Source organism: Variovorax sp. RA8, assembly GCF_901827175.1.
Taxonomy (GTDB): domain Bacteria; phylum Pseudomonadota; class Gammaproteobacteria; order Burkholderiales; family Burkholderiaceae_C; genus Variovorax.
In genome coordinates, this window is the sequence record NZ_LR594662.1 from 1,056,269 (window position 1) to 1,168,350 (window position 112,082).

Genomic DNA, 112,082 nt, shown 5'->3' on the forward strand with positions numbered 1-112,082 from the left:
GGTGAACACCTGGGCGCCGTGGCTGTGGCGCGCCAGCTTGGGCGCGCCGGTGGTGCCGCCGGTGTGGAAGTAGGCGGCGATGTCGGCGGGCGCGATGTCGCGGCCGCTCACCAGCCGGTCGTCGGGCTCGCGCGCGCGCTCCGTGGCGAAGTCGAGCACGCCCTCGGGCAGCGCGCCCGCGGCACCCGGCGCCTCGTCGTGCGGCGCCACGCGCAGCACGGTGGTCAGCGTCGGCACCTGGCCGCGCAGGCGCATCGCCTTGGACCACATGCCGGCATCGTCGTCCGCGCCCCAGGCGATCAGCACCTGGGCGCGGCCGGCCTTCATCAGCGACACCAGCTTCTCATCGGTGAGCAGCGGATTGAGCGGCTGCGCGATGCCGGCCGCGCTGCCGCCCCACAGCGCCAGGTGGTAGTCGAGGCAGCCCGGCAGCAGGATCGCCACGGCATCGTCCGGCCCGACGCCCAGCGTATGCAGCAGGTTCGCGGTCTGGTGGATGCCCGCCAGCAGCTGGGCATAGGACCAGCGGATCGGCTCGTCGGCCGGGTCGCCGCTGCGCAGGAAGGTCAGCGCCGTCTTGTCGCCGAAGGCGGCGGCCGAATTGCGAAAGATCTCGTAGGTGCTGCGCACCGTCAGCGCCTCGGCCAGCGGCGTCTGCTCGAGCCGGCGCACGTCCTCGATGCTGCGGATGGGGAAGGACGCGCTGAAGGGCGCGGCCGTAGCGCGTGTCTCGCTCGTGCTCATGACGGGTCTCCTCGTTCTGGCGTGGGCCGACGCGCGCCGGGCTGCCTGGCCGCGGCGCGCATGGCCCATTGTGGATGCGTCAGTGCGCGGCGGGGAGGGCTTGCCGGCCGAGCGCGGCGAAGCGCTGCAGATGATGGTCCTCGTCGCCGAGCTGGTGGTCGATCATCACCAGCCGCTTCGCATAGTGGGCCAGCGGCAGCTCCCAGGTCATGCCGATGCCGCCGTGCATCTGGATGCTTTCCTCGGCCACCAGCGTGCCGATGCGCCCGATGCTGGCCTTGGCGGCCGAGAGCGCGCGCTCTCGCGCCACGCGGTCCTCGCCGTCGATTGCCGCCGCCGCATTGATCACGGCCGAGCGCGCCTGCTCCACTTCGAGCAGCAGGTCGGCCATGCGGTGCTGCAGCGCCTGGAAGCTGCCGATCAGCTGGCCGAACTGCTTGCGCGTGCGCAGGTATTCGAGCGTGGCCGCCTTGGCCGCCTCCATCGCGCCCAGGCTCTCGGCGCACAGGGCAAGCACGCCACGGCCGATGGCGCGCTCCAGCGTCGGGTAGCCCTGGCCTTCGCTGCCTAGCAGCGCGCCGCCTTCCAGCTTCAGGCCGTCGAACACGACTTCGGCCACGCGGCCGCCGTCGATGGCGGGGCAGCCGCGCACATACAGGCCCTGGGTCTTCGCCGGCACCAGGAAGAGCGAGATGCCGGCCTCCTCGTCGTCCGCGCCGGAGGTGCGTGCCGAGACCACGAACAGGCCGGCCTGCTCGCCCTGCGGTACCACCGCCTTGGCGCCGTTGAGCAGCCAGCCGTCGCCGCTGCGCTCGGCGCGCGTCTGCACATGCGCGGGTTCGTAGTGCGTGCCGGGCTCGTCGTGCGCCAGCGCCGCGACGGTGCTGCCCGCGATGATGCCGGCCATCTGTTCCTTCTGCGCTTCGCTGCCCGCAGCGGCAATCGCCTCGCCGGCCATCACCGCGCCCAGCACCGGCTCGACCACCAGGCCCCGGCCCAGCGCCTCGAAGACGACGGCGACATCGAAGCCGCCGCCGCCGAAGCCGCCATCCTCTTCGCGAAAGAGCGCGCCGATCACGCCCAGCTCGGCGAACTGCTCCCAGATCCTGGGGCTGAAACCTTCGGCCGACTTCGCGATGCGGTCGCGCGCCTCGAAGGTGTACTGCTCGGCGATGAAGCGGTTGAGGCTGTCGGCGAGCATGCGCCGGTCTTCCGTGTGTTCGAAGTTCATTCAACTCTCCTGTGCCTCTTGGGCAACGCACGCCGCATGGACAAGAGCGGCAACAACAGGGCAATTCCAGAAACACCGCGGAACCGGCTTTGCCGGGCCGCTGGTGTTGCCCCCGGTAGGGGGTGGGCGGCTACACGAAGTGAAGCCAACCTGGGGGCGAGCTTGTTCACAGTCCGAGGATCATCTTGGAGATGATGTTCTTCTGGATTTCATTCGAGCCGCCGAAGATCGACAGCTTGCGGTTGTTGAAGTACTTGGCAGCTGCCGGCGCCGCCTCTGCGGGGCCGAAGGCCGTGCCGCCGAAGCCTTCTTCCAGCGCCGCTTCGACAAAGGGCCGCGCATAAGGCCCCATCGCACGCCGGATCAGCGAGGAGATTTCCTGGCGGATCTCGGTCCCGCGGATCTTGAGCATCGAGCTCTCGGCGCCCGGCACGCCGCCGCCGGCCACTGCCGCGATCACGCGCAGGTTGGTGGTCTTCATGTTCTCCAGGTCGATCTCGACGCGCGCCATGCGCGCCGCGAAAGCCGGGTCTTCCGACAGCGGCCTGCCGTTCTTCGTCTGCTTGGCCGCGACGGCCTTGAGCTGCTCCATCGCCGCCACCGAGAAGCCCACGCCCGCGATGTTGGTGCGCTCGTAGGTCAGCAGGTACTTGGCGCAGGTCCAGCCCTTGTCCTCCTCGCCCACCAGGTTCTCAGCCGGCACGCGCACGTCGGAGAAGAACACCTCGTTGACCTCATGCTCGCCGTCCAGCGTGATGATCGGCCGCACCACGACACCGGGGGAGTTCATGTCGATCAGCAGGAAGCTGATGCCCTCCTGCTTCTTCGCCTCGCGGTTGGTGCGCACCAGGCAGAAGATCATGTTGGCATGCTGGCCCAGCGTGGTCCAGGTCTTCTGGCCGTTGACGATGTAGTGCGGCCCCTGCGCATCGACCCCCTTGACGGCCGAGGTCTTGACCGAGGCCAGGTCCGAGCCCGCACCGGGTTCGGAGTAGCCCTGGCACCACCAGTCCGAGCCGTCGAGGATGCGCGGCAGCCAGCGGCGCTTCTGTTCCTCGTTGCCGTACTTGATCAGCACCGGCCCCAGCATGTTGACGCCGAAGGGCACGATGCGCGGCGCATGCGCCAGCGCGCACTCGTTCTCGAAGATGAACTTCTCCACCGCAGTCCAGCCCGGCCCGCCGTACTGCTCGGGCCAATGGTTCGCGAGCCAGCCGCGCGCGTTGAGGATGGCGTGCCATTCCTCCATGTCGGCCTTGCCCAGGTGCTTGCCGTTGGCGACCTTGTCGGAGAGGCGCTGCGGCAGCTTCTCGGCAAGGAAGCTGCGCACCTCGTCGCGGAACGCTTGTTCCTCGGGGGTGAAGTTGAGATCCATCGACGGTCTCCTCAGTAGATTTCGAACAGGCCCGCGGCGCCCATGCCGCCGGCGATGCACATCGTGACCACGGCGTACCTGGCGCCGCGCCGCTTGCCCTCGATCAGCACGTGGCCCGCGAGCCGCGCACCCGTCATGCCGAAGGGGTGGCCGATGGATATCGCGCCGCCGTCGACATTGAGCCGCTCGGCCGGGATGCCGAGCTTCTCCTGGCAGTAGATGGACTGCGAGGCAAAGGCCTCGTTGAGTTCCCAGAGGTCGATATCGTCGACCTTCAGGCCGTTGCGCGCCAGCAGTTTCGGCACCGCGAACACCGGGCCGATGCCCATCTCGTCGGGCTCGCAGCCGGCCAGTGCCAGGCCGCGGAAGGCGCCCAGCGGCTTGAGGTTGGCGCGCTCGGCCTCCTTGGCTTCCATCAGCACGCAGGCCGAGGCGCCGTCGGAGAGCTGCGAGGCATTGCCGGCAGTGACGAACTTGCCGGCGCCCATCACCGGCTCCAGCTTCGCCAGGGCCTCGTAGGTGGTGCCGCGGCGGTTGCAGGTGTCGGCGTCGACGGTCGCCTCCCTGTAGCTGACCAGCTTGGTCTCCTTGTCGGTGACCGCCATGGTGGTGGTGCAGGCCACGATCTCCTCCTTGTAGCGGCCGGCGAGTTGTGCCTCTTCCGTCTTGCGCTGGCTTTCGGCCGAGAAGCGGTCCTGCGCCTCGCGGCTGATGCCGTAGCGCTGGGCCACGATGTCGGCGGTCTCGATCATCGAGAGGTAGAGGGCAGGCTTGTGTTCCGCGATCCAGGGGTCCATGCCTGAATCCCCGCTGTCGGTGGCGCTGCGGGTGCGGATCTGCGAGATGCTCTCCACGCCGCCCGCGATCATCGCCGGCGCGCCCTCGACCACGATGCGGCCCGCCGCCATCGCGATCGCCTGCAGGCCCGAAGCGCAGAAGCGGTTGACCGTGGTGCCGGCGATGCTGATCGGCAGCCCGGCGCGCACGATGGTCTGGCGCGCCACGTTGCGGCCGGTGGTGCCTTCGGGGTAGCCGCAGCCGAGGATCGCGTCCTCGATCAGCGCCGGGTCGATGCCCGCCCGGTCGACCGCCGCGCGCACCGCGAAGGCGGCGAGCGTGGGGCCGGGCGTGACGTTGAACTCGCCGCGGTGCGCCTTGGTGAGCGGGGTGCGGGCGGTGGAAACGATGACGGCTTCGCGCATGATGAATGTCTCCTGATCTGGCTTACTCGGACTGGTTCAGGCTCGCGAAGTCCGCGCCGCGTTCGACCAGCTCGACAAGCAGCGGCGAGGGCTTCCAGAACAGCGGGTCTTCCTTGGCGAACTCGCGGATGTCGGCCAGCACCTTCGGCAGGCCCACTGTGTCGGCGTACTTCATCGGCCCGCCGCGGTGGCGCGGGAAGCCGTAGCCGTAGAGGAAGGTCACGTCCACGTCCAGCGGGCGCAGCGCGATGCGCTGGTGCACGACGTTGGCGCCCTCGTTGATCATCGCGGCCATGTAGCGGCGCATGATCTCCTCGTCGGTGAAGGTGCGCGGCGCGATGCCGGCGCGCTGGCGCTCGGCCTCGATGATCGCTTCGACCTCCGGGTCCGGGGTGCCGGTGCGCGCGCCCTCGGGGTACAGGTAGTAGCCGCGCCCCGTCTTCTGGCCGAACCAGCCGCGTTCGCAGATGCGGTCGGCGATCTGCACGTAGCGCGCCTTCGGGTCGCGCGTGGCCGCCTTGCGCTTGCGCGTGGCCCAGCCAATGTCGCCGCCGGCCAGGTCGGACACCTGGAAGGGGCCCATGGGGTAGCCGAACTCGCGCACCGCCTTGTCGATCTGGTAGGGCGAGGCACCGTCTTCCATCATGTGGTCGGCCGCCTGGCGGTACACCGCGAGGATGCGGTTGCCGATGAAGCCGTCGCATACGCCGGCGCGCACCGGCGTCTTCTTCAGCTTCTTCGCCAGCTCGAAGCCGGTGGCGACCACGTCGGCGCTGACCTTGGCCGGCACCACGATCTCCAGCAGCTTCATGATGTTGGCCGGCGAGAAAAAGTGCAGTCCCAGTACGTCGCCCGGGCGCGAGATGCTGGCCGCGATCTCGTCGATGTCGAGGTAGGAAGTGTTGGTGGCGAGCACCGCGCCGGGCTTGCACACGCGGTCGAGCTCGGCAAAGACGGCCTTCTTGACCGCCATGTCCTCGAACACCGCCTCCACCACCAGGTCGACCTTCGCGAGCGCGTCGTAGGCCGTCGAGCCCGAGAAGCGCGCCATCACGGCGGCCTTGGCCTCGGCTGTCATGCGGCCTTTCTGGATGAGGCCGTCGTAGACCTTCTCCACGTGGGCGCGGCCGCGCGCGAGGCTGGGCTCGTCGCGCTCGATCATGGTCACCGGCAGGCCGGCATCGAGCATGGCGACTGCGATGCCCGCGCCCATGGTGCCGCCGCCGACGATCCCGCAGGATTCGATGGGACGCGGCTTCGCCGCCTTGGTCTCGGGGGCCTTCAGCACCTCGCGCTCGGCGAAGAAGGCATGGATCAGGCCGGCGCGCTGCGGGCTGTCGATGCACTCCAGGAAGAGCTTGCGCTCCAGCGCCATGCCCTCGTCGAACGGCAGCGTGAGCGCGGCTTCGACGGCTTCGACGATCTTCATCGGCGAGAACAGGCCGCGGCTCTTCTTCGCAGTCTCGGCGCGGGCCGCTTCGAGCGCGGCGTGCTGCGCTGGCCTGTCGACCAGCGCCAGGGTCGCATTGCGCGCGCGGCGCACCGGTGCCTTGAGCCTGGCCAGTTCCTGCGCGAAAGCCAGCCCTTCGGCCAGCGCATCGGCGCCTTCGCCCAGGCGGTCGACCAGGCCCAGGTTCATCCCTTCCTGGGCGCCGACGTGGCGGCCGCTCAGCATCAGGTCCAGCGCGGCCTTCACGCCGATCATCCGCGGCGCGCGCTGGGTGCCGCCGGAGCCGGGCATCAGGCCCAGCTGCACCTCGGGCAGGCCCAGCTTGGCGGAAGGCACGGCCAGGCGGTAGTGCGCCGACAGCGCGATTTCCAGGCCCCCGCCGAGCGCCGCGCCGTGGATCGCTGCGATCACCAGCTTGCTGCAGCCTTCGATGCGGCCGCAGACCTCGGGCAGCGAAGGCTGCTGCGGCGGCTTGCCGAATTCGCGGATGTCGGCACCCGCGATGAAGTTGCGGCCGGCGCCGACCAGCAGCACCGCGGCCACGGCGGCATCGGCCTCGGCCGCCTCGATGGCGGCGACCAGGCCGCGGCGCACGTCCACGCCGAGCGCATTGACGGGCGGGTTGTCGATGGTCACGACCAGCACGCCGGCTTGCGGCTGGAAGCGCACGGGTTCGGGAACGGATGAAGAAGCGGCGGTGGTTGCCATGTGGGTGTCTCCGTGGGAAGCGAACCTGCGCCGGTTCGCGAGTGGCTGCGGGTGAACCCAGCATTCTTGGACAGCTCTCGTGTTTTGACAATTGCATGGGCTGTTGACAGACTGTCAAGGAATTTTTGACAGAATGCCGCCACCATGGATTTGCAGTCGCTGACCCTGCTGGTCGAGATCCTCGATGCCGGCAACCTGAGCGCCGCCGCACGCAGGCTCAAGATGAGCCGCGCCAACGTCAGCTACCACCTGAACCAGCTGGAGCGCTCCGTCGGTGCCCAGCTCGTGCGCCGCACCACGCGCCGCGCAGAGGCCACCGAGATCGGGCAGCGGCTCTACCAGCACGGCCTGGCGATCCAGAGCGAGCTGCAGGCCGCGCGCGAATCGGCCTCGGCGCTGGGCCAGGGGCTGGTGGGCCGGGTGCGGCTCAGCGTGCCCAGCGGCTACGGGCAGCTGGTGATGTCCGACTGGCTGATCGACTTCAAGCGCCTCTACCCCGGCATCGTGCTCGACGTGCTGTTCGAGAACCGCATCGAGGACCTGCTGCGTGACGAGGTCGACATCGCGATCCGGGTGATTCCCGAGCCGCCGCAGAACCTGGTCGCGCGCGCTTTGGGGCCGGTGCGCTACGTGGCCTGCGCCTCGCGCGCCTACGCGCAGGAACACGCCCTGCCCACGCAGCTCGACCAGTTGAGCGGCGCGCCGGTGGTGACGGCGGCCGTGATCGGCCGGCAACTGCGCATGTCGGCCTACCAGGGCGAGGAGCGGCGCGAGGTGGTGCTGGAGCCGACGCTGATCTCCGAGAACTTCCTGTTCCTGCGCCAGGCCATCCTCGCCGGCCTCGGCATCGGGCTGGTGCCCGACTACGTGGTACAGGACGATGTGCGCAGCGGCGCCGTCGTGACCACGCTGGACGATTGGCGGTTGAGCATCTTCGGTACGCAGATGTTCATGCTGTACATGCCCAACCGGCAGCACACGCGGGCGACCCGGACCTTCATCGATTTCATCCTGGAGCGGGCGCGGGGCATGTCCGCGGCGCAGGGGGGACAAGGCGCTCCGGTCGGGATGGCCGTGGATGGTGGCGGCGTCTGACCCGGCGTGCGCCGCTTGTGCGGCGGAGGGCCTGCAACCGCATCGGCTTTCGCCATGCTTCTTTCGAGACTAGGATCCGAGAGATCTGCCATGCATACCTTCCGCATCTACCGCTACGACCCGGACGTTGACCTCAGGCCGAGAATGCAGGTCTTCGAAACCGAAGTCGGGGATGGGGAGCGGATGTTGCTGGACGCGCTCATCAAGCTGAAAGCCATCGACCCGAGCCTGAGCTTCCGGCGCTCGTGCCGCGAAGGCATCTGTGGCTCGGACGCCATGAACATCAATGGCAAGAACGGGCTCGCATGCGTGACCAACATGCGCTCGCTTCCGCGAACGGTGGTGCTGAAGCCGCTGCCCGGCCTTCCGGTGGTCCGCGACCTGATCGTGGACATGACGCAGTTCTTCGCGCAATACCACTCGATCAAGCCCTACCTCATCAACGACGAACCACCGCCCGAGCGCGAGCGGCTGCAGTCTCCCGCAGCACGCGACGAACTGAACGGTCTCTATGAGTGCATCCTGTGCGCTTGCTGCTCGACCGCTTGCCCGAGCTTCTGGTGGAACCCCGACAAGTACGTGGGACCGGCGGGTCTGCTGCAGGCCTACCGCTTCCTCGCCGACAGTCGCGACCAGGCGACGGAAGAGCGCCTTGACAATCTCCAGGACCCTTACCGGCTGTTCCGGTGCAGGGACATCCTGAACTGCGTCGACGTTTGCCCCAAGGGGCTGGTCCCTGCGGCGGCGATCGGCAAGATCAAGCAGATGATGGTGCGGCGCACTGTCTGAAGCCGCCGCGACAACGCAGGCGCCGTCGCTGCGCGATGCCGCACCACATCAGCACACACGGCCGCACTCCCCGGCATGAACCGGTGCAACATCGCCTTCACGTCCAGCCGATGCGAAGAACCCGCCCGGACCCATCAGCCCTGTTGCGGCCCGTCGTAGCCCTCGATGATGACCAGATCGATCGTCGACACCGGTGCCCTCCGCGAGAACGCAGAGGCCGAGTTGGGGCCATTTTCCAATCTTGATCGGCCATTTGCATCCACCCGGTCCCGCCAAGAATCGATCAACCGCACGTGAGCGCGGGCTACCACAACTTCTTGAGGGACTCCACGGATGAAGAACTGGAAGATCAGCGCCCGGCTGGGGCTGGGTTTCGCCTTGCTGTTGCTGCTGCAACTGGCCATCACTGCCATCGGCCTGAGCCAGATGGCGACGCTGTCGGATCAGATGCGCATCACGAACGAGATCGGAGCGGGCAAGCTCTATGAGCTCAACGGCGTGCAGTTCGCCATCGGCAAGCGCGCCATCGCGGCGCGCAACCTGGCGTTGGTGGCCGATCCGGCGCTTCAGAAGAGCGACCTCGAGCTGGTCAAGTCCTCGCAGACCGAGATCGACAAGGGCGTGGAAAGGCTTTCGGCCATCATGAAGCAGCCCGGCGCCTCGACGCCCGAAGAGCGCCGCATGCTCGAGCAGCTGCAGGCCCTCGAGGCCAGGTACCTGCCCATCGCCGGCAAGGTCGTGTCGCTCGCCACCACCGCGAAGACCGAGGAGGCCGTGCGCGCATTGACGCAGGAGTGCATGCCGCTGCTGACCCAGGTGATCGCCCACGTGGCCGCCTTCGAGAAGCTGCTGAAGGAAGGCTCCGACCAGAGCGTCGCCGCCGCCCAGGCCGCCTACGGGAACGCGAAGTGGGTGATCATGCTGATCAGCGGGCTCTCGCTGCTGGCGGGGATTGCGACTGCCGTCCTGCTGACGCGCTCCATCACCGGCCCGCTCAACGCGGCGGTCCAGGTGGCGCAGACCGTGGCTTCCGGCGACCTCAGCAGCCGGGTGGTGGCGAGCTCGCGCGACGAGACCGGCCTGCTGATGCAGGCGCTGCGCGACATGAACGACAGCCTGGCCAAGGTGGTGGGCGACGTGCGCAGCGGCACCGACACCATTGCCACCGCCTCGGGCCAGATCTCGGCCGGCAACCAGAACCTGTCTTCGCGCACCGAGGAGCAGGCCAGCTCGCTGGAGCAGACCGCGGCCTCGATGGAGCAGCTGACCGGCACCGTCAAGCAGAACGCCGACAACGCGCGGCAGGCCAATCGGCTCGCCGTTTCGGCCTCCGAGGTCGCGGTGAAGGGCGGCGAAGTCGTGAGCCAGGTGGTCGACACCATGGCCTCGATCCATGCCTCGTCGAAGAAGATCGTGGACATCATCGGCGTGATCGACGGCATCGCCTTCCAGACCAACATCCTGGCGCTCAATGCCGCGGTCGAAGCCGCGCGCGCCGGCGAGCAGGGACGGGGCTTCGCGGTGGTGGCTTCCGAAGTGCGCAACCTCGCGCAGCGCTCGGCGGCAGCCGCCAAAGAGATCAAGGGCCTGATCGATGACTCGGTCGGCAAGGTGGGCGCCGGCACCACGCTGGTGGGCGAGGCCGGCCGGACCATGGAAGAGATCGTCGCCAGCGTCCGGCGCGTGACCGACATCATGGGCGAGATCACCGCCGCCAGCCAGGAGCAGACCGCCGGCATCGAGCAGGTCAATCAGGCCATCGCGCAGATGGACCAGGTGACGCAGCAGAACGCTGCGCTGGTGGAAGAGGCTTCGGCCGCCGCCCAGTCGATGCAGGAGCAGGCCGGTGGCCTGTCGCAGGTGGTCAGCGTGTTCAAGCTGGAGCGGGCCCCGGCCTAGGCTCGTGCCTTGTGAAACGGAAGGGGTGAACAGATCCCCACGACTTGTCATCTACTTTGCCAAGCCCTGGACTTTCGGTCATTTATCGGTTGTTCACTCCGATCAGCATCTTTCGCAGCGATGATCTAGTACCGGTCGCATGCTGCCTTTCATCCTAGACAACCTAAACAGACGGTTCGCAGCGGGAACGGTCCTTACCGGCAGAATGCTGGACTTCAGTAGTCGGGGCCAGAAGCGGAAGTTCGGGCGAATGGTGCTTGCGGTCGCGGGCTGGCAACCGCCCTGTCAGTCGGTGCGCGGGACAAGCCTGCTGCCCGGAGCCCGGACCCCATCCAGGTGCGGTTGACCGCCAGGCCGCGGCGGCGCCAATCTGTGTCTTGGCCGCCTGCCGGGTTTGCCTGCAGATGATGCCGCTCTAAACACTGGCCGACGGCTCAATCCAATGGCACGTCCAGGCTCACCTTCACGTGGTCCATCGTCACCAACGTGCGGAAGCGCTTGACGTTGTTGCTTTCGAAGAAGAGCGCGCGACTCAGCGCCGTGTACTGCGCCATGTCGCGCACGACGAAGATCAGGATGAAATCCCACTCACCAGTGACGTAGTAGCACTGCTGCACCTGGGGGCAGGCTCGGAAACTGCGCTTCATCGCGTCGAGGAGCTCGATCTGTTCGCTCTGCGTTTCAACCTGGGTGACGATGGTGAGCGGATGGCCCAAGGCGGCCGGTTCGAGCACCGCTGCGACCTTGCGCACCACGCCGTTGTCCACGAGGCGCTTGAGCCGCCGATTCACAGCTGCTGTGGAAAGGTGGATGCGGTTGCCGAGCTCGCTTTGTGGCAGCGCGCTGTCCAACTGGATGAGTTCGAGCAGACGAATGTCTAGGGCGTCGAGGTCGGTCATGGTATTCGGAGCAAGCGCAGAGGGATTGGTACGCAAAAACGTTGCGTCAACCTTGCCAATTCTGCACACCTGTCCCGCGACTTCGTCAATACCATTTCGTCTGGTACCTCATCTCCCGCGAATCTCTCTTGAACAGGAACACATCCATGACCCAGGTCAACCTGAACGCCGACATGGGCGAAAGCTTCGGCAAATACACCATCGGCAACGACGAGGAGTTGATGAAGATCATCCAGTCGGCCAACATCGCCTGCGGCTTCCACGCAGGCGACCCGACAGTGATGACGCGCACGGTCCGGCTCGCCAGCGAGAACGGGGTGTCGATAGGCGCACATCCGGGCTTCAACGATCTCTGGGGCTTCGGCCGCCGGCAGATCCGGATGAATGCGCGCGACCTCGAATACATGATCACATACCAGATCGGCGCGCTGCAAGCGATCGCCCATGGTGCTTCGGCCAAGGTCACGCACGTAAAGCCGCATGGCGCGCTGAACAACATGGCGCACGTCGACCTGGAAGTGGCGACGGCGATTGCGCGCGGCATCCGCGCTGCGGACCCGGAGCTGATCTTCGTGGCCAATGCCTGCTCGGAGATGGTGACCGCAGGCCATGCGGCCGGACTGCGCGTCGCCGAGGAAGCCTACGTCGACCGAACCTATTCCGACACCGGTCTCATGACCTCACGCACTGAGGAAGACGCCATCATCAAGGACGCGGAGGTGGCGGTCCGCCAAGTGCTCTCCTTCATCGAGGAGCAGGCCGTCATCACGCGGTCCGGCAAGCGGCTTGCGGCGCGCATCCAGACCTTCTGCACGCACGGCGACGAGCCCACGGCCGTCGCGCTGGCGAGCAAGGTGCACGAGCAACTCAAGCAGCGCGGAATCCAGCTGGTACCGCTGACCGACATGAAGTTCTGAACACGAGGATCCATACACCATGCACTTTCATCATCTCCATTGCCGTCCGGCTCGAAGGGCTGCGCTACTCACTATCGCCCTGGCCGGCATTGCGCTTGCCCACACCGCACCCACGCGCGCGGACACCTACCCCGAGCGGCCGATACGCATCGTTGTGCCATTCCCGGCGGGCGGGTATTCCGATGCGCTGGCCCGCATCATCGCGCTCGACATGGGCAAGTCCTTCGGCCAGGCCGCGATGGTGGACAACCGGCCTGGCGCCGGCGGCAACATCGGCGCCGACCTCGTGGCGAAGAGCCCTGCCGACGGCTACACGCTGGTGATGGGCACGATCGGGACGCACGCGATCAACGCTACGCTCTATCAGAAGGTGCCCTTCGACGGCGTCAAGGACTTCGCGCCGGTGGCCTTCGTGGCGGACGCGGAGACCGTGCTCGTGGTCAACCCGTCCGTGCCCGCACGCACGCCAAAGGAGTTGATCGCGCTGGCGAAGGCCAAGCCCAATGAAATGACGTTCGCGTCCGGAGGGGCGGGCACCACCGGGCACCTGGCGGGAGAGCTGTTCAAGGCGGCGACCGGAACCTCGATGACGCACATTCCGTATAAGGGAAACGCACCCGCACTGACGGACCTTGTCGCCGGGCAGGTCTCGCTGTCGTTCGCGACGCTGCAGCCGGCGCTGCCCTTCATCAAGGCCGGCAAGCTCGTTCCGCTGGCCACGCTGGGCAAGACGCGCTCACCCGCGCTGCCGAACGTGCCGACGCTGGAGGAGTCGGGAATGCGCGGATTCGAAGTGCGCAACTGGACGGGCATCCTTGCCCCGGCAGGCACCCCGTCCGTGGTGCTGAAGAAGCTGTCGGACGAAATCGACAAGGTCATGCGCACGGAGGAAGTGCAGGCCAAGCTGCAGAACGAGGGGCTCAAATACACGCCGATGGGGCCCGCGGTGTTCAGCCAGTTCGTGAAGTCCGAGACGGATAAGTGGGCCAAGGTCGTGAAGGCGGCCGGCGTCCAGGCCGACTGAGCCGACGCATGCTCTTCAACAATCCGCACGCGTGCCGGCGCGCCTATCCGGACGAACTGCGAGACATCCTGAGCATCGCGCAGGCAAGGCGAACGCGACGCTGGCTATCGACGTGGCCCATGCTTTCACCCGGGCCGACACCGCTGTGGCGCCTTCCCGACCTGGCGCGCGAACTCGGCGTAGCGGGGATCTTCGTGAAGGACGAGTCGAAGCGATCGCCGCTGGGCAGCTTCAAGGCGCTGGGCGCGCCAGCTGCGCTGGTGCACCTGGTCCTGCGCGAGCATCCCGGATGGGATCCGGAAGACCTGCTGCGCGGCGCCCACAAGGCTGAGCTGCGAGGGCTGGTCGTGATCACCGCCACCGATGGCAACCACGGCCGGGCACTGGCCGGTGCGGCCCGCAGTGCCGGCGTGCGTTGCGTCGTCGTGCTTCACAAGCACGTGAGCGCCGAGCGCGAAACAGAAATCGCGGAACTCGGCGCCGAGATCATCCGCGTGGAGGGGAATTACGACGCATCGGTCGCGCATGCGGCGGAGCTCGCTCGGCAGAGCGGATGGCAAGTGGTCTCGGATACCTCGTACGAGGGATATGAGACCGTGCCCCGTGACGTGATGCAGGGCTACGGAACGATCGTCGACGAGCTGCTCGAGCAGGAGGGTGGCTCTGCGCCATTCACGCACGTGATCCTGCAGGGCGGTGTCGGCGGCCTGGCCGCAGGGATCGCTAGCTATCTGTGGGAGGCCTTCGGCGCGGCACGGCCTGCACTCGCCGTTGTCGAGCCGCGCCAGGCGGACTGCTTGCTGCAAAGCGCGATGCGGGGACGGCCCTCGCGGGCCACCGGCTCCGTCGATTCGGTCATGGCGGGGTTGGCGTGCGGCGAGGCCTCTCCGCTGGCCTGGCGTTTCCTCGAAGGCTCCATCGACGGGTTCCTAACCATCGAGGACGAGCAGGCCGTCGAGGCGATGCGGCGAATGGCTAGAGGATCGCGCGGGGACATCCCCATCGTCAGCGGTGAATCGGGTGCCGCCGGCGTGGCAGCTCTCTGCGAACTCGCTCAGTCGGGGATGCTGCGCGCGCGCTCTTCCATCGATGCGGAATCGAGGATTTTGCTGATCAACACCGAGGGCGCCACGGCGCCTTCGGTGTACCGGGAACTTGCGGGCATCGATGCGGCCGAGGTCCTGCAAAGGCAGTGCGACTGGTCTGTCACAGAGCCTTGAGTTCCCGCGATTGCACCTTTACTGGCGCCGAGCGTTCGGAAGAACGATCGCGCCATCTGACCAGACGGTGCCACTCCAGAGGAATAGCAAGGGAAGCGCCAGCGTTACGCAACTGGTTTCTGGCTCGTCCCTAGGTCGGCCGAGCAAGCTTCTACTGGCACCGTAGCGAGCTTGTGCGCGTCGTTCTCCATGCGGACAACCACTAGCAATTCGAAGCAGCGAGCCGACGAGGTAGCCGGTGTTCTGTTGCAGGTCGTGTCGATAGAAGTCGACTGCAAGTTGCGGCATTCGGCGCAGGTCTTCCTGTTGCAAAAGGGATGGCCAGGGCTCTGCAAAAACACCGCCGTGTAGATGTGAGTACTGGACTATCAACAGCCAGAAGTGCTGAGCGTCGGCTTCGGAGCATCGCCAACTTCCGGATCGGGCCCCGTTGCGACATTCAGGGCCTTGGTGCGCCGCACGCCATCTCGCATCTGCAGGTAGTACCGCGACACGATGCACCCCATCCTGAAGCCGACGAGAGCCACCTCGGCATCGCTGCCCAGATGCCGGTCGATGTACGCATGGAGTTTGGCGACAAGGTCCTCGATCCCGGTCCTGCCGTCCGCCGGCTTGAGCGCCGGCACCCAGCATCGATGTCCCGCGTCGGCGAGCGCGTCGGCCAGGCGCCGGAAGACCGCGCCGTTGTCGAAGATGCCATGGACCAGGACGACGTCCATCGCCCCCATCAGCCCGGCTGCGGTCCGTCGTAGCCCTCGATGATGACCAGGTCGATGGTCGATACAGGCGCCCTCAGCGCGATGGCAGCCTGGTACTCAGGCGATTTCCAGCAGTCGAGCGCGGCCTGGTAAGAGGGGAACTCGATCACCACATTGCGGCTGCGGCTCGTCCCTTCCGGGTTCTCGAAGTTGCCCGCGCGCACCAGGAAGCGGGCCCCGAACTTCCTGAACGGTTCGGCATTGGCTGCGATGTAGGCCTTGTACTTTTCAGGGTCGGCAACATCGACCCGTGCGATCCAGTATCCCTTTGCCATGCGATTCTCCGAGTGGTGAGGAGAGGGAGTTTGGCGGAGGCCGGCCTTGCAGGGCAAGGCTCCTGCCGGCGCCGCGTTGTTCAAGCTGAAGCGGGCGCAGGCCTTGCTGTTCATCACCTGGGCAGCGGTGGCGATGCGCGCAGGTTGAACAATCAGAAGCGCGAGTGCTCCCTGAAGCTGTAGAACTCGCCGTCCCCAATGATGATGAAGTCCTGCAGAAGCAACTGGTGGAGCTCGCCAAGTGCATGCAAGCGAACGCTGTTTCGATGTCTGCCACGGAAGGTTGGCAGTGGCCGGACGGATGGTTGTGGACCACGATGATTGTCGCGGCGCGTAACTCGCCGACGTGCGCGCCAGTCCGACCCAATGGGACAATCCCCCCATGACCAGCCCCGCCCAGACCCTCACCCTCATCCGCCCCGACGACTGGCACCTGCATGTGCGCGACGGAGACGCCCTGCAAGCCGTAGTGCCGCATTCGGCGCGCCAGTTCGGCCGGGCGCTGATCATGCCCAACCTGCGCCCGCCGGTGACCACGGCCGAGCAGGCCAGGGCCTACCGCGATCGCATCCGCGCCGCCGTGCCCGAAGGCCTGGATTTCGAACCGGTCATGTCGCTGTACCTGACCGACAAGCTGCCGCCCGAGGAGATCCCGCGCGCCGCCGCGGCCGGGGTGTGCGCCCTCAAGCTCTACCCCGCCGGGGCGACCACCAACAGCGATGCCGGCGTGACCGACATCCGCAAGACCTACCCGACGCTCGAAGCCATGCAGGAGCACGGCCTGCTGCTGCTGGTGCACGGCGAGGTGACTGACCCCGCGGTTGATCTCTTCGACCGCGAGGCCGTCTTCATCGAGCGCGTGATGATCCCGCTGCGCCGCGATTTCCCCGAGCTCAAGATCGTGTTCGAGCACCTGACGACGAAGGAAGGCGCCCAGTACGTGCGCGACGCGGACCGCTTCACCGCCGCCACCATCACCGCGCACCACCTTCTCTACAACCGCAATGCGATCTTCACCGGCGGCATCCGGCCGCACTACTACTGCCTGCCGGTGCTCAAGCGCGAGACCCATCGCGTCGCGCTGGTCGAGGCCGCCACCAGCGGCAGCCCGCGCTTCTTCCTCGGCACCGACAGTGCGCCGCACCCCGCGCATCTCAAGGAGCACGCGCTGGGCTGCGCCGGCTGCTACACCGCGCTGACGGCGCTGGAGCTCTACGCCGAGGCCTTCGAGAGCGCCGGCGCGCTCGACAAGCTCGAAGGCTTCGCCAGCTTCCACGGCGCCGACTTCTACGGCCTGCCGCGCAACACCGACACCGTGACGCTGAAGCGCGAAAGCTGGACCGTGCCTGAGACGCTGCCTTATGGCGAGGCCACGCTCAAGCCCTTGCGCGGCGGCGAGACGCTGGCCTGGAGGTTGGCATGAGCATGGTGATGCTGCTGATCGATGCCGACAACGTGTCGGCCGACGTGATCGAGCAGGCGGTGCAGCGCACGCTGGCCGACCAGGGCGCGATCCATGTGCGCCGTGCCTACTGCAATGCCGAGACCGCCCTCAAGCACCAGGCGCTCTTCAAGCGCCTCTCGGTGCGGCCGATGGTCAACCTGGCCTCGGGCAAGAACAGCACCGACATCGCGCTCGCGGTCGACGCCATGGACCTCGTGGTGGTGGAGCGGCCCGATCTCGTGGTGCTGGTGTCGTCCGACTCGGACTTCGCGCCGCTGGTGATTCGCCTGCGCGAGAAGGGCTGCCGCGTGTGCGGCATCGGCCAGCAGGGCAAGACGGGCGAGGAGACGGTAGCCGTCTACGACAGCTTCATCGATCTGCAGCACCAGTCCGCGGGGCGGCCTGCCCCGGTCAAGCGCCCCGCCCGCGCACGGCGAGCCAAGGCCCAGGAGGTCGCGCCGCCGGCGCCCATGCTGCCGGACGACGTGCTGCGCATCCTCGATGCGGTGCCCGAGCTCCTGCGCGGCGACAGGGTCGAGCTCAACCACGCGGCCGAGCGCCTGCGGGGCGCCAAGCTGCTGGGCAAGAGCGCGAGCTCGCCCAAGCTGTTCAAGAAATTCCCGGAGCTGTTCCTGTTGACGCCGGAGAAGACACCGAACAAGGTGCAGTACGTCGGCCCTGCCGTGTCGTGAGTGCCCCGTGAGCGCGCCACGGGGCTTCGACCCCGACCGGCCCTGGCTTGCGCCCTATGCGCCGCGGGCCGCGGCGATGGCGGCATCGCTGGCGCAGGGCGGCGACGCGGCGGCGGTGCTGTCGCAGGCGGCGCCGGGCATCGCGCTGCCGGCCGGCCCCCTGCGCTTCGTGCCAGCCGATGCCGCGCCCGCCGGCGAAGCCTACGAGGCCTTCATCTTCCGAACGGCCCAGGTGCCCACCCGCGACAACCTGCACGACTTCTTCAACGGCCTGGTCTGGCTGCATTTCCCGCGTGCCAAGCGGCGGCTCAACGCGTTGCAGGCGGCCGAGATCGCGCGCGCCGGCATCGGCGCGACGCGTGGTCCGTTGCGCGATGCGCTGACGCTTTTCGACGAGAACGGAGTGGTGCTCGATGCGCCCCCGGCGCTGTGGCAGGCGCTGCTCGCGCGCGACTGGCAGCGCCTCTTCGTGAGCGAACGCGCGCTGTGGCAAGAGGCGCGGCTGCTGGTCTTCGGCCACGCCCTGCTCGAAAAGCTCGTCGCGCCGCGCAAGGCGCTCACGGCGCATGTGCTGCGGGCGCCGGACGCAGGCCGCGCGATCCCGATCGACGATGCGGCCATCGCGGCCGCCCTGCAGCCCGCGCACCTCGCGGCCAAGCCCTTCGCGCCGCTGCCCCTGCTGGGCGTGCCGGGCTGGTGGCCGGCCAACGAGGCGCCCGGCTTCTACGACGACGCGGCGGTCTTCAGGCCGCCGCGGTTTCCGCGGCACTGAGCGCCGGCCCCTCGACGAACACGTCGGCATGGAAGTCGGCGGCGGCAAGGCCGAGCTGCCGCACCGCCAGCTCGCGCACCGCCTGCACCATGCCCGGCGAGCCGCAGCAGTAGAGCTCGTGTCCCGCAAGGTCGGGGCAGCGGGCCTGCAGGGCCTGGTCCACGCGGCCCGCGAAGGCGTCCTCGGTGTCCTCGGCGGCTTCCTCGCTCAAGGCCGCGATGAAGCGGAAGGACGCGGGCCATTGCCGCTGCCACTTCGCCACCGCCGATCGCAGGTAGATGCCCTCGGCGCGGCGCGAACCCCAGATCAGCGTGACCGGCCGTTCGACGCGGCGCTTCGCCATGTCGTCGAGGATGGACTTGATGGGCGCGAAGCCGGTGCCGCCGGCCACGAAGACGATGGGCCGCGTCGAGGCGGTGTCCAGCGTCACGGCGCCGAAGGGCAGCTCGACATCGAGCAGGTCTCCCTGCTGCAGCCCCGGCACGCGGGCGCTGAAGGCGCCGCCCGGCACATGGCGGATGTGCAGGGTGAGCGCGTCGCTCTCGTGCGGCGCATTGGCCATCGAGTAGCAGCGCGTGCTGCCGTCGCCCACCGCGAGCTGCAGGTACTGCCCGGCATGGAACTTGGCGCGCTGCCCGGCCGGCAGGCGCAGCTGCAGCACCGATACGTCGGGCGCGGCCAACTGGTTGCGGAACACCTTGGCGGTGAAGCGCTTGCGCGCGCCGGGGTCGATGCGGTGCCAGGTTGCCGGCTGGATCTGCAGGTCGGTCGTTGGGGTGCACATGCAATAGAGCACCTGCTCCGGCGTGCAGCTCTCGTTGCGGATCGAGGCGCCCTCGAGGCCGGCGACCTCGCCCTGCGCGATACCGCCGGCGCAATTGCCGCACACGCCCTTGCGGCAGGAATAGGGCAGTTCGATGCCGGCGCGCAGGGCCGCGTCCAGCACGCTCTGGTTCTCGGCGCAGTCGAAGGCGATGTCGCTGCCGGCGATGGCGATGCGATGGCTCATGGCGTGGTGTTCCTCATGCCTGACAACAGGTGGATGGTGCGCAGCAGCGCGCCCGGATCGGCGATGCCGCGGCCCGCGATGTCCATCGCGCTGCCATGGCCCACGCTGGACAGCAGCACCCCGGCGCCGATGGACAGCGCGCTGGCTGCGTTCGGCGCCAGCAGCTTGATGGGGATGTGGCCCTGGTCGTGCAGCATCGCGACGTAGAGGTCGTGCCTGCGCTGCGCCAGCAGCAGGTCGGCACCCTGCGGGCCGTCGACCTGAAGGCCCTCGGCGCGCAGCGCGCGCACCGCCGGCTCGACGACGGCCTCGTCCTCGGGGCCGAAGAGCCCGCCTTCGGAGGCATGCGGATTGATGCCGAAGACGCCGATGGACGGCGCCGCCACGCCCAGCAGCGCGCAGGCACGCGCACCGGCACGCGCTGCATCCGCGACGAGCCCGGGCGTGAGCCGGCCGAGCGCCGTGCGGACGCTTTCGTGCAGCGTCGCATGCACGATACGCAGGCCCCCGCCCACCAGCATCAGGAACACGCTGTCTTCCGGCTGGCCGCAAACGCGCGCCACCAGCGAGGGGTAGCCGCTGAAGGTGATGCCGGCCTGGTGGATCGCGGTCTCGTGATGCGGGCAGGCCACCACGGCATCGAACTCGCCGCGCCGGCAGGCCTCGATGGCGGCACTGGCCGAGGCCACGGCCGAGGCGCCTGCGGCGGCCTCGATGCGGCCAGGCTGCGCCGCGTGGGTCGGCAGTTCGCCGACGTCGACCCGGTGCAGCGTGGCCAGCAGCGCATCGAGTTGCAACTGCGCCGCCGTGCGTTCGAACACACTGCGCGGGCCGAACAGCGTGATGCATTCGCGCGTGCCGGCCGGCAGGGCTGCCATCGCCTTGAGCGCGATTTCGGGTCCGATGCCGTTAGGGTCCCCGGCCGCTAGCGCCAGCCGGCGCGCGGGTGCCGCCGTGCTGCTCATAAGGGCAGTGCGAGCAGCGTGTCCGTCACCGTGCTGTCGCACACGGCCACGCGCGACTGCAGCTTGAGCTGCCCGTCCTGCTGCACGAAGCGGTCCTGGTAGACGCCCGTGGCGAAGACCTCGGTCTGGCCGGTGGCCATGATGCGCGCCACCAGGAAGGGCGTGCTCGCCTCGGCGCCGTCGGCGCTGGCCTGCTGGACCAGCGGGATGCCCAACAGGTGCCGGTAGCGCTGCCGCTCATAGATGTTGGCCTCGCGCAGCGCCGCGATCCGGTCCTCCAGCATCGCGCGCGAGTCGGCGTAGACGATGCCGGCAGGCAGGCCTTCGCGCTCGTTCTCCACGTGCGTGATGCGGTAGTGGCAGTCCTCGGTGAAGTAGTCGGGCCATTGCTCCAGCGCATCGCTGTCGATGGTGTGTGCATAGGCCGCGTTGAAGGCGCACAGCGCCAGCAGGTCGATCATCGTGTGTCTCTCTTGTCGCTCGTACCACTCGTACTCGGGCACCTGGGCACTCAGGCACCCATGTGGTGGCGGTAGGCCTTCCAGAAGCCGCGCACCGAAGCCTCGGTGGCGCGCCCTTCGCTCGATTCGGTGCTGCCGCCGCCCATCTCGACCACCGCCTCCTGGTCGCGCGCGCCGGCGATGCCGCGCTGCACGAAGCCGCCCACCGCGCCGTCCTCCATCGAGATGAAGCCTGCGGGCCCGATCAGGTTCGACTGCTTCAGGCGCACGCGGCGCTGCTCGGGCGTGTCGTCGGCATAGCCCAGGTACGTCCAGTTGAGCTCGGTGCGCTCCACGCCCTTGGGCAGCACCTGGCGCACCGCCAGGCAGTTCTGGATCTGCTGCAGCACGAAGCCGGGGAAGACCGAGAGGATCTGCAGGGTCACGCCGTCCTCGTATTCCTTGAAGCCGGCCAGCAGGCTCGGGTCCTTCAGGCGATAGCGGTCGTTGTCGGAGCGCAGCGCCTGCTCCTTGTACGAGGCGTCCTTCTCCGCCGCCGGATCGATCATGGAGTAGCTCACGTGGTGGCCGCCGCTCTCGTCGACGATCACGCCGCCCTTCTGCGACAGGCGGTTGAGCTCGAAGGTGGTGAAGAACAGGTGCAGCAGGCTGGCGTGGTAGCTGTCCTTCACGTTCTCGACGTAGAGCTTCCAGTTGTTGGGCAGCGCCTGCGTGAAGCGGCCGATGACCTCCACCGGCTTGTGCAGCACGCGCTCGATGCGCGCGCAGATCTCCTCGCCCAGGTAGTCCTCGATGGCGGGCACGTCTTCGCTGAAGCTGCCGAACACCAGACCGCAGAAGGTGGCGATGCGCAGCTTGCGCGGGCCGTGCGCCTCCTTGCAGAAGTCGCTCGGCATGCCGCCCTGGCCCTTGACGCCTTTCTCGAATGCGACGCCGGTCAAGTCGCCCTGGCGGCTGTAGCTCCAGGCATGGTAGACGCACTGGAAGTTCTCGGCGCGGCCCGACTTCTCCAGCGCGATGAGGGCGCCGCGGTGGGCGCAGCGGTTCTCGAAGGCGTAGATCTCGCCGTCCTCGTCGCGCACCACCACCACCGGCGTCTCGCCGGCGAAGGTGGTGCGGTAGCTGCCGCTGTCGGGCAGCTCGGCCTCGAGGCACAGAAAGTTCCAGACCTCGCCGCGGAAGACGCGGGCCTGCTCGTCGGCGGCGGTCTGCGCGTCGCTGTAGAGCGCGAAGGGGATGCGCGTGAGGCCGGGACCGGCCCAATGGACGGGTTGGGGTGCGATGTGGTTCATGCCTTCAACCTCAATCGAGCGAGACATTCGCGCTCTTGATGACCTTGTCCCACTTGGCCGACTCGGCCTGGATGAACTTGCCCGTCTGGGCACTGTCCCAGCCGCGCGGCTCGGCGCCCTGCTCGGCGAACTTCTGCTTGACCTCGGGATGTGCCAGCGCGTCGGCGATGGCCTTCTGCGTCGAGGCGACCTTGGACGTCGGCGTGCCGGGCGGCGCCACCACCGCGAACCATGTCACGGCGTTCATGGCGGGCAGCTTCTGCTCGGCGAAGGTGGGCACATCGGGCAGGGCGGGCGAGCGCTGGCCGTCGGCCACGCCCAGGATGCGCAGCTTGCCGGCCTGGTGGAAGGGCAGCGAGGAGCTGAGGTTGTCGAAGAACACGTCGATCTGGCCGCCCACCAGGTCCACCAGCGCGGGAGCCGTGCCCTTGTACGGGATGTGGACCATCTCGACGCCGGTCAGCTGCATGAACATGCTGGCCGTCAGGTGCGAAGTGGTGCCGTTGCCCTGCGAGCCGTAGCTCAGCTTGCCGGGGTTGGCCTTGGCGTAGGCGATGAACTCCTGCACGTTCTTCACCGGCAGCTTGGGGTTCACCACCAGCACGTTGGGGACCGTCGCGAGGACCGTGACGGGCACCCATTTGGACGGGTCGAAGGACAGCTTCTTGTAGAGGTGCTGGTTGATCGCGATCGGCGCCGGTGGCGAGACCATCAGGGTGTTGCCGTCGGGCTCGGAGCGGAACACCATCTCGGCGCCGATGTTGCCGCCCGCCCCGGTGCGGTTGTCGATCACCACGCCGCCGGGGAACTGCGCACGCAGCTTCTCGGCGACCACGCGAGGCAGGATGTCGGCAGTGCCGCCGGCCGGGTAGGGCACGACGAGTTTCAGCGCCTGGGGGCCTTGGGCGGTGGCGGTGCCGAGCAGGCAGGCGCCGGCCAGGCAGGCGGCGCTGGCGCGCCGTGCGAAGGTTTTCAGCATGGTGTCTTGTCTCCGTGGCAGACGTTCATCGGGTAGGGGAAGTGTCCGGTCCCCCGTCATCGCGGACAAGCTAGATTTGCGCTATGCGCAAGAAACTCGCCGAATCCCCAGGAGCTGCCGTTGTCGAAGGCAAGAACTTCGTCGCCTCGCTGCAAAAGGGCCTGGAGGTGCTGACCTGCTTCGGCCGCCAGCACAGCCGTCTCACCGTTTCCGAGGTGGGGCGCCTCACCGGTTGCTCGCCCGCCTCGGCGCGGCGCTCGCTGCTGACCCTGCAGGCGCTGGGCTATCTCGACGGCGACGGCAAGCGCTTCTGGATGTTGCCCAAGGCGCTGCTGGTGGCGCACGCCTACCTCGCCTCGCGGGCCACGCCCTCGCTGGCGCAGCCGCTTCTCGATGCGCTGTCGGAGCGCACGCGCGAGTCGGCGTCGCTGGGCAAGCTGCTGGGCGACCACGCGATCATCATCGCCCGCTCCACCGCGCGGCGCAGCCTCAGCACCGGCCTGGGCATCGGCTCGCGGCTGCCGGCCTACTGCTCGGCACTGGGGCGCGTGCTGCTCGCCAGCCTTCCGCCGGCGGAGGCCGAGCGGCGCGTGCGCGCGATGCCGAGGCAGCCGCTCACCGCGCGCACCGTGTACGAGCTGAGGCCGGTGCTGGCGCTGCTGGCGCGGTGCCGCGAGGAGGGCTACGCCGGCAACGACGGCGAGCTCGAACTGGGCGTGCGCTCCATGGCCGTGCCGGTGCACGACCGCAGCGGTGCGATGGTGGCCGCCATGAGCATCGCGGTGCGCACGGAGCGCATGAGCTTCGTCGAGTTCCGCGACGCCTTCCTGCCGGCGCTGCGCAAGGCCAGTGCCACGTTGGCAGGCCGGCTTTACCCCGAGTGAACGTAGTGGCGTGTTCATGGAGCGCGAACTTTTGCTCCTATGATCGATCCGAAGCCCGGCGCTGCGGCTGCCCAGAACCAAAGACAACGATTCCGCCCCCCGCTGTCGCGCTTGAAAACCCTGCTGACGGGCCTCATCTTTTCGCCACGGCGAGCGGCATCGCCTGAACCCACGGAGAAATCAGCTTGAAACGCATCCTTCTGTTCGTCCTCACCAACGTGCTGGTGGTCGCGGTGCTGGGCATCGTGGCCAGCCTGCTCGGCGTCAACCGCTACCTCACGCCGAACGGGCTCAACCTCACGGCCCTGCTCGGCTTCGCGCTGGTGATCGGCTTCGGCGGCGCGATCATCTCGCTGCTGATCAGCAAGCCGATGGCCAAGTGGACGGCCGGGGTGCGCATCATCAACGAGCCGCAGTCGCCCGACGAGGCCTGGATCGTGCAGACCGTGCGCAAGTTCGCCGACAAGGCCGGCATCGGCATGCCCGAGGTCGGCGTCTTCGAGGGCGAACCCAATGCCTTCGCCACCGGCGCCTTCAAGAATTCCTCGCTGGTGGCGGTGTCCACCGGGCTGCTCGCCAACATGACGCGCGAGGAGGTCGAGGCGGTGATCGGCCACGAGGTGGCGCACGTGGCCAATGGCGACATGGTGACCATGACCCTGATCCAGGGCGTGATGAACACCTTCGTCGTGTTCCTGTCGCGCGTCATCGGCTACGCGGTCGACGGCTTCCTGCGCCGCGGCAGCGACAACAACACGGGCCCCGGCATCGGCTACATGATCACCACGGTGGTGCTCGACATCGTGCTGGGCTTCGCGGCCGCGATCGTGGTGGCCTGGTTCTCGCGCCAGCGCGAGTTCCGCGCCGACGCCGGCGCGGCCCAGCTGATGGGCCGCAAGCAGCCGATGGTGAATGCGCTGGCCCGGCTGGGCGGCCTGCCGGCCGGCGAGTTGCCGAAGACAGTGGAAGCCATGGGCATCACGGGCAGCATCGGCAAGCTGTTTGCGACGCACCCGCCGATCGAGGAGCGCATCGCGGCGCTGCAGAACAGCGCGCAGCCCTGATGGCCCTTCGGTTCGAGGAAGAAGCCGCCGTCAGGCGGCTTTTTTCTGGGGTTCTGCGGTCGCGCGCGCCACTGCCTCCGCCACCTTGATGCCGTCCACCCCCGCCGACAGGATGCCCCCCGCATAGCTCGCGCCTTCGCCCGCCGGATAGAGGCCCCGCACGTTGAGGCTCTGGAAGTCCTCGCCGCGCGTGATCCTGATCGGCGAAGAGGTGCGTGTCTCGACGCCCGTCAGCACCGCGTCGTGCAGATCGAAGCCCTTGACCTTGCGGCCGAACGCGGGGAAGGCCTCGCGCATGGCCTCGATGGCGTAGGCGGGCAGGGCGGCATGCAGGTCGCCCGGCGTCACGCCCGGCTTGTACGAAGGCTCGACGCTGCCGAGTGCGCTGGAGGGCTTGCCGGCGACGAAGTCCCCGACCAGTTGGCCCGGCGCGCGGTAGTCGCCGCCGCCGAGCACGAAGGCGTTGGACTCCAGCGCCCGCTGCAGCGCGATACCCGCGAGCGGCGATCCGGTGCGGCCGTCCTCCCATCCGGGGTAGTCGCGCGGATCGATGCCCACAACGATGCCCGCGTTGGCGTTGCGCTCGTTGCGCGAATACTGGCTCATGCCGTTGGTGACGACGCGGCCGGGCTCGCTGGTGGCCGCGACCACCGTGCCGCCCGGGCACATGCAGAAGCTGTAGACCGAGCGGCCATTGCTCGCGTGATGCACCAGCTTGTAGTCGGCCGCGCCCAGAAGAGGATGGCCGGCATGCCGGCCCCAGCGCGCGCGGTCGATCAGGCCCTGCGGGTGCTCCACGCGAAAGCCGATGGAGAAGGGCTTGGCCTCGATGTGCACGCCGCGCTCGTGCAGCATCTCGAAGGTATCGCGCGAGCTGTGGCCAAGTGCCATCACCACATGGTCGGCGCGCAGTTCATGGCTTTGGCCGGTGCGCTGGTCGAGCACGGTCAGGCCTCGCAGCTGCCCGTTCTCGATATGCACGTCGGTCACGCGCTGCTCGAAGCGGATCTCGCCGCCGAGTGCGACGATCTGCTCGCGGATGTTCTCCACCACCTTCACCAGCTTGAAGGTGCCGATGTGCGGATGGGCGACGTAGAGGATCTCCGGCGGCGCGCCGGCCTTGACGAACTCCTCCATCACCTTGCGGCCGAGGAAGCGCGGGTCCTTGATCTGGCTGTAGAGCTTGCCGTCCGAGAAGGTGCCGGCCCCGCCTTCGCCGAACTGCACGTTCGACTCGGGGTTGAGCGTGCTCTTGCGCCACAGGCCCCAGGTATCCCGGGTGCGCTGGCGCACGGTCTTGCCGCGCTCCAGCACGATGGGTTTGAAGCCCATCTGCGCGAGCATCAGCGCGCAGAAGATGCCGCAGGGGCCGAAGCCCACGACGACCGGGCGCGGCGCGTCCTGGGCCGCGCGCGCGGGCGGGCGATAGGCCATGTCGGGTGCGGGCTGCACATGCGGACGGCCCGCATGCTTCGCCAGCACGGCCGCCTCGGCTTGCGCATCGGCCAGCGCCACGTCGACGATGTAGACCGTGAGCAGCTCGGCCTTGCGCGCATCGAAGCTGCGCTTGTAGACGGTGTGCGAGGCGATGTCGCCGGGCGCGATGCCCAGCGTGGAAGCGACCAGCGCGGGCAGAGCCTCGGGCGCATGGTCGAGGGGGAGCTTGAGTTCGGAGACGCGGATCATGGCGGACGGCCCGTGGTGATCGGGCAGGTGGCGCTTGAGGGAGCCGCGATTGTCGCAGCGTGGCGCTATGCCGGCAGGAACCCTTCCACCGACAGATACCGCTCCCCCGTGTCGTAGTTGAACCCCAGCACCACCGCATCGCGCGCCAGCTCCGGCAGCTTCTGCGCGATCGCGGTGAGTGTGGCGCCGGAAGAGATGCCGACAAGCATCCCCTCTTCCGCGGCGCAGCGCCGCGCCATCTCGCGCGCCGGCTCGGCGTCGACCTGGATCACGCCGTCGAGCAGCTCCGTATCGAGGTTCTTCGGGATGAAGCCGGCGCCGATGCCCTGGATCGGGTGCGGCGAGGGCGGGCCGCCGGAAATCACGGGCGAGGCCACCGGCTCCACCGCGAAGACCTTCAGCCTGGGCCATTTCTTCTTTAGCACGCGGGCACAGCCGGTGATGTGGCCGCCGGTGCCCACGCCGGTGATCAGCACGTCGATGCCGTCGGGGAAGTCTGCCGCGATCTCCTCGGCCGTGGTGCGCGCGTGCACCTCGACATTGGCCGGGTTGTCGAACTGCTGCGGCATCCAGGCGCCGGGCGTGCCGGCCACGATCTCCTCGGCGCGCGCGATCGAGCCCTTCATGCCCTTCTCGCGCGGCGTCAGGTCGAAGCTCGCGCCGTAGGCCAGCATCAGGCGCCGGCGCTCGACCGACATGCTGTCGGGCATCACCAGGACCAGCTTGTAGCCCTTGACGGCGGCGACCATCGCCAGGCCGATGCCGGTGTTGCCCGAGGTGGGCTCGACGATGGTGCCGCCGGGCTTCAGCGCACCGGAGCGCTCGGCCTCCTCGACCATCGCCAGCGCGATGCGGTCCTTGATCGAGCCGCCGGGGTTGGCGCGTTCGCACTTGATCCACACCTCTTGCGTCGCATGGCCGAACAGGCGCTGGATGCGCACGTGCGGCGTGCTGCCGATGGTCTGCAGGATGTTCTGGGCTTTCATTCGATCTCCTTGGGATGGCCGATGGGGCGAAGCGGCCATTCTGTAGGAGTCGGGGCGACCGTGCCTGCAGGCGACATAATCGGGCCCGTGAAGCGCGCCGGACCGCCGCTGGTGCAAGTCCCGAAAGGGCGCACTGGAGGAAAGTCCGGACTGCACAGGACAGCGCAGGAGTTAACGGCTCTCCACCGCGAGGTGAGGATCAGAGCAACAGAGACGAGTCGGCCGGGGCAACCCGGCCGGGTGAAACGGGCAATCTCTGCGCGCAGCAACACCAAGTAGGCCAACGTCGATGTGGTTCCGCAGAGTTGGCGGGTAGGTGGCACCGAGCCGTCTGGCGACAGACGGCCCAGAGTAATGGCGGTCACGTCGGGGGAAACCTCGACGCACAGAATCCGGCTTACAGGCGCGCTTCACACTATTTCTTCTTCATCGCTTCTGCGCGGTGATGAGCAGCGCGGGCATCGCGAAGGCGACCCCGCTGCCCGGTTCGACGAAGGGCCGCAGCGCGTCCTGCGCCTCGCGCCGCAGGCGCTCGAACTGGTCGTCGTCCAGCAGGCCGCCGAGCGTCCACACGCAGGCGCGCTCGGTCGAGACCAAGGCGTCGATCGAATCGAAGCGCACCGTGCCCTCGTGTTGCGCAACGTCCGCCTCGTCGATGCCCGCGTCGGCGCACAGCGTTTGCAGGGTGGCCACGTCCCCGAGCACGAATGGCGCACGGAAGGCATTGCCAACCCGCTCGCCGAACAGCCGGTCGAGCAGTGCCGCCAGCGCTGCATAGCCGGGCGAGCGCGCGAGCCCGTCGCACACGGCCACGGCAAGACAGCCGCCGGGCCGCAGCACGCGCTTCATCTCGCGCAGCGCAGCCACGCGGTCCTCGAAGAACATCAGGCCGAACTGGCTTACGACCGCATCGAAGCTTGCGCCGGCGAAGGGCAGCGACTCGGCGCGGCCTTCGTGCCATTCGATCTCGGGATGCTTGCGCCGGGCCACCGCCAGCATCCCGGGGTTGACGTCCAGCCCGAGCACCGCGCCGCCAGGCGAGACGCGACCTGCCACCGCCGCGGTCAGCGCGCCGGTGCCGCAGGCCACGTCGAGCACGCACTGGCCCGGTCCGATATGCGCGGCCTCGCACAGCACGGGTCCCCACGGTCTGAAAAGCGCAGGAACGAACTGCTCCTCGTACACCTGCGCCGGCGAGCGCGGAGTGCCTGCGGCCGAGGGCGTGAAGATCTTGCTCATGGCTGCCTCATCCATCGTTGCGATCGGGTACGAGTAGCATCGGCGAGGCCATGAGCGCGAACCATGACCCTGCGTCCGGATCGCTTGCTGCGGCGTCCGGCTTCGACGTCCTGTCCGATGTGCTGCGCTGCGTGCGGCTGACCGGGTCGATGCTGTTTCTCGTGGATGCCCGGGCGCCCTGGATGTCATGGGCGCCGAAGGCGGACGCGTTCCGCCGTGTCGCGCTGCCCGACTCGCAGCACCTGGTCTCATATCACGTCGTCACGCACGGCGGCTGCTGGGCGGGGTTGCGCGATGCCGGGCCCGAACGCTTCGAGACCGGGGACGTGCTGGTCGTGCCGCACGGCGACGCCTATTTCCTTGCCGATTCACCCGACACGCCGCCGAGCTATGGCCCAGAGGAGGCGGTGGCCTTCTTCCGCAGCATGGCGGCCGGCGAAATGCCCTCGGTCGTGAGCGCAGGCGCCGGTGGCGACGACCGGGTGCAGTTGATCTGCGGCTTCCTCGGTTGCGACCGCAGGCCCTTCAACCCGGTGCTCGACGCGCTGCCGGCGATGATCCATCTGCGCAGCGCCATGCGGCCGGACGATCGCATGGGTCACCTGATCGAATTTGCGCTGTGCGAGTTGCGCGAGCCCTCCTCCGGCGGCCGGGGGGTGCGGTTGCGCCTGGCCGAACTGATGTTCGTGGAGGTGGTGCGGCGCTACCTCGAGACGGTCGGCGACGCGGGGGCCGGCTGGCTGGCTGGGCTGCATGATCCGCTGGTCGCGCGCACGCTGGCACTGTTGCACGCGTCGCCGGCCAGGCACTGGACGCTGGAGGCGCTCGCCGCCCAGGCCGGCAGCTCGCGTTCGGTGCTGGCCGAGCGCTTTGCGCATTTCGTCGGCCAGGCGCCGATGCAGTACCTCACGCAGTGGCGCATGCAGCTGGCGACCCGCCTGCTCGCCGAGCCTGGCGCGAGGAAGGTCGCCGCAGTCGCGGAGGCAGTCGGCTACGAGTCGGAGGCGGCTTTCAGCCGCGCGTTCAAGAGGCGCCTCGGCATGGCGCCTTCCGCGTGGCGATTGCGCGGGGCCGGTTGAGCAAAGAAGTTCAGAAGCGCTCGTTCGGCAGCAGATAGCGCCATTGGCCGGCCAGCAGCCCCGCCAGCGCCACCCGGCCGATGCGCAGGCGCCGCATGCCCAGCAGTTGCAGGCCGACGGCTTGGCACTGGTGCGCGATCTGGCCGGGCTGAAGACCCTTGACGGCGAAGCGCAGGCCGGTATGCCCCTCCGCCTGCTGGCTGACGCTGACGCGTGCCGGCGCCTGGTTCAGCCGCGCCAGCTGCTCCGTCCCGACCGGGCCGGCCACGTCGACGATGACTTCGTGCTCCAGCAGTCCCGCGTCCTCCTGCAGCTTGCGCTCGATGCGCCATTCCTGGGTGAAGACGACCAGGCCGCTGGCCGCGGTCTCCAGCGGCGTCATGCCGCGCTGCGCCGCCACGTGGCGCGGCAGGAACCTGAGGCCCGCGCGCTCGGGTGCGTGATGGTTCGCGGGCACGAGCAGGCGGTGCGCCTGCTCCATCGCGGTGCCGGCCGGCTTGTGAAGCAGCAGCGTGACCGGCACCACCGGGGCAGGCCGCGCGCCAGCCTCTATCTCCACCTGCTGGTGCGGTTGCACGCGCGACTGCGGCAGCAGCGCCGGCTCGCCGTCGACGCGCACCGCACCGTTTTCGATCAGCAGTTCGGCCTCGCGCCGCGAGCAGCCGGCCAGCGCGGCCACGCGCTTGGCCAGGCGGATGCCTTCGTCGCCTTCGTTCATTGCAACGCGCGCTGGCGGATGCGCTCCACGTGGGCGGCCAGCGAGCGCGCGGCCACCGGCCACATGCGCTGCGGCACGTCGTCGTAGGCGAGCGGCAGCCAGTCCTCGGGGGTGCCTTGGGGCAGCCGCTGCATGGCGGCGGCAATCTTGGCCTCGCGCTTGAGGCGATGGCTCTTCAGATGAGCGATGGCGGCACGCGCCTCGCGGATCACATGGCCGTGCGCCGGCAGGATGAAGCCGACGCCGGCTTCGGCGCAGACCGCGTCGAGCCGGTCGAGCGAATCGAGGTAGGCATTCATGTTGCCGTCGGGCGGGTCGACCACCGTGGTGCTGCCGTTGAGCACATGGTCGCCGGAAAAGAGCAGGCCATCTTCCTCCAGCACCAGGCACAGGTGGTTGGCCGCATGGCCGGGCGTGTGCACGGCGCGCAGCGTGTGCGCCGTGCCTTGGCCGTCCTGCAGCACCAGGCGCTCGCCGTCCTGCAGCACGCGCTCGGGCACGAAGTGCGACGACGGGCGCGCGGTCGGCGCCGAAGGCAGGCCGAGGATGGGCGGCTTCGGCGCCGCGCACAGCGCCTGCAGCGGCGCCGCGCCCGGGGAATGGTCGGCATGCGAATGGGTGCAGACGATCAGGCGGATGTCGCCGCCGGTGGCCTGCCACAGCCGCTCGATGTGGGCGGGGTCGTTCGGGCCCGGGTCGATCACGATGTAGCCGGTGGCCGCATCGCCCACGATGTAGCTGTTGGTGCCGGGGCCGGTCATCGCGCCGGGATTGGGCGCGGTCAGGCGCCGCAGGTTCTTCAGCAGCGCCACCGGCGCCTCGCTCTGCCAGCCGAGCTCATGCACGATCTGGCCGTCGGGGCAGACCAATGCCAGCTCGCCGTAGGGCGACTCGTGCTCCATGTAGCGCGCTTCCTTGCCGCGCAGCAGGCCGGCGCGCGGGCAACTGATCCACAGCGGGCCTTCGCCGCCCGGGCGGTTCGCGCAGGCGTCGAGCACCGCGTCGGCCGTTGCGTAGGACGCCAGCCGCTCCAGCGTGCGCAGCGTCGGGAAGATCATGAGGAAGCCGCCCGCCTGGTGCCGCGCCAGCGCATCGGCCGGCCGCACCCAGCAGGGCTCGAACTGCTCGGTCTCGTCGGCCACCGGCATCTGGCCTTCGGGCATGCGTGCGACCAGGAAAGGCACGTCGAAGCGCTTGGGCAGGTCCCGGTCGGTGATCCAGTGGGCCAGCGTGTAGACCTGGTCGGTGGCCAGGAGCAGGCCGCGCTCGGCGCACTGTTGCGCCAGCGCCACCGCGGAGGTGGTGCTCCGATCCATGGCCGCGACCGCGTCGGGGTCGACCGGGCGGCCGTCCGGATGCCGGGCGAGCAGCACGCCGAGTTCCTCGAAGCATTCGCGCACCGCGGCGACGGATTGGGTGAGCTGCAGATCGCTCTGCGCGGGCCGGCGCGCGGCGATCGTCTGGGCCGCGGCATCCGTGGCCTCGATGCGCCCGCCCGGAAACACATAGGCGCCGGGCGCGAAGCTGGCGCTGGCGGAGCGCCGCGTCATCAAGACCTCGAGGCCTTCGGGGGCGTCGCGCAGGAGCAGGACGGTGGCGGCGGGCAGCACGGCGGCCGCTTCGCGCGCGGGATGGAGTTGTTGGGTGGGGCGTGCCATGGGGCCTCATTATCGAGAGGCTGGCCGGGGCTGCAGATGGCATGGTTGCTGCTGCATAAGCTTCGATGCATTCGCACATGGGCCGCGCGCCACAATGCGCGCTCCGCTCCCGTCTCCTTCGAAGGATTGCCATGCCTGCTTCTCTTCGCGGCCCCCTGCGCCGCTCGTTCCTTGCCGCTGCCGGACTCGTGCTGGCGGCACCCCTCGCCATCGCCCAGGCCGATTGGCCGCAGCAGCCGGTCACGCTGATCATGGGCTTCCCGGCCGGCTCCGGCGTCGACGTGGTGGCCCGCACCATCCAGGAGCCGCTCGCGCAGAAGCTCGGGCAGCCGGTGGTGATCGACTACAAGTCCGGCGCCGCCGGCAACATCGCCAGCGAGTACGTCGCGCGCGCCAAGCCCGACGGCTACATCCTGGCCTTCGGCACGGCGGCCACGCATGGCAGCAACGCCGCGCTCTACAAGAAGCTGCCTTTCGACGTCGAGGCCGATTTCGTGCCGGTGGCGCCGGTGCTCGATGTCTCGAACGTGCTCACCATCAATCCCCAGGTCATCGACGTCAAGACGCTCAAGGAGTTCGTCGAGCGCGTCAAGGCCAGCCCCGGCAAGTACAACTACGCCTCCACCGGCAACGGCGCCGGCACGCACATGGCCTTTGCCGAATTCAATTCGCGCCTGGGTCTGGAGATGACCCACGTGCCCTACAAGGGGGGGCCGGAGGCCATCGCCTCGGTGGTGCGCGGCGAGACCTGCTGCATCATGAACCAGGTGCAGACCGTGCTGCCCCAGTACAAGGCGGGCAAGGTGCGGCTGTTGGGCGTGACCACCGCCAAGCCGGTGGCGGCGGTCAAGGAGGTGCCGACCATCGCGTCCAGCGGCCTTCCGGGCACGCAGGGCTTCGACAGCTCGATCTGGTTCGGCGTGTTCGCGCCCAAGGGCACCGACGCGCGCATCGTCGAGAAGCTCAACACCGCGATCCGCGCCGTGCTGGAGCAACCCGAGATCCGGGAGAAGTTCGAGGCGCAGGGCAATACCGTGCGCATCGAGACGCCGGCCCAGTTCAAGCAGACAGTCCATGCCAACCGGGTGAAGTGGGCCGAAGTGGCGAAGGCGGCGAAGATCAGCATCGATTGAGCGCGCGCCGCTCCCCAGGGCTGTCAAAGCGGCTTCGCGCACTTGCCCGGCTGCGCAAGCGTCCGAAATTCGCTAGGCTTTGGCTCACAACAACGCGGAGACAGCGCGATGAGCCAGGGCACACCCCCTCTTCGTCTGCACGTGCCGGAGCCGACCGGCCGTCCGGGCCATGAGACCGACTTCTCCTACCTGCATCTCTCGCGTGCCGGCGAAGTGCGGCGGCCGCCGGTGGAGGCTTCGCCGGCCGACACCAGCGACCTGGCCTACACGCTGGTGCGCGTGCTCGACGACGACGGCCGCGCGGTCGGGCCCTGGGCACCCGAGGCCGATGCCGCGCTGCTGCGCCGCGGCCTGCTTGCGATGATGAAGACGCGGACTTTCGACGCCCGCATGCTGATCGCGCAGCGGCAGAAGAAGATCTCCTTCTACATGCAATGCCTGGGCGAGGAGGCCATCGCCACCGGCCATGCGCTCGCGCTCCAGCAAGGCGACATGTGCTTTCCCACCTACCGCCAGCAGGGGCTGCTGCTGGCGCGCGACGACGTGCCGATGGTGGACCTGATCTGCGAGCTGATGTCCAACGAGCGCGACCCGCTCAAGGGGCGGCAGTTGCCGGTGTGCTATTCGATGAAGCGTGCCGGCTTCTTCTCGGTCTCGGGCAACCTGGCCACGCAGTTCATCCAGGCGGTGGGCTGGGGCATGGCCTCGGCGATCAAGGGCGACACGCGCATCGCCTCGGCGTGGATCGGCGACGGCGCCACCGCCGAATCCGACTTCCACACCGCGCTGACCTTCGCGCACGTGTACCGCGCGCCGGTGATCCTCAACGTGGTCAACAACCAGTGGGCGATTTCCACCTTCCAGGCCATTGCGGGCGGCGAGGCCACCACCTTCGCCGCGCGCGGCGTCGGCTGCGGCATCGCTTCGCTGCGCGTGGACGGCAACGATTTCCTTGCGGTGATCGCGGCTTCGCGGTGGGCGGCGCAGCGGGCGCGCAGCAATCTCGGGCCGACGCTGATCGAATGGGTGACCTACCGCGCGGGCGCCCATTCCACCTCGGACGATCCCTCGCGCTATCGGCCGGCCGACGACTGGCAGCACTTCCCGCTGGGCGACCCGATCGCACGGCTCGCGCAGCATCTGCGCGGGATCGGCGCGTGGTCGGAGGAGGAGCACCAGCAGGCGCAGTCGGAGCTCGAAGCCCAGGTGAGCGCGGCGATGAAGGAGGCGGAGCGCTACGGCTCGCTGGCCGACGGGCATCTGTTCGGGCCGGCGGCGATGTTCGAGGACGTCTACAAGGTCATGCCGCCGCATCTTGAGGAGCAGCGGCGGCAGCTTGCGCAGTTCCAGAAAGGGTGATGCGTATGAGCCCCGCCTGGTCGCTTCAGCGCGCTTCGGCCTTGCTCTCTCATCCTCTGAGGGACGGCTGGGGTGGGGGCGCTCGGTGGGCTGATTTGGAGCCTTCCTCATGCCCACCATGACCATGATCCAGGCCCTGCGCTCCGCCATGGACCTGATGCTCGAACGAGACGACAACGTCGTGATCTACGGCCAGGACGTGGGCTACTTCGGCGGCGTGTTCCGCGTCACCGAGGGCCTGCAGGCCAAGTACGGCCGCTCGCGCGTGTTCGACGCGCCGATCTCCGAGGGCGGCATCGTCGGCTCGGCCATCGGCATGGGCGCCTACGGGCTGCGGCCGGTGGTGGAGGTGCAGTTCGCCGATTACTTCTACCCGGCCTACGACCAGATCGTGTCGGAGGCCGCGCGGCTGCGCTACCGCTCGGCCGGCGACTTCTTCGCGCCCATCACCATCCGCATGCCCTGCGGCGGAGGCATCTACGGTGGGCAGACGCACAGCCAGAGCCCCGAGGTCCTGTTCACCCATGTGTGCGGGCTGCGCACGGTGATGCCCTCCAACCCACGCGATGCCAAGGGCCTGCTGATCGCCTCGATCGAGAACGACGACCCGGTCATCTTCCTGGAGCCCAAGCGCCTGTACAACGGCCCCTTCGACGGCCACCACGACCAGCCGCTGGTGCCCTGGTCCCAGCATCCGCTGGGCGAGGTGCCGGAGGGCTACTACACGGTGCCGCTGGAATCGGCCGCGGTGTTCCGGCCCGGCAGCGCGCTCACGGCCCTGACCTACGGCACGATGGTCTTCGTCTGCGAGGCCGCCGCGCGCGAGACCGGCATCGACGCCGAGATCATCGACCTGCGCAGCCTCTGGCCGCTGGACCTGCCCACGCTCGTCGCCTCGGTGAAGAAGACCGGCCGCTGCGTGATCGTGCACGAGGCCACGCGTACCAGCGGATTCGGCGCCGAGCTGACGGCGCTGGTGCAGGAGCACTGCTTCTACCACCTCGAGGCGCCGATCGAGCGCGTGGCCGGGTGGGACACGCCCTACCCGCATGCGCAGGAGTGGGCGTACTTCCCCGGACCGGCGCGCGTCGGCGCCGCCTTCCGGCGCGTGATGGAGGACTGAGCGAATGGGCGAACTCGCGATCAAGGTGCCGGACATCGGCGAGGGCATTGCCGAGGTGGAACTGGTCGCCTGGTGGGTCCAGCCCGGCGAGACAGTGGCCGAAGACCAGGTGCTGGCGGATGTGATGACCGACAAGGCCACCGTCGAGATTCCATCGCCGGTGGCAGGCAAGGTGATCGCGCTGGGCGGCACGGTGGGGCAGCTGATCGCGGTGGGTGCGGAGCTGATACGCATCGAGGTGGCGGGGGGCGGCCATGCCGAGGTGGCCGCCACGCAGACGCAGGAGCCCACCCTGGGGCCGGCACCTCCGCCTGCACCTGCGCCCGCACCCGCGCCCGCGGCCCTCAAGCCGGTGCCGGCACGCGCGTCCCCGCCCGCGCAGGCGCACTCGGAAGCCGGCGAGCGGCCCATTGCCTCGCCCGCGGTGCGCCGCCGGGCATGGGACCTCGGCATCGACCTGCGGCAGATCACCGCCAGCGGCACGGCCGGCCGCATCGTGCAGGCCGACCTCGACGCCTGGCTGGCCCGTCATCCCGGTGCCCAGCGCGCGCCGCAGCAGCCTGCGCAGGCGCCGAGCGGCGTGGAACGCCACGACGAAGAGGCTGTGCAGATCACTGGCGTGCGCCGCCGCATCGCGCAGCGCACCCAGGAATCGGCGCGCCGCATCCCGCACTTCACCTACGTCGAGGAGATCGATGTCGGCGAGATCGAGCGCCTGCGTGCGGTGCTGAACGACCGTCGGGATGGCGAGCGAGCGCACCTGACGCTGCTGCCGCTGCTGGTGCGCGCCGTGGTGCTGGCGGTGCAGCACCATCCGCAAGTCAATGCCCGCTTCGACGACGAGGCCGGCGTGCTCACGCGCCATGGCGCGGTGCACGTGGGCATCGCAACCCAGACCGAGGCCGGCCTGATGGTGCCGGTGCTGCGCCATGCCGAGGCGCGCGATGTGTGGTCGAGCGCGGCCGAGATCGCGCGCCTGGCCGCCGCCGCGCGGGCCGGCCATGCCACGCGCGACGAACTGAGCGGCTCCACGATCACCATCACCAGCCTGGGCGCGCTCGGCGGCATCGCCTCCACGCCGATCATCAACCAGCCCGAGGTGGCGATCGTGGGTGTGAACCGCATCGTGCAGCGGCCCGTCGTGCGAGATGGCGCGATGCTGCCGCGCAGCATGATGAACCTGTCCTGCTCCTTCGACCACCGCGTCATCGACGGCCAGCTCGCGGCCGAGTTCGTGCAGGCAGTGCGGGCGGCGCTCGAGTCCCCGGCCCTGCTTTTCATCGACCACTGAGCCGGCGGCGCGAGGGTTTGCGAGCGTATGACATCGCTGCGGCCCACTCCTAGAATCCGCCGCATGGGGTCCGCCAGAACATGGTTGATGGGACTGGTCCTCCTGGCCTGTTCGGCAGCGGCGGCCAGCGCCGAAGCCGTGTCTCCCGCGCCGCCGCCCGCGACGCCCGCGCCCCGCCTCGTGGTCCTGATGCAGATCGACGGCGCCATCGGACCGGCCTCCGCCGACTATCTGCGCCGCGGCCTCGCGCTCGCCGCCGCCAAGGACGCGAAGCTCGCAGTGCTGCAGCTCGACACCCCCGGCGGGCTCGACGCCTCGATGCGCAGCATCGTCAAGGATATCCTCGCCTCCCGCGTGCCGGTCGCGACCTTCGTCGCGCCCAGCGGTGCGCGGGCCGCCAGTGCCGGCACCTACATCCTCTATGCGAGCCACATCGCGGCGATGGCGCCGGCCTCCAATCTCGGCGCCGCGACGCCGGTGGCGATCGGCATGCCGACGCCGGGCCGGCCGGATTCGAAGCCCGGCGACCAGGGTGACAAGAGCGACAAGGGCGGCAAGAACGGGAAGGCCGCCGAGCCCGCGGCCGATGCGATGACGGCCAAGCGCCTGTCCGATGCCTCGGCCTACATCCGCAGCCTCGCGCAGCTGCGCCATCGCAACGCCGAATGGGCCGAGCAGGCTGTGCGCGAGTCGGTCAGCCTGTCCGCGAAGGAGGCCCGGGAGAAGCGGGTGGTCGACTACGTCGCGCAGGACGTGGCCGACCTGCTGATGCAGGTCAACGGGCGCGACGTGGAGATGGAGCGCGGCACCGTGCGCCTTGCCACGCAACGCGCGCAGCTGCTGGTGTTCGAGCCCGACTGGCGCAGCCGGCTGCTGTCGGTGATCACCGAGCCCAGCCTGGCGCTGATCCTGCTGATGATCGGCATCTACGGCCTGCTGTTCGAGTTCTCCAGCCCCGGCTTCGTGCTGCCAGGCGTGGTGGGCGCGATCTGCCTGACGCTGGCGCTCTTCGGCCTGCAGATGCTGCCGGTCAACTACGCCGGCCTCGCGCTGATCCTGCTGGGCGTGGCCTTCCTGGTCGCCGAGGCGTTCCTGCCCAGCTTCGGCGTGCTGGGGCTGGGGGGCATCGCGGCCTTTGCCTTCGGCGCGGTGCTGCTGATCGACAACGACGTGCCGGGCTTCGGCGTGCCGCTGTGGGTGATCGCGCTGAGCAGCGCCGTCTCGGCGCTCTTCATCATCGTGGTCGCGGGCATGGCGGCCAGGGCGAAGCGGCGCCCGGTGGTCAGCGGCGTCACGACCCTGGTGGGCACCACGGGCGAGCTGGTCGAGTTCGCCGACGGCGAAGGCTGGGCGCACATCCAGGGCGACTACTGGCGCGTGACCGGCGCGGGCGACCTGTACGCGGGCCGGCGGGTCCGCGTCAGCGGTGTGCAGGGCAGTGCGCTGCGGGTGGCGCCTGAAGGCCAGGAGTCGGCCGCGAAGGTCTGAGCATGTTCTTCAACTTCAGCTCTGCGCTTGCTGTCCTCGTCGTGGTGTTCGCGGTGCTGCTCATCGTCGCCTCGCTGCGCATCCTGCGCGAATACGAGCGCGGCGTGGTGTTCCAGCTCGGCCGCTTCTGGAAGGTCAAGGGCCCCGGGCTGGTGATCCTGATTCCGGGCATCCAGCAGATGGTGCGCGTGGGCTTGCGCGTGATGGTGCTGGACATCCCGAGCCAGGACGTGATCACGCGCGACAACGTCTCGGTGAAGGTGAACGCGGTGCTCTACTTCCGCGTGGTCGATGCGGAGAAGGCGATCATCCAGGTCGAGAAGTATTTCGAGGCGACCAGCCAGCTGGCGCAGACCACGCTGCGCGCGGTGCTGGGCAAGCACGAGCTCGACGACCTGCTGGCCGAGCGCGAGCGCCTCAACCTCGACATCCAGAAAACGCTGGAGTCGCAGACCGACGCCTGGGGCATCAAGGTAACCAACGTCGAGATCAAGCACGTGGACCTCAACGACAACATGGTGCGCGCGATCGCGCGCCAGGCCGAGGCCGAGCGCGAGCGCAGGGCCAAGGTGATCCATGCGGAAGGCGAGCTGCAGGCCTCGGTCAAACTGGCGGAGGCAGCCGAGATCCTGGCGCGCTCGCCGCAGGCGCTGCAGCTGCGCTACCTGGAGACCTTGACGGTGATCGCGGCGGACAAGAACTCGACCATCATCTTCCCGTTGCCGCTGGATATCGTGGGGCCGCTGTTGCAGTGGCTGCAGAAGAAGCCGGCGGGTTGATCGAAGGGCTCGGGCGTATGCCGGGCGAGCGGCACCTGCGCGTGGCAAGATGCCCCGTCCTGCTTCTCATCGCCTTTGGCCCCCGCATGCTCATCAACTGCGTCGTCTACGAGAACGGCACCAAGCTGGCCGACATTCCCGTTTCGGAGATCAGCGAATACGCCTCGCTGCCCGGCTGCTTCGTCTGGGTCGCGCTGCGCGACCCATCGCCGCAGGAGCTGGCGGAGGTGCAGGAGGAGTTCGGTCTGCACCCGCTGGCGGTGGAGGATGCGCAGCACGGCCATCAGCGGCCCAAGGTCGAGGAGTACGCGGACTCGCTGTTCGTCGTGATGCACCTGATGGAGCCGGACCAGGCCGAGCCCCCCGCAGAGGTCTCCGTGGGCGAGCTCGATGTCTTCGTCGGACGCAACTACGTGGTCTCGGTGCGCAACCGCAGCGACCACGGCTTCGTCGAGGTGCGCGAGCGCTGCGAGCGCGAGCCCGAGCTGCTGCGCAACGGACCGGGCTTCGTGCTCTACGCGCTGATGGACGCGGTGGTCGACCGCTACTTCCCCGTCATCGAGGCCTTCGAGGTCGAGCTCGAGGCCATCGAGCAGCGAATCTTCACCAAGGGCTCGGCGCGCGAGAACATCAAGCAGCTCTACGAGCTCAAGCAGCGCGTCACGCTGCTCAAGCACGCCGTCGCGCCGCTGCTCGAGGGCACCAGCAAGTTGCACGGGGGACGCGTGCCGCAGATCTGCGTCGGCACGCAGGAGTACTTCCGCGACGTGGTGGACCACCTGGGCCGCATCAACAGCTCCATCGATGCCATCCGCGAGACCATCGGCACCGCGATCCACGTCAACCTCTCGATGGTCACCATCGAGGACAACGAGGTCACCAAGCGCTTTGCCGCCTGGGCGGCGATCTTTGCCGTTTGCACCGCTTTCGCCGGCATCTGGGGCATGAACTTCGAGCACATGCCGGAGCTGAAGTGGCGCTACGGCTACTGGGCCGCGCTGAGCCTCATCGCGAGCCTCTGCGGCATCCTGTACTACCGCTTCCGGCGCGCGGGCTGGGTCTAGTTGCCATGTCTCGTGCCGCTCCTTCCCCGCTGCTGCTTCGCGATGTGCGCCCGCTCGGGGCCGCCGCCGTCGACCTGCTGGTGCGGGAAGGCCGTATCGCCGCCATCGGCCCTGCGCTCGAAGCCGAGGCGGGTTGCGTGGCGGAGGAGGGCGGTGGCGCACTGCTGCTGCCCGGCCTGGTCGAGGGGCATACCCACCTGGACAAGACGCTGTGGGGGTTGGAGTGGTACCGCAACGAGGTCGGCCCGCGCCTCATCGACCGCATCGACAACGAGCGTGCCTTCCGCCGGGCCAGCGGCCACGACGCGGCGGCGCAGTCGCTGGAACTGGCCAAAGCCTTCCTGGCGCTGGGCACGACGCGGCTGCGCACCCATGTGGACGTCGACACCGAGGCCGGCCTGCGCCATCTCGAAGGGGTGCTGCGCACCCGCGACGCGATGAAGGACGTGCAGCAGATCCAGATCGTGGCCTTCCCGCAGTCCGGCCTGCTGGGCCGCCCCGGCACGGCCGAGCTGCTGGGCCAGGCCCTGGCGCAGGGTGCCGACGTGCTGGGCGGCCTCGACCCCTGTGCGATCGACGGCGACCCGGTGCGTTCGCTGGACACGCTGTTCGAGATCGCGCAGCGCCACGGCCGGCCACTCGACATCCACCTGCACGAGCCCGGCGCGATGGGCGCCTTTTCGCTGGCGCTGATTCTCGAGCGCACGGCCGCGCTGGGCCTGCAGGGCCAAGTCGCGGTCAGCCACGGCTTCTGCCTGGGCGACCTGCCCGAGCGCGAGTGCGAGGCGCTGCTGGCGCGCATGGCGAAGCTGGGCGTGGTGCTGATCACCAGCGCGCCGGCCGCGCGCGCCGTGCCGCCGCTGCTGGCCTGCCGCCGCGCCGGCGTGACGGTGCTGGCCGGCAACGACGGCATCCGCGATACCTGGACGCCCTACGGCACGCCCGACATGCTCGAGCGTGCAATGCTGATCGGCCTGCGCTACAACCTGCGTCGCGACGACGAGCTGGCGATCGCGCTCGACTGCGTGACTGGGGCGGGCGCGCGCGGCTGCGGCTTCGAGGCTTACGGCCTGGCGCCCGGCTGCCGCGCCGACCTGGTGCTGGTCGAGGCGCAGACCATCGCGCACGCGGTGGTGGCGCGGCCGCCGCGGCGGCTGGTGGTGTCGGGCGGGCGCATCGTGGCGCGCGGCGGGGCGCTGCTGGCCGAAGCGGTGCTGCCGTGAGGCGCCTGCCATTCTCCAGACGCAGCGCGCGCCGGAGCAGGAGGCGTCCTCCTACATGGCTGCGCGCCAGAGCACGCCCATACTTCGGGGCCCTCTTTTTGCGGAAGCATCGATTGAAAGTGAAAGCCTCGCCTGGAGCCAGCAGCTGGATCGTCGCAGGGGTGCGGCACGAACTGCTCACGCGCGCCCTGCCGGCGCTTCGCCACGACATGGCGGCGCCGCTGTCGGTGATTCGCATGAGCCTGCTGCTTCTTCGACATCGCGCCGCCGCCGCGACGGCCGAAGAAGGCGGCCGGGAGCAAGCACTCCAATCGATCTCCGAGCAGGTAGGCGCCCTGGCCGACGGCGTCCGCTCGCTGCGCGACTGGGAGCTGGCCGCGAGCGACGAGGGCATCACGCGCAGCGCGCTGGTGCAGCGCTGCACGTCCCTGATGCGCGCAGCCTACGAGCTCCATGGCATCCGGCTGCACGTGGACGAGGACCTGGCCGCCGGCACGCCGGACGAACCGCGCTTTCCGGAGGGCGCGGCCCTGCGCTACATGGTGCTGGGCGCGCTGGGCTACCTGCATGACAACTCCCAGCGGCTCGGCGCGATTCGCGTGGAGCCCGACGGACCCGAGGGCCTGCGCTTCATCGCCAGCCCTGGCGATTCCGTCTCCGCCGATCCCACTCCGATGGCGGGTGCACTGCGCGCGCCGCGCAAGCTGGCCATCGACGCCGTGGCGTTCCAGGCGCTGGCCGACGGCCTGGGCTATCCGGTCACCGTCGACGGCACGACGGTACGGCTCTCGCTGAAGCCGCGCTGACGCGGCCTGGCCGGCCCGCGGCCGGTGAAGCATTTGGTTGTCTTGCGTCGCGGCAAAGGCTCGCGTAACTTCCAGTTACCGACATTTGCAACACCCAGAGCCTTTCATGATCACCAAACGCCGCCTGCTACAAGGCTTGGCCGCTTCCCTGTGCGGCACCGCCGCCTGGGCTCAGCAGACTCTTTCGCCGGCGGTGCCGCGGGCTTCCCGGGCCGGTGCAGCGCAGGGGAGCTGGCCTGCCCAGCCGGTCCGCATCCTGGTCGGTTTTCCTGCCGGCGCCTCGCCCGACCTGGCGGCACGGGCAATTGCCGAGCCGCTCGCCAGGCTGCTCGGCCAGCCCGTCATCGTCGAAAACAAGCCCGGCGCCAGTGGCAACGTGGCCGCCGACCTGGTGGCGAAGGCGCAGGACGACCACACCATCGGCGCCCTGATCAACGGCAATCTCACGATCGCCAAGCTGCTCAATCCGGCCACGCCCTTCGACCCCGAAAAGGACTTCGCGCCCGTCGGCCTGATCGGCACCGCCCCGCTGGTGCTGGCGGTCTCCGGCGACGCGGCGGGCAAGACGCCGACCGAGCTGCTGCTGTGGGCGCGCAACCTGGGCGACAAGGGCAGGTACGGCACCCCCGGCGTCGGCACTGTGGGCCATCTGGGCATGGAGCTCTTGAAGACCCGCACCAGCATCGCGCCGCAGCACGTGCCCTTCAACGGCAACCCGCAGGTGATCGAGGCCATGCTCGCCGGCAGGATCCAGCTGGCGTTGCTGCCGCCCGGGCTCGCCAAGCCGCATGTGGCCTCGGGCAAGTTCAAGGCCATCGGCGTCACTTCGCCGCTGCGCAGCCCGCTCTTCGCGGAGTTGCCCACCCTGCGCGAGGCCGAGGTGCGTGGCGCCGACCTGGAGATCTGGACGGCACTGGCGGCCCCGGCCGGGATGGCCAAGGCGGCCGTGGCGCGGCTCAATGCGGCGCTGGGCGAGGCGCTGCGCGCTCCCGAAATCCAGGCGAAGTTGCTGAAGGCAGGCTGGCAGGGCGAGGCGGGTACGCCGCAGGCGCTGGCCCACCGCATGCGCAGCGACACCTCGCAGCTGGGCGGCGTGATCCTGATGCGCGGTATCCGGGCAGAGGGATAGCGCTCCCGGCGCGGCGGGGCCGCAGTCATAACCGGTGCTTATGCAAAAGCAACCGGAAAGGGTGTTCTGTTTGAAATGACGCGTGCCGATACTTCCGGCACACGCACATTCCAGGAGACATCGCCATGCACCCCTCCCGTCGCCTCGCCTTGCTGGCCGGGCTTGCCGCTCTTCTTGCCGCCACCGGCGCGGCCGCACAGGGCTGGCCCACCAAGCCGATCCGCCTGGTCGTGCCCTTCGCGGCAGGCGGTGCAAACGACCTGATGGCGCGGGCTGCGGCCGACGGCGCCTCCAAGGCCCTGGGCCAGCCCATCGTCGTCGACAACAAGCCGGGCGCCGGCGCCACGCTGGGCGCAGACATCGTCGCCAAGAGCGCGCCCGACGGCTACACCTTCCTGGTGAGCGCGGCCGGCGTGATCTCGAACAGCATGATCAAGAAGAACATGCCCTACAAGGACAGCGACCTGGTGCCGGTGGGCATGATCGGCCTCGCACCCTCGGTGATCCTGGTGCCGGCCGATGCGCCCTACAAGGATCTGAAGGAATTCATTGCCGCCTCCAAGGCGGGGCCCGGCTTCCATTGGGCGACCGCCGGCACAGGCAGCACGCCGCATTTCGTCGAAGGCATGCTGGAAACGAAGTACGGCGCCAAGCTGGACCTGGTGCCCTACAAGAGCGGGTCGGAGTCGATCACGGCGGTGCTCGGCAAGCAGGTCGAGGCCACATCGGAGGCCAGCATCGTCGCGCTGCCTTACCTCAGGAGCGGCAAGCTGAAGGCGCTGGCCAACACCTGGACCACGCGCATCTCGGCCTACCCGCAGCTGGCCACGGCCGCAGAGCAGGGCTTCCCCGACGTGCGCATCGCGCACTGGGCCGGCGTGCATGCGCCGCACGGCACGCCCGAAGCGGTGCTCGACAAGATGAGCGCAGCCATCGACGCGGCCATGAAGACGCCGGCCATCGCCGAGAAGCTCAAGGGCATGGGCATCGAGCCCATCGGCGGCACGCGCGCTTCCTTCGTGCAGTTCGTCGATGCCGAGCGCGCCCGTCTGGGCGCGGTGGTCAAGGCTACCGGCATGAAGGACGAATGAACATGAACGACAACGCCACCCATCCCGGTACTCTGCTGCGGCAGAAGGTCGCGGCGAAGCGCGGTCTCGTGGTGCCGGGCGCGGCCAACGCGCTGGCCGCGCGCGTGATCGAGGAACTGGGCTTCGAGGCCGTCTACCTGAGCGGTGCCGGGCTCACCAACACCTTCTACGGCATGCCCGACCTGGGCTTCGTCCACCTGGGCGACCTGGCACAGCACACGGCCGCGCTGCGCGATGCAGTGAAGCTGCCGATCATCGTCGACGCCGACACCGGGTTCGGCAACGCGCTCAACGTGCAGCACACGGTGCGCACGCTGGAGCGCGCCGGCGCCAACGCGATCCAGCTGGAGGACCAGGTGAGCCCCAAGAAGTGCGGGCACTTCGAGGGCAAGGCCGTGATCGGGCGCGACGAGATGCTGGGCAAGGTGAAGGCGGCGGTCGACGCGCGGGCGCACGCCGACTTCCTGGTGATCGCGCGCACCGACGCCGCCGCGGTCGAAGGCGTCGATGCCGCGATTGCACGCGCCGCGGCCTACGCCGAGGCCGGGGCCGACATCACCTTCGTCGAGGCGCCCGAGTCGCTGGAAGCGCTGCGCCGTATTCCGCGCGAGCTGGCCTGCCCGCAGGTGGTCAACGTGGTGATCGGCGGCAAGACGCCCACACTGGATGCGGCGGAGTTCGGCGCCATGGGCTTCGGCCTGGTGCTCTATGCCAATGCCGCGCTGCAGGGCGCGGTGCGCGGCATGACGCTGGCGCTTCAGGCCCTGCGCGACGGCGGCCGGCTCGACGAGGCGAGCGGCCTGGTCGCCACTTTCGCCGAGCGTCAGGCGCTGGTGCGCAAGAACCAGTACGACGCCCTCGAGCAGCGCTATGCCTGAGCCGGCCAGCGCGACGAGCGCGATCACTGCCATCGACAGCCACGCCCACGTCTTCCGGCGAGGACTGCCACTGGCCCCGGTGCATCGCCACGCGCCGGATTACGACGCGTTGCTGGACGATTACCTGGCGCTGCTCGATGCGCATGCGGTCTCGCATGGCGTACTGGTTCAGCCGAGCTTCCTTGGCACCGACAACAGCTTCCTGCTCGATGCGCTGCGTGCCTGCCCGGAGCGGCTGCGCGGCGTGGTGATCATCGAGCCCACACTCGGCGACGATGCGCTGGCGGAGCTGGACCGGCAAGGAGTCCGTGGCATTCGCCTCAACCTGGTGGGGCTGCCCATTCCCGATTTCGCGCGCGCCGAATGGCGGCGGCTCTTCAAGCAGGTGCGCGCGCTCGACTGGCATGTGGAGCTGCACCGCGAATCGCGCGACCTGCCGCAGGCCGGCCAGCCGATCCTCGATGCCGGGTGCAAGCTGGTGGTCGACCACTTCGGCCGCCCCGGCGCGGCGCTCGCCGACGACGAAGGCTTCGCATGGCTGCTGGCCAGCGCCGCAACGCAGCGCGTGTGGGTGAAGCTGGCGGCCGCCTACCGCAGCTGGCCCGACCAGCGCGGCAGCGCCGCCCGCGCCGCCGCGCTGGCGCTGCTGCAGGCGTTCGGCGCCGGCCGCCTTCTCTGGGGCAGCGACTGGCCCCATACGCAGCACCAGCCGCTGGCCGATTTCGGTTCCACCCGGGGGGCGCTGGCCGACTGGGTTGAGGATGAACATGCGCGCCGGCGCATCCTGGTCGACACGCCGGCGGCGCTGTTCCGCTTCGCCTGATCACAAGAAAGCAACGTGCCTGCATGGGCGCTGCAAGGAGATAAAGATGGTCCATCGCACACGCTTCGCGCGAGTCGTCCTTCATGCCGTCCGCGGTACGGTCCTGATGCTGGCGGCGCTGGCCGTTCACGCGCAGGTACAGGCGCAGGCCTGGCCGGCCAAGCCGGTCCGCCTGGTCGTGACCTACCCACCCGGCGGCACTGTGGATGTGGTGGCACGCATCGTCGCCCCGAAGCTCTCGGCACGTCTCGGCCAGCCGGTGGTGGTCGACAACCGCGGGGGCGCCGGCGGCGCGATCGGCGGCGAGCTCGTGGCCAAGAGTCCGGCCGACGGCTACACCGTGATGCTCGATGCGTCCAACCATGCGCAGAACCCGGCGCTGCGCAGCAAGATGCCCTTCGACACGCTGCGCGACTTCGCGCCCGTGTCGCTCCTCGTCAAGGTCCCGAACATCCTGGTGGTGCATCCCGCGGCGCCGATCCGGAGCGTCCAGGACCTGATCGCGCAGGCCAAGGCGCGGCCTGGCGAGATCAATTACGCGTCTTCCGGCAACGGCTCATCGCCGCACCTGGCCGCCGAGCTCTTCGATTCGATGGCGAAGACGCGCATGACGCACGTGGCCTACAAGGGCGGCGGCCCCGCGCTCACCGACGTCATGGCGGGTCAGGTGCCGGTGTTCTTTGCGAGCCTTGGCTCGGGCATGCCCTACATCCAGGGCGGCAAGCTGCGGCCGATCGCGATCGGCGGCAGTGCGCGCTCGCCGGCACTCCCCGAGGTGCCGACCATCGCCGAGTCAGGCCTGCCGGGCTACGAGATGTACGAGTGGAATGCGGTGTTCGTGCCCGCGGGCACGCCGGCGCCGGTGATCGAGCGGCTTTCCAGGGAAATCGCCGCGACGCTCAAGGAGGCAGACGTGCGCCAGCGGCTGGAAGCCCTGGGTGCCGAGGTGATCGGCGCCGGCCCGGCCGAGCTCGATGCCTTCCGCCGCGCCGAGCTCGCCAAGTGGAGCCGGCTCGCGAAAGAGAACAAGCTTCAGCTGGACTGAACCGGTCCCAGTGTCTGCGCGAACGTGTCGGCAAAAGTCGGCCGCGAGCGCGCCAGCCACATCGCCGACAGCTCGAAGGCCGGCAGGCTCGCGCCGTCGCGCACCTCGGCGTAGCGCACGCCCTCGTGTCGCAGCGCGCGCGCGGAGCGCGGCAGCAGCGACCAGCCCAGGCCGGCCGCCACGCAGGCCAGCACCGTCAGCGTGCGGTTAGCGTCCTGTACCACCTGCACCTGGTGGCCGGCGCGGCGGATCGCGCCCAGCATCTGGCTGCGCAAGGCCGGGATCTGCTGCTCGGGAAACCAGACCAGGCCGTGCTGCGCGACCTCTGCCAGGGACACGCAGCCGTCCTCTGCCACATCGAAGGCGGCGGGCAGCGCGGCGATCATCGGGTCCTCCCCCAGCCGCAGTTCGTTCACGCGCGCATCGACCGAGACCGGGGGGTGCAGCAGCGCGATGTCGATGCGCCCGCCCGCCAGCGCGTCGACCTGCTCGGCGTTGCTCATCTCGCGCAGCACCACCTCGAGCCGTGGATGCTCGGCGCGCAGCAGACGCAGCGCGCGTGGCAGCACTTCGTAGATGGCATGGGTCACGAAGCCCACCGTGAGGCGGCCCGCGCGGCCCGCCGCGATGGCGCGTGCCCGCTCGGCGGCCGCATCGCCATGGGCAATGCTGGCGCGCACGTCGTCCACGACCGCGAGGCCCGCCTCCGTCAGGGTCGCGCCGCGCCGCGTGCGCGTGAACAGCGGCGTGCCGATCTCGCGCTCGAGGCGGTTCAGCGTCTGGGTGAGGGCCGGCTGCGCGATGCCCAACTGCTCGGCCGCGCGCGTGAGGCTGCCCGCCTCGCTGATCGCGAGGATGCAGCGCATCTGGCGGGTGTCCATCAGCGCGTCCCGCCGCGGCTCATAGGGCAAGCTCCGCCCTGCGGGCTGCGATGCCATGAGCCTTCGGAGCGGCCGTGCAGCTCATTCGACGCCTCCGCCCGGGACATACCAGCGCGTCGCGATCAGCTCCGGCTCGTCATGCGCCAGCAGCCGCGCCCAATGGCGGTCGGCATCCTCGACGAACAGGTCGCGCGCGATCGCCTGGGCCAGCCGGGCGGCGCCGATCGCGAGGCCGGGGATGTCGCCCGCGAGCGCACCGTGGGTCATGGTGGCGCCCCAGTTGAACAGGCGCATGCGCGACAGCGCCTCGGTCGCGTCCGGCGGGCCGGGCGCGTGGGCACGCAGCTCGAAGCCCGCGCCCAGATAAGGAAAGCGCGCCGGCTCGGGATGGCGCCGCGCCTCTTCGGACGGCACGTGGCGCGCCCAGGTGTCGACCAGCGGCGTGTAGCGGCCGATCTCGGGCCGGTCGAGCAGGTCGACGTCGAAGCCGGTGCCGAAGATCACCGCGTCGAAGCGCTCGCTGCCGCCATCGGGCAGGGCGACCGTCACGCCGTCTTCGCCGGGCACCACGTCCACCCAGGGCGTGCCCAGGCGCAGCGTGAAGGCCGCGTGCGCGTCGCAGCGGCGCACGCTCTCCCAGGGCGGCGGCACCTGCTCGTCGAAGATGTAGGTGTAGACGCGCCACTTCCGCGCATCGTCCAGCCCCTCGAAGCCGCGCAGGAAGCCGTGGCTGGAGGCGGCCTTGCTCTTGTTGACCTGCGGCAACTGCGCGCGGCGCGCGAACAGCTGGACCTCGGCGGCGCCGGCCTCCAGCGCGCTGCCCGCATTGTCGAAGGCCGAGGCGCCGGCGCCCAGCACGCCGATGCGCCGGCCTTCCAGGGCGGCGAAGTCGATCGCATCGGCCGAGTGGAACACCCGGCCGGCCGCGAGCGGATCGTCGCGCCGCAGTGTCGGGAAGTCCGGCCAGCGCGGCGCGCCGCTGCCGTCGCGGCCCAGCGCGAGCACGAGCTGACGGGCGCGCACGGTCTCGCGCCGGCCGCCGGGGCCTTCGAGCTCGATCGAGAGCAGGCGGCCGCCTTCGCCGTGCGAGACCGCGCGCAGGCTGACGCCGTTGTCCACCGCCAGGCCGACGGTGTCGCGCACCCATAGCAGGTAGTCGCGCCAGTCGATGCGGCCGATCTTGTGCAGCGCCTGCCAGCCGTCGCTGCCGTGCTGCGCCTCGTACCAGGCCCGGAAGGAGAGCGAAGGCACGCCCAGTTCCGGCCCGCCGACCTGCTTGGGGCTGCGCAGCGTCAGCATGCGCGCGTAGGTGCCCCAGGGGCCTTCCTCGCCGCGCGCGGCGCGGTCGATCACGCGGATATTCGTCAGGCCCTCGCGGTGGAGGGCGAAGGCGGCGGTCTGGCCGCACATGCCGGCGCCGGCCACCAATACGTCGAGCACGGGCGAGGCCCCGGTGGCGGATTCGGCCGGGAGCATCCAGGTGGGCGGCGGGACGTTGATGCGTTCGAGGTCGGCGCGCGCCCGTATCGCCAGGGCTTCGAGCGCCGCGGCGTCGCGCGGGCTTGCGGTGAACTGCGGGGGCACCGGCGGCAATGCGGCGGTGGAGGTGTCGTGGGGCATAGCGTGAAGATAATCCAGATGATGATCGCCCTCGACTGCTATTACAGCCTCTCCTCGCCCTGGGCCTACCTCGGCGGCCCGCAACTGCAGGACCTCGTGCGTCGCCACCACGTGCACCTCACGCTCAAGCCCTACGACTTCCAGGCCGTGGTGCCGCAGACCGGCGGCATCCCGCTCAAGACGCGACCCGAGGCCCGTCGTACCTATCACGCGCTCGAGCTCGCCCGCTGGCGCGACTACCTGGGCATGCCGCTGGTGCTGGAGCCCGCGCACTATCCCAAGGGCAAGCCCGCCGATCCGAACTGGAACAAGTACGCCGGCTGGATGGTGATCGCCGCCCAGCTGCAGGGGCTGGACGCGCAACCGCTGTCCCATGCGCTGCTGCGCGCGCTGTGGGCCGAGGAGCGCGACACCTCGAAGGCCGACGTCCGCATTTCAGTGGCCGACGAGAACGGCTACGACGGCGCGGCGCTGCAGGCGCTCGAGCAGGCCGCCGAGACGCAGGCCGCCTACCGCGCCTACAGTGCCGAGGCGGTAGAGAAGGGCGTGTTCGGCTCGCCGACCTACGTGCTCGAGGGCGAGCGTTTCTGGGGACAGGACCGGCTGGGCTTCCTGGACCGGGCGCTGGACCGGCTGCGCGGCTGAGAGGCCGCTGGTCGGCAGCGCGGCGCGGCAGATAATCCCCCGATGCGAATCCGCTTCACCAAGATGCAGGGCGCCGGCAACGACTTCGTCGTGCTGGACGAGACCCGCGGCGCGCTCGGCCTCGACGCGGCGCAGTACCGCTTCCTGGCCGACCGCCATTTCGGCGTGGGCGCCGACCAGATCCTCAGCGTGCGGCCCGCGCCGGCCGAGGGCGTCGATTTCCAGTACGTCATCCACAACGCCGACGGCGGCGAGGTCGAGCAGTGCGGCAACGGCGCGCGCTGCTTCATGCGCTTCGTGCGCGAGCACGGGCTGACCGACAAGGAGCAGGTGCGGGTGCAGACGCTGTCGGGGGTCATCGAGCCGAAGATGGGCGCCGACGGCCGCGTGACGGTGGACATGGGCGCCCCCATCTTCGAGCCGCAGCGCGTGCCCTTCGACACCGCCGGCCTGGACCCGCAGCACGACAACGGTTGGCACACCTGGCACCTCACCCTGGGCACGCACGCCGACAGCGCGAAGGTGTCGGTGGCGGTGCTCTCGATGGGCAATCCGCATGCGGTCCAGATCGTGCCCGATGTCGATGCCGCGCCGGTGGCGAAGCAGGGCCCGGCGATCGAGCACCATCCGCGCTTTCCCCAGCGCGTGAATGCCGGCTTCATGCAGATCGTCGATCGCGGCCATGTGCGCCTGCGGGTGTTCGAGCGCGGCGCCGGCGAGACCCTGGCCTGCGGCACCGGCGCCTGCGCCGCGGTGGTGGCGGGCATCCGCCTCGGGCGGCTCGACACCCGCGTCGACGTGCAGACCCGGGGCGGGCTGCTGACCATCGAGTGGGCCGGCGACGGCGCGCCGGTGCTGATGACGGGCCCCGCCGTCACCGTGTTCGAGGGCGACATCGAGGTCCCCGACGCCCCATGAACTCCATCCACCGAGACGCCATGAATCCCATCACCGAAGACGATATCGCCAACTACCTCTCGAACACGCCCGACTTCTTCGAACGCCATGCGCAGCTGCTGGCCCAGGTGCAGCTCACCAGCCCGCACGGCAACCGCGCCGTGAGCCTGCAGGAGCGCCAGGCCGAGATGCTGCGCGAGAAGATCAAGGCGCTGGAGCACCGCGTGATGGACATGGTGCGCCACGGCACCGAGAACGTCGTCACCGCCGACCGCCTGCAGCGCTGGACCCGCGGCCTGCTGACCACGCGCGACCCGCGCGCGCTGCCCACGCGTATCGCGAGCGACCTGGAGACGCTGTTCGTGGTGCCGCAGGTCGCGATCAAGATCTGGGACTGCGACGGCAGCTACCTCCACGAGCCCTACGCGCAGCAGGTGAGCGAGGACATGAAGGCGCTGGCCACCTCGCTCACCGCGCCCTACTGCGGCCTCAACGCGGGCTTCGAGGTCGCTGGCTGGCTGGCCGAGCCGCAGGCGGCGGTGTCGATCGCGCTGATCCCGCTGCGTCCCGAACCCGAGGCGGCGGCTTTCGGCCTGCTGGTGCTCGCATCGCCCGATGCGCATCGCTTCAACGCCGAGATGGGCACCGACTTCCTGGAGCGCATTGCCGAGCTGGCCTCGGCGGCGCTGTCGCGGCTGCGTTCTTGATCGCGCGGCGCGCGCTGGCGGGCGCGGTCCTCGTGCTGCTGCTGGGCTATGCGGCGATCCACGCCACGGTCTGGCTGCATGCGCGCGAGCGGCTTGCGCACCCGCCGGCGCGCGCGGCCGATGCGGCGCTGGTGCTCGGCAACCGCGCGTACCGCGACGGCCGGCCCAACCCGTGCCTGACCGGGCGCGTCGATGCCGCCATCGCGCTGGCGCGCGCGGGGCAGGTGCGCCAGCTCCTGCTCTCGGGCGGCGTGGACAAGGAAGACGGCCGCATCGAGGCCGAGGTGATGCAGCAGCATGCGCGCGACTCGGGCTACGAGGGCGCGCTGCTGATGGAGCCGGTGTCGCAGTCCACGCGGGAGAACCTCGCGAGGTCGCGGCCACTGCTCGAGGCGGCGGGCGTGAAGCGCGTGATCGTCGTCTCCGAGCCCTATCACCTCTGGCGCGTCGAGCGCCTTGCGCACGCGGCCGGCTTCGACCGCCGCTTCGAGGTGCAGTACGCCGCCGCGCCCACTGCCTGCTGGCAGCGCTGGGGCATGGCCTTCCGGGGTGCGTTGCGCGAGCCGCTGGCCATCGTGAACAATGCCGCCAATGGATACCTTCACTGAATCGCCGCTGGTCGAGCGGTATCTCGAGCACGTGCGGGTCGAGCGTCGATTGGCAGATCGCACCGTCGAGCTCTATGCGATCCACCTCAAGACGCTGATCGTGAACGCCGCAGCCGCCGGACTGCCGCTGGAGCAGGTGCAGACCGCCCATGTGCGCCGCTGGATGGCGCAGTTGCACAGCGCGGGCCGGGAGTCGCGCGGCATCGCGCTGGTGCTGTCCTGCTGGCGCGGCTTCTACCGCTGGCTGGGCCACGAGGGGCGGATCGTTGCGAACCCGGTGCAGGATGTGCACGCGCCCAAGGCTGGGCGGCCGCTGCCGAAGGCGCTGGCGGTCGACGAGGCGGTGCAACTTGCGCAATTGCATGACGACGAGGCCGACCCCTGGACCGAGGCCCGCGACCGCGCCATCGTGGAGCTGCTCTATGGCTGCGGCCTGCGCGTCGGCGAGCTCACCGGCCTCGACCTGCGCGCCAGCAACACGGCGCGCGGCTGGGTTGATCTCGACGCGCAGGAGGCCAGCGTGCTCGGCAAGGGCAGCAAGCGGCGCACCGTGCCGGTCGGCGCCAAGGCGGCCGAGGCGCTGGCGGACTGGCTGGCGCGGCGCGAAGACTGCGCGGCGCTGCCGGCGGCGCGGCTGCGCGATCCGGCCGGCGCCGCGGCGCTCTTCATCGGCCGCACCGGCACCCGCCTGTCGCCCCATGCCATCTGGCGCCAGTTGCGCCAGCGCAGCCTGAAGGCGGGCCTGGCCGCGCCGGTGCATCCGCACATGCTGCGCCACTCCTTCGCGAGCCACGTGCTGCAGTCCAGCAGCGACCTGCGCGCCGTACAGGAACTGCTGGGCCACGCCAGCATCTCGACCACGCAGGTCTACACGCGGCTGGATTTCCAGCACCTGGCCAAGGCCTACGATGCGGCACATCCGCGGGCCCGGGTGAAAGAAGACGGCGGCAAGAAATGAAAACACTCCGCCTGCGCCCCGGCAAGGAACGCTCGTTGCTGCGCCGCCATCCGTGGATCTTCGAATCGGCCATCGCCAAGGGCGGCGGCGATGCGGGCGAGACGGTGCGCATCGAGGCTGACGACGGCCGCTTCCTGGCGTGGGCGGCCTTCAGCCCGCATTCCAAGATCCGCGCGCGGGCCTGGAGTTTCGACGAGCAGCAGCGCATCGATTCGGCTTTCATGACGTCGCGGGTGGCGAGCGCGGTGGCGGCGCGGGAGCGCTTCGAGTTGCCGAGCGACGGCGTGCGCCTGGTGCACGGCGAGGCCGATGGCCTGCCGGGGTTGATCGTCGACCGCTACGGCGACACGCTGGTGGCGCAGTTCCTGTCGGCCGGGGCCGAGCGCTGGAAGAGCGTGCTGGCCGATGCGCTGCTGGCGGCCACCGGCCTGGCGAAGCTCTATGAGCGCTCCGACGCGAGCGGCCGCGAGCGCGAGGGGTTGGCGCCCGCGGCCGGCTGGCTGCGCGGCAGCGGGCCCACCGAACTGACCATCCGCGAGCACGACTGGCAGCTCACGCTGGACATCGCCACCGGGCACAAGACCGGCTTCTACCTCGACCAGCGCGACAGCCGCGGGCGCTTCGCGGAGCTGGCGCGGCGCCGGCGCTTCCGGCGCGTGCTCAACTGCTTTTGCTACACGGGCGGCTTCACGGTCGCGGCGATGGCCGGGCTGAAGGCGGCGGGCGCGCTCGATGGGGCGGAGCTGCTGTCCATCGACTCCTCGCTGCCGGCGCTGGAGCGCGCGCGGGCCCATGTGGCCCTCAACGGCTTCGAAGGCGCCCGCGCCGAGTTCCTGGACGCCGATGTCAATGCCTCCCTGCGCCGCTTTCTCGACGAGGGCCGCAGCTTCGATGCCATCGTGCTCGACCCGCCCAAGTTCGCCCCCACCGTGGCCCATGCCGAACGCGCGGCGCGGGCCTACAAGGACCTCAACCGGCTCGCCCTGAAGCTGCTGGTGCCGGGCGGCGTGCTGCTGACCTTCTCCTGCTCGGGCGGCATCGGCGCCGACCTGTTCCACAAGATCGTGGCCTCGGCCGGCATCGATGCGGGCGTGGACGGCTATATCAGCGAGCGCCTGGGCGCGGCGCCGGACCACCCGATGACCATCGAGTTCCCCGAGGGCGAGTACCTGAAAGGCTTGGTGGTCGTGCGCAAGTGAGCCGCAGGGCCGCTGCGAAGGCGAACGGCACCGCAGCCGAAGGCGAAGGTACTCCGGAGACCCGGTCGCGGCTCTTTGCCCCTGCGGCGGCGCGGCTTGGGGCACGTGGCTAAACTTCCCGCCTTCCCCCTCGTCCCCCTTCCCGGAGCATCCATGGCCCTGATCCCCGCCACCATCCTCACCGGCTTCCTCGGCTCCGGCAAGACCACGCTGCTCAAGCGCATCCTGAGCGAGGCGCACGGGCAGAAGATCGCCGTGATCGAGAACGAGTTCGGCGAGGAGAACATCGACAACGACATCCTGGTCACCGAGTCCAAGGAGCAGATCGTGCAGATGAGCAACGGCTGCATCTGCTGCACCATCCGCGAGGACCTGCGCGAGGCCCTGCAGCTGCTGGCCGCCAAGAAGCGCAAGGGGCTGCTCGACTTCGACCGCGTGGTGATCGAGACCACCGGCCTGGCCGATCCGGGCCCGGTGGCGCAGACCTTCTTCATGGACGACGAGATCGCCGAAAGCTATCTGCTGGACTCGATCCTCACGCTGGTGGACGCCAAGCATGCGCCGCAGCAGCTCAACGACCGCCAGGAAGCGCGCCGCCAGGTGGGCTTCGCTGACCAGATCTTCATCAGCAAGAGCGATCTGGTGGCGGCCGAGGAGACCGAGGCGCTGATCCACCGCCTCAAGCACATGAACCCGCGTGCCCCGCAGCAGAAGGTGCATTTCGGCGACGTGCCGTTGAAGGACGTGTTCGACCTGCGCGGCTTCAACCTCAATGCCAAGCTGGACATCGATCCGGACTTCCTGAAGGAGGAAGAGGAGCACGACCACGACCATGCGCACGGCGAGCATTGCGACCACCCCTCGCACAAGCACGAGGGTCATGGCCACCACCATCACCACGATGACGACGTGAAGAGCTTCGTCTTCCGCGCCGACCGGCCCTTCGACCCGGCCCGGCTGGAGGACTTCCTGGGCGCAATCGTCAACATCTACGGCCCGCGCATGCTGCGCTACAAGGGCGTGCTGAACATGCAGGGCACCGAGCGCAAGGTGATCTTCCAGGGCGTGCACCAGCTGATGGGCAGCGACCTCGGCCCGGCCTGGGGACCGGACGAAAAGCGCAACAGCCGCATGGTGTTCATCGGCATCGACCTGCCGCGCGAGATCCTGGAGCAGGGGCTGGAACAGTGCCTGGTCTGACCGGGATCGCCTGACCTTCTATACAATCGCGCGCCTGTTCCGGAGGTCAGGCATCGTCCTTCCCGGGACGATGTGTGACTTTTGACATAGAGCAGCACACGTTTTCGGCCTGCTTTCGGGGGTATAACCCCTGGGTTCGCCGTTGGCGAGCCCCCTGACAAGGCGGGGTCCCGCGAAGCCCTCGGGCAGCAGTGGTTCCCATGGGAGTAAATCCCCATTGAAAGCGCGTACCAGTTCGTCGAAGGAGCCAGTCACCGTGAAGAAACCAGTCGCCCAGGCAAAGCCCGTGTCCAGACCGGCCGTCAAGAAGACGGCGGTTGCGAAGCAGGCCGCGCCCGCCGCGAAGAAGGTTTCCGCGCCCAAGACCGTCGGACCTGTCGCGCCGCCGAAGCCTTCTGCCACGAGCAAGGCCAAGGCTGCGGGTGCAGGTGCTTCCTCATCAACCCACGCGGCCGGTACTCGCGCCGCCGCACCAGCTTCATCGATCCCCGTTAAAAAGGCGGTTGCGGCCCCTGCCGCAGCGACACCTGCTATGACCACTCCGACCACCCCCTCCGACACCTCTCCCTCCAACGCACCCGCACCCGCTCGCGGCGGGCGCGTCTCGCGGCTGTCGCAGCTGACCGTGCCCTCCATGCCGCAATCGGTGGCATCCACCGCGGCCAAGTCCAGCTTCGTCCAGGACTTGAAGACCGCGCTGGTGCCGCCGCCGCCCGTCGCCATCAAGAAAGACCCGAAGCTGGCCAACAACTGGAAGACGAAGTCGGTCGAGGAGCTCACCGATGCCGAGGTGATTGCCATGCCGGACTCCGAGTACATGAACGAGAAGCAGATGGCCTTCTTCCGGCTCAAGCTGCAAGCGCTCAAGCGCGAGATCCTCGAGAGCGCCGGCGAGACCACCGAGCACCTGCGGGAGGACACCGTCGTGGTGCCCGACCCGGCCGACCGCGCCACCATCGAGGAAGAGCACGCGCTCGAACTGCGCACCCGCGACCGCGAGCGCAAGCTGCTGAAGAAGATCGAGCAGTCGATCCAGCGCATCGACGCCGGCGACTACGGCTACTGCGACGAGACGGGCGAGCCGATCGGCCTCGGCCGGCTGCTGGCGCGCCCGACTGCCACGCTGTCGATCGAGGCGCAGCAGCGCCGCGAGCTCAAGCAGAAGATGTTCGGCGACTGAGTCACCGAAGCATCGAAGGGAGTCGCTGCGCATGGCCAAGGAAGATACCGGCCGGCTGCTGTCCAAGGTGGCCAAGTTCGTTCGCAATCCGCTCAAGGATTGGTCCGAGCTCGATGCCGAGGAGTCCTCGCAGCTCGAGAACGGCTACAGCCGCGAGATGCTCAAGGAAATGATCGAGCGGCGGCAGCGCAATGACTTCGTGCGTCGCCGCGAGTTCGACATGCTTCGCAAGCTGCGCCAGCGCGAGGCGGCCGGCGGGCGCGACGCGGCGGCCACGCCGTCCTCCTTCAACATCAGCAGCACCACCGGCAAGACCGAAGGCCGGGCGCTCACGCTCAAGAAGATCGCCGAGATCGAGGAGCAGATGTCGCAGCAGTGGTGGAAGAACCGCGGCCCAGGCGGAGAACAGGCCGCCGGGGACGGCAAGGCAAGCGGCGACATGGCTGCCCAGCACGCCCGCGCCTACGCCGACACCGTGCCCGGTGTAGCGCCGCCGCAGGGCGCCGCCGGCCCGGCTGCCGTGCCCTCGGTCTCCGACGGCTGCATCGAGGAGGCCGCGATCCGCTTCGCCCATGGCGACGACGCCGGCACGGAAGCGATCCTCCTGCAGGCGCTGGCGCCCGACGCCTCGGGCGCCGATCACGACGACACCTGGCGAGCGCTGTTCGACTTCTATCGCGCCGTCGGCGATGCAGAGAAGTTCTCGGCGGCGGCTGTGCGCTACACCCAGCGCACCAGCCGCAACCCGCCCGAATGGATCTCGCTGCGCGCGGTGGCGCGCCATGCCCAGATCGCCGCGGCATCGACCGTCAGCGCCCCGCCTCCGGCGCCAGTGGGCGGCGCCGACTGGGCCAGCCCCGCCGTGCTCAGGCGCGAAGACCTGCTGGGCCTCACGCGCGCACTCGGCGCGGCCGGCCCCACCTGGAAGCTGGATTGGAGTGCGCTCGACGCCATCGAGCCCGATGCAGCCGGCCCGCTGCGTGCGCTCTTCAACCATTGGGCCGACTCGGCGGTGCAACTGCGCTTCGCCGGCGCCGACCGGCTGCAGATCGCGCTCACCGAGGCCACCCCGGTCAACGAACGCCGGGTCGACGCCATCTGGTGGCAACTGCACATGGCCGCGCTGCGTGTCATGCACCGGCCGGACGAGTTCGAGCTGCTGGCGCTCAACTATTGCATCACCTACGAAGTGTCGCCCCCGCCCTGGGAAGACCCGAAGGGCGATTTCGGCGAGCTCGAGGTGTCGGCGGCCACGGCCCGGCCCTCGGTGTCGTCGGGATTCTCGATCTCGGGGCACGACGATGAGCTGATCGGCGCCGACGCCGCGCCGACGCACGCCGCGGCCGGCCACGGCTCGCTGGCGGGCGAGCTCGCTGGCGAATCGCTCCCGACCTGGGAGCGCCTCGACAAGGAGCTCGCCGGTGCGCAGGGCCTGTCGATTTCCTGCGCCGGACTGGTGCGGCTCGACTTCGTGGCCGCCGGTTCCCTGCTGAACTGGGTTACCGCCCGCGACGCGCGCGGCGAGCGGGTCGCTTTCGTCGACGCGCATCGCCTGATCGCCGCCTTCTTTGGCGTGATCGGGATTGCGGACCACGCCGAAGTCGCGATCAGGGCGAACTGAAACCCGGCCCCGGCCCACGCCATGCGCCGCGTTGGCCTCTTCGCCGAAGAGGTCGCCGCAACGCGTTATTCTGTTTTCCACCCGCTCCCCATCCCCGGCTTGCATTCGTGCAGGCTATCGCCATATTGCTTCGATGGAACAATTTCACGGAACCACGATCATCAGCGTGCGCCGCAAGACCCCGAACGGCGACCAGGTCGCCATCGGCGGCGATGGCCAGGTCACGCTGGGCAACATCGTCATCAAGGGCAGCGCGCGCAAGGTGCGCCGGCTCTACCAGGGCAAGGTGCTCGCCGGTTTCGCCGGCGCGACCGCCGATGCCTTCACCCTCTTCGAACGCTTCGAGGGCAAGCTCGAGAAGCACCAGGGCCACCTGGCGCGCGCTGCCATCGAGCTGACAAAGGACTGGCGCACCGACCGCGTGCTGCGCCGCCTGGAGGCGATGCTGGCCGTCGCCGACGCCCACAGCTCGCTGATCATCACCGGCAACGGCGACGTGCTGGAGCCCGAGAACGGCATCATCGCGATCGGCTCCGGCGGCGCCTATGCCCAGGCCGCTGCCAAAGCGCTGCTCGACCACACCGAGCTGAGCGCCGCCGACATCGTCAAGAAGTCGCTCGAGATCGCGGGCGAACTCTGCATTTACACCAACATGCATCACACCGTAGAGACCCTGTGAGCCCAGCGAGTGACCCCATGCCCATGACCCCACAGGAAATCGTCTCCGAGCTCGACAACCACATCGTCGGGCAACCCGATGCCAAACGCGCCGTCGCCATCGCGCTGCGCAACCGCTGGCGCCGCCAGCAGGTCGACGAGAAGCTGCGCGCCGAGATCACGCCCAAGAACATCCTCATGATCGGCCCCACCGGCGTGGGCAAGACCGAGATCGCGCGCCGGCTCGCGCGCCTGGCCGACGCGCCCTTCATCAAGGTCGAGGCCACCAAGTTCACCGAGGTGGGCTACGTGGGCAAGGACGTCGACTCGATCGTGCGCGACCTGGCAGAGATGGCCGTCAAGCAGACGCGCGAGAGCGAGAGCGCCAAGGTGCGCATGCGTGCCGAGGACGGCGCCGAGGAGCGCATCCTCGACGTGCTGCTGCCCCCGGCTCGCACGGCCGACGGCTCGAACGCCGAGAGCAGCAACGCCACCCGCCAGGCCTTCCGCAAGAAGCTGCGTGAGCATCAGCTCGACGACAAAGAGATCGAGATCGAGCTCGCCGAGCAGCGCGCCCCGCTCGAGATCATGGGCCCCGCCGGCATGGAGGACATGACCGAGCAGCTGCGCGGCATGTTCGGCCAGCTGGCGCAGGGCCGGCGCAAGACGCGCAAGCTCAAGATCGGCGAGGCCATGCGCCTGCTGATCGAGGAGGAGGCGACCAAGCTGGTCAACGAGGAAGAGATCCGCACCCAGGCGATTCACAACGCCGAGCAGAACGGCATCGTCTTCATCGACGAGATCGACAAGGTCGCCACCCGCAGCGAGGCGCAGGGCGCCGACGTGTCGCGCCAGGGCGTTCAGCGCGACCTGCTGCCGCTGGTGGAGGGCACCGCTGTGAGCACCAAGTACGGCGTGGTGCGCACCGACCACATCCTCTTCATCGCCAGCGGCGCCTTCCACCTGAGCAAGCCCAGCGACCTGATCCCCGAGCTGCAAGGCCGCTTCCCGATCCGCGTCGAGCTGCAGTCGCTCTCGGTGGCTGATTTCGAGAGCATCCTGACCCAGACCCGGGCCTCGCTGGTCAAGCAGTACCAGGCGCTGCTGGCGACCGAAGGCGTGACGCTGGAGTTCACGGCGGATGGCATCACCAGGCTCGCCAGCATCGCCTACGAGGTCAACGAGCGCACCGAGAATATCGGCGCTCGGCGCCTCTCGACGGTCATGGAGCGCCTGCTCGACGAGGTGAGCTTCGATGCCGCCAAGCTTGAAGGCCAGACCGTGCGCATCGATGCCGCCTACGTGGACGCACGTCTGTCGGCACTAAGTCACGACGAAGACCTTTCCCGATTCATCCTCTGATCGGGCTTTTGCACGAGCGCTGGCGCTTGCGGTTCACGCAACACATTCATTGCGCGAGCTAAGTGCTTCACCTGCAACGGAATTCGGTATTTTTGAGGCTTCAAAAACACCGCTAAGTTGTTGATTCCATTACAAAAAATAGCCGCGACACCCAGTTGCGTGGTAGGTGTTTCCTGCTACAGTGCAAAAAAGTGCAGTTAAGTGGGAAAAAGTGTCTGTTCGTGCCTCGCCGAGGTGCACGGCGCCTTTCCAGGACAGGGGTTCGCGGTCGTGTTTCAAGGGGCTTCATCGCTCAGTCTCGATGCCAAGGGGCGGCTTTCCGTGCCGACCCGGCATCGTGACGTCCTGAGCGCGACCGCCGGCGGCCAGCTCACGATCACCAAGCACCCCCACGGCTGCCTGATGGTGTTCCCGCGTCCGGAGTGGGAGAAATTCCGCGAGCGCATCGCGGCGCTCCCGATGTCGGCACAGTGGTGGAAGCGTGTCTTCCTGGGCAATGCGATGGACGTGGACATGGACGGCACCGGTCGCGTGCTGATCTCCCCCGAGTTGCGTGCGGCCGCCGGCATCACGCGCGACGCGCTGCTGCTCGGCATGGGCAACCACTTCGAGCTCTGGGACAAGGCCACCTACGACGCCAAGGAAGCCGAGGCCACCCAGGGAGAGATGCCCGATGTGTTCCAGGATTTCTCTTTCTGAGGCCGGCAGTGCAAGCGCCATGGAGCCATACGACCGTGTTGTTGAAGGAGGCGGTGGAAGCCCTCCTTCCCGGCACCGCGCCCGGCTCCGGCACCTACGTGGATGCCACCTTCGGGCGCGGCGGCCATTCCCGGGCCATCCTGGAAAGACTGTCGGAGGCCGGCCGGCTGATTGCGTTCGACAAGGACGCGGAAGCGGTGGCCGAGGCAGCGCGCATCGAGGATGCGCGTTTTTCCATCCGGCACCAGAGCTTCGACCACCTGGGGGAGCTGCCGCCGCGCAGCGTCGCCGGCGTGCTGATGGACCTCGGCGTGAGCTCCCCCCAGATCGACAACCCCGTACGGGGTTTTTCTTTTCGTTTCGACGGCCCGCTCGACATGCGCATGGACACCACGCGCGGCCAGAGCGTGGCCGAGTGGCTGGCAACGGCCGAAGTGCAGCAGATGGCGGAGGTGATTCGTGACTATGGCGAGGAACGGTTTGCTGTTCAGATTGCAAAGGCGATTGCAGCTCGCCGACAAGAACGGGGCCCAATTTCAACCACCGCCGAGCTGGCCGAGCTCGTGGCTGGCACGGTCAAAACCCGCGAGCCGGGCCAGAACCCTGCAACGCGCACATTTCAGGCTCTTCGGATTTTCATCAACGCCGAGCTTGAAGAGCTGCAACAGGCGCTAGAGGCGAGTCTTTCCGTGCTGCAACCCCAGGGCCGGCTCGCGGTGATCAGCTTCCATTCGCTGGAAGACCGCATCGTGAAGCAGTTCATCGCCAGGCATTCGCGCGAGGTCTACGACCGCCGCGCACCCTTCGCCGCGCCCCGCGCGATGAAGCTGCGCGCCATCGGCCGCATCAAGCCGACGCAGGCCGAGGTGGATGCGAACCCCCGGGCCCGCAGCGCGATCCTGCGCGTGGCCGAACGCACCGAGGAACTTTGAGCGTGGTGCGCCTCAACCTTCTCCTGCTCATGGCCGTGATCGCCTCGGCGATCTACCTGGTGCACACGCAGTACCTGTCGCGCCAGCTGTTCACCGAGCTGCACCGGGTGCAGAGCGAGACGCGCCGGCTGGAGCTCGAGCGCGACCGGCTGGAGGTGGAAAAGCGTGCCCAGGCCACGCCTTTGCGGGTCGAGCGCCTGGCCAAGGAGCAGCTCAAGATGCGCACCACCACGCCGGCCATCACGCAGTACGTGCGCGCCGACGGCACGGTGATCCCGGCCGTCGTGGCGCCCGCAGTTGCGCCGGCCGTGCCCGCTGTCCGCCCCGGCGAGGCTGGCGCGCAGCGTTCCGCCGCCGCGCCGGCCCGGAGGAGCGCGCCATGAGCCGCCGCAGCGTCCAATACACGACCAGCCCTCTGCTGGCGAGCAAGACGCCGGTCTGGCGCAGCAAGTTCATCGTTGCCGCCATCGCCTTCGGCTTCCTGGTGCTGGCCGGCCGGGCGGCTTATGTGCAAGTGGTCGGCAACGCCTTCTTCCAGCGCCAGGGCGAGGTGCGCTTCGCCCGCACGCTGGAGCTGCCCGCCAATCGCGGCCGCATCCTGGACCGCAACGGCCTGCTGCTCGCCTCCAGCGTGGTGGCGCCCAGCATCTGGGCCATTCCCGAGGACATCGAGCGCGACGATCCGGAGGTCAAGGCCAAGCTGCGCCAGGTCGCGAAGCTGCTGGGCATGGCGCAGAAGGACTTCGACAAGAAGCTGGAGGACGAGGACAAGACCTTCGTCTGGATCCAGCGCCAGGTCGACGAGCCCATCGCCAAGCAGATCGCCGCGCTCAACATCAAGGGCCTCTACCAGCGCAAGGAATACAAGCGCCAATACCCCGAGGGCGAGGCGGCCGCGCACGTGGTCGGCTTCACCGACGTCGAGGACAAGGGCCAGGAAGGCATCGAGCTCGCCTTCAACAAGGAGCTGGCGGGCAAGGCCGGCTCCAAGCGCGTGATCAAGGACCGCCTCGGCCGCGTGGTCGAGGGCATCGGCGAGGAGGTGCCGCCGCTGGACGGCCGGGACATCCAGCTCTCCGTTGACAGCAAGGTGCAGTTCTTCGCCTACCAGAAGCTGCGCGACGCGGTCACGGCCAACAAGGCCAAGGCCGGCAGCGTGGTGGTGCTGGACGCCGTCACCGGCGAAGTGCTGGCGTTGGCCAACTACCCGAGCTACGTGCCCGACAAGCGGCAGAACCTCACCGGCGAGCAGCTGCGCAACCGCGCGCTCACCGACACCTTCGAGCCCGGCTCGACCATGAAGCCCATCACGGTCGCGATGGCGCTGGAGGCCGGGCGCATCAAGCCGCAGACGCCGGTCGACACCTCTCCCGGCCGCTACAGCATCGGCGGCTTCACCATCAGCGACACCCACAACTACGGCCTGCTGACGGTCGAGGGCGTGATCCAGAAGTCCAGCAACGTGGGCGCGCTCAAGATCGCCCAGAAGATGACCCCGCACGAGATGTGGGACACCTACACCGCGCTCGGCTACGGCCAGAAGCCGCAGCTCCGTTTCCCCGGCGCCGTGACCGGCCGGCTGCGCCCGTGGAAGAGCTGGAAGCCGGTCGAGCAGGCCACCATGGCCTACGGCTACGGCCTCTCGGCCTCGCTCTTCCAGATGGCGCATTCGTACACCGCCTTCGCGCACGACGGCGCCATCATTCCCGCCACCATCCTCAAGAGCGAGGAGCCGGCCGTGGGCGTGAGAGTGTTCTCGGCGCAGAACGCGCTGGCGGTGCGCAAGATGCTGCAGATGGCGGCCGGTCCCGGCGGCACCGGCCAGCGCGCCCAGACCATCGGCTACTCGGTGGGCGGCAAGTCGGGCACCGCGCACAAGCAGGTCGGCAAGGGCTACGCCAGCAACAAGTACCGCTCCTGGTTCACCGGCATGGCGCCGATCGAGAAGCCGCGCATCATCGTGGCGGTGATGATCGACGAGCCGAGCGCCGGCCAGTACTTCGGTGGCCTGGTCGCGGCACCTGTGTTCAGCGAGGTGGTGCAGCAGACGCTGCGCATGATGAACGTACCGCCTGACCTGGCAGTCAAACCGCTGGTCGTGACCAACGGCGTGGAGGAGAGCTTCTGATGCTGGCTTTCCGCGATCCTCTCGATGCCGCGGGCTGGTTGGAGTCCCGCGTGCGCGGCGTGCTGCATGCCGACAGCCGCCCGGTCGGTGCGGGCGACGGCTTCGTCGCCTGGCCGGGCGCGGCCACCGACGGCCGGCGCCACGTCGCGGCTGCGCTGGCCCAGGGGGCGGTGGCCTGCCTGGTGGAGGCCGAGGGCGTCGAGTCCTTCGGCTTCGACGAGGGCGACGAGCGCATCGCGCGCTATGCCGGCCTGAAGGCCGCGACCGGGCCGATCGCCGCCGCCTTCCACGGCGATCCGTCGGCGCGCCTGGACCTGCTGGCCGTCACCGGCACCAACGGCAAGACCTCGACCGCGTGGTGGCTGGCGCAGGCGCTGGCTGCCCACGACGCCACGCGGCCCTGCGCCGTGGTGGGCACGCTGGGCATCGGCGTGCCGCCCGACCTCACCTACACCGGCCTCACCACGCCCGACCCGGTGATGCTGCAGCGCGAGCTGCGCGCCTTTGCCGATCGCGGCTTCGGCGCCTGCGCGATCGAGGCCTCCTCGATCGGAATCGCCGAGCGCCGGCTCGACGGCACGCGCATCGCCGTCGCGGTGTTCACCAATTTCACCCAGGACCACCTGGACTACCACGGCAGCATGGATGCCTACTGGCAGGCCAAGGCCGAGCTGTTCCGCTGGCCCGGCCTGCGCGCCGCGGTGGTCAACATCGACGACGTTCACGGTGCCAGCCTCGTGGCCGGCCTGGTCGAGCGCGGCGAGGGCGCCCCGGAGGTCTGGACGGTCTCGGCCGCCGGCGCGCCGGCCCGGCTGACGGCGACGGACATCGGCTACGACGCCCAAGGCCTGCAGTTCACCGTGGTGGAGCAGGGCGCGGCGCCGCAGCGCATGGAGACGCAGCTGATCGGCCAGTACAACGTGGCCAACCTGCTGGGCGTGCTCGGCACCCTGCGCGCGCTCGGCCTCACGCTCGCGCAGGCGGTGGCGGCCTGCGCGCGGCTGGACAGCGTGCCGGGCCGCATGGAGCGTGTGAGCGTGCCGGGCCGCCCGCTGGCCGTGGTCGACTACGCCCACACGCCCGACGCGCTCGACAAGGCGCTGGCCGGCCTGCGGCCGCTGGCGCGCCAGCGCGGCGGGCGGCTCTGGTGCATGTTCGGTTGCGGCGGCGATCGCGACACCGCCAAGCGGCCGATGATGGCCGCGGTGGCCGAGAAGCAGGCCGATCGCGTGGTGCTGACCAGCGACAATCCGCGCAGCGAGAAGCCCAACGCGATCATCAGCCAGATCCTGCTCGGACTGGCGCGCCCCGAGGCGGCCCAGGTCGAGCCCGACCGCGCCGAAGCGATCCGCCAGACCCTGGCCCAGGCCGCGCCCGACGACGTGGTGCTGCTGGCCGGCCGCGGCCACGAAGCCTGGCAGGAGATCGCGGGCGAGCGCATCGCGTTCTCCGACCGGGCGCATGCCATCGATGCATTGACGCAAGCAAGGAGCGCAGGATGAGCGCGCCGCAGGAAGACGCACCGATGATGACGCTAGCCAAGGCACTCGCCTGGCTTCCCGGCGCGCGCCTGGTCGGCGACCCGGAAGTGGCCGTCTCGCGCGTGCACACCGACACCCGCACGCTCGCGGCCGGCGACCTGTTCGTCGCGCTGAAGGGCGAGCGCTTCGACGCCAACGACTTCCTGGCCGATGCGCGCGCGCGCGGCGCGGCCGCGGCCATCGCTCACCGCGGGCTGGAGGCGGCCGGGCTGCCCGGGCTCGAAGTGCCTGATACCCTGGCCGCGCTTGGCGCCCTGGCCGCGGGCTGGCGGGCCCAGTTCGATCTGCCGCTCGTTGCGGTCACCGGCAGCAACGGCAAGACGACTGTCACGCAGATGATCGCGTCGATCCTGCGGGCCGCCGGCGTGGACCGGGCGCTGGCCACCATCGGCAACCTCAACAACGAGATCGGCCTGCCGCTGACGCTGCTGCGCCTGCGCGAGCGGCACCAGCTGGCAGTGGTCGAACTGGGCATGAACCATCCGGGCGAGATCGCCCGGCTGGCGGCGATCGCGCGTCCCACCATCGGGCTGGTCAACAACGCGCAGCGCGAGCACCAGGAGTTCATGGCCACGGTCGAGGCGGTCGCGCGCGAGAACGGCGCGGTGTTCGCCGCGCTGCCGGACAACGGCACCGCCGTCTTCCCCTACGGCGACACCTTCACCCCGCTGTGGAACGAAATGGCGCACGAGGGCGCGCCGCGGCGCTGCCTGAGCTTCGGCGAGCAGGCCAACGCGGACATCGCGCTCGGCCGTGCCGAGTGGAAGCATGGCGCATGGCAGTTCGAGGCACGCACGCCGCTCGGCGAGATCTGCACCACCCTGCGCATCGCCGGGCGACACAACGTGGTGAACGCGCTGGCGGCCATCGCCTGCTCGCTGGCCTGCGGGGTGTCGGTCGACAAGATCGCCGAAGGCCTCGCCGCCTTCGAGCCGGTCAAGGGGCGCTCGCGAGCGAGCGAGTTGCTGCTGGCCGACGGCCGGGCGATCACCGTGGTCGACGACAGCTACAACGCCAACCCCGATTCCGTGCGCGCCGCGGTCGACGTGCTCAGCGGCTTGCCGGGCCCGCGCCTGCTGGTGCTGGGCGACATGGGCGAGGTCGGCGACCGCGGCCCGCAGTTCCATACCGAGGTCGGAGCCTGGGCGGCCGAGCGCGGCATCGAGTCGCTGTTCGCACTGGGTGAGGCATCGATCCACGCCACCACGGCCTATACGCGCGCCGGCGGCAGCGAGGCGCGCCACTTCGACGACATCGACACGCTCAATGCCGCCGTGCTGGCGCAGCTGCCGCGCATCGCGAGCGTGCTGGTGAAGGGCTCGCGCTTCATGCGGATGGAGCGCGTGGTCCAGGCCCTTGCCTGCGCCTCAGGACAACAAGACAACAAGGAGGGCCGGCCATGATCCATGCGCCGCGCACGTTCGCAACATGCTGATGAGTCTCGCCCAATGGCTGCAGACGATCTCGCCGGATCTTGGTTTCCTGCGCGTCTTCCAATACCTCACCTTCCGCGCGCTGATGGCGGCGCTGAGCGCGCTGCTGCTCGGCCTCGGGGCCGGGCCCTACGTGATCCGCCGCCTGGCCGCGCTCAAGATCGGCCAGCCGGTGCGCGGCTACGCGATGGAAACGCACCTGAGCAAGAGCGGCACGCCAACCATGGGCGGCGTGCTGGTGCTGGTCTCGATCGCCTTCGCGACCTTGCTGTGGTTCGATCTCTCCAACCGCTTCGTCTGGATCGTGCTGTGGGTCACATTGGGCTTCGGCGCCATCGGCTGGGTCGATGACTGGCGCAAGGTGGTGCGCAAGGACCCCGAGGGCATGCGCTCGCGCGAGAAGTACTTCTGGCAGTCGGTGGTCGGCCTGGTCGCCGCCTTCTACCTGCTCTTCAGCATCTCGGAGAGCTCCAACTGGCGCGTGCTCGAGCTGTTCTACGCCTGGGTGGGCTCGGGCTTCGACCTGGACTTCCCGCCCAAGATCAACCTGCTGGTGCCCTTCTTCAAGGAAGTGAGTTATCCGCTCGGCGGCATCGGCTTCGTGATCCTGACCTACCTGGTGATCGTGGGCGCCAGCAACGCGGTCAACCTGACCGACGGCCTCGACGGCCTGGCGATCATGCCGGTAGTGATGGTCGGCTCCGCCCTGGGCGTCTTCGCCTACGTGACCGGCAGCGCGGTCTATTCGCGCTACCTGCTGTTCCCGCACATCCCGGGCTCGGGCGAACTGCTGGTGTTCTGCTCCGCCATGGCCGGCGCCGGCCTGGCCTTCCTCTGGTTCAACACCCACCCGGCGCAGGTCTTCATGGGCGACGTGGGCGCGCTCGCGCTGGGCGGCGCGCTGGGCACCATCGCGGTCATCGTGCGCCAGGAGATCGTGTTCTTCGTCATGGGCGGCATCTTCGTGGTCGAGGCGATCTCGGTGATGGCGCAGGTGGCCTACTTCAAGTACACCAAGAAGCGCTTCGGCGAAGGGCGCCGCGTGCTCAAGATGGCGCCGCTGCACCACCACTTCGAGAAGAGCGGCTGGCGCGAGACGCAGGTCGTGGTGCGCTTCTGGATCATCACCATGCTGCTGTGCCTGGTGGGCCTGTCGACCTTGAAGCTGAGGTGACGTCGATGCGCCATCTTCAAGACCAACACGTGCTGATCCTGGGGCTGGGCGCCTCGGGCCTGGCAATGGCGCGCTGGTGCGCGCGCAACGGAGCGAAGCTCACGGTGGCTGACACCCGCGAGGCGCCGCCGCAGTTGGAAGCGCTGCGTACCGAGCTGCCCGATGCGGTTTTCATCGGCGGGCCCTTCTCGGCCGCGCTGATCGAAGGCACCGCGGTGCGCGCGGTGTACCGCTCGCCGGGCCTGTCGCCGGCCACGGTCGCGGCGGTGGTCGATGCGGCCAAGGCAGTCGGCTTGCCGGTCGGCGGCGAGCTGGACCTGTTTGCGCACGCGTTGGCGGACCTGCGGGTGGCCGAGCGCGTGGAGGAGCCAGCGCGGCCGGCCGAGCCGGAGGCGGAGTCGGCGCAGGAGCCGCTGCAGCCCGCCGATGCGCCGGAATCACCGGAGCTGCTGCCGGCGGAGGAAACCCCGGCTGCCAACGAGCCGCAGCTTGCGGCCGAGCCCCAGTCCGAGTCGGCGCCCGTGGAAGACGACGACGATGCCGAGGCCGCCGCGCCCGTGCCCATCCCCGTTCCGCCAGCGCCCAAGGGCTACGCGCCCGCGGTGCTCGCCGTGACCGGCACCAACGGCAAGACCACCGTCACCGCGCTTACCGGCCAGTTGGTCGCACGCGCCGGCAAGACGGTGGCCGTGGCCGGCAACATCGGCCCCACGCTGCTGGACACGCTCGCTGCGCACATCGATGCCGGTACGTTGCCCGACGTGTGGGTGCTCGAACTCTCGAGCTTCCAACTCGACGGCGTGCAGGGCTTCGAGCCGACCGCAGCCACCGTGCTCAACATCACGCAGGATCACCTCGACTGGCACGGCGACATGGCGGCCTATGTCGCTGCCAAGGCGCGCATCTTCGGCACGAAAAGCATCATGGTGCTCAACCGCGAAGACGATGCGGTGATGGCGATGAGCGGGGCCGGACCGTCCCAAGCCGCGAAGGCCCCCTCGGGGGGCAGCGACGACGCGTCGGCGCGCAGCGTGGGGGCCAGGCGTCCGGCCCCGGTCAAGCTGGCCAAGGGCCAGGCGCCCCGTTCGGTCGTGACCTTCGGTGCCGCCATGCCCCTGCGTCCCGGCGACTACGGCATCGAGCGCGTCCACGGCATGGCCTGGCTGGTGCGCGCCCTGGAAGCCGACGAGACGCAGAAGCGCAAGCGCGGCGCCGCGGTCGAGGAAGAAGAGATCCACATCCAGCGCCTGATCCCGGCCGATGCATTGCGCATCCGCGGCCGGCACAACGCGCTCAATGCCCTGGCGGCACTCGCGCTCGCCACCGCTGCGGGCTGCCAGCTCGGGCCCATGCTCTACGGCCTGCGCGAGTACCGCGGCGAGCCGCACCGCGTGGAGCCGGTCGCCATCGTGGACGAGGTCGAGTACTTCGACGACAGCAAGGGCACGAATGTCGGTGCTACCGTGGCGGCCCTGGGCGGCCTCGGCGAGGAGCGCCGCGTGGTGGTGATCCTCGGCGGCGAGGGCAAGGGCCAGGACTTCGCGCCGCTGGCCGCGCCGGTGCGGCAGCATGCACGCGCGGTGGTGCTGATCGGCCGCGACGCGCCGCTGATCGAGGCGGCGCTCGCCTCCACCGGCGTGCCGCTCCTGCACGCCGCCTCGATGGAAGAGGCGGTGAAGGCCGCGGCCGGCCGCGCGCATCCCGGCGATGCAGTGCTGCTGTCGCCGGCCTGCGCCAGCTTCGACATGTTCAAGGACTACGCGCACCGCGCCGCGGTGTTCTGCGAGGCCGTGCAGGACTGGGCCGAGTCGCCGCGCGGCGTCGATGCGGGTCTGCCGGACGGAGACGGTGCATGAGTTCGACCACCGCCGCCGCGACGCCCAACAAGAGCCCCCGTTTCTGGGAGGGCTGGTTCAGCCGTGCCAAGAGCGGCATGGACGCCTTGCCCATGCACCTGCCGGTGCGCCTGGGCAGCGCCGGCATGACGCAGACCAAGGCCGCGCCGGTGCGCGTGCTGGGCTTCGACCAGGCGCTGGCCTGGGTCACGGTCGCGCTTCTGGCCTGGGGGCTGGTGATGGTCTATTCGGCCTCCATCGCACTGCCCGACAACCCGCGCTTTGCGCGCGCCGGCTACGGGGCGAGCTACTTCCTCACACGGCACATCGCCTCGATCGTGATCGCCTTCGTGGCGGCGCTGCTGGCCTTCCAGGTGCCGATGCGCACCTGGGAGCGCGGCGCGCCGTGGCTCTTCGTCGCCTCGCTGCTGCTGCTGATCGCGGTGTTAATCCCGCACGTCGGCATCAGCGTCAACGGTGCGCGCCGCTGGCTGCCGATGGGCTTCATGCGCTTCCAGCCTTCTGAACTGGCCAAGCTCGCGATGATCCTCTATGCCGCCAGCTACATGGTGCGCAAGATGGAGATCAAGGAGCGCTTCTTCCGCGCCGTGCTGCCCATGGGCGTGGCGGTGGTGGTGGTCGGCATGCTGGTGATGGCCGAGCCCGACATGGGCGCCTTCATGGTGATCGCGGTGATCGCGATGGGCATCCTGTTCCTGGGCGGCGTCAACGCACGCATGTTCTTCCTGATCGCGGCGCTGGTGGTGGCGGCCTTCGCCACCATCGTGGCTTCCAGCCCGTGGCGGCGCGAGCGCATCTTTGCCTACCTCGACCCGTGGAGCGAGGAGCATGCGCTGGGCAAGGGCTACCAGCTTTCGCATTCGCTGATCGCCATCGGCCGCGGCGAGATCTTCGGCGTCGGCCTGGGCGGCAGCGTCGAGAAGCTGCACTGGCTGCCCGAGGCGCACACCGATTTCCTGATGGCGGTGATCGGGGAGGAGTTCGGCCTGGTCGGCGTGCTGCTGGCCATCGGCCTGTTCCTCTGGCTCACCCGCCGCATCATGCACATCGGCCGCCAGGCCATCGCGCTCGACCGCGTGTTCGCCGGCCTGGTGGCGCAGGGCGTAGGCATCTGGATCGGTTTCCAGGCCTTCATCAACATGGGCGTGAACCTGGGCGCGCTGCCGACCAAGGGGCTGACGCTCCCATTCATGAGCTTCGGCGGTTCGGCGATCCTGATGAACGTGGTGGCGATGGCCTTCGTGCTGCGCATCGACTACGAGAACCGCGTGTTGATGCGGGGAGGCCGCGTATGAGCCGCACGGCCGCTCCGAAGGCGAATAGCACCGCAGCGCATGGCGCGGAGGTTGCCGTATGAGCCGCACGGCGCTCGTCATGGCAGGCGGCACGGGAGGCCACATCTTCCCCGGCCTGGCCGTGGCCGAGGCCCTGCGCGAGCGCGGCTGGCGCGTGCACTGGCTCGGCGCCCCGGGCAGCATGGAAGAAAAGCTGGTGCCGCCGCGCGGCTTCGCCTTCGAGCCCGTGCAGTTCGGCGGCGTGCGCGGCAAGGGGCCGATCACCCTGGCCTTGCTGCCCATGCGACTGCTTCGCGCCTTCTGGCAAAGCCTGGCCGTGGTGCGCCGCGTGCGGCCCGACGTGGTGCTGGGCCTGGGCGGCTACATCACCTTCCCGGGCGGCATGATGAGCGTGCTGCTCAACAAGCCGCTGGTGCTGCACGAGCAGAACTCGGTGGCCGGGCTCGCCAACAAGATCCTGGCTGGCGTGGCCGACCGCGTCTTCACCGCCTTCCCTGACGTGATGAGGAAGGCGCAATGGATCGGCAATCCGCTGCGCGCGGCCTTCCTTTCGCAGCCCGACCCGGCCACGCGCTTCGCCGGCCGCAACGGACCGCTCAAGTTGCTGGTGGTGGGCGGCAGCCTGGGCGCGAAGGCGCTCAACGCCGTGGTGCCGACGGCGCTGGCCCGCATCGCGCCGGAGCATCGCCCGACGGTCACGCACCAGAGCGGCGCCAGGCAGATCGACGAGCTGCGCGCCAACTACGCCGCCGCCGGCGTCGAGGGCGAGCTCACCCCCTTCATCGAAGACACAGCGCGCGCCTATGCCGATGCCGACCTGATCGTCGCGCGCGCCGGCGCGAGCACCGTCACCGAGATCGCGGCCGTCGGCGCGGCTGCGCTGTTCGTGCCTTTCCCTTCCGCCGTGGACGACCACCAGACCACCAACGCCCGCTTCCTGGTCGACGCGGGCGGGGGCTGGCTCGTTCAGCAAACCGAATTGACTCCCGAATTGCTCGCCGATTTGCTACAGAAGACCGGGCGCCCCGCGCTCATGGAACGCGCCGTGAAGGCCAAGGCGATGCAGAAGACCGAGGCCGTCGAGGTCATGGTGCGCGCCTGCGAGGAGCTTGCGAAATGACGCCCACCCCCGTTGCTTGCTCACTTCGTGTAGCCGCCTCCCCCCTCAAGGGGGCGACACCAGCGGCCCGGCAAAGCCGGTTCCGCGGTGTCTCCCGAACGGGCTTCGCCTTGCTCGCCGCTCGCAAGAACGGAGGTCGCGTATGAAGCATGCCATCCGTCATATCCATTTTGTCGGCGTGGGCGGCTCCGGCATGAGCGGCATCGCCGAGGTGCTGCTCAACCTGGGCTACAAGATCACGGGTTCGGACCTGGCCGACAGCGTCACGCTCAAGCGCCTCGGTGGCCTGGGCATCGGCACCTTCGTGGGCCACGACGCGGCCAACATCGCCGGCGCCGATGCGGTCGTCACCTCCACCGCCGTGCATGCCGGGAACCCCGAGGTGGTGGCCGCGCGCGAGAAGCGCATCCCGGTGGTGCCGCGCGCGCTGATGCTGGCCGAGCTGATGCGCCTCAAGCAGGGCATCGCCATCGCCGGCACGCACGGCAAGACCACCACCACGAGCCTCGTGGCCAGCGTGCTCGCCGCCGCCGGGCTGGACCCCACCTTCGTGATCGGCGGCCGCCTCAACAGCGCCGGCGCCAATGCGCAGCTGGGCAGCGGCGACTACATCGTGGTGGAGGCCGACGAGTCGGACGCCTCCTTCCTCAACCTGCTGCCGATCATGGCGGTGGTGACGAACATCGACGCCGACCACATGGAGACCTACGGGCACGACTTCGCGAAGCTCAAGAAGGCCTTCGTCGACTTCCTGCACCGCATGCCCTTCTACGGCGTGGCGATCCTGTGCACCGACGACCCGGCGGTGCGCGACATCGTGACCGAGGTCTCCTGCCCGGTCACCAGCTACGGCTTCGGCGAGGACGCGCAGGTGCGCGCCATCAACGTGCGCGCGGTCGGCCAGCAGATGCACTTCACCGCGCAGCGGCGCAACGGTGTCACGCTGCCCGACCTGGACATCGTGCTCAACCTGCCCGGCGAGCACAACGTGCGCAACGCGCTGGCGGTGATCGCAGTGGCGGTCGAACTCAGCGTGCCCGACGAGGCGGTGCAGCGCGGCCTGGCCGACTTCAAGGGCGTGGGCCGGCGCTTCCAGCGCTATGGCGACGTCAAGCTGCGCGGCGCCCAGGGCCTGGGCAGCTTCACGCTGATCGACGACTACGGCCATCACCCGGTCGAGATGGCGGCCACCATTGCCGCCGCGCGCGGCGCCTTCCCGGGCCGGCGCCTGGTGCTGGCCTTCCAGCCGCACCGCTACACCCGCACGCGCGACTGCTTCGAGGACTTCGTCAAGGTCATCGGCGGCGCGGATGCGGTACTGCTGGGCGAGGTCTATGCCGCCGGCGAGCCGCCCATCGTGGCGGCAGACGGCCGCTCGCTGGCGCGCGCCCTGCGCGTGGCGGGCAAGGTCGAGCCGGTGTTCGTCGACGACATCGCGGCCATGCCGCAGGCCATCCTGGACAACGCGCGCGACGGCGATGTCGTCATCTGCATGGGCGCGGGCTCCATCGGCGCCGTGCCGGGCAGGGTGGTCGAGCAGGGCGGCGCGGCGTCTTCTTCCATCACATCCGAGCGCACGTCCGAACACGCCATGCGCGAAGGGAGGTCCCTGTGAATCCGCAAGACTTCGGCAAGGTCGCGGTGCTGTTCGGCGGCACCTCGGCAGAGCGCGAGATTTCCATCATGTCGGGCACCGGCGTGCTCGAGGCGCTGCGTTCGCGTGGCGTCGACGCGCACGCCTTCGACCCGGCCGTGCGCGAGCTGGTCGAACTCAAGCACGAGGGCTTCGCGCGCTGCTTCGTGGTGCTGCATGGCCGCCACGGCGAGGACGGCACGGTGCAGGGCGCGCTGGAGCTGCTGGGCATTCCCTACACCGGCTCCGGCGTCATGGCCTCGGCCGTGGCCATGGACAAGGTCATGACCAAGCGCATCTGGCAGGCCGACGGGCTGCCCACGCCGCGCTACGCGCGCCTGGCCTTCGACCAGCAGAGCCGCGAGCAGATCATGGCGGTCCCCGACGTGCTGGGCCTGCCGCTGATCGTGAAACCGCCGCGCGAGGGCTCCTCCATCGGCGTGACCAAGGTCCAGGGCTACTCGCAGATGCAGGACGCCGTCGCCCTGGCCGTGCGCTATGACACCGACGTCCTGTGCGAGGAGTTCATCGAGGGCGAGGAAGTCACCTGCGCCGTGCTGGGCAGCGGCCTGCACGCACAGGCGCTGCCGGTGGTGCGCATCGCCGCGCCCGAGGGCGCCTACGACTACCAGAACAAGTACTTCACCGACGACGTGAAGTACCACTGCCCGAGCGGCCTGCCGGAGGCCGAGGAGCATGAGATCCGGCGCATCTCGCTGGCCGCCTACCACCAGCTCGGCTGCCGCGGCTGGGGCCGCGCCGACCTGATGATCCGCGCCAGCGACCGCAAGCCTTTCCTGCTGGAGATGAACACCTCGCCGGGCATGACCAGCCATTCGCTGGTGCCCATGTCTGCGCGCGCGGCGGGGATCTCCTATGAGGATCTCTGCTTGCGCGTGCTGGCTTCCGCCACGCTCGATTCGAAGGCGGAGGTCTGATGGCCGAAAGCATCCCCGTGCCCTTCGACGTCAAGCTCATGAACGTGACCGCGACCCTGGTGTACGCGTTGTTCGCGCTCGTGCTGCTGGCGGCGGGTGCGTGGTGGGTGCTGCGCCAGCCCTTCTTCCCGCTCGCCGGCATCAAGGTCGACGGCGAGGTCACGCACAACAACGCGGTCACGCTGCGTGCCAACGTCACGCCGCAGCTGGCCGGGAACTTCTTCACCGTGGACCTGGCGAAGGCCCGCGCCGCCTTCGAGACCGTGCCCTGGGTGCGGAAGGCGGTGGTGCGGCGGGAGTTCCCCAACAAGCTGCGCGCGACGCTCACCGAGCATGTGCCGGTGGCGCACTGGGGCAACGAAGCGGATTCGCGCCTGATCAACGGATTCGGCGAAGTCTTCGATGCCAATGTCGCCGAGGTCGACGATGAGCTGCCGCGTCTCGACGGTCCGCCCGAGCAGGCCGGCCAGGTGCTGGGCATGTACCGCGTGCTGCAGCCGCTGTTCGCGCCCTACGAATTGGTGATCGACCAACTCGCGCTGTCGCGCCGCGGCAGCTGGCGCGTGCTGCTGGACAGCGGCGCGGTGCTCGAACTCGGGCGCGGCCGCGCCGAGGAAGTGGCCGCGCGCACGCAGCGTTTCCTGACCACGGTGGCGCCGGTCGCCCGGCAGTACGGGCGCACCCTCACCTCGGTCGAGGGTGCCGACCTGCGGCACAACGAAGGCTATGCGCTGCGGTTGCGCGGCGTCACCACGGTCACGACAGAGCCGCCACCCCCCAGGAAGAAATAGAGAGAGCAGAGGAATTCATGTCCAAGGAATACAAAGACCTGGTTGTCGGACTCGACATCGGCACCGCCAAGGTGATGGCAGTGGTGGCCGAGGTGCTGCCCACCGGCGAGCTCAAGCTGGCGGGGCTGGGCATCGCGCCCAGCAACGGGCTCAAGCGCGGCGTGGTGGTGAACATCGATGCCACGGTGCAGAGCATCCAGCAGGCGCTGAAGGAAGCGGAGCTGATGGCCGACTGCAAGATCAGCCGCGTCTACACCGGCATCACCGGCAGCCATATCCGCGGCATCAATTCGAGCGGCATGGTGGCGGTCAAGGACAAGGAAGTGACGCAGGCCGACGTGGCGCGCGTGGTGGAGACCGCGCGCGCGATCAACATCTCCAGCGACCAGCGCCTGCTGTTGGTGGAGCCGCAGGAGTTCGTGATCGACGGCCAGGATGTGAAGGAGCCGATCGGCATGAGCGGCATGCGCCTCGAAGCCAAGGTGCACATCGTCACCGGCGCGCAGAGCGCGGCCGAGAACATCATCAAGTGCGTGCGCCGCTGCGGGCTGGAGGTCGACCAGCTGATGCTGAACCCGCTGGCCTCCAGCCAGGCGGTGCTGACCGAGGACGAGCGCGAGCTGGGCGTGGTGCTGGTGGACATCGGCGCCGGCACCACGGACGTGGCCATCTTCACCAACGGCGCGATCCGCCACACCGCGGTGATCCCGATCGCCGGCGACCTCATCACCAGTGACATTGCGATGGCGCTGCGCACGCCCACCAAGGACGCCGAGGACATCAAGGTCGAGAACGGCTATGCCAAGCAGCTGCTGGCCGATCCCGAGACGCAGGTCGAGGTGCCCGGGCTCGGCGACCGCGGGCCGCGGATGCTCAGCAAGCAGGCGCTGGCCGGCGTGATCGAGCCGCGCGTGGAAGAGATCTTCTCGCTGGTGCAGCAGGTGGTGCGCGAGTCGGGCTACGAGGAGGTGCTGTCCTCCGGCGTCGTGCTGACCGGCGGCAGCGCGGTGATGCCCGGCATGGTCGAGCTCGGCGAGGACATCTTCCTGAAGCCGGTGCGGCGCGGGATCCCGAAGTATTCGAGCGCGCTCTCGGACATGGTCGCGCAGCCGCGTGCCGCGACCGTGATGGGCCTGCTCGAGGAGGCGCGTTTTGCAAGGCTGCGCGGCTTCAAGGTCGCGCAGAAGAACGGCTCGGTGAAAACCGCGTTCGGCCGATTCAAGGATTTCATCGTGGGGAACTTCTGACGATGACCAGCACACCACTTTGGCTCGCCATGAGCCCCCTTCGACATTTCAACGAGCGATGGCGGCGCACCGGTCCGCCAAAGGAGCGCAGACGGTGACCCTGAAAACAACCCATTCGTACAAACAAGGCAACTGCAATATCAAGGAGTCAGAAATGGCCATCGAAATGATCGAGATCGAAGAATTCAACCAAGGCACCCAGATCAAGGTGATCGGCGTGGGCGGCGGGGGCGGCAATGCAGTCGCCCACATGATCGAGCGCCGCGTGCAGGGCGTGGAGTTCATCTGCGCCAACACGGACGCGCAGGCCCTCCAGCGCAGCAACGCGCACAAGACCATCCAGCTCGGCACCAATGGGCTGGGCGCGGGCAGCAAGCCCGAGAAGGGCCGCGATGCGGCCGAGGCGGCGGTGGACGACATCCGCGGCGCCATCAACGGCGCGCACATGCTGTTCATCACGGCCGGCATGGGCGGCGGCACCGGCACCGGTGCGGCGCCGGTGATCGCGCGCGTGGCCAAGGAGATGGGCATCCTCACGGTGGGCGTGGTGACCAAGCCCTTCGACTGGGAAGGCGGCCGCCGCATGACCAATGCCGACAGCGGCCTGACCGAGCTGGAGGCGAACGTCGACTCGCTGATCGTGGTGCTCAACGAGAAGCTGCTCGACGTGCTGGGCGAGGACGTCACCCAGGACGAGGCCTTCGCGCACGCCAACGACGTGCTGAAGAACGCCGTCGGCGGCATCTCGGAGATCATCAACGAGTACGGCGGCGTGAACGTCGACTTCGAGGACGTGCGCACCGTGATGGGCGAGCCCGGCAAGGCCATGATGGGCACGGCCGCGGCCTCCGGCCCGGATCGCGCGCGCATCGCGGCCGAACAGGCGGTGGCCTGCCCGCTGCTCGAGGGTATCGACCTCTCGGGCGCCAAGGGTGTGCTGGTGCTGGTGACGGCGTCGAAGAATTCGCTGAAGCTGAGTGAATCGAAGCTGGCGATGACCACCATCCGCGCCTTCGCGGCGGAGGACGCGCACGTGATCTACGGCGCTGCCTACGACGAAAGCTTGGGCGACGAGATGCGCGTGACCGTGGTCGCCACCGGCCTGTCGCGCCAGGACGCACGCCGCCAGGCGCCGACGCTGGAAGTGATCCGCACCGGAACCGACAACATCCCGTTCGGCGTCCCGACGCTCGGCGGCACGCTGCAGGGCCAGCCCGGCCAGCCCAACTACGACGGCATGGCCGTGCCCAGCGTGTGGCGCACCAACCGCACCATGGCGGCGGCCAAGGTGGATGCGCTGTCGACAGGTGGCATGGACGACATCGAGATCCCGGCCTTCCTGCGCCGCCAGGCCGATTGATGACGCGCAAGGCGACTGCGCGGCCCGATCTTGCGACTGCGGTGCTCGCCGTACCCAGGTGCGGCTGCGCTCCTCCCCGCAACCTCGGGCCGCTCGCTACGCTTTTCGCGCCTTCAATCCGGGGTGCCTGAAGATGGAAGCTATCGCAGCCATTGCGAGGCGCACGGCGCGCCGGATGCCTCACGCTCCTAAAATCGCTGCCGTGCTCCAGCAACGAACCCTGAAATCCATCACCCGCGCCGTTGGCGTGGGGCTGCACAGCGGCCAGCGGGTCGAGCTCACGCTCAGGCCGGCGCCGATCGATGCCGGCATCGTGTTCCGCCGCGTGGACCTGCCCGAGCCGGTCGAGATCCCGATGCGGGTCGAGGCCGTGACCGACACGCGCCTGGCGTCCACCGTGTCCAACAACGGCGCCAAGGTGCAGACAGTGGAGCACCTGATGTCGGCCTGCGCGGGCCTGGGCATCGACAACCTGCTGATCGACATCACGGCCGACGAGGTGCCGATCCTCGACGGCTCCGCCTCGTCCTTCGTGTTCCTGCTGCAGAGCGCGGGCATCGAGTTGCAGAATGCGCCGCGCCGCTTCATCCGCGTCACCCGGCCGGTCGAGGTTCGGGAGGGCGAGGGGCATGACCTCAAGTGGGCGCGCCTCGTGCCTTACCACGGCTTCAAGCTGAGCTTCGAGATCGACTTCGACCACCGCGTTGTCAACGCCAGCGGCAAGCGCTTCGAGTTCGACCTGGGCTCGGGCTCCTACAGCCGCGACATCGCGCGCGCGCGCACCTTCGGCTTCACCAAGGAGGTCGAGTACATGCGCTCCAAGGGCTTGGCGCTGGGCGGCGGGCTCGACAACGCGATCGTGATGGACGACACCAAGGTGCTCAATGCCGGTGGGTTGCGCTACGACGACGAGTTCGTCAAGCACAAGATCCTCGACGCCATGGGCGACCTCTACGTCATCGGCCGCCCGCTGCTCGCGGCCTACAGTGCCTTCCGCTCGGGCCATGCGCTCAACAACAAGCTGCTGCGCGAGCTGCTGGCCCAGCCGGACGCCTACGAGATCGCCAGCTTCGACGACCAGCGGCAGGCGCCGGCCGGCTTCGCCGAGGTCGCGCGGGCCTGGTAGGCGTCGGAACACGATGCTGCTGTTCCGCTGGGCCATCCTGCTGCTCCTGCTCGTGGCCGGCGTTTCCTTTGCCTTCTATGCCGGCACCGGCCAGCCCAAGTACAAACGCTTCGGCTGGATTGTGCTCAAGTGGACCTTGCTGGCGGCCCTGGGCTTCTTCGCCGTGCTGATCGCGGAGCGCGTCGTCTAGCCGAAGGTCCCGCTCCCCGCGCCGGGGCCGTCCGCGGGCGTCTCAAGGCCTGCCCGGGAAGCGCAGCCTGTACAGACCCACATCGACCCGCCCCGCACGGAAGCCGGCCTCGCAATAGCAGAGGTAGTACTCCCAGAGCCTGCGAAAGGACGTGTCGAAGCCGAGCTTCTCGATGGCAGGCCACGCGCGCAGGAAGCGCTCCCGCCATTGCACCAGCGTGGCCGCATAGCTTTCGCCAAAGGACAGCGCCTTTTCCATCACCATGCCGGCGCGTTCAACATGCGCGTGCAGTGCGGCTTCCGACGGCAGCATCCCGCCTGGAAAGATGAAGCGCTGGATGAAGTCCGCAGCGTCGCGGTAGCGAGCGAAGTGGGCGTCCGCGATGGTGATCACCTGCAGCACGGCGACGCCATCGGGCTTCAGCCGGCGGCGAAGGATGTCGAAGTACAGCGGCCAGTAGTCCTCGCCGACGGCTTCGAGCATCTCGATGGAGACGATGCGGTCGTACTGCCCTCCGATGTCGCGGTAGTCCTGCAGCCGCAGGTCCACCCGCGCTGCCACGCCCTCGTCCACGGCTCGCCGCCGCGCATGCGCCAACTGCTCGACGGACAGCGTCAGGCCGGTCACTCGCGCACGATGGCGTCTTGCCATCGCCACTGCGAGCGCGCCCCAGCCGCAGCCGATCTCCAGCACCGAGGTATCGGTCTCGAGCGAGAGGAGATCCAGGATGCGGTCGAGCTTGGCCGCCTGCGCGACTTCGAGCGACTCGTCGCCGCGGGCGTAGAGGGCACTCGAGTAGATCAGCTCCTCGTCGAGCCACTGCGCATAGAAGTCGTTGCCAAGGTCGTAGTGGAAGGCGATGTTGTGGCGGCTGCCGCGACGCGTGTTGCGCCTTGCGAGGTGACGCAGCCGGTGCAGCCAGCGTGCCGGCAGGGCGGCGTCGAGCGATCCGGCCCAGCTTGGCTCGTTGCGCAGGCCCGACGCCAGCAGCGCGGCCAGGTCCGGGCTCGACCAATCGCCGTCACGATAGGAACAGGCCAGGCCGATGTCCCCCTGCAGCAGCAGACGAAGCAGCGGACGCCAGCGATGCAGCACGACCGAGGCGTGCGGGCCCGGGGCCGCGCCGCGGGCTTCGAGGCGTTCGCCGTCCGGCAGCTCGATCGCGAGTATGCCGAATTGCAGGCCGCGCAGCAGGCGCGCCACCAGGTGGCGCAAAGGGCGCGCGGCCAAGGCTGACAGGGGCGCGATAGAGGGCTTGGTCGTCGCCATCGCGTCGAGCAGGCCCGAAGGGTCTTGCGGCGTGGGAGATGAAGTGCTCATGGATGCTTGTTGTTGACGACGGTCACCGTCCGTTCGGGCGCGCCCGGACGCCGATGCAGCCGAAGGCCCTTGGCCCAGAGGCGCAAGGCTTCCCAGTGGATGGCCGTGATCACCTTCAGCGTGAGCAGCGGGCAGGCGATGAAGGCGCGCAGCAGCTGCAGGTCGTCGAGCGCCCGCCGCCGTGCATCGAAGCAGGCCGTGAGCACCGGACCCTCGGCGTCGCTGGCCGTGACGGCGATGCGCAGCCGTTCGTCTTCTGCACGCGGCGCCACGATGCCGAAACGGTAGTGCATGTCCAGCGCGAGGAAGGGCGAGACGTGGAAGCGTTTCGCGCACTGCTGGGTGAGCTCGCCCCCCTGGCGCTGCGCCTCGTCCACTGCGATGAGGTAGCTGTGCCGCTCGCCGAAGGTGTTGTTGACCTCGTAGAGGATGGCCTGGAGGCCGCCGTCCGGGTGGTGGCAGAAGTAGACGCTCAAGGGATTGAAGGCGTAGCCCAGGATGCGCGGCATGGCCAGCAGGCGGATGGCGCCACCGGTGGCGAATCCTGCGGCGTGGAGCTGATGTTCGACGTAGGGTCGCAGGCCCTGTTCGCCGCCAGCACCGTGGTCGCCCTGGTGCAGGCTGAAGAGATTGAACCGGTCGAGAGAGAAGAATCGCAGCCGGCGTGCCAGCCGAGGCAGCTCGTCGAGGTCGAGCAGCAGCGAGAACACGCGGTAGCGCAGGCGATGCGCCACTGGCCGCAGCCGCCGGTGCACGACGCTGCCGCTGTAGAGGGCCGAGTGTTCGCTCATGAAGCGCGGGCCAGGATCGCATGCCGGTGGATGCGACCCGACTCGTCGGCGACCGTCCAGGGTCGGCGCACGCCGCCCAGCGCCTCGGCCACGGCGAGTCCGGCCTGCAGCCCGTCTTCGTGGAAGCCCGAGCCGAAGTAGGCGCCGCAGAACCAGACGCTGCGCCGGCCCTGCAGCGACCAGAGCTCGCGCTGGGCCCGAATGGCGGCGGCGTTGAAGAGGGGATGCTCGTAGACCTCGCTGTGGAGCACCTGTCCCGGCTCGTCCTTGGGATTCAGCGTGAGGAACAGCGCAGCGGCGCCGGGCAGCTGCTGCAGGCGGTTCATCCAGTAGCTCACGCGAGGCGCTTCCTCGACGCCTCGTGCGCCGGTGTAGTTCCAGCTCGACCATAGGCCCCGTCGCCGGGGCATCACGGCGATGTCGCCATGGAGCACGGCGTGGTTGCGGGTGTATCCGAAGGCGCCGAGCAGCCTGCGCTCTTCGGCGTCGGCATCGGCCAGCAGGCGCAGCGCCTGGTCGGCATGGGTCGCGATCACGACGTGGTCGAAACGCTCGGGCGTCGGCCGGTCCGCCGTCTGCACGAGCACGCCGCCCGCGCCGCCCTGCACCCGGACCACTGCGCTGCCCAGACGCAGGCGTCGTCCCAGCCCGTTCGTCAGGCGCTCGACATAGCGTCGGCTGCCGCCGCGCACCGTTCGCCACGCGGGGCGCCGGCCGAGTGCCAGCAGCTGGTGGTTCTCGCAGAAGCGCACGAAGGACTCGGTCGGATACTCGCCGATGCGCGCCGGCGAGGTGGACCAGATCGCGGCAGCCATCGGATAGAGATGGTCCTCGCGAAAGGCGCGCCCGTAGCCGTGCAGGTCGAGGTAGGCGTCCAGCGGCATGAGGCCGAAGGACCCTGCATCCGCCGGCGCCCGGCGGTAGAAGCGCACGACGTCGCGCAGCATCGACCAGAAGCGCGGGCTGACCAGGTTGCGGCGCTGTGCGAAGAGGGCGCGCAGGTCGGTGCCGGCGTATTCCAGGGCGCCGCCGTCCAGGCTCACCGCGAACGACATGTCGGTGGGATCGGTCGCCACGCCGAGGTGTGCGAAAAGCGCGCTCAGGTTCGGGTAGGCCGACTCGTTGTAGACGATGAAGCCGGTATCGACCGCGACGGCGCCGGCCGGGCCGGGAAGCTCGACCGTGTGGCTGTGGCCGCCGGGCCGGCCATCGGCCTCGAACACCGTCACCTGGTGCCGCTGCCCCAGCAGCCACGCGGCCGACAGACCGGAGATCCCGCTGCCGATGACGGCGATGTCGAGCACGGGACCCTTCGGACCCACGGGCGGTGGCGGATGTTGTTCGATGCCGTTCGCGAGGCGCATGGCTTGGCCTGTAGGGTGGTGGTTGAGGGGCTGGGAGTTGTACGTGCCCACGGCGCTTTTGGATCTGATGCCGCAAAGCGGTGTGATCTAATGCCGCGCGCAACGCGTAAGACCCGCATGCGCATCGCCCCACAATCAGAGATCGCCGCTTCCGGACCCGCCGGACTGCGAGCACCCTGGCTGTCGATCGTGACCAAGGAAGAGCGTCGAGGATCCGTGCCGACCCCCGAGGAACTCAACGCATTGTTCAGAGCTGTGGCGCTTGCCGGCGACCGGCAGGCTTTCGCGGCCCTGTTCAAGCACTTCGCGCCGCGCGTCAAGGCATACCTGATGCTGTGCGGCACCGGCGAGGCCGTGGCCGAAGAGTTGACGCAGGAAACGATGGTCACCCTCTGGCGCAAGGCGGCCCTGTTCGACCCCGAACGGGCGGGGCTGTCCACCTGGATCTTCACCATCGCCCGCAACCTGCGGGTGGACCACCTGAGGCGCCCGGGCAACCGTACGGTCGCGGACGAGGACGACCAGGCGAGCCAGATCCCCGATCCGCTGCCCGCGCTGGACGAGCAGGTGAGTGCCAGGCAGCGGGAGTCGCGCGTTCGCGCGGCGATGTCCCGCCTCTCGCAAGACCAGGCGCACATCCTGCGGTTGTCATTCTTCGAGGAGCATCCCCATGCCCGGATCGCGGAGGAGCTCGGGCTTCCGCTGGGCACGGTCAAGTCGCGCGTGCGCCTCGCGGTGAGCCACCTGCGCCGGATGCTCGAGGGGCTCGAACCATGATCCGCCACCACCCGCCCGACGATCTGCTGCTGTCGATGGCGGCCGGCACCTTGTCCGCAGGACCCGCGCTGGTCGTGGCCAGTCACCTCGAGACCTGCGCCGATTGCCGCAGCCGGTTGCGTTCGCTGGAGACCGCCGGCGGCGTGATGCTGGAGGCGTTGGCGCCCGAGATGCTCTCCTCCCAGGCGCTGGCGAGGACCCTGGCGGCCATCGATGCCCCGCCGCGTCGTGCGCCCGCACCGGCCGTTGCGCCAAGGGCGCGGCCGCCGCTGCCGCCCGGCATGGCCTGGCCGCGCGCGCTGGAGGCCTGCAGCGCGACCCCCTGGCGCTGGCTGGGCCCCGGCATGCGCTGGAGCCGGCTGGTGCTGCCGGCCGATCCGCAGGCCAAGCTGTTCCTGCTGCGCATTGGCGCGGGCATGAGCCTGGCCCCTCACACGCACAGCGATTGCGAGCTCACGCAGGTGCTGCATGGCGCTTTCCATGACGGCCGCGACCTGTTCGGTGCGGGGGACTTCGATGCCGCCGACGACTCCGTCCACCACCAGCCGATGGTGCAGAACGGTGGCGACTGCATCTGCCTGGCCTCGGTCGAGGGCCGCATGCGCTTCGACAGCCGGCTGGCGCGAACGCTGGCCGCGCTGATCGGCATGTAGTCGCCACCGCCCTGGCTCAGCGAGCCGGGCCGCCGAAAGCCAGCACCAGGCGGCAGCCCGCCGCCGCAGCGGCCGCCGTGACGACGGCGCCCCAAGCCAGGTCGACCAGGGTCAGTCGCCAAGGCCAATCCCTGAGCGTGGCCTGGTTGGTGAGGTCGTAGGTCGCATAGGCGAACAGGCCGAGCAGGGCTCCCCGGCCCAGGGCCGACGTCCACGACCGGCTCTCCAGCGCCGGAGCCACCGCAAAGATCACGATGCCTGCGACATACAGCGTGTAGAAGATCACGGCCGCCTTCACGTCGACGTCGGGCCGCATGAGGTGGCCGATTGCAGGGCGATACAGGCGGCCGGCCATCGTGGCCAGCCAGGTGGCGTCGATCGCCAGGAACACGAGGGCCGAGGTGGCATAGGCGATGAGGAACTGGCGGATGGACATGGAGGCTCCTGGGGACCAAGGAGCCGACGCGGCCCCACGGCTCTCTACGCTCGGGAGGCGTTCACAGATCACGCCGGATGCCGACCCGGCCGCCCGCGCCCGCGGGTTTCATCAACGCGCCCTGCGAGGCGGCGCCGGCACGAAAGCGCTGGTGCGAGCCATGTACTCGCGGTAGGCGGGCCGGCGTTCCCCGATATCCTTCTCGAGCAGGCGCACGCCCGAAACCTTGAGCAGCAGTCCCGTCATGAGCAACGGCGAGATCGCGCTCCACAAGCCTTGGAATCCCGATGCGCCAAGGGCCATCAACCAGAGGCCCCACCAGACGCAAGCTTCACCGAAGTAGTTGGGATGGCGGGTGTAACGCCACAGCCCCCGGTCCATGACTTCGCCGCGGTGTGCAGGATCAGCCCTGAAGCGCGCGAGCTGCGCGTCGCCGATGGCCTCGAACGCGATGCCGAACGCGGCCAGGAAGGCGCCCGCGGCGTCGAGCCAGCCGGGCGGGCGCGTGGAGCCGGCTGCGGCGAGGAAGGGGGCCGAGACGATCCAGGCCAGGAGGGCCTGCAATCCGAAGACCAGGTACAGGCTCTTCCAGCCGAAGCCGGGCTCGTTGCGCTGCCGCATCTCGCGATAACGCCGGTCCTCTCCATGCCCCCAGTTGCGCCAGCTGATGTAGATACCGAGCCGCAGCGCCCATGCCAGCCCGAGGGCCGCCATGAGCCAGGTGCGCGGGCCTGCGCCGGGCTGCAGCCCGAGGTAGAGCAGCGCCGGGCCTGCGATCAGGAAGGGCCAGGCCCGGTCGGCCAGACTCGCATCGCCGCGCACGAGGCTGGCGAGCCACGTGAGGAGGGCCAGGCCCATTGCGAGCGCCAGCCCCGCAAGTGCGAGCAGCAGCGGCGCAGCAGTCATCGCTTTCCCCCCAGCGCCATGCGCGCTTCTTGAAAAAATTGTGGAATGCGGGCCAGCGGCCGCATGCAAGGGTATACGTCGCGGCGGGCGGTCTGGATTGCTTGCGAAAAGCACATCGAGGGGGCGGTGCCCTCAGCGCGTGCGGCCTCCGCGGTACGCGCTGAGGGTGCCGCGCGTCAGCACTGCGGCCTGGCCGATCCGCGCCATCGAGTTGCCCACGTGCGCATGGGTGATCGCGATGCCCAGCGCGTCGGCGGCGTCGCTGCCCGGCACGCCGGGCAGTTGCAGCAGGCGCCGCACCATTTCCTGCACCTGCGGCTTGGCGGCGCGGCCATGGCCGGCCACAGCCTGCTTCATCTGCAGGGCGGTGTACTCGGCCACGGGCAGGGCGTTCGTCACCAGCGCAGTGATGCAGGCGCCGCGCGCCTGGCCGAGCAGCAGGGTGGATTGCGGATTGACGTTGACGAACACGATCTCCACCGCCGCCGCATCGGGCCGGTAGGTCGCCACGATCTCGCCGATGCCGTCGTACAGCACCTTGAGCCGCGCCGGCAGCTCGCCCTTGAGCACGCTGCGGGTGCTGATGGTGCCGCTGGCGACGTAGCGCAGCGCATGGCCGTCCATGTCCACCACGCCGAAGCCGGTGGTCTGCAGGCCGGGGTCGATGCCGAGGATGCGCATGCCCGCTAGGCGTCGAAGTACCAGCGCACCGAGTGGAAGAACACCGGGGCCGCGAAGCACAGCGCATCGACGCGGTCCAGCAGGCCGTTGGCGCCCGTCACGCCCATGCCGCGCCCGCCCCAGCTGGGGATGCCGCGGTCGCGCTTGAGCGCCTTCATCACCAGGTGACCCATGGAGCCGGCCACGCAGGCGAGCAGGGACACGGCCAGCGCCTGGCCGAAGCGGAAGGGCGTGATGAAGGAGAACATCGCGCCGACCAGGCTCGCGATCGCCATCCCGATGGCCCAGCCGCGCCAGTTGAAGCTGCTGCTCACGTGCGGCGCGGCCGGCGCGTCCCTGAAAAGCCAGTCGCCAGTACGCTTCAAAAAGCCTCGGGGAGCTTCGTCGCCGTCCACGCTGCCGGGCAGACCGGTGCGCCTCGCAATCAGGTGCTGCACCAGCACGCAGGTCTGCACCACGAAGACCAGGAAGAACACCAGGAAGGCGCTCTTGCCCTCGTAGCCCGGGAAGGAGAGCAGCAGCAGCGCCGGCACATGGCTCATGCCGTAGACGCAGACCATGATGCCCCACTGCAGCTTGGCGTTGCGCTCGAGGAAGTGGTTCGGGTCATCGGCCAGCGCGCTCACCACCGCAATGGCGAGGAAGACGTAGACCGGGATGAACACGGTGAACAGGTCGAAGCGCGCCGTCGCGACCAGCCAGAACTGGATCGGCAGCACCACGAAGAAGGCGAGGATCAGGCTGCGGTGGTCGCCGCGCCGGGTGGGCGACAGCGTGATGAACTCGCGCAGCGCGAAGAAGGAGATCAGCGCGAACAGCACCGTGGCCACCGTCTCGCCCAGGGCCCAGCCGATCCAGAAGATCACCGCCATGAACCAGGTGGTGCCCAGCAGGCGGCGGAAGTGCGCAAGCTCGCGCTGCCAGCGCTCGTCGTGCTGCGGGTTGCGGCGCTCGCGGAAGGTCAGCAGGAAGGCCACGGTGCTCACCACCACGAGCAGGCCGAAGACGATGAAGAACAGGGCCGCGACCTGGTGGGTGGGCGAGAGCTGGCGGAGGTATTCGTTCATCGATGTCGTCTACACGTACCGCAGCGCGATCACCGCCTCGCGCGCGCGGTCGAGGAAGGGGCGGCGCTCCTCGCCTTCCTCGAGGCGGATCGGCTCGCCGAAAGTCACCGAGCAGAGGATCGGCACCGGCACCACCTCGCCCTTGGGCATCACGCGCTGCACGTTGTCGATCCAGGCCGGCACCAGCACTGCGTCGGGGAACATCTGCGCCAGCGTGTAAAGGCCCGACTTGAACTTCTGCGGCTCGCCGGTGTGGCCGCGCGTGCCCTCGGGAAAGATGATGATCGAGTCGCCGCTGTGCAACGCGTCGATCAGCGGCTGCAGCGGCACCAGCGCTTCGGCGCTGCCCGGTTGCGGCGCGGGCGCGGGGTCGGCCGGCGGCGATGCCAGCGGCAGCTCTCCCTGCACCGTCTCGACCGGCTCGGAGACGATCGGCATCGCCTCTTCGAAAACGGGCTCGATGCGCTCGCGCGGCGCCGCGACAGGCGCGGGCGCAGGCACGGGTGCGCTGCCGCCGCGCTCCACGTAGATGGCGTTGAACACCTCGGTGGTGATCCAGCGCTTGAAGGGCGTCGTGGCCCAGTAGTCGCGCGCCGCGATCGGCCGCGTGATGCTGCGCAGTTCCTCGGGCAGCGCAGCCCAGATCATCACCAGGTCGAGATGGCTTTGGTGATTGGCGAAGTAGATGCGCTGCTCGGCCTTGGGCGGGCAGCCCCACCAGCGCGCCTGGGCACCGGTGAGGAGCCGGATCAGGCCCAGCAGCACCCACCCTGTGAACTTTGCAAGCATGGCGGCGATGATACGGGCGGCGCATGCATGTTTTTCTCGTGCCGCGGCCGAAGAGGGCTCGTGAATCCGCTATGATTCGCACCCTTCAAACGCGGGAATAGCTCAGTTGGTAGAGCGCAACCTTGCCAAGGTTGAGGTCGAGAGTTCGAGACTCTTTTCCCGCTCCAGATTTCCCCTCGCCTGCGCCAGCGCTGCGCTGTCGGATCAGGGCAGATCGGCCGAGGGCATGCGCGCCGCGATCGTGGCCGTGCGGCCTGCAAGATAGGCCGATTGGGTGCGCCGCTCGAAGAACTTCGGGCTCGGCAGCATCACCGCCAGCCGTGCCGCCTCCTGCGCGCCGAGCCGCGAGGCCGGCTTCCTGAAGTAATGCTGCGCGGCGGCCTCGGCACCGAAGATGCCTTCGCCCCACTCCACGCTGTTGAGGTAGATCTCGAGGATGCGCTGCTTGTCCAGCAGCAGCTCCAGCGTGACCGCGAGCAGCAGCTCCTGGCCCTTGCGAAGCAGCGTGCGCTCGCCAGACAGCAGCAGGTTCTTCGCAAGTTGCTGGGTGATGGTCGAGCCGCCTCGCAGCTGGACCGGTCGCGGCTCCTTACCGCGCGCGCGCATCTGTGCCGCGCGACGCGCCGCGATCTGCTCGGCCCTGTCATTGCGCTGGCGCGCTCGCTCGATGGCCTCCCACTCCACGCCGTTGTGGTAGATGAATTCGCTGTCCTCGCTCGCGATCACGGCGCGCTTCAGGCTTTCGGCGATCTGGCCATAGGGCACCCATTCCTGTCTCCAGCTGCGATTGCCGTTACGTCGCCCTTCAGTCGTGAGCTGCCAGGCTTCGGAGCGCTGAAATGCGGTGGACTGCGGATCGATCACCGCCATCGCGGCGATGCGGCCGATGAAGAAGACCTCGAGCGCGACCGCTGCGAACAGCAGGCACAGCACCCAGCGCAGCAGGGCCTTCACTTGCCGTCAACCACCGCGCGCAGCTCGGCCAGCACCTGCGCCGAGGGCGGCCGCACGCCGCGCCAGAAGGCGAAGGACTCGGCCGCCTGTTCGACCAGCATGCCCAGCCCGTCGCGCGGCACGGCGCCGTGTTCGCGGGCCCAGTCCAGGAAGCCGGCGGCCGCCGGCCCGTACATCATGTCGACCGCCAGTGCGCCGCGCCGCAGCACGCGGGCCGCCACCGGCACCTCGCCCCCGGCGAGGCTGGAGGCAGTGCCGTTCACCATGACGTCGAACTCGCCGGGCACGGACTGCAGGGCATGGGCCTCCAGCGTGATGCCATGCTGCAGCGCAAGTGCCGCGTGATGCCGCACCAGCGCGATGGCCTTGGACAGCGTGCGGTTCGCCACCACCACGCGGCGCGGGCCGGCTTCCAGCAGCGGGCCCAGCACGCCGGCCGCGGCGCCGCCGGCGCCCAGCAACAGCAGTTCGCTGCCCGCCAGCGTGACGCCGGCGTGCTGCGTGATGTCGGCGACGAGGCCGGCGCCGTCGGTGTTGTCGCCATGGATGCCGTCCACGTCGAAGCGCAGCGTGTTGACCGCGCGTGCCAGCATGGCGCGCGGGCTCAGGTGCTGCGCCAGCGCTGCGGCCTCGAACTTGAAGGGCACGGTGATGTTGCAGCCGCGCGCCGTGCCGGCCGTCTCGGCGCGAAAGGCCGCCACCGCGGCCTCGAAGCCGTCCAGCGGCACCAGGCGGCGACCGTAGTCCAGCACCTGGCCGGTCAGCTCGGCGAAGCGCGTGTGAATCCAGGGCGAGCGGCTGTGCTCCACCGGGTTGCCCATCACGCAGTAAAGATCCATGGTGCCTCGCTCGCTCACTGCTTGGACGACGAGGAGACCTGCGCCTCGAGCGTCTCGTCGCGCGTGAACTTGAAGCGCGAGGGCAGCACGATCTGGTCGGTCTGCCGCCGCATCGCGTCGGTGAACTTGCCGAAGTTGCCGATGCTGCGCACGATGGCCTGCGCGCGGCGGTCGAGCGTGGAATTGCCGGAGCCTTCGATGACCTCGGTGCCGAGGATCGCGCCGTCGAAGTTGACGGTCACCATCATCGTGAGCTCGCCATAGAGCTTCTTGCCCGCGAGCTCCGGGAAGTTCTCGGTGCCGCGTGCCTCGATCTTGCGGCGCAGCGCGTCGACATAGACGGCGTAGGTGGCCTCGCGCGTGGCCGGGCTCAGGTAGCGCTTCTTGGGCCGCGCGTTCTCCTCGTTCACCCGGCGCTCGATCTCGGCCAGGATCTTGATCAGCTGGCGGCGCTTTTCTTCGCGCGCCGCGGCCTCGCTGGGATTGCCCTGGTGGCGTGGGTCGGGCGCCGGCATCGTGGCGAGCTGTTCCTTGATCTGCGCCAGCAGTAGCATCTGCTGGGCCTGCATGGCCTCCACCTGGCGCTGGGCGTCTTCCATCGAGTCGCCGATGGTGGTGAAGGTGGAGGGTGGCAGCGGACTGGTGGCGCGGCCGCGATCGAGGTCGCCGCCGCCGGCCAGCGAGCTTTGGGCGATGGCCATGGCCTTATCGGGCCGCTCGTTGGTCTTGGCGTTGACCAGGATGACTTCCAGCGGCGTCTCGGTGAAGACCCGGTTGAAGGACTCGGGGTCGGCAAAGCGGAACGCGAGCAGCAGGGCGTGCGCGGCGACGGAGATGCCGAGCGCGAGCTGCAGGCTGCTCAGGTCGCGCAGGTTCATGCCGGGAGTTTCTCCGGGGGAGCGGCCTCGTCGCTGTCGGCCAGGTCGACCGCGATGGCAATCGGCCCGGCGACCTCCTCTTCGTCGCCTTCTTCTTCGGCAGCAGCTTCGGCCGGCGCGGCATCGAGGCGCTCGATGACAGTGCCGTGCACGTCGAGGGCGATCTCGTCGACCTCGCCGAGCTTGACGCGCACGCGGGCGCCGCGCGCGAGCCCCTGGGTGCCGGTGACCTGGAATACCAGCGGCAGCGCGTCGGCACGCGCCAGGGCGCCGTTGGCCACGTCCTTGATCAGCGTCGCCTCGAGCTCGGCGATGCCCTCCTGCTCCAGGTACTTGAGCGTCCAGAAGCGCTCCATGGCGCCCTGGTGGGCGTTGTAGGCGCTGTAGGCGGCGTCGAAGCCCGAGAGGATGGAGAACAGGTCCGCGTCCTTGGGTTTGAACGGCGCTGCCAGCGCGGCAGTCTTGCCGTGGCGCGCGGCCGCGATGATCTGCCACTGGTTCACCAGATCGGTGTAGCGGCGCAGCGGAGAGGTGCTCCAGGCGTAGCTCTTCACGCCGAGGCCGGCGTGCGGAAGCGCCTTGGTGCCCATGCGCACCTTGATGCCCGGCGCCAGGCTGGCCTGGCTGCGGTAGAGCGCAGGCACGCCGAGTTCGCCGAGCCAGCCGCCCCAGCTGCTGTTGGCCAGGATCATCGCCTCGGACACGATCAGGTCCAGCGGCGCGCCGCGCTGGCGCGTCGTGATCTGCACCCGCTCGCCGCCGGTGGGCTCGCCGTGGGCGTCGGGCAGGCGGAAGTTGTAGTCGGGCCGGTTGAAGCTCTCGGGCTTGCCGCGCACCACTTCGCGCTGCGCCTTCAGCTGCTTGGCGAGGCGGAACAGGAAGGACAGCGGCTCGCGCAGCCGCGCGGCCACCTCGGGCGTGCCCGCGCTGTCGACCGACGCGTCTTCGAGCCAGGCCTGGGTGATGAAGCCGTCGAGCTGGTCGTGCCGCAGGTTGGCCACGATAGGCACCCGTTCGAGCCGGGTCTCGGTGGCCTTCAGCGCCAGCGTGGCCTCGTCGAAATCGGCATAGAGCGAGACCGCCGGGCAGTCGCGACCCTCCTGCAGGGTGTAGGTCTCCACCACCTCGTCGGGCAGCATGGTGATCTTGTGGCCCGGCATGTAGACGGTGGACATGCGCGCGCGCGCCACCTGGTCGATCGGGCTGCCGGGCGCCAGCGCGAGGCCCGGCGCCGCGATGTGGATGCCGACGCGCACCGTGCCGCTGCCGAGCCCGGTGACCGAGAGCGCATCGTCGATCTCGGTGGTGTGCGAGTCATCGACCGAGAAGGCCTGCAGGTCAGCCCGCGGCAGCTCGTCGGCGATGGCCGGGGCCTTGAGCGCCGGGAAGCCGGTGCCCTTCGGGAAGTTCTCGAACAGGAAGCGGCGCCAGTGGAACTGGTAGGGCGAGTCGATCGCGCCGGCGCGCTGCAGCAGTTCGAGCGGCGGGCGCTGCGTGGCGCGCGCGGCCTCCACCACGGCCTTGTATTCGGGCGCGTTCTTGTCGGGCTTGAAGAGGATCTTGTAGAGCTGCTCGCGCACCGGGGCCGGGCACTCGCCGGCGCCGAGCTGCGTCGCCCATTCGGCGATCTGGGCCTGCACCTGCTTCTTCTTCTCGATGGCGGCGAGCGCCTGCTGCACGATCTCGGCCGGCGCCTTCTTGAAGCGGCCCTTGCCGGCGCGGCGGAAATAATGCGGCGCCTCGAACAGCGCCAGGAGCGAAGCGGCCTGCTGGGCCAGGGCCGGCTGGGCCTGGAAATAGTCGGAGGCCAGATCGGCAAAGCCGAATTCCCCATCGGGTGCGAATTCCCAGGCCAGGTCGAGGTCCATGCCGGCGGCGAGCTCGCGCGCTTCGTCCAGCATCTGGGCCGGCGCGGGCTTTTCGAAGCGCAGCACGATGTTGGCGGCCTTCACCTTGACGCGCTTGCCGGAATCGAGCTCCACCTGCGCCGATGACTCCGCCTCCGACAGCACGCGGCCGCCCAGGTACTTGCCGGCTTCTTCGAACAATACAAACATGGGGCGGATTGTCCCATGCGTGCGGCGCCGCGCCTCAGGCTGGATCGACGAAGGCGAGCACCTCGTCCATGTGGTTGTGCTCGAAATCGGACAGCGCGTGGTCGCCGCCTTCAAGCAGTTTGATGCGGCTGCCGGGATAGCGGGCCGCCATCTCCCGCCAGTCCAGCAGCTCGTCGCCCTTGGCGATGATGGCGAAGACGCGTTCCGGACGGGCCAGCGGGCCCACGTCCAGCGCGCGCAGCTCGTCGATGTACTCGCGGCGGAAGTAGAAATGCTCGGCCGGGTCGTGCCAGGACGTCTGCTCGCCGATGTAGTTCGCCAGGTCGCGCGCCGGGTGGACGGCCGGGTTCAGCAGCACCGCGCGGCAGCGCATCATGCCGGTCACGTAGGTGGCGTAGAAGCCGCCCAGCGAAGAGCCGACCACCGCGATGCTGTCGCGCGGCCACTGGGCAATGCCCCGCATGACCAGGTCGATGGCCTCGTGCGGCGAAGGCGGCAGCTGCGGGCACCACCAGTGCAGCTGCGGATGCCGCTCGCGGACACGCTGCGCCATCTGCCGCGCCTTGGTCGACTGCGGCGAGGAACGGAACCCGTGGAGGTACAGCAGGTGGGTGGTGGGCGCGAGCTTCATGCCTTTGTCTTACTCGAGGGCCGACGGTGTTCGGCGATTGTCCGTGAAGCAACCGGCCGCGAGCGGATAATCCGCGCCCATGTCCGCCGTGTTCCACCAGCCGTCCCTCGCGCGACGCATCGCGCCCGTGTTCCAGGGCTTCGACGGCTTCCTCGCCTTCGCGGTGCTGCTGCTGGCCTGCGCGGGGCTGCTGACCATGTACTCATCCGGCTACGACCACGGCACGCGCTTCATGGACCACGGCCGGAACATGCTGCTGGCCGGCTTCATCATGTTCGTGGTGGCACAGGTGCCGCCGCAGCGGCTGATGTTCTTCGCCGTGCCGATCTATCTGCTGGGCGTGGGGCTGCTGATCGCAGTGGCGCTGTTCGGCATCACCAAGAAGGGCGCCACCCGCTGGATCAACATCGGCATGGTGATCCAGCCGAGCGAGATCCTGAAGATCGCCATGCCGCTGATGCTGGCCTGGTGGTTCCAGCGCCGCGAGGGGCAGTTGCGCCCCCTGGATTTCGTGGTCGCGACGGTGCTGCTGGCGGTGCCGGTGGGCCTGATCATGAAGCAGCCCGACCTCGGCACGGCGCTGCTGGTGCTGGCGGCCGGCCTGTCGGTGATCTTCTTTGCCGGCCTCTCGTGGAAGCTGATCGTGCCACCGGTGGTGATCGGGCTGATCGCCGTCTCGCTCATCGTGGGCTTCGAATCGCAGCTGTGCGCCGACGGCGTGGACTGGCGCGTGCTGCACGACTACCAGAAGCAGCGCGTCTGCACGCTGCTCGACCCGACCAAGGACCCGCTGGGGAAGGGCTTCCATATCATTCAGGGCATGATCGCCATCGGCTCCGGCGGAGTCGGCGGCAAGGGCTTCATGCAGGGCACGCAGACGCACCTGGAGTTCATCCCCGAGCGAACCACCGACTTCATCTTCGCGGCCTATTCCGAGGAGTTCGGCCTGGCCGGCAACCTGGCGCTGATCGCGGGCTTCATCTTCCTGATCTTCCGCGGCCTGGCGATCGCGCTGGACGCGCCGACGCTGTTCTCGCGCCTCCTGGCCGGGGCGCTGACCATGATCTTCTTCACCTACGCATTCGTGAACATGGGCATGGTCAGCGGCATCCTGCCGGTGGTGGGCGTGCCCTTGCCCTTCATCAGCTATGGCGGCACCGCGATGGTGACGCTGGGCCTGGCGCTGGGGATCCTGATGTCGATCGCGCGGGCCAAGAGGCTGATGCAGAGCTGAGAAGCTCATTCACAGCTTCCGAGCGTCATCCAGGGGGCGCGCCTAGAATCCCTTGATGATTTCCCGCGAACCCACCCTCGAGCGCCTCGCCACGGCGCAGCAGCTCCTGCTCACGCCCTTCGGCCTGGACGAATCGCATCTGCTGCGCGCCCTGGCCGAGATCACCGCCCACAAGGTGGACGATGCCGACCTCTATTTCCAGTACACCCGCAGCGAGGGCTGGAGCCTGGAGGAGGGAATCGTCAAGACCGGCAGCTTCAGCATCGACCAGGGCGTGGGCGTGCGCGCCGTCAGCGGCGAGAAGACGGCCTTCGCCTATTCGGACGACATCTCCGAGGCCTCGCTGCTCGATGCGGCGCGCACCGTCCGCACCATTTCCGCCGCCGGCCGCAACGCACGGGTGAAGGCGCCGACGCGCAAGGTCGCGTCCAGCCGTTCGCTGTATGGCGGCGTGGATCCGATCTCGACGCTCGACAGCGCCGCCAAGGTCGAGCTGCTGGGCAAGGTCGAGAAGCTCGCGCGCTCGCGCGATCCGCGGGTCGCGCAGGTGATGGCAGGCCTGGCGAGCGAATACGACGTGGTGCTGGTGGCGCGTGCCGACGGCACCCTGGCTGCCGACGTGCGGCCGCTGGTGCGCCTCTCGGTCACGGTGATTGCCGAGCAGAACGGCCGTCGCGAGGTGGGTTCGGGCGGCGGCGGCGGGCGCTTCGGCCTCGCCTACTTCGATGAGGCGCGCATCGCCGAGTTCGTCGACCAGGCGGTCCAGCAGGCGCTCGTCAACCTGGATTCGCGTCCGGCGCCCGCGGGCGAGATGACCGTGGTGCTCGGCCCGGGCTGGCCCGGCATCCTGCTGCACGAGGCGATCGGCCATGGGCTGGAGGGCGACTTCAACCGCAAGGGGTCGAGCGCCTTCTCGGGCCGCATCGGCGAACGCGTGGCCGCCAAGGGCGTCACCGTGCTGGACGACGGCACCATCGCCGACCGCCGCGGCTCGCTCAACGTGGACGACGAGGGCAACGCCACGCAACGCAACGTGCTGATCGAGGACGGCATCCTCAAGGGTTACATCCAGGACTCCCTCAACGCGCGCCTGATGAAGGTCAAGCCCACCGGCAACGGCCGCCGCGAGAGCTATGCCCACGTGCCCATGCCGCGCATGACCAACACCTACATGCTCGGGGGCGACAAGGTGCCGCAGGAGATCGTCGCCAGCATCAAGAAGGGGCTCTACGCCACCAACTTCGGCGGCGGTCAGGTCGACATCACCAGCGGCAAGTTCGTGTTCTCGGCCAGCGAGGCCTATTGGGTGGAAAACGGCAAGATCCAGTACCCCGTGAAAGGCGCGACCCTCGTCGGCAACGGTCCGGACGCGCTGACGCGCGTCACCATGATCGGCAACGACATGGCGCTCGATTCCGGCGTGGGCACCTGCGGAAAGGAAGGCCAGAGCGTGCCGGTGGGCGTCGGACAGCCCACCTTGCGCATCGATGGCCTGACCGTCGGCGGCACGGCCTGAGGCTTTTGCGCAACGGGCATTCCGCTTTCCTGTGCTACATTGCGCCCCTATGTCTTTGCGCGTCGCATTTTTCTTTTCGTACTTTTGGTTCCCGGACTCCGGCGGACGAGAGGCGAGCGCGTAAAGCACACTGAATACCCCTCCCAGAACCGCCGGCGCCTCGAGCCCCGGCGGTTTTTTTATGCCCCGATGATTTCCATCCCTTGAAGGAACGAACCATGAGCACGAGCAACGTCCCTGCTACCGAGAACTGGTATGCGAGCGTCGAGAAAACCAGCCGAACCGACGACGAACGCATCAAGGACATCACCGTGCTACCCCCTCCCGAACACCTGATCCGCTTCTTCCCGATCCGTGGCACGCCGGTCGAGACGCTGATCACCGGCACCCGGCGGGCCATCCACAACATCATGAGCGGCAAGGACGACCGGTTGCTGGTGGTGATGGGGCCCTGTTCGATCCACGACCCGGACGCCGCGCTCGAATATGCCAGGCGCCTGAAGACAGAGCGCGAGAAGTACGCCGGGACGCTGGAGATCGTGATGCGGGTCTACTTCGAGAAGCCGCGCACCACGGTGGGCTGGAAGGGGCTGATCAACGACCCGTACCTCGACGAGAGCTTCCGCATCGACGAAGGGCTGCGCATCGCGCGCCAGCTGCTGATCGAGATCAACCGGCTCGGCCTGCCTGCCGGCAGCGAGTTCCTCGACGTGATCTCGCCGCAGTACATCGGCGACCTGATTTCCTGGGGCGCGATCGGCGCGCGGACGACCGAGAGCCAGGTGCACCGCGAGCTGGCCTCGGGGCTGTCGGCGCCCATCGGCTTCAAGAACGGCACCGACGGCAACATCCGCATCGCCACCGATGCGATCCAGGCGGCGGCGCGCGGCCATCACTTCCTCTCGGTGCACAAGAATGGCCAGGTTGCGATCGTGCAGACCAACGGCAACAAGGACTGCCACGTCATCCTGCGCGGCGGCAGGACGCCCAACTACGACGCCGGCAGCGTGGCTGCGGCCTGCAAGGACCTGGAGGCCGCCAAACTGCCGCCGACGTTGATGGTGGACTGCAGCCATGCCAACAGCAGCAAGCAGCATCAGAAGCAGATCGAGGTGGCCCAGGACATCGCGGGCCAGATTGCGCATGGCGGCCGCAGCATCTTCGGCCTGATGGTCGAGAGCCATCTGAACGCCGGTGCCCAGAAATTCAGCGCTGGCAAGGACAGCGTCGCCAACCTCGAATACGGCAAGAGCATCACCGACGCCTGCCTGGGCTGGGATGATTCGGCGCAGGTGCTGGCGTTGCTGTCGCAGGCGGTCAAGGCGCGCCGGGGCTGAAGAAAAATCCTCTTCGGCGCTTCAGATCAGCTCGGCCAGCGCCGGCCAGTGGTGGCGCAGCAGCGCCGCCTCGTCGCTGTCGGGCTGCATGAAGGAGAAGTCGTTGAAGTCGAAGCCGGGCCCGACGGTGCAATTGACCAGCGTGTAGTCGGCGCTGCCCGGCGTCACCAGCGGCTTCGCCGCCTGCCAGCGGCCGGCCGTCACCGTGTGCTGCGGATGGGTTCCGTGCACGTCGACGGGGCCGAGCCGGATATGCGCCGGCGGCGTTCGCAAGGCTGCGTCGCTGGTCCACAGCGCCAGCGGTGCCCCTTCGAGATGGACCCAGACCTCATCGGAGAGCACGCGGTGCCAGCGCGAATGCTGCTGCGCCTCGAGCAGGAAATAGATGGTGGTGAGCGCCTGTCGCGGCGTGCGCCCGTCCGCCGGCGAGACCTGGGCCGCGGAGCGGAACACCTCGCGGTACCAGCCGCCCTCGGGGTGGGGCGCCAGCTTCAGGGTGTCGATCAGTTCCTGTGCGCGCATCCGCTCATTCTGCCGCGCGCAGGGCCGAAAGGAGCTTTTCGTGCACGCCGCCGAAGCCGCCGTTGCTCATGCAGACGATATGGTCGCCCGGTTGCGCGGCGGCCACGATCTGCGCCACCAACGGCTCGATCGCGCCGGCAACACGGGCGCGTGCGCCCATCGGCGCGAGCGCGGCCGCGGCGTCCCATTCGAGCCCGCCGCTGTGGCAGAAGGCGAGATCGGCCTGCTCCAGGCTCCACGGCAGCTGGGCGGCCATGGTGCCCAGCTTCATGGTGTTGCTGCGCGGCTCGAAGGCCGCCAGGATGCGCTCGCCGCGATGGCCGTCGGCGTCGAGCTTGTTGCGAAGGCCCTCGAGCGTGGTGCGGATAGCGGTCGGGTGGTGGGCGAAATCGTCGTAGACCGTGATCGGCCCACCGGCCCGATCCACCGTGCCACGCAACTCCATGCGTCGACGCACGTTGCGAAAGCCCGCGAGCGCTGCGGCTGCCTCGGCCGGCGTCACGCCCACATGCTCCGCCGCAGCGATGGCGGCCAGCGCGTTCATCTGGTTGTGCAGCCCCGAAAGCGCCCACTCGACGCGGCCCACCTTCTCGCCTTGCCGAAGCACGTCGAAGGCATCGTGCGTCCCCCGCGCCTGCCATTCGCCGCCGGCACCGAAGCGGGCGAGCTCGCTCCAGCAGCCCTGGGCGAGCACGCGCTGCAGGCTGTCCTCCGTGGCGTTGACGACCACGCGGCCGCTGGCCGGCACCGTGCGCACCAGGTGGTGGAACTGCCGTTCGATCGCAGCCAGGTCGTCGAAGATGTCGGCGTGGTCGAACTCGAGATTGTTGAGGATCGCAGTGCGCGGGCGGTAATGGACGAACTTGCTGCGCTTGTCGAAGAAGGCGGTGTCGTACTCGTCCGCCTCGATCACGAACGTGGCCCCCACGCTTGCCACTTCGTGTGCTGCGCTGCCCCCGGCGAGGGCGCTCGTTTGCTTGGGGCGGCCCGGCGCTGCGCTCGGGCTTGCGATGCCGCCTCCCAGCCGGGCGGAGACGCCGAAATCCAGCGGGACCCCGCCCACCAGGAAGCCCGGCGCGCGACCGGCGCGCTCGAGGATCCAGGCCAGCATGGAGGTGGTGGTGGTCTTGCCGTGCGTGCCGGCCACGGCCAGCACATGTCGGCCCTGCAGCACGTTTTCCGCCAGCCACTGGGGGCCGCTGGTGTAGGGAGCGCCGGCGTCGAGGATCGCTTCCATCAGCGGGAACTTGGGCGTTCCGTCGGCGAGCCGGATCCGCGACACCACGTTGCCGATGACGAAGACATCCGGCGCCAGCGCCATCTGGTCGGCGCCATAGCCTTCGATCAGCTCGATGCCGAGCGCGCGCAACTGGTCGCTCATCGGCGGATAGACGCCGGCATCGCAGCCGGTCACCCGGTGGCCGGCCTCGCGCGCCAGGGCGGCCAGACCGCCCATGAAAGTGCCGCAGATGCCGAGGATGTGAATGTGCATCGGCCGATTCTAGGGATGCCCTGGGGAGCAGCTCTTCTGTGCGCGCCTTCCTTTGTGCAAAATGGGTCGATGGACGTGCCCAAGCAGGAAATTGCCGCCGCCGCAGCCCGCCTCATCGTCGAGGAGGGGCTGGAGTACGGTCCGGCCAAGCGCCGCGCCCTGCGCGACCTGGGCCTGCCTGCGCGCACCCCGCTGCCCCACAACGACGAGGTCGAGGGCGAGGTGCGGGACTACATCCGGCTCTATTGCGCCGACACGCAGCCCAAGGAGCTGCACGCCCTTCGCGTGCTGGCGCTCGAATGGATGGAGCACATGGCCCAATACCGCCCCCACATCGGGGGCGCCGTCTGGCATGGCACGGCGACGCGGCTGTCGGACATCTATATCCAGCTGTTCTGCGACGATCCGAAGTCGGCGGAGATCACGTTGATCGACCACCACGTGGATTACGAGCCGCGCATGGTCACGGGCTTCCATGGCGAGCAGGTCGAGGCCCTGAGCATCCATGTGGCCAGCCGCGCGCTCGGCGAGGAGATCGGCGTGCATCTGCTGATCTATGACCTCGACGATCTGCGTGGCGCCCTCAAACCCGATGCCCAGGGGCGCGTGCCCCGCGGGAACATGGCTGCCTTGCGGCGGCTGATTGAAAAGGAAAGCGGATGAATTCGAGGCCCACGCGCCGCGGCTGGCTCTATGGGAGCGTTGCCGCGGCGGCGGCAATTGCCGGCATCGGCGGGGCGGTATGGCACCGGCGCGCCGATGGTGGCGGGGAGCGGCTGGACGCCGCTTTCTGGGACCGGCGCTTCGAGCGACCGGAGGGCGGTGAGTTGGCTTTCGAGCAGCTTAGAGGCAAGCCCCTTCTCATCAACTTCTGGGCCACGTGGTGTCCGCCATGTGTCGAGGAGATGCCGATGATTGACACTTTCTTTCGCGAAAATGCCGGCAACGGCTGGCAAGTTGTGGGATTGGCCATCGATCAGCCCAGCGCGGTGCGCAAGTTCCTTGCCAAGACCCCGGTCAGCTATCCGATCGGACTGGCCGGTTTGCAAGGGACCGAACTGGTCAAGGCACTGGGCAACACGGCCGGCGGGCTGCCCTTCAGCTTGGTGGTGGACGGTGGAGGCGCAATTGCGGCGCGTAAAATGGGCAAGATCGAGCCGGCCGACCTGCAGGCGTGGCGGCGGGCATAGTTCACAGCTAGAATCAATCTCCCGAATCGGACAGTTGACGGCTGAACGCCGAAGTACACCGATTTTCTCGTGAGTTAAGTCCTCATGGCCGGCAAAGCCGGCGCTGGAGTCCCATGGATCTGCGCAAGCTCAAGACACTGATCGATCTGGTGTCCGAATCGAATATTTCCGAACTGGAAATCACTGAAACCGAAGGCAAGGTCCGCATTGTGAAGGGCGGAATTGCGGCGCCCATCCAGTACGTGCAAACAGTGGCGGCCCCGCCAGCCCCGGCAGTGGCTGGCACTGGGCCGGTCGGCGCCATCGCGGCGCCCGCTCCGGCCGCCCCCGCCCCGGAGGCGGCCCCGGCCGGTCATGTGGTCAAGTCCCCCATGGTCGGCACCTTCTATCGCTCTTCCAGTCCGGGCGCACCGGCCTTTGTCGAAGTCGGCAGCCAGGTCAAGGAAGGCGACACGGTCTGCATCATCGAGGCGATGAAGATCCTCAACGAAATCGAGGCCGACAAGTCCGGCACCGTCACACAGATCCTCGGAGAAAACGGTCAGGCGGTCGAATACGGGCAGCCGCTGTTCATCATCGAGTGACCATGTTCAAGAAGATCCTGGTTGCTAATCGCGGCGAAATAGCCCTGCGCGTTCAGCGCGCTTGCAGCGAGCTCGGCATCAAAGCGGTAATGGTGTATTCAGAGGCCGACCGCGAAGCCAAGTATGTGAAGCTGGCCGAAGAGGCGGTGTGCATCGGCCCGGCGCCGTCCTCCCTGAGCTACCTGAACATGCCGGCGATCATCTCGGCCGCCGAGGTCACGGATTCCGAGGCCATCCACCCTGGCTACGGCTTCCTGAGCGAGAACGCCAACTTCGCCGAGCGCGTCGAGCAGAGCGGCTTTCAGTTCATCGGCCCCACGCCCGAGTCGATCCGCATCATGGGCGACAAGGTCTCGGCCAAGCAGGCCATGCTCAAGGCCGGCGTGCCCTGCGTGCCGGGCTCGGAGGGCGAACTGTCCGACGACGCCGCCATCAACAAGCGCATTGCGCGCGCCATCGGCTATCCGGTGATCATCAAGGCGGCGGGCGGCGGCGGCGGGCGCGGCATGCGCGTGGTACACACCGAGGCGGCGCTGGTCAACGCCATCCAGATGACCAAGGCGGAGGCCGCCGCGGCCTTCAACAATCCCTCGGTCTACATGGAGAAGTTCCTCCAGAACCCGCGCCATATCGAGATCCAGGTGCTGGCCGACAAGCACAAGAACGCGGTCTACCTGGGCGAGCGCGACTGCTCGATGCAGCGGCGCCACCAGAAGGTGATCGAGGAATCGCCCGCGCCGGGCGTCCCGCGCAAGCTGCTCGAGAAGATCGGCGAGCGTTGCGCCATGGCCTGCAAGAAGATCGGCTACCGCGGCGCTGGCACCTTCGAGTTCCTCTACGAGAACGGGGAGTTCTATTTCATCGAGATGAACACGCGCGTGCAGGTCGAGCACCCGGTCACCGAGTTCACCACCGGCATCGACATCGTGAAGACGCAGATCATGGTCGCGGCCGGCGAGCGGTTGCCGTTCACGCAGCGCCAGATCGAGATGCGGGGCCATGCCATCGAGTGCCGCATCAACGCCGAGGACCCGTACAAGTTCACGCCCTCGCCGGGCCGCATCACCATGTGGCATCCGCCGGGCGGGCCGGGAGTGCGGGTGGATTCCCACGTCTACACGAACTACTTCGTACCGCCCAACTATGACTCGATGATCGGCAAGATCATCGTGCACGGCGACACCCGAGAACAGGCGCTTGCGCGCATGCGCACCGCGCTGAACGAGACGGTGGTGGAAGGCATCCAGACCAACATCCCGCTGCACCGCGAGCTGATGGTCGACGCCAAGTTCATGAGCGGCGGCACCAACATCCATTACCTCGAAGAGTGGCTCGCGGCCCACAAGCGCTGAGCGGGGTCGCCCCATGTTCGAACTTCGCCTGCTCGTCCCGGAAGACCGTGTCGAGACCCTCAGCGACGCGCTCGAGGCGCTGGATGCGCTGAGCGTCTCGGTCGAGGACGCGGACGCCCAGACCGATGCCGAGCAGGCGCTCTTCGGCGAGCCGGGCATGCCGCCGCCGAAGGAGGGTTGGCAGCGCTCACGCGTGATCGCTCTCTTCGCCGGCGAGGCGCAGGCGCGCGAAGCGGCGACCGTGCTGGCGGCGCAGGACTTCTTCGACGGTTGCCAGCTGCTGGACCTGGTCGACGTGCCCGAGCAGGACTGGGTGCGGCTCACGCAATCGCAGTTCGCGCCGGTCGAGATCACGCCGGAGTTCTGGATCGTGCCCACCTGGCACGAGCCGCCGGCGGGAGCGCGGCAGGTGATCCGGCTGGACCCGGGGCTGGCCTTCGGCACCGGCACGCATCCGACCACGCGCATGTGCCTGCGCTGGATCGCCTCGCACGCCGAGATGGGCGGCAAGCGCGTGCTGGACTACGGCTGCGGCTCCGGCATCCTCGCGATCGGCGCGGCGAAGTTCGGCGCCTCGGAAATCGATGCCGTCGACATCGACGAGGCCGCGGTCGACTCGACCCGCCTCAATGCCGAGGCCAATGGCGTGCATCTGAAGGCCGGCCTGAGCGAGCTCGCCCGGGGGCGCTACGACATCGTGCTCGCGAACATCCTCGCCACCCCGCTCAAGGTGCTGGCGCCGCTCCTGTGCGAGCACGTGGCGCCCGGCGGCTCGCTGGTGCTGGCCGGCATTCTCGAGCGCCAGGCCGATGAACTGAAGCTGGCCTATGCGCCCTATGCCTCGCTGGAAGTGAGCGACGCCGAGGACGGCTGGATCCTGATGACCTCAAGCTTCTGAGCTCGCCAGCCTTGGGGGCCCCAATACAATCGGCGCCTCATGAGCCTGGTCACCCGCTGCCCTGCCTGCGGCACCACCTTCAAGGTGGTGAGGGACCAGCTTCGCATCTCCGAGGGCTGGGTGCGCTGCGGCCGCTGCAGCGAGGTCTTCGATGCAACGCTCGACCTGCACGAAGCACCCGACCCGGCCCCCGCGTCCAAGGTGCCCGCGCCGCTCGACGACACAGCGGCGAGCGCGCCGCCTCCAGCAGCCGCACCGGCTCCGGCCTTGCCCGCGCAGGAGGAGGCCGAGCCGCCTGGAGAGGAACTAGGACGGCACGTCGAGGAGACGGACTTCCTCGATGACGAGCACGAGACCGAGCCGCCGCTCGCCGGGCCACCAGTCGCCGACGCGCCGGCATCTGAAGCGCCGGGGAAGCCCGAGGCGCCGGTGCAGAAATCCGGTCCTCAGTCCTTCACCGGCGTCGTCGCCGACGAACCCTGGGAGATGGCGGCGCCAATGGTCGAAGCGGACCCGCATGTGGTGCCGCCGTACCCTTCCTTTCCGCCCTTCCCGAACATCGACCTCAACCTCCCGGCCCAGCCGCCCATCGGCCGCGAGGCGCGTCCAGCGGAGCCGGCGCCGCCCGAGGCGAAGGCAGTGCGTGCGAACGCCGCCGAGGAGGACGCCGCCAATGTGCAGTTGCAGAAAGCCCTGCGCCGCGCGCGTGCCAAGTCCGCCAAGATCGCCCGCGCGAAGGCGCGAGGCGAAGAGCGGGCCGCGCGCGAGTCGGCGCCCGTGGTGCTGGCGGCCAGCGAGCCCGGGCCTGTGCTCGACAACCCGCGGCGCCTGCCCCGCTTCGCGGCGGCGGCGGCTGGCGGTGCGGCATTCTGGCAGCGCACGGGCGCGCGTCGCGCCTTGGTGGGCGTGGCCTTGTTCGCGGCCGTCCTCCTGGTCGTGCAGGTGCTGCATCAGGAGCGCGACCTGATCGCGGCGCGGCAGCCTTCGCTGCGCCCGGCGCTCGCGGCCTTGTGCGGGCTCACGGGCTGCGAGCTCTCGGCCCCGAAGCAGATCGGCGACATCACCATCGATGGCGCCTCCTTCGCGCGCGAGAAGAGCGGCGACGCCTACAGGCTGAACTTCACCTTGCGCAATGGCGCGCCGCTGCCGCTCGCGATGCCGGCCATCGAGCTGTCGCTGCTCGACACCCAGGAGCGGGCGGTGGTGCGGCGCGTCCTCATGCCCGCGGAGTTCGGTGCGCCGTCCGTGCTGCCGGCGCGCGCCGAGCGCGCGGCCTCGCTGCCGCTCGTGCTCACCGGCCCCGAGGCCGCGGGGCTGCCGCCGGTCGCCGGCTTCCATCTGCTGGCCTTCTATCCCTGAAGACGGCGCCTTTTCTTCTTTTTCTTCCTCAACCCAACCGGTGGTTTCATACATGGCAGCAGTGATTTGCGGTTCTCTTGCGTTCGACACGATCATGACCTTCGAGGGCCGGTTCGCCGATCAGATCCTTCCTGATCAGCTGCACATCCTCAACGTGTCTTTCCTGGTTCCCGGCCTGCGGCGCGATTTCGGTGGCTGCGCCGGCAACATCGCCTACAGCCTCAACGCGCTGGGTGGCAGGGCGTTGCCGATGGCCACGGTCGGCAGCGATGGCGGCGACTACCTGGAGCGGCTGCGCTCGCTCGGCATCAGCACGGAGTTCGTGCGGCAGGTGGACGACAGCTTCACCGCGCAGGCGATGATCATGAACGACCGCGACAACAACCAGATCACGGCCTTCCATCCGGGGGCCATGCAGCAGGCGCACATCACGAAGGTGACGGCGCGCGACGACATCCGCCTCGGCATCGTGGCCCCCGACGGACGCGAGGCGATGCTGCAGCACGCCGAGCAGTTCAACGCGGCCAACATTCCGTTCGTCTTCGATCCCGGCCAGGGCCTGCCGATGTTCGACGGCGAGGCGCTGCGGCATTTCGTGGAGTTGGCGAGCTGGGTGGTGGTCAACGACTACGAGGGAAAGATGCTCTCGCAGCGCACGGGTTGGAGCTTCGCCGAGATTTCCGAACGCGTGCAGGGCTTGGTCGTCACCCTCGCGGCCGAGGGCTGCGAGGTGTGGACCCGGGGCGAGCGCGAGCATGTGCTGGCCGTCAAGCCCACCGCCGTGGTCGAGCCCACGGGTTGCGGCGATGCCTGGCGCGGCGCGCTGCTGTACGGCCTGGAGCAGGGCTGGCCGCTCTCGCGCTGTGCTGCTCTGGGCAACCGCCTTGGCGCGCTCAAGATCGCGCAGCGCGGCCCGCAGAACTACCAGGTGGATCGCCAGGCGCTTGGACTCTGAGCCTCGGTCTGCAATAAAAAAAGCCCGGCACCGAAGTGCCGGGCTTTTGCCTTCAAGGCTGCTGAGCGACTCAGGGCTTGCTGGCCGTCGGGAACGGCCAGGCTGCCTGTGGGTTCAGCGTCGTTTGCGCCGCAGGCGCAGGCGTGACGGCGGCCTTGGCAGGCGCCTTCGCGGCCTTCTTGGCAGCAGGCTTCTTCGCTGCTTTCTTGGCGGCGGGCTTCTTGGCTGCGGCCTTCTTCGCAGGCGCCTTCTTCGCCGGCGCCTTTTTCGCTGCGGCCTTCTTCGCCGGCGCCTTCTTGGCTGCCGCCTTCTTGGCAGGAGCCTTCTTCGCTGCGGCCTTCTTCGCCGGCGCCTTCTTGGCCGCTACCTTCTTGGCAGGAGCCTTCTTCGCTGCGGCCTTCTTCGCCGGCGCCTTCTTGGCCGCTACCTTCTTGGCAGGAGCCTTCTTCGCTGCGACCTTCTTGGCCGGTGCCTTCTTTGCAGCAGCGACCTTCTTGGCCGGAGCCTTCTTTGCAGCGGCTTTTTTCGCCGGCGCTTTCTTTGCAGTTGCCATTTCTCTTTTCTCCTTGATCAAGTTGAAAAAATCAACCTTTGAAGCACTCCACGCATGTTGGTCATCGTGAAGCGATTCATGGCGTTGGATCGAGCTCCAGCGCCATGAACACCTGCGCCTTCACCGCCGCCGCACTCTCCGGTGCGTGTCGACGGTGATGGCTATTCTTGAATGCATTTTTCTTGTCGGAACAATTCAATCCCAGGAGAGCGCACCACCCGATTGATACTCGATCACCCGGGTCTCGAAGAAATTGCGCTCCTTCTTCAGGTCAATCATTTCGCTCATCCAGGGGAAGGGGTTTTCCTCGTTCGGGAAGAGCGTTTCCAGGCCGATCTGCTGCGCCCGCCGGTTGGCGATGTAGCGCAGGTAGCCCTTGAACATGGAGGCATTCATGCCGAGCACGCCGCGAGGCATGGTGTCTTCGGCGTAGCGGTACTCGAGCTCCACGGCCTTCAGGAAGAGGGCCTTGATCTCCGCCTTGAACTCCGCGGTCCAGAGGTGGGGGTTCTCGAGCTTCAGCTGGTTGATCAGGTCGATGCCGAAATTGCAGTGCATCGATTCGTCGCGCAAGATGTACTGGTACTGCTCGGCGGCACCGGTCATCTTGTTCTGGCGGCCCAGCGCGAGGATCTGCGTGAAGCCTACATAGAAGAACAGGCCTTCCATCAGGCAGGCGAAGACGATCAGCGACTTGAGCAGCGTCTGGTCGTTCTCGTGCGTGCCGGTGTGGAAGTTGGGGTCGCTGATGGCGTCGATGAAGGGGATGAGGAACTGGTCCTTCTCGCGGATCGACGGCACCTCGTTGTAGGCGTTGAAGATCTCGCTCTCGTCCAGGCCCAGCGACTCGACGATGTACTGGTAGGCGTGGGTGTGGATCGCTTCCTCGAAGGCCTGGCGCAGCAGGAACTGGCGGCATTCGGGCGCCGTGATGTGGCGGTAGGTGCCCAGCACGATGTTGTTGGCGGCCAGCGAGTCGGCCGTCACGAAGAAGCCGAGGTTGCGCTTGACGATGCGGCGCTCGTCCTCGCTCAGGCCGTTCGGGTCTTTCCAGAGCGCGATGTCGCGCGTCATGTTCACTTCCTGCGGCATCCAGTGGTTGGCGCAGGTGGCGAGGTACTTCTCCCACGCCCACTTGTACTTGAACGGCACCAGCTGGTTGACGTCGGTCTGGCCGTTGATGATGCGCTTGTCGGCCGCCTTGACGCGGCGCGCGGCCGGCATCGCGGGCGCGGGCTGCTGCGGTGCGCGCGCGACGGCGCCGTCATCGAGCTTGCGCGGAATGGGGGCGAGGGCGGGCGCTGTTTGCGAAGTCGGATGCTCCAGCGAGCGGCTGGCTTGCGCGTCGCTGTTCGATGGTTGCCGCATGCCTTGTTGCAGATCCTTTGGCAAGGAGGGCTTGACTTCTTCGTCCCAGGTCAACATAGAAAAATCCAATGCTCAAATTATGTGAGCAACGATGTGAGTTGCAAAGTGCTCTTCACATCGCGCTCTATTTATGTTGCCGTTATGTTGTTCGCATGCATCGCCATTTGTCGGGCGATGCCGCGAATCGCTGCATCTTCACGCCGACATCACTGACATGCTTCGCAAGTCGGATCGTCCACGCCGCAGAAGGCGATGTCGGTCGCGGGCATCGCGCTGAGCTGCGCCTGCGCAGCCGCTGCGGCCGCTTCGAGCGCGCTCATGCCTGACGAAGGCGCATCGTTCGAGCCCGAGGACACCGCGTTGAGCCGGCCCGACTGCACCGTGGACTTCTCGGCGTGCGTGGCGCTCTGCGTGCGCAGGTAGTAGGTGGTCTTCAGGCCGCGCAGCCACGCGAGCTTGTAGGTGTCGTCGAGCTTCTTGCCCGAGGCGCCGGCCATGTAGATGTTCAGCGACTGCGCCTGGTCGATCCACTTCTGGCGGCGCGCGGCGGCCTCGACCAGCCAGGTGGTCTCGATCTCGAACGCGGTCGCGTAGAGCGCCTTCACGTCCTGCGGCACGCGGTCGATCGGGCGCAGCGAGCCGTCGAAATGCTTGAGGTCCATCACCATCACGTCGTCCCACAGGCCCAGGCGCTTGAGGTCGCGCACCAGGTAGTGATTGATCACGGTGAACTCGCCGGAGAGGTTGGACTTGACCGAGAGATTGCCGAAGCAGGGCTCGATCGAGGCGTCCACGCCGATGATGTTGGAGATGGTGGCGGTCGGCGCGATGGCGACGCAATTGGAGTTGCGCATGCCGTCGGTCTTGATCTTCTGGCGCAGCGCGTCCCAGTCGAGCGTGGACGAGCGGTCGACCTCGACGTAGCCGCCGCGCGCCTTCTCGAGCAGCTCCAGCGTGTCGGGCGGCAACACGCCCTTGTCCCACAGCGAGCCCTTGTAGCTGGAATAACGGCCGCGCTCGCGGGCCAGTTCGGTCGAGGCCCAGTAGGCGTGGTAGCAGATCGCTTCCATCGATTCGTCGGCGAACTGCACGGCCTCCTGCGAGGCGTAGGGGATGCGCAGTTCGTACAGCGCGTCCTGGAAGCCCATCAGGCCCAGGCCGACCGGGCGGTGGCGCAGGTTGGAGTCGCGCGCCTTCTTGACCGCGTAGTAGTTGATGTCGATCACGTTGTCGAGCATGCGCATCGCCGTCGAGACCGTGCGTTGCAGCTTCTCCTGGTCGACCTTGCCGTCCTTCAGGTGCTGCAGCAGGTTGACCGAGCCCAGGTTGCAGACGGCAGTTTCGGTGTCGCTGGTGTTGAGCGTGATCTCGGTGCAGAGGTTGGACGAGTGGACCACGCCGGCGTGCTGCTGGGGCGAGCGCACGTTGCAGGCGTCCTTGAAGGTGATCCAGGGATGGCCGGTCTCGAACAGCATCGTGAGCATCTTGCGCCAGAGGTCGGTGGCCTGGACCGTGCGGCTGGGCTTGATCTCGCCGCGCGCGGCCTTCTCTTCATAGGCGACGTAGGCGGCCTCGAAGTCGGCGCCGAACTTGTCGTGCAGGTCAGGCACGTTGGAGGGCGAGAACAGCGTCCAGTTGCCCTTTTCCATCACGCGGCGCATGAACAGGTCGGGAATCCAGTTCGCCGTGTTCATGTCGTGCGTGCGGCGACGGTCGTCGCCGGTGTTCTTGCGCAGCTCCAGGAACTCCTCGATGTCGAGGTGCCAGCTTTCGAGGTAGGTGCAGACTGCACCCTTGCGCTTGCCGCCCTGGTTGACCGCGACGGCGGTGTCGTTCACGACCTTCAGGAAGGGCACCACGCCCTGCGACTCGCCGTTGGTGCCCTTGATGTGGCTGCCCAGCGCGCGCACGCGCGTCCAGTCGTTGCCCAGGCCGCCCGCGAACTTGGAGAGCAGGGCGTTTTCCTTGATGGACTCGTAGATGCCGTCCAGGTCGTCGGGCACGGTGGTCAGGTAGCAGCTGGAGAGCTGCGAGCGCAGCGTGCCGCTGTTGAACAGCGTGGGCGTGCTGGACATGAAGTCGAAGGAGGACAGCACCTCGTAGAACTCGATCGCGCGTGCTTCGCGGTCGATTTCGTTCAGCGCCAGGCCCATCGCCACGCGCATGAAGAAGGCCTGCGGCAGCTCGATGCGGGTCTTGCGCACGTGCAGGAAGTAGCGGTCGTACAGGGTCTGCAGGCCGAGGTAGTCGAACTGCAGATCGCGCTCGGGCTTGAGCGCGGCGCCCAGGCGGGCCAGGTCGTACTGCAGCAGCTTCTCGTCGAGCAGCTCGTTGTCCACGCCCTTCTTGATGAACAGCGGGAAGTTGTCGGCATAGGCCTGGGCACGCTCGGCGGCCGGCACTTCGCGGCCGACCACTTCCTTGAAGATCGTGTGCAGCAGCAGGCGTGCGGTGGCGAAGGTGTAGTCGGGGTCCTTCTCGATCAGGGTGCGGGCGGCGAGGATGGAAGCCTTGTAGACCTCGTCGAGCGGCACGCCGTCGTAGAGGTTGCGCATGGTCTCGGCCACGATCGGGCCGCCGGTGATGCTGTCGCCCAGGCCGGCGCAGGCGGATTCGATCAGGCCCTTGAGCTCGTTGAGGTCGAGCGCCACGCGCTCGCCGCGGTCGAGGACGTGCAGCGTCGAGACGGCGACGGGGGCGTCCTGCTCGCCCTGCCTGGAGCGCTCCTGCGCGCGACGCTCGCGGTACAGCACGTAGGCGCGAGCGATCTCGTGGTGGCCGCCGCGCATCAGGCCGAGCTCGACCTGGTCCTGCACATCCTCGATGTGGAAGGTG

The 112,082-nt window shown here is 68.8% G+C and carries 104 protein-coding genes, 1 tRNA gene, 1 other RNA gene and 1 pseudogene (2 of these 107 running past the window's edge); 68 read left to right on the top strand and 39 right to left on the bottom strand.

What is annotated here, in order from left to right; genetic code table 11:
- From E5P3_RS05060 to E5P3_RS05080, 5 genes are all read right to left on the bottom strand, one after another.
- Window positions 1-744, bottom strand: partial view of an acyl-CoA synthetase gene (locus tag E5P3_RS05060; protein WP_162584976.1) — the beginning only. Its footprint begins 1,197 nt before the window's first position; the window shows 744 of its 1,941 coding nt (coding positions 1-744); its start codon is at window positions 742-744; its stop codon lies off the left edge, out of view.
- A gap of 79 nt (window positions 745-823) precedes the next feature.
- Entirely contained in the window at window positions 824-1,975 is a 1,152-nt protein-coding gene (locus E5P3_RS05065) for an acyl-CoA dehydrogenase family protein (RefSeq protein ID WP_162584977.1), read from the bottom strand.
- Window positions 1,976-2,141: 166 nt separating this feature from the next.
- A complete protein-coding gene (locus E5P3_RS05070) occupies window positions 2,142-3,350 on the bottom strand; it encodes an acyl-CoA dehydrogenase family protein (RefSeq protein WP_162584978.1) in 1,209 nt (402 codons plus the stop codon).
- A gap of 11 nt (window positions 3,351-3,361) precedes the next feature.
- Entirely contained in the window at window positions 3,362-4,552 is a 1,191-nt protein-coding gene (locus E5P3_RS05075) for an acetyl-CoA C-acyltransferase (RefSeq protein WP_162584979.1), read from the bottom strand.
- Window positions 4,553-4,574: 22 nt separating this feature from the next.
- A complete protein-coding gene (locus tag E5P3_RS05080; RefSeq protein WP_162584980.1) occupies window positions 4,575-6,710 on the bottom strand; it encodes a 3-hydroxyacyl-CoA dehydrogenase NAD-binding domain-containing protein in 2,136 nt (711 codons plus the stop codon).
- Between the two features lie 144 nt (window positions 6,711-6,854).
- Between E5P3_RS05080 and E5P3_RS05085 the strand changes: the two genes are divergently transcribed.
- From E5P3_RS05085 to E5P3_RS05095, 3 genes are all read left to right on the top strand, one after another.
- Window positions 6,855-7,805, top strand: a complete 951-nt coding sequence (locus E5P3_RS05085) for a LysR family transcriptional regulator (RefSeq protein WP_162584981.1) — start codon at window positions 6,855-6,857, stop codon at window positions 7,803-7,805.
- A 90-nt stretch (window positions 7,806-7,895) separates the two neighbouring features.
- Window positions 7,896-8,594, top strand: coding sequence for a succinate dehydrogenase iron-sulfur subunit (locus tag E5P3_RS05090; protein ID WP_162584982.1), 699 nt, complete (start codon window positions 7,896-7,898; stop codon window positions 8,592-8,594).
- Between the two features lie 333 nt (window positions 8,595-8,927).
- Window positions 8,928-10,493 (top strand): methyl-accepting chemotaxis protein, encoded by a 1,566-nt coding sequence (locus E5P3_RS05095; RefSeq protein WP_162584983.1) that lies wholly within the window; start codon window positions 8,928-8,930, stop codon window positions 10,491-10,493.
- Between the two features lie 434 nt (window positions 10,494-10,927).
- Here E5P3_RS05095 and E5P3_RS05100 read toward each other — a convergent pair whose 3' ends face one another.
- Window positions 10,928-11,392: an Lrp/AsnC family transcriptional regulator gene (locus E5P3_RS05100; protein WP_162584984.1), complete on the bottom strand. Its 465-nt coding sequence runs from the start codon at window positions 11,390-11,392 to the stop codon at window positions 10,928-10,930.
- 146 nt (window positions 11,393-11,538) lie between these two features.
- On the opposite strand from E5P3_RS05100, the gene E5P3_RS05105 reads away from it, so the two are divergent.
- Genes E5P3_RS05105 through E5P3_RS05115 form a run of 3 tightly spaced genes read left to right on the top strand, consistent with a single transcriptional unit; the run spans window position 11,539 to window position 14,553 of the window.
- On the top strand, window positions 11,539-12,309 hold the full coding sequence (locus tag E5P3_RS05105) for a LamB/YcsF family protein (protein ID WP_162584985.1): 771 nt from the start codon (window positions 11,539-11,541) through the stop codon (window positions 12,307-12,309).
- Window positions 12,310-12,328: 19 nt separating this feature from the next.
- A complete protein-coding gene (locus tag E5P3_RS05110) occupies window positions 12,329-13,333 on the top strand; it encodes a Bug family tripartite tricarboxylate transporter substrate binding protein (protein ID WP_162584986.1) in 1,005 nt (334 codons plus the stop codon).
- Between the two features lie 8 nt (window positions 13,334-13,341).
- Window positions 13,342-14,553 (top strand): diaminopropionate ammonia-lyase, encoded by a 1,212-nt coding sequence (locus E5P3_RS05115; RefSeq protein ID WP_162584987.1) that lies wholly within the window; start codon window positions 13,342-13,344, stop codon window positions 14,551-14,553.
- 368 nt (window positions 14,554-14,921) lie between these two features.
- Here the strand turns inward: E5P3_RS05115 and E5P3_RS05120 are convergent, their stop codons facing one another.
- The 3 genes and pseudogenes from E5P3_RS05120 to E5P3_RS36430 all read right to left on the bottom strand — a co-directional run.
- Complete coding sequence (locus tag E5P3_RS05120; protein ID WP_162584988.1) at window positions 14,922-15,272, bottom strand: esterase/lipase family protein; 351 nt, start codon at window positions 15,270-15,272, stop codon at window positions 14,922-14,924.
- A gap of 8 nt (window positions 15,273-15,280) precedes the next feature.
- On the bottom strand, window positions 15,281-15,586 hold the full coding sequence (locus tag E5P3_RS05125; protein ID WP_162584989.1) for a DUF1330 domain-containing protein: 306 nt from the start codon (window positions 15,584-15,586) through the stop codon (window positions 15,281-15,283).
- Window positions 15,587-15,854: 268 nt separating this feature from the next.
- A pseudogene (locus E5P3_RS36430) lies at window positions 15,855-16,064 on the bottom strand (JAB domain-containing protein); the annotation flags it as partial.
- Here E5P3_RS36430 and pyrC point away from each other — a divergent pair.
- The 3 genes from pyrC (at window position 15,969) to E5P3_RS05145 (ending at window position 18,494) form a co-directional block, all read left to right on the top strand.
- Window positions 15,969-17,009, top strand: coding sequence for a dihydroorotase (gene pyrC / locus E5P3_RS05135; RefSeq protein ID WP_162584991.1), 1,041 nt, complete (start codon window positions 15,969-15,971; stop codon window positions 17,007-17,009). The pseudogene E5P3_RS36430 and the gene pyrC sit on opposite strands and share 96 nt — an antisense overlap.
- Window positions 17,006-17,722, top strand: coding sequence for an NYN domain-containing protein (locus E5P3_RS05140; protein ID WP_162584992.1), 717 nt, complete (start codon window positions 17,006-17,008; stop codon window positions 17,720-17,722). The genes pyrC and E5P3_RS05140 overlap by 4 nt, the downstream gene beginning before the upstream one ends.
- A gap of 76 nt (window positions 17,723-17,798) precedes the next feature.
- Window positions 17,799-18,494 carry a DUF3025 domain-containing protein gene (locus E5P3_RS05145; protein WP_162589540.1) on the top strand — a complete coding sequence of 232 codons (696 nt, stop codon included), beginning with the start codon at window positions 17,799-17,801 and terminating at the stop codon, window positions 18,492-18,494.
- On the opposite strand, the gene E5P3_RS05150 is transcribed toward E5P3_RS05145, so the two are convergent.
- Genes E5P3_RS05150 through E5P3_RS05170 form a run of 5 tightly spaced genes read right to left on the bottom strand, consistent with a single transcriptional unit; the run spans window position 18,466 to window position 23,200 of the window.
- The gene (locus tag E5P3_RS05150) at window positions 18,466-19,503 is read right to left on the bottom strand and encodes a 2Fe-2S iron-sulfur cluster-binding protein (RefSeq protein ID WP_162584993.1); all 1,038 of its coding nucleotides are present in this window, start codon (window positions 19,501-19,503) and stop codon (window positions 18,466-18,468) included. The two genes, E5P3_RS05145 and E5P3_RS05150, sit on opposite strands and share 29 nt — an antisense overlap.
- On the bottom strand, window positions 19,500-20,468 hold the full coding sequence (locus tag E5P3_RS05155; RefSeq protein ID WP_162584994.1) for a PdxA family dehydrogenase: 969 nt from the start codon (window positions 20,466-20,468) through the stop codon (window positions 19,500-19,502). The genes E5P3_RS05150 and E5P3_RS05155 overlap by 4 nt, the downstream gene beginning before the upstream one ends.
- Window positions 20,465-20,929: an aromatic-ring-hydroxylating dioxygenase subunit beta gene (locus E5P3_RS05160; RefSeq protein WP_162584995.1), complete on the bottom strand. Its 465-nt coding sequence runs from the start codon at window positions 20,927-20,929 to the stop codon at window positions 20,465-20,467. Before E5P3_RS05160 ends, E5P3_RS05155 begins: the two co-directional genes overlap by 4 nt.
- A 50-nt stretch (window positions 20,930-20,979) precedes the next feature.
- Window positions 20,980-22,221, bottom strand: a complete 1,242-nt coding sequence (locus tag E5P3_RS05165; RefSeq protein ID WP_162584996.1) for an aromatic ring-hydroxylating dioxygenase subunit alpha — start codon at window positions 22,219-22,221, stop codon at window positions 20,980-20,982.
- 10 nt (window positions 22,222-22,231) lie between these two features.
- Window positions 22,232-23,200, bottom strand: coding sequence for a Bug family tripartite tricarboxylate transporter substrate binding protein (locus E5P3_RS05170; protein ID WP_162584997.1), 969 nt, complete (start codon window positions 23,198-23,200; stop codon window positions 22,232-22,234).
- Window positions 23,201-23,283: 83 nt separating this feature from the next.
- Between E5P3_RS05170 and E5P3_RS05175 the strand changes: the two genes are divergently transcribed.
- Window positions 23,284-24,084, top strand: a complete 801-nt coding sequence (locus E5P3_RS05175) for an IclR family transcriptional regulator domain-containing protein (RefSeq protein ID WP_162584998.1) — start codon at window positions 23,284-23,286, stop codon at window positions 24,082-24,084.
- A 185-nt stretch (window positions 24,085-24,269) separates the two neighbouring features.
- Complete coding sequence (gene htpX / locus E5P3_RS05180) at window positions 24,270-25,148, top strand: protease HtpX (protein ID WP_162584999.1); 879 nt, start codon at window positions 24,270-24,272, stop codon at window positions 25,146-25,148.
- Window positions 25,149-25,178: 30 nt separating this feature from the next.
- Here htpX and E5P3_RS05185 read toward each other — a convergent pair whose 3' ends face one another.
- A complete protein-coding gene (locus tag E5P3_RS05185) occupies window positions 25,179-26,834 on the bottom strand; it encodes an NAD(P)/FAD-dependent oxidoreductase (RefSeq protein WP_162585000.1) in 1,656 nt (551 codons plus the stop codon).
- A gap of 65 nt (window positions 26,835-26,899) precedes the next feature.
- Complete coding sequence (gene cysK, locus E5P3_RS05190) at window positions 26,900-27,820, bottom strand: cysteine synthase A (RefSeq protein WP_162585001.1); 921 nt, start codon at window positions 27,818-27,820, stop codon at window positions 26,900-26,902.
- Window positions 27,821-27,909: 89 nt separating this feature from the next.
- Between cysK and rnpB the strand changes: the two genes are divergently transcribed.
- Window positions 27,910-28,236: RNase P RNA component class A (gene rnpB, locus E5P3_RS05195), an RNA gene on the top strand.
- A 10-nt stretch (window positions 28,237-28,246) separates the two neighbouring features.
- On the opposite strand, the gene E5P3_RS05200 is transcribed toward rnpB, so the two are convergent.
- On the bottom strand, window positions 28,247-29,059 hold the full coding sequence (locus tag E5P3_RS05200; protein ID WP_162585002.1) for a methyltransferase domain-containing protein: 813 nt from the start codon (window positions 29,057-29,059) through the stop codon (window positions 28,247-28,249).
- Window positions 29,060-29,109: 50 nt separating this feature from the next.
- On the opposite strand from E5P3_RS05200, the gene E5P3_RS05205 reads away from it, so the two are divergent.
- Window positions 29,110-30,138, top strand: coding sequence for an AraC family transcriptional regulator (locus E5P3_RS05205; protein ID WP_162585003.1), 1,029 nt, complete (start codon window positions 29,110-29,112; stop codon window positions 30,136-30,138).
- Between the two features lie 10 nt (window positions 30,139-30,148).
- Here the strand turns inward: E5P3_RS05205 and E5P3_RS05210 are convergent, their stop codons facing one another.
- Together E5P3_RS05210 and E5P3_RS05215 are read right to left on the bottom strand one after the other, a co-directional pair.
- Window positions 30,149-30,856: an RNA pseudouridine synthase gene (locus E5P3_RS05210; protein WP_162585004.1), complete on the bottom strand. Its 708-nt coding sequence runs from the start codon at window positions 30,854-30,856 to the stop codon at window positions 30,149-30,151.
- Window positions 30,853-32,514, bottom strand: a complete 1,662-nt coding sequence (locus E5P3_RS05215) for an MBL fold metallo-hydrolase (protein ID WP_162585005.1) — start codon at window positions 32,512-32,514, stop codon at window positions 30,853-30,855. Before E5P3_RS05215 ends, E5P3_RS05210 begins: the two co-directional genes overlap by 4 nt.
- Before the next feature lie 131 nt (window positions 32,515-32,645).
- Between E5P3_RS05215 and E5P3_RS05220 the strand changes: the two genes are divergently transcribed.
- From E5P3_RS05220 to E5P3_RS05285, 14 genes are all read left to right on the top strand, one after another.
- Complete coding sequence (locus tag E5P3_RS05220; RefSeq protein WP_162585006.1) at window positions 32,646-33,647, top strand: Bug family tripartite tricarboxylate transporter substrate binding protein; 1,002 nt, start codon at window positions 32,646-32,648, stop codon at window positions 33,645-33,647.
- Between the two features lie 108 nt (window positions 33,648-33,755).
- Entirely contained in the window at window positions 33,756-35,006 is a 1,251-nt protein-coding gene (locus tag E5P3_RS05225) for a 3-methyl-2-oxobutanoate dehydrogenase (2-methylpropanoyl-transferring) subunit alpha (RefSeq protein ID WP_162585007.1), read from the top strand.
- A 109-nt stretch (window positions 35,007-35,115) separates the two neighbouring features.
- On the top strand, window positions 35,116-36,129 hold the full coding sequence (locus E5P3_RS05230) for an alpha-ketoacid dehydrogenase subunit beta (RefSeq protein ID WP_162585008.1): 1,014 nt from the start codon (window positions 35,116-35,118) through the stop codon (window positions 36,127-36,129).
- Window positions 36,130-36,133: 4 nt separating this feature from the next.
- Window positions 36,134-37,420, top strand: coding sequence for a dihydrolipoamide acetyltransferase family protein (locus tag E5P3_RS05235; protein WP_162585009.1), 1,287 nt, complete (start codon window positions 36,134-36,136; stop codon window positions 37,418-37,420).
- Window positions 37,421-37,507: 87 nt separating this feature from the next.
- Window positions 37,508-38,908: an NfeD family protein gene (locus E5P3_RS05240; protein ID WP_232072988.1), complete on the top strand. Its 1,401-nt coding sequence runs from the start codon at window positions 37,508-37,510 to the stop codon at window positions 38,906-38,908.
- Between the two features lie 2 nt (window positions 38,909-38,910).
- Window positions 38,911-39,687, top strand: a complete 777-nt coding sequence (locus E5P3_RS05245; protein ID WP_162585011.1) for a slipin family protein — start codon at window positions 38,911-38,913, stop codon at window positions 39,685-39,687.
- Between the two features lie 86 nt (window positions 39,688-39,773).
- Window positions 39,774-40,751, top strand: coding sequence for a magnesium/cobalt transporter CorA (gene corA, locus E5P3_RS05250; protein WP_162585012.1), 978 nt, complete (start codon window positions 39,774-39,776; stop codon window positions 40,749-40,751).
- A gap of 5 nt (window positions 40,752-40,756) precedes the next feature.
- Window positions 40,757-41,974 carry an amidohydrolase family protein gene (locus E5P3_RS05255; protein ID WP_162585013.1) on the top strand — a complete coding sequence of 406 codons (1,218 nt, stop codon included), beginning with the start codon at window positions 40,757-40,759 and terminating at the stop codon, window positions 41,972-41,974.
- 119 nt (window positions 41,975-42,093) lie between these two features.
- Window positions 42,094-42,780: a HAMP domain-containing histidine kinase gene (locus E5P3_RS05260; RefSeq protein ID WP_162589541.1), complete on the top strand. Its 687-nt coding sequence runs from the start codon at window positions 42,094-42,096 to the stop codon at window positions 42,778-42,780.
- A 106-nt stretch (window positions 42,781-42,886) separates the two neighbouring features.
- Window positions 42,887-43,909, top strand: coding sequence for a Bug family tripartite tricarboxylate transporter substrate binding protein (locus E5P3_RS05265; protein ID WP_162585014.1), 1,023 nt, complete (start codon window positions 42,887-42,889; stop codon window positions 43,907-43,909).
- 125 nt (window positions 43,910-44,034) lie between these two features.
- On the top strand, window positions 44,035-45,000 hold the full coding sequence (locus E5P3_RS05270; RefSeq protein ID WP_162585015.1) for a tripartite tricarboxylate transporter substrate binding protein: 966 nt from the start codon (window positions 44,035-44,037) through the stop codon (window positions 44,998-45,000).
- A 2-nt stretch (window positions 45,001-45,002) separates the two neighbouring features.
- Complete coding sequence (locus tag E5P3_RS05275; RefSeq protein WP_162585016.1) at window positions 45,003-45,878, top strand: isocitrate lyase/PEP mutase family protein; 876 nt, start codon at window positions 45,003-45,005, stop codon at window positions 45,876-45,878.
- Entirely contained in the window at window positions 45,871-46,701 is an 831-nt protein-coding gene (locus tag E5P3_RS05280; protein WP_162585017.1) for an amidohydrolase family protein, read from the top strand. The genes E5P3_RS05275 and E5P3_RS05280 overlap by 8 nt, the downstream gene beginning before the upstream one ends.
- Before the next feature lie 46 nt (window positions 46,702-46,747).
- A complete protein-coding gene (locus E5P3_RS05285) occupies window positions 46,748-47,746 on the top strand; it encodes a tripartite tricarboxylate transporter substrate binding protein (protein ID WP_162585018.1) in 999 nt (332 codons plus the stop codon).
- On the opposite strand, the gene E5P3_RS05290 is transcribed toward E5P3_RS05285, so the two are convergent.
- A complete protein-coding gene (locus tag E5P3_RS05290; protein WP_162585019.1) occupies window positions 47,734-48,627 on the bottom strand; it encodes a LysR family transcriptional regulator in 894 nt (297 codons plus the stop codon). The genes E5P3_RS05285 and E5P3_RS05290 overlap by 13 nt on opposite strands.
- Window positions 48,628-48,708: 81 nt before the next feature.
- A complete protein-coding gene (locus E5P3_RS05295) occupies window positions 48,709-50,247 on the bottom strand; it encodes an FAD/NAD(P)-binding protein (protein ID WP_162585020.1) in 1,539 nt (512 codons plus the stop codon).
- Between the two features lie 18 nt (window positions 50,248-50,265).
- Here E5P3_RS05295 and E5P3_RS05300 point away from each other — a divergent pair, with 18 nt between their 5' ends.
- From E5P3_RS05300 to E5P3_RS05435, 28 genes are all read left to right on the top strand, one after another.
- Window positions 50,266-50,892 carry a 2-hydroxychromene-2-carboxylate isomerase gene (locus E5P3_RS05300; RefSeq protein ID WP_232072989.1) on the top strand — a complete coding sequence of 209 codons (627 nt, stop codon included), beginning with the start codon at window positions 50,266-50,268 and terminating at the stop codon, window positions 50,890-50,892.
- Window positions 50,893-50,934: 42 nt separating this feature from the next.
- Entirely contained in the window at window positions 50,935-51,810 is an 876-nt protein-coding gene (dapF, locus tag E5P3_RS05305; protein WP_162585021.1) for a diaminopimelate epimerase, read from the top strand.
- Window positions 51,811-51,830: 20 nt separating this feature from the next.
- Complete coding sequence (locus E5P3_RS05310) at window positions 51,831-52,496, top strand: DUF484 family protein (RefSeq protein ID WP_174263035.1); 666 nt, start codon at window positions 51,831-51,833, stop codon at window positions 52,494-52,496.
- On the top strand, window positions 52,493-53,104 hold the full coding sequence (locus tag E5P3_RS05315; protein ID WP_174263036.1) for a YdcF family protein: 612 nt from the start codon (window positions 52,493-52,495) through the stop codon (window positions 53,102-53,104). Before E5P3_RS05310 ends, E5P3_RS05315 begins: the two co-directional genes overlap by 4 nt.
- Complete coding sequence (locus tag E5P3_RS05320) at window positions 53,088-54,062, top strand: tyrosine recombinase XerC (RefSeq protein WP_162585023.1); 975 nt, start codon at window positions 53,088-53,090, stop codon at window positions 54,060-54,062. Before E5P3_RS05315 ends, E5P3_RS05320 begins: the two co-directional genes overlap by 17 nt.
- A complete protein-coding gene (locus E5P3_RS05325; protein WP_162585024.1) occupies window positions 54,059-55,261 on the top strand; it encodes a class I SAM-dependent rRNA methyltransferase in 1,203 nt (400 codons plus the stop codon). Before E5P3_RS05320 ends, E5P3_RS05325 begins: the two co-directional genes overlap by 4 nt.
- Window positions 55,262-55,414: 153 nt before the next feature.
- Window positions 55,415-56,461 carry a CobW family GTP-binding protein gene (locus tag E5P3_RS05330; RefSeq protein ID WP_162585025.1) on the top strand — a complete coding sequence of 349 codons (1,047 nt, stop codon included), beginning with the start codon at window positions 55,415-55,417 and terminating at the stop codon, window positions 56,459-56,461.
- 256 nt (window positions 56,462-56,717) lie between these two features.
- Complete coding sequence (gene dksA / locus E5P3_RS05335; protein WP_443083232.1) at window positions 56,718-57,641, top strand: RNA polymerase-binding protein DksA; 924 nt, start codon at window positions 56,718-56,720, stop codon at window positions 57,639-57,641.
- Window positions 57,642-57,672: 31 nt separating this feature from the next.
- Window positions 57,673-59,262 carry an STAS domain-containing protein gene (locus tag E5P3_RS05340; protein ID WP_162585027.1) on the top strand — a complete coding sequence of 530 codons (1,590 nt, stop codon included), beginning with the start codon at window positions 57,673-57,675 and terminating at the stop codon, window positions 59,260-59,262.
- Between the two features lie 133 nt (window positions 59,263-59,395).
- Window positions 59,396-59,941, top strand: coding sequence for an ATP-dependent protease subunit HslV (gene hslV / locus E5P3_RS05345; RefSeq protein WP_162585028.1), 546 nt, complete (start codon window positions 59,396-59,398; stop codon window positions 59,939-59,941).
- Between the two features lie 17 nt (window positions 59,942-59,958).
- Window positions 59,959-61,281, top strand: coding sequence for an ATP-dependent protease ATPase subunit HslU (gene hslU, locus E5P3_RS05350; RefSeq protein WP_162585029.1), 1,323 nt, complete (start codon window positions 59,959-59,961; stop codon window positions 61,279-61,281).
- 270 nt (window positions 61,282-61,551) lie between these two features.
- Window positions 61,552-61,980 carry a division/cell wall cluster transcriptional repressor MraZ gene (gene mraZ, locus E5P3_RS05355; protein WP_162585030.1) on the top strand — a complete coding sequence of 143 codons (429 nt, stop codon included), beginning with the start codon at window positions 61,552-61,554 and terminating at the stop codon, window positions 61,978-61,980.
- Window positions 61,981-61,988: 8 nt separating this feature from the next.
- A complete protein-coding gene (rsmH, locus tag E5P3_RS05360) occupies window positions 61,989-62,912 on the top strand; it encodes a 16S rRNA (cytosine(1402)-N(4))-methyltransferase RsmH (protein WP_162585031.1) in 924 nt (307 codons plus the stop codon).
- Between the two features lie 2 nt (window positions 62,913-62,914).
- The gene (gene ftsL, locus E5P3_RS05365; RefSeq protein WP_162585032.1) at window positions 62,915-63,295 is read left to right on the top strand and encodes a cell division protein FtsL; all 381 of its coding nucleotides are present in this window, start codon (window positions 62,915-62,917) and stop codon (window positions 63,293-63,295) included.
- A complete protein-coding gene (locus E5P3_RS05370; protein WP_162585033.1) occupies window positions 63,292-65,040 on the top strand; it encodes a peptidoglycan D,D-transpeptidase FtsI family protein in 1,749 nt (582 codons plus the stop codon). The genes ftsL and E5P3_RS05370 overlap by 4 nt, the downstream gene beginning before the upstream one ends.
- Window positions 65,040-66,542 carry a UDP-N-acetylmuramoyl-L-alanyl-D-glutamate--2,6-diaminopimelate ligase gene (locus tag E5P3_RS05375; protein WP_162585034.1) on the top strand — a complete coding sequence of 501 codons (1,503 nt, stop codon included), beginning with the start codon at window positions 65,040-65,042 and terminating at the stop codon, window positions 66,540-66,542. Before E5P3_RS05370 ends, E5P3_RS05375 begins: the two co-directional genes overlap by 1 nt.
- Window positions 66,539-67,984, top strand: a complete 1,446-nt coding sequence (locus E5P3_RS05380; protein ID WP_162585035.1) for a UDP-N-acetylmuramoyl-tripeptide--D-alanyl-D-alanine ligase — start codon at window positions 66,539-66,541, stop codon at window positions 67,982-67,984. Before E5P3_RS05375 ends, E5P3_RS05380 begins: the two co-directional genes overlap by 4 nt.
- A 25-nt stretch (window positions 67,985-68,009) precedes the next feature.
- Window positions 68,010-69,188: a phospho-N-acetylmuramoyl-pentapeptide-transferase gene (mraY, locus tag E5P3_RS05385; protein WP_162585036.1), complete on the top strand. Its 1,179-nt coding sequence runs from the start codon at window positions 68,010-68,012 to the stop codon at window positions 69,186-69,188.
- 5 nt (window positions 69,189-69,193) lie between these two features.
- Window positions 69,194-71,044 carry a Mur ligase family protein gene (locus E5P3_RS05390; RefSeq protein WP_162585037.1) on the top strand — a complete coding sequence of 617 codons (1,851 nt, stop codon included), beginning with the start codon at window positions 69,194-69,196 and terminating at the stop codon, window positions 71,042-71,044.
- Window positions 71,041-72,339 (top strand): putative lipid II flippase FtsW, encoded by a 1,299-nt coding sequence (gene ftsW / locus E5P3_RS05395; RefSeq protein WP_162585038.1) that lies wholly within the window; start codon window positions 71,041-71,043, stop codon window positions 72,337-72,339. Before E5P3_RS05390 ends, ftsW begins: the two co-directional genes overlap by 4 nt.
- A gap of 58 nt (window positions 72,340-72,397) precedes the next feature.
- Window positions 72,398-73,459, top strand: a complete 1,062-nt coding sequence (gene murG / locus E5P3_RS05400) for an undecaprenyldiphospho-muramoylpentapeptide beta-N-acetylglucosaminyltransferase (protein WP_162585039.1) — start codon at window positions 72,398-72,400, stop codon at window positions 73,457-73,459.
- 142 nt (window positions 73,460-73,601) lie between these two features.
- Window positions 73,602-75,074, top strand: a complete 1,473-nt coding sequence (murC, locus tag E5P3_RS05405) for a UDP-N-acetylmuramate--L-alanine ligase (protein WP_162585040.1) — start codon at window positions 73,602-73,604, stop codon at window positions 75,072-75,074.
- On the top strand, window positions 75,071-76,030 hold the full coding sequence (locus E5P3_RS05410; protein ID WP_162585041.1) for a D-alanine--D-alanine ligase: 960 nt from the start codon (window positions 75,071-75,073) through the stop codon (window positions 76,028-76,030). The genes murC and E5P3_RS05410 overlap by 4 nt, the downstream gene beginning before the upstream one ends.
- Window positions 76,030-76,821 carry a cell division protein FtsQ/DivIB gene (locus tag E5P3_RS05415; protein ID WP_162585042.1) on the top strand — a complete coding sequence of 264 codons (792 nt, stop codon included), beginning with the start codon at window positions 76,030-76,032 and terminating at the stop codon, window positions 76,819-76,821. Before E5P3_RS05410 ends, E5P3_RS05415 begins: the two co-directional genes overlap by 1 nt.
- Before the next feature lie 17 nt (window positions 76,822-76,838).
- Window positions 76,839-78,068, top strand: coding sequence for a cell division protein FtsA (ftsA, locus tag E5P3_RS05420; protein ID WP_068681331.1), 1,230 nt, complete (start codon window positions 76,839-76,841; stop codon window positions 78,066-78,068).
- A 154-nt stretch (window positions 78,069-78,222) separates the two neighbouring features.
- On the top strand, window positions 78,223-79,428 hold the full coding sequence (ftsZ, locus tag E5P3_RS05425) for a cell division protein FtsZ (RefSeq protein WP_162585043.1): 1,206 nt from the start codon (window positions 78,223-78,225) through the stop codon (window positions 79,426-79,428).
- A 202-nt stretch (window positions 79,429-79,630) separates the two neighbouring features.
- Window positions 79,631-80,554 (top strand): UDP-3-O-acyl-N-acetylglucosamine deacetylase, encoded by a 924-nt coding sequence (gene lpxC, locus E5P3_RS05430; RefSeq protein WP_174263037.1) that lies wholly within the window; start codon window positions 79,631-79,633, stop codon window positions 80,552-80,554.
- Window positions 80,555-80,567: 13 nt separating this feature from the next.
- Window positions 80,568-80,744, top strand: coding sequence for a hypothetical protein (locus E5P3_RS05435; protein ID WP_174263038.1), 177 nt, complete (start codon window positions 80,568-80,570; stop codon window positions 80,742-80,744).
- 42 nt (window positions 80,745-80,786) lie between these two features.
- On the opposite strand, the gene E5P3_RS05440 is transcribed toward E5P3_RS05435, so the two are convergent.
- Genes E5P3_RS05440 through E5P3_RS05450 form a run of 3 tightly spaced genes read right to left on the bottom strand, consistent with a single transcriptional unit; the run spans window position 80,787 to window position 84,219 of the window.
- Entirely contained in the window at window positions 80,787-82,064 is a 1,278-nt protein-coding gene (locus E5P3_RS05440) for an SAM-dependent methyltransferase (protein WP_332107368.1), read from the bottom strand.
- Window positions 82,061-82,855, bottom strand: a complete 795-nt coding sequence (locus E5P3_RS05445; protein ID WP_162585045.1) for a DUF1365 domain-containing protein — start codon at window positions 82,853-82,855, stop codon at window positions 82,061-82,063. Before E5P3_RS05445 ends, E5P3_RS05440 begins: the two co-directional genes overlap by 4 nt.
- Window positions 82,852-84,219: an NAD(P)/FAD-dependent oxidoreductase gene (locus E5P3_RS05450; RefSeq protein ID WP_162585046.1), complete on the bottom strand. Its 1,368-nt coding sequence runs from the start codon at window positions 84,217-84,219 to the stop codon at window positions 82,852-82,854. Before E5P3_RS05450 ends, E5P3_RS05445 begins: the two co-directional genes overlap by 4 nt.
- Window positions 84,220-84,336: 117 nt before the next feature.
- On the opposite strand from E5P3_RS05450, the gene E5P3_RS05455 reads away from it, so the two are divergent.
- Both E5P3_RS05455 and E5P3_RS05460 read left to right on the top strand, forming a co-directional pair.
- On the top strand, window positions 84,337-84,996 hold the full coding sequence (locus tag E5P3_RS05455) for a sigma-70 family RNA polymerase sigma factor (protein ID WP_162585047.1): 660 nt from the start codon (window positions 84,337-84,339) through the stop codon (window positions 84,994-84,996).
- A complete protein-coding gene (locus E5P3_RS05460; RefSeq protein ID WP_162585048.1) occupies window positions 84,993-85,649 on the top strand; it encodes a ChrR family anti-sigma-E factor in 657 nt (218 codons plus the stop codon). The genes E5P3_RS05455 and E5P3_RS05460 overlap by 4 nt, the downstream gene beginning before the upstream one ends.
- Before the next feature lie 16 nt (window positions 85,650-85,665).
- Here E5P3_RS05460 and E5P3_RS05465 read toward each other — a convergent pair whose 3' ends face one another.
- From E5P3_RS05465 to E5P3_RS05485, 5 genes are all read right to left on the bottom strand, one after another.
- Window positions 85,666-86,085: a DUF2177 family protein gene (locus tag E5P3_RS05465; protein ID WP_162585049.1), complete on the bottom strand. Its 420-nt coding sequence runs from the start codon at window positions 86,083-86,085 to the stop codon at window positions 85,666-85,668.
- Between the two features lie 111 nt (window positions 86,086-86,196).
- Window positions 86,197-86,991 (bottom strand): DUF1295 domain-containing protein, encoded by a 795-nt coding sequence (locus tag E5P3_RS05470; RefSeq protein WP_162585050.1) that lies wholly within the window; start codon window positions 86,989-86,991, stop codon window positions 86,197-86,199.
- Between the two features lie 132 nt (window positions 86,992-87,123).
- Window positions 87,124-87,672, bottom strand: coding sequence for a crossover junction endodeoxyribonuclease RuvC (gene ruvC, locus E5P3_RS05475; RefSeq protein WP_162585051.1), 549 nt, complete (start codon window positions 87,670-87,672; stop codon window positions 87,124-87,126).
- Window positions 87,673-87,677: 5 nt separating this feature from the next.
- On the bottom strand, window positions 87,678-88,739 hold the full coding sequence (locus E5P3_RS05480; RefSeq protein ID WP_162585052.1) for a phosphatidate cytidylyltransferase: 1,062 nt from the start codon (window positions 88,737-88,739) through the stop codon (window positions 87,678-87,680).
- 9 nt (window positions 88,740-88,748) lie between these two features.
- Entirely contained in the window at window positions 88,749-89,528 is a 780-nt protein-coding gene (locus tag E5P3_RS05485) for a lysophospholipid acyltransferase family protein (protein ID WP_162585053.1), read from the bottom strand.
- A 91-nt stretch (window positions 89,529-89,619) separates the two neighbouring features.
- Between E5P3_RS05485 and E5P3_RS05490 the strand changes: the two genes are divergently transcribed.
- Window positions 89,620-89,695: transfer RNA gene (locus E5P3_RS05490), tRNA-Gly, on the top strand.
- A gap of 37 nt (window positions 89,696-89,732) precedes the next feature.
- On the opposite strand, the gene mtgA is transcribed toward E5P3_RS05490, so the two are convergent.
- From mtgA to E5P3_RS05515, 5 genes are read right to left on the bottom strand one after another with little or no spacing between them, the layout of a single operon-like run.
- Window positions 89,733-90,482: a monofunctional biosynthetic peptidoglycan transglycosylase gene (mtgA, locus tag E5P3_RS05495; protein ID WP_162585054.1), complete on the bottom strand. Its 750-nt coding sequence runs from the start codon at window positions 90,480-90,482 to the stop codon at window positions 89,733-89,735.
- Window positions 90,479-91,321 (bottom strand): shikimate dehydrogenase, encoded by an 843-nt coding sequence (gene aroE / locus E5P3_RS05500; protein ID WP_162585055.1) that lies wholly within the window; start codon window positions 91,319-91,321, stop codon window positions 90,479-90,481. Before aroE ends, mtgA begins: the two co-directional genes overlap by 4 nt.
- Before the next feature lie 14 nt (window positions 91,322-91,335).
- Window positions 91,336-92,199 carry an energy transducer TonB gene (locus tag E5P3_RS05505; RefSeq protein ID WP_162585056.1) on the bottom strand — a complete coding sequence of 288 codons (864 nt, stop codon included), beginning with the start codon at window positions 92,197-92,199 and terminating at the stop codon, window positions 91,336-91,338.
- Entirely contained in the window at window positions 92,196-94,256 is a 2,061-nt protein-coding gene (locus E5P3_RS05510; RefSeq protein WP_162585057.1) for a ribonuclease catalytic domain-containing protein, read from the bottom strand. Before E5P3_RS05510 ends, E5P3_RS05505 begins: the two co-directional genes overlap by 4 nt.
- Window positions 94,257-94,290: 34 nt before the next feature.
- Complete coding sequence (locus tag E5P3_RS05515; protein WP_162585058.1) at window positions 94,291-94,887, bottom strand: YqiA/YcfP family alpha/beta fold hydrolase; 597 nt, start codon at window positions 94,885-94,887, stop codon at window positions 94,291-94,293.
- A gap of 79 nt (window positions 94,888-94,966) precedes the next feature.
- Here E5P3_RS05515 and rodA point away from each other — a divergent pair, with 79 nt between their 5' ends.
- The 3 genes from rodA (at window position 94,967) to E5P3_RS05530 (ending at window position 98,974) form a co-directional block, all read left to right on the top strand.
- Window positions 94,967-96,121: a rod shape-determining protein RodA gene (rodA, locus tag E5P3_RS05520; RefSeq protein WP_162585059.1), complete on the top strand. Its 1,155-nt coding sequence runs from the start codon at window positions 94,967-94,969 to the stop codon at window positions 96,119-96,121.
- Window positions 96,122-96,176: 55 nt separating this feature from the next.
- Entirely contained in the window at window positions 96,177-97,637 is a 1,461-nt protein-coding gene (tldD, locus tag E5P3_RS05525; protein WP_162585060.1) for a metalloprotease TldD, read from the top strand.
- Window positions 97,638-97,855: 218 nt separating this feature from the next.
- On the top strand, window positions 97,856-98,974 hold the full coding sequence (locus tag E5P3_RS05530; protein ID WP_162585061.1) for a 3-deoxy-7-phosphoheptulonate synthase: 1,119 nt from the start codon (window positions 97,856-97,858) through the stop codon (window positions 98,972-98,974).
- Window positions 98,975-98,995: 21 nt separating this feature from the next.
- On the opposite strand, the gene E5P3_RS05535 is transcribed toward E5P3_RS05530, so the two are convergent.
- Window positions 98,996-99,496, bottom strand: coding sequence for a cupin domain-containing protein (locus tag E5P3_RS05535; RefSeq protein ID WP_162585062.1), 501 nt, complete (start codon window positions 99,494-99,496; stop codon window positions 98,996-98,998).
- A gap of 4 nt (window positions 99,497-99,500) precedes the next feature.
- Window positions 99,501-100,988 carry a UDP-N-acetylmuramate:L-alanyl-gamma-D-glutamyl-meso-diaminopimelate ligase gene (gene mpl, locus E5P3_RS05540; protein WP_162585063.1) on the bottom strand — a complete coding sequence of 496 codons (1,488 nt, stop codon included), beginning with the start codon at window positions 100,986-100,988 and terminating at the stop codon, window positions 99,501-99,503.
- A 69-nt stretch (window positions 100,989-101,057) separates the two neighbouring features.
- Between mpl and E5P3_RS05545 the strand changes: the two genes are divergently transcribed.
- The 7 genes from E5P3_RS05545 to E5P3_RS05575 all read left to right on the top strand — a co-directional run bounded on the left by E5P3_RS05545 (window position 101,058) and on the right by E5P3_RS05575 (window position 107,326).
- Complete coding sequence (locus E5P3_RS05545) at window positions 101,058-101,651, top strand: hypothetical protein (protein ID WP_162585064.1); 594 nt, start codon at window positions 101,058-101,060, stop codon at window positions 101,649-101,651.
- The gene (locus tag E5P3_RS05550; protein ID WP_162585065.1) at window positions 101,648-102,178 is read left to right on the top strand and encodes a TlpA family protein disulfide reductase; all 531 of its coding nucleotides are present in this window, start codon (window positions 101,648-101,650) and stop codon (window positions 102,176-102,178) included. Before E5P3_RS05545 ends, E5P3_RS05550 begins: the two co-directional genes overlap by 4 nt.
- A gap of 113 nt (window positions 102,179-102,291) precedes the next feature.
- Window positions 102,292-102,762 carry an acetyl-CoA carboxylase biotin carboxyl carrier protein gene (accB, locus tag E5P3_RS05555; RefSeq protein WP_162585066.1) on the top strand — a complete coding sequence of 157 codons (471 nt, stop codon included), beginning with the start codon at window positions 102,292-102,294 and terminating at the stop codon, window positions 102,760-102,762.
- Window positions 102,763-102,764: 2 nt separating this feature from the next.
- Entirely contained in the window at window positions 102,765-104,114 is a 1,350-nt protein-coding gene (accC, locus tag E5P3_RS05560; protein ID WP_162585067.1) for an acetyl-CoA carboxylase biotin carboxylase subunit, read from the top strand.
- Window positions 104,115-104,127: 13 nt separating this feature from the next.
- Window positions 104,128-105,012 (top strand): 50S ribosomal protein L11 methyltransferase, encoded by an 885-nt coding sequence (gene prmA, locus E5P3_RS05565; RefSeq protein WP_162585068.1) that lies wholly within the window; start codon window positions 104,128-104,130, stop codon window positions 105,010-105,012.
- A 39-nt stretch (window positions 105,013-105,051) separates the two neighbouring features.
- The gene (locus tag E5P3_RS05570; protein ID WP_162585069.1) at window positions 105,052-106,371 is read left to right on the top strand and encodes a DUF3426 domain-containing protein; all 1,320 of its coding nucleotides are present in this window, start codon (window positions 105,052-105,054) and stop codon (window positions 106,369-106,371) included.
- Window positions 106,372-106,423: 52 nt separating this feature from the next.
- On the top strand, window positions 106,424-107,326 hold the full coding sequence (locus E5P3_RS05575; RefSeq protein ID WP_162585070.1) for a carbohydrate kinase family protein: 903 nt from the start codon (window positions 106,424-106,426) through the stop codon (window positions 107,324-107,326).
- Window positions 107,327-107,396: 70 nt separating this feature from the next.
- Here E5P3_RS05575 and E5P3_RS05580 read toward each other — a convergent pair whose 3' ends face one another.
- From E5P3_RS05580 to E5P3_RS05590, 3 genes are all read right to left on the bottom strand, one after another.
- Window positions 107,397-107,879 (bottom strand): histone H1-like DNA-binding protein, encoded by a 483-nt coding sequence (locus tag E5P3_RS05580; protein ID WP_162583570.1) that lies wholly within the window; start codon window positions 107,877-107,879, stop codon window positions 107,397-107,399.
- Between the two features lie 195 nt (window positions 107,880-108,074).
- Window positions 108,075-109,304 carry a ribonucleotide-diphosphate reductase subunit beta gene (locus E5P3_RS05585; protein ID WP_162585071.1) on the bottom strand — a complete coding sequence of 410 codons (1,230 nt, stop codon included), beginning with the start codon at window positions 109,302-109,304 and terminating at the stop codon, window positions 108,075-108,077.
- Window positions 109,305-109,453: 149 nt separating this feature from the next.
- Window positions 109,454-112,082, bottom strand: the 3' portion of a protein-coding gene (locus E5P3_RS05590; protein WP_162585072.1) for a ribonucleoside-diphosphate reductase subunit alpha. The gene runs 293 nt beyond the window's last position; the window shows 2,629 of its 2,922 coding nt (coding positions 294-2,922); the start codon falls outside the window, past its right edge — the gene reads right to left on this strand; its stop codon occupies window positions 109,454-109,456.

Coding starts and splice junctions, on each gene's coding strand:
- E5P3_RS05065 (WP_162584977.1), bottom strand. CDS start 1,975: ATGAACTTCGAACACACGGAAGACCGGCGCATGCTCGCCGACAGCCTC.
- E5P3_RS05070 (WP_162584978.1), bottom strand. CDS start 3,350: ATGGATCTCAACTTCACCCCCGAGGAACAAGCGTTCCGCGACGAGGTG.
- E5P3_RS05075 (WP_162584979.1), bottom strand. CDS start 4,552: ATGCGCGAAGCCGTCATCGTTTCCACCGCCCGCACCCCGCTCACCAAG.
- E5P3_RS05080 (WP_162584980.1), bottom strand. CDS start 6,710: ATGGCAACCACCGCCGCTTCTTCATCCGTTCCCGAACCCGTGCGCTTC.
- E5P3_RS05085 (WP_162584981.1), top strand. CDS start 6,855: ATGGATTTGCAGTCGCTGACCCTGCTGGTCGAGATCCTCGATGCCGGC.
- E5P3_RS05090 (WP_162584982.1), top strand. CDS start 7,896: ATGCATACCTTCCGCATCTACCGCTACGACCCGGACGTTGACCTCAGG.
- E5P3_RS05095 (WP_162584983.1), top strand. CDS start 8,928: ATGAAGAACTGGAAGATCAGCGCCCGGCTGGGGCTGGGTTTCGCCTTG.
- E5P3_RS05100 (WP_162584984.1), bottom strand. CDS start 11,392: ATGACCGACCTCGACGCCCTAGACATTCGTCTGCTCGAACTCATCCAG.
- E5P3_RS05105 (WP_162584985.1), top strand. CDS start 11,539: ATGACCCAGGTCAACCTGAACGCCGACATGGGCGAAAGCTTCGGCAAA.
- E5P3_RS05110 (WP_162584986.1), top strand. CDS start 12,329: ATGCACTTTCATCATCTCCATTGCCGTCCGGCTCGAAGGGCTGCGCTA.
- E5P3_RS05115 (WP_162584987.1), top strand. CDS start 13,342: ATGCTCTTCAACAATCCGCACGCGTGCCGGCGCGCCTATCCGGACGAA.
- E5P3_RS05120 (WP_162584988.1), bottom strand. CDS start 15,272: ATGGACGTCGTCCTGGTCCATGGCATCTTCGACAACGGCGCGGTCTTC.
- E5P3_RS05125 (WP_162584989.1), bottom strand. CDS start 15,586: ATGGCAAAGGGATACTGGATCGCACGGGTCGATGTTGCCGACCCTGAA.
- pyrC (WP_162584991.1), top strand. CDS start 15,969: ATGACCAGCCCCGCCCAGACCCTCACCCTCATCCGCCCCGACGACTGG.
- E5P3_RS05140 (WP_162584992.1), top strand. CDS start 17,006: ATGAGCATGGTGATGCTGCTGATCGATGCCGACAACGTGTCGGCCGAC.
- E5P3_RS05145 (WP_162589540.1), top strand. CDS start 17,799: ATGGCGGCATCGCTGGCGCAGGGCGGCGACGCGGCGGCGGTGCTGTCG.
- E5P3_RS05150 (WP_162584993.1), bottom strand. CDS start 19,503: ATGAGCCATCGCATCGCCATCGCCGGCAGCGACATCGCCTTCGACTGC.
- E5P3_RS05155 (WP_162584994.1), bottom strand. CDS start 20,468: ATGAGCAGCACGGCGGCACCCGCGCGCCGGCTGGCGCTAGCGGCCGGG.
- E5P3_RS05160 (WP_162584995.1), bottom strand. CDS start 20,929: ATGATCGACCTGCTGGCGCTGTGCGCCTTCAACGCGGCCTATGCACAC.
- E5P3_RS05165 (WP_162584996.1), bottom strand. CDS start 22,221: ATGAACCACATCGCACCCCAACCCGTCCATTGGGCCGGTCCCGGCCTC.
- E5P3_RS05170 (WP_162584997.1), bottom strand. CDS start 23,200: ATGCTGAAAACCTTCGCACGGCGCGCCAGCGCCGCCTGCCTGGCCGGC.
- E5P3_RS05175 (WP_162584998.1), top strand. CDS start 23,284: ATGCGCAAGAAACTCGCCGAATCCCCAGGAGCTGCCGTTGTCGAAGGC.
- E5P3_RS05185 (WP_162585000.1), bottom strand. CDS start 26,834: ATGATCCGCGTCTCCGAACTCAAGCTCCCCCTCGACCATGCGCCCGAG.
- cysK (WP_162585001.1), bottom strand. CDS start 27,820: ATGAAAGCCCAGAACATCCTGCAGACCATCGGCAGCACGCCGCACGTG.
- E5P3_RS05200 (WP_162585002.1), bottom strand. CDS start 29,059: ATGAGCAAGATCTTCACGCCCTCGGCCGCAGGCACTCCGCGCTCGCCG.
- E5P3_RS05205 (WP_162585003.1), top strand. CDS start 29,110: ATGAGCGCGAACCATGACCCTGCGTCCGGATCGCTTGCTGCGGCGTCC.
- E5P3_RS05210 (WP_162585004.1), bottom strand. CDS start 30,856: ATGAACGAAGGCGACGAAGGCATCCGCCTGGCCAAGCGCGTGGCCGCG.
- E5P3_RS05215 (WP_162585005.1), bottom strand. CDS start 32,514: ATGGCACGCCCCACCCAACAACTCCATCCCGCGCGCGAAGCGGCCGCC.
- E5P3_RS05220 (WP_162585006.1), top strand. CDS start 32,646: ATGCCTGCTTCTCTTCGCGGCCCCCTGCGCCGCTCGTTCCTTGCCGCT.
- E5P3_RS05225 (WP_162585007.1), top strand. CDS start 33,756: ATGAGCCAGGGCACACCCCCTCTTCGTCTGCACGTGCCGGAGCCGACC.
- E5P3_RS05230 (WP_162585008.1), top strand. CDS start 35,116: ATGCCCACCATGACCATGATCCAGGCCCTGCGCTCCGCCATGGACCTG.
- E5P3_RS05235 (WP_162585009.1), top strand. CDS start 36,134: ATGGGCGAACTCGCGATCAAGGTGCCGGACATCGGCGAGGGCATTGCC.
- E5P3_RS05240 (WP_232072988.1), top strand. CDS start 37,508: ATGGGACTGGTCCTCCTGGCCTGTTCGGCAGCGGCGGCCAGCGCCGAA.
- E5P3_RS05245 (WP_162585011.1), top strand. CDS start 38,911: ATGTTCTTCAACTTCAGCTCTGCGCTTGCTGTCCTCGTCGTGGTGTTC.
- corA (WP_162585012.1), top strand. CDS start 39,774: ATGCTCATCAACTGCGTCGTCTACGAGAACGGCACCAAGCTGGCCGAC.
- E5P3_RS05255 (WP_162585013.1), top strand. CDS start 40,757: ATGTCTCGTGCCGCTCCTTCCCCGCTGCTGCTTCGCGATGTGCGCCCG.
- E5P3_RS05265 (WP_162585014.1), top strand. CDS start 42,887: ATGATCACCAAACGCCGCCTGCTACAAGGCTTGGCCGCTTCCCTGTGC.
- E5P3_RS05270 (WP_162585015.1), top strand. CDS start 44,035: ATGCACCCCTCCCGTCGCCTCGCCTTGCTGGCCGGGCTTGCCGCTCTT.
- E5P3_RS05275 (WP_162585016.1), top strand. CDS start 45,003: ATGAACGACAACGCCACCCATCCCGGTACTCTGCTGCGGCAGAAGGTC.
- E5P3_RS05280 (WP_162585017.1), top strand. CDS start 45,871: ATGCCTGAGCCGGCCAGCGCGACGAGCGCGATCACTGCCATCGACAGC.
- E5P3_RS05285 (WP_162585018.1), top strand. CDS start 46,748: ATGGTCCATCGCACACGCTTCGCGCGAGTCGTCCTTCATGCCGTCCGC.
- E5P3_RS05290 (WP_162585019.1), bottom strand. CDS start 48,627: ATGGACACCCGCCAGATGCGCTGCATCCTCGCGATCAGCGAGGCGGGC.
- E5P3_RS05295 (WP_162585020.1), bottom strand. CDS start 50,247: ATGCCCCACGACACCTCCACCGCCGCATTGCCGCCGGTGCCCCCGCAG.
- E5P3_RS05300 (WP_232072989.1), top strand. CDS start 50,266: ATGATGATCGCCCTCGACTGCTATTACAGCCTCTCCTCGCCCTGGGCC.
- dapF (WP_162585021.1), top strand. CDS start 50,935: ATGCGAATCCGCTTCACCAAGATGCAGGGCGCCGGCAACGACTTCGTC.
- E5P3_RS05310 (WP_174263035.1), top strand. CDS start 51,831: ATGAATCCCATCACCGAAGACGATATCGCCAACTACCTCTCGAACACG.
- E5P3_RS05320 (WP_162585023.1), top strand. CDS start 53,088: ATGGATACCTTCACTGAATCGCCGCTGGTCGAGCGGTATCTCGAGCAC.
- E5P3_RS05325 (WP_162585024.1), top strand. CDS start 54,059: ATGAAAACACTCCGCCTGCGCCCCGGCAAGGAACGCTCGTTGCTGCGC.
- E5P3_RS05330 (WP_162585025.1), top strand. CDS start 55,415: ATGGCCCTGATCCCCGCCACCATCCTCACCGGCTTCCTCGGCTCCGGC.
- E5P3_RS05340 (WP_162585027.1), top strand. CDS start 57,673: ATGGCCAAGGAAGATACCGGCCGGCTGCTGTCCAAGGTGGCCAAGTTC.
- hslV (WP_162585028.1), top strand. CDS start 59,396: ATGGAACAATTTCACGGAACCACGATCATCAGCGTGCGCCGCAAGACC.
- hslU (WP_162585029.1), top strand. CDS start 59,959: ATGCCCATGACCCCACAGGAAATCGTCTCCGAGCTCGACAACCACATC.
- E5P3_RS05370 (WP_162585033.1), top strand. CDS start 63,292: ATGAGCCGCCGCAGCGTCCAATACACGACCAGCCCTCTGCTGGCGAGC.
- E5P3_RS05375 (WP_162585034.1), top strand. CDS start 65,040: ATGCTGGCTTTCCGCGATCCTCTCGATGCCGCGGGCTGGTTGGAGTCC.
- E5P3_RS05380 (WP_162585035.1), top strand. CDS start 66,539: ATGAGCGCGCCGCAGGAAGACGCACCGATGATGACGCTAGCCAAGGCA.
- mraY (WP_162585036.1), top strand. CDS start 68,010: ATGCTGATGAGTCTCGCCCAATGGCTGCAGACGATCTCGCCGGATCTT.
- E5P3_RS05390 (WP_162585037.1), top strand. CDS start 69,194: ATGCGCCATCTTCAAGACCAACACGTGCTGATCCTGGGGCTGGGCGCC.
- ftsW (WP_162585038.1), top strand. CDS start 71,041: ATGAGTTCGACCACCGCCGCCGCGACGCCCAACAAGAGCCCCCGTTTC.
- murG (WP_162585039.1), top strand. CDS start 72,398: ATGAGCCGCACGGCGCTCGTCATGGCAGGCGGCACGGGAGGCCACATC.
- murC (WP_162585040.1), top strand. CDS start 73,602: ATGAAGCATGCCATCCGTCATATCCATTTTGTCGGCGTGGGCGGCTCC.
- E5P3_RS05415 (WP_162585042.1), top strand. CDS start 76,030: ATGGCCGAAAGCATCCCCGTGCCCTTCGACGTCAAGCTCATGAACGTG.
- ftsA (WP_068681331.1), top strand. CDS start 76,839: ATGTCCAAGGAATACAAAGACCTGGTTGTCGGACTCGACATCGGCACC.
- ftsZ (WP_162585043.1), top strand. CDS start 78,223: ATGGCCATCGAAATGATCGAGATCGAAGAATTCAACCAAGGCACCCAG.
- E5P3_RS05435 (WP_174263038.1), top strand. CDS start 80,568: ATGCTGCTGTTCCGCTGGGCCATCCTGCTGCTCCTGCTCGTGGCCGGC.
- E5P3_RS05440 (WP_332107368.1), bottom strand. CDS start 82,064: ATGAGCACTTCATCTCCCACGCCGCAAGACCCTTCGGGCCTGCTCGAC.
- E5P3_RS05445 (WP_162585045.1), bottom strand. CDS start 82,855: ATGAGCGAACACTCGGCCCTCTACAGCGGCAGCGTCGTGCACCGGCGG.
- E5P3_RS05450 (WP_162585046.1), bottom strand. CDS start 84,219: ATGCGCCTCGCGAACGGCATCGAACAACATCCGCCACCGCCCGTGGGT.
- E5P3_RS05455 (WP_162585047.1), top strand. CDS start 84,337: ATGCGCATCGCCCCACAATCAGAGATCGCCGCTTCCGGACCCGCCGGA.
- E5P3_RS05460 (WP_162585048.1), top strand. CDS start 84,993: ATGATCCGCCACCACCCGCCCGACGATCTGCTGCTGTCGATGGCGGCC.
- E5P3_RS05465 (WP_162585049.1), bottom strand. CDS start 86,085: ATGTCCATCCGCCAGTTCCTCATCGCCTATGCCACCTCGGCCCTCGTG.
- E5P3_RS05470 (WP_162585050.1), bottom strand. CDS start 86,991: ATGACTGCTGCGCCGCTGCTGCTCGCACTTGCGGGGCTGGCGCTCGCA.
- ruvC (WP_162585051.1), bottom strand. CDS start 87,672: ATGCGCATCCTCGGCATCGACCCCGGCCTGCAGACCACCGGCTTCGGC.
- E5P3_RS05480 (WP_162585052.1), bottom strand. CDS start 88,739: ATGAACGAATACCTCCGCCAGCTCTCGCCCACCCACCAGGTCGCGGCC.
- E5P3_RS05485 (WP_162585053.1), bottom strand. CDS start 89,528: ATGCTTGCAAAGTTCACAGGGTGGGTGCTGCTGGGCCTGATCCGGCTC.
- aroE (WP_162585055.1), bottom strand. CDS start 91,321: ATGGATCTTTACTGCGTGATGGGCAACCCGGTGGAGCACAGCCGCTCG.
- E5P3_RS05505 (WP_162585056.1), bottom strand. CDS start 92,199: ATGAACCTGCGCGACCTGAGCAGCCTGCAGCTCGCGCTCGGCATCTCC.
- E5P3_RS05510 (WP_162585057.1), bottom strand. CDS start 94,256: ATGTTTGTATTGTTCGAAGAAGCCGGCAAGTACCTGGGCGGCCGCGTG.
- E5P3_RS05515 (WP_162585058.1), bottom strand. CDS start 94,887: ATGAAGCTCGCGCCCACCACCCACCTGCTGTACCTCCACGGGTTCCGT.
- rodA (WP_162585059.1), top strand. CDS start 94,967: ATGTCCGCCGTGTTCCACCAGCCGTCCCTCGCGCGACGCATCGCGCCC.
- tldD (WP_162585060.1), top strand. CDS start 96,177: ATGATTTCCCGCGAACCCACCCTCGAGCGCCTCGCCACGGCGCAGCAG.
- E5P3_RS05530 (WP_162585061.1), top strand. CDS start 97,856: ATGAGCACGAGCAACGTCCCTGCTACCGAGAACTGGTATGCGAGCGTC.
- E5P3_RS05535 (WP_162585062.1), bottom strand. CDS start 99,496: ATGCGCGCACAGGAACTGATCGACACCCTGAAGCTGGCGCCCCACCCC.
- mpl (WP_162585063.1), bottom strand. CDS start 100,988: ATGCACATTCACATCCTCGGCATCTGCGGCACTTTCATGGGCGGTCTG.
- E5P3_RS05545 (WP_162585064.1), top strand. CDS start 101,058: ATGGACGTGCCCAAGCAGGAAATTGCCGCCGCCGCAGCCCGCCTCATC.
- E5P3_RS05550 (WP_162585065.1), top strand. CDS start 101,648: ATGAATTCGAGGCCCACGCGCCGCGGCTGGCTCTATGGGAGCGTTGCC.
- accB (WP_162585066.1), top strand. CDS start 102,292: ATGGATCTGCGCAAGCTCAAGACACTGATCGATCTGGTGTCCGAATCG.
- accC (WP_162585067.1), top strand. CDS start 102,765: ATGTTCAAGAAGATCCTGGTTGCTAATCGCGGCGAAATAGCCCTGCGC.
- prmA (WP_162585068.1), top strand. CDS start 104,128: ATGTTCGAACTTCGCCTGCTCGTCCCGGAAGACCGTGTCGAGACCCTC.
- E5P3_RS05570 (WP_162585069.1), top strand. CDS start 105,052: ATGAGCCTGGTCACCCGCTGCCCTGCCTGCGGCACCACCTTCAAGGTG.
- E5P3_RS05575 (WP_162585070.1), top strand. CDS start 106,424: ATGGCAGCAGTGATTTGCGGTTCTCTTGCGTTCGACACGATCATGACC.
- E5P3_RS05580 (WP_162583570.1), bottom strand. CDS start 107,879: ATGGCAACTGCAAAGAAAGCGCCGGCGAAAAAAGCCGCTGCAAAGAAG.
- E5P3_RS05585 (WP_162585071.1), bottom strand. CDS start 109,304: ATGTTGACCTGGGACGAAGAAGTCAAGCCCTCCTTGCCAAAGGATCTG.